We start from the raw sequence: 115343 nt of genomic DNA on the forward strand, positions 1-115343 counted from the left end.
GGTGATCGGCAGACGCAGGTTGCGCCGCTCGTAGGCGCGGCCCTGCACCGCGGCACTCGGTTCGACCTTTTCGACCATGCCCAGATAGCCGCACAACAGGCTCGCGGCGATCGCCAGATAAGGGTTGGCGTCGGCGCCCGGCAAGCGGTTTTCCACGCGCATGGCGTCGGGGCTTGAGGTCGGCACGCGCAGGCCGACGGTGCGGTTTTCTTCACCCCATTCGACGTTGACCGGCGCCGAGGTGTCGGGAAGGAAGCGGCGGAACGAATTGACGTTGGGCGCGAACATCGGCAGCACTTTGGGGATGTACTTTTGCAGACCGCCGATGTGGTGCAGGAACAGTTCGCTCATCTGCCCGTCGGCATCGGCGAAGATCGGCTGGCCGCTGGCGATGTCCACCACGCTTTGATGGAGATGCATGGCGCTGCCAGGCTCGTCGCCGATGGGTTTGGCCATGAAAGTCGCGGTGACGTTGTGCTTGAGTGCCGCTTCGCGCAGGGTGCGTTTGAACACGGTGATCTGGTCCGCCAGGTCCAGCGCATCGCCGTGGCGGAAGTTGATTTCCATCTGCGCCGGGCCGTCTTCGTGGATCAGCGTGTCGAGGTCCAGGCCCTGGAGTTCGCACCAGTCGTAGACGTCTTCAAACAGTGGGTCGAACTCGTTGGCGGCGTCGATGGAAAACGACTGGCGACCGCTTTCCGCACGGCCCGAACGCCCCAGTGGCGCCTTGAGCGGCAAGTCCGGGTCTTCACAGCGTTGGGTGAGGTAGAACTCCATTTCCGGGGCGACAATCGGCTTCCAGCCTTTGTCGGTGTAGAGCTTCAGGACTTTTTTCAGCACATTGCGTGGCGACAGTTCGATGGGATTGCCGAATTTGTCGAACGTGTCGTGGATCACGATGGCGGTCGGCTCGATGGCCCATGGAATGACGTAAACCGCGTCGGCAACAGGTTTGCAGACCATGTCGATGTCAGCAGGATCGAGCAGGTCGTAGTAGATGTCGTCGTCGACAAAGTCCCCGGTTACCGTTTGCAACAGCACACTTTCCGGCAGGCGCATGCCTCGCTCATGCAAGAACTTGTTGGTGGGTGCAATCTTGCCGCGAGCAATGCCGGTCAAGTCGCTGACCACACACTCGACCTCGGTAATCTTGTGATCTTTCAGCCACGTGAACAGCTGATCGAAAGGGGCATTCATAAAAACCTCATCGTTGGTTCGATTAACGCCGGGGAGGGCGGCTTCATCCACCGGACACTTCCCCTGTGGCGCGTTGACGACTATCTTGGGTGAGCCGTGGCGTTCCATCTATCCACTTTAAGCAGCACCAAAACGCACCAAACGAGTGCGTAAGGTCAGCCCATGACAGCGTGCAATCCGTTACAGGTTCAAGCCTTCAACACCGCCGACGTGGCCGAGCAGATCCGCGCCACACCGGGTTGGGTGCAGCACTATCAGCAGATGTCTGCGGGGCATTTCGCCGGGCGGGTGCGCTATCTGGACTTGCAAGGCGTGGAGATTTACGAGGAGCAGATGAACACCCGGGTCGAGCAGAATTTCAGTGCCCCCGAAGGCTCGCTGGCGTTCTGTTTCGATCGCAGCGACAACTCGCTGTACCTGTTGAATGGCGAGAGCCGCAACATCTGGATCACCCCGGAGAACTACCAGGAAATCGCCGTGGTGTTCGGTCCCGCATTCGTTCAGCGCCACGGCCTGGACGTGGCGCGGCTCGAAGGCTTGTTCATGGCGCCGCTCAACTCGGGGCAGAACGCGCTGTTCAGCCGCTGGTTGAGCGGCACGTTGACGCGGCTGGCGCAGACGCTGGATCCGCCGAGCAAAGAGGCGTTGACCCAACAGTTACTGGAGGACTGTTTGTACATCCTCGATAACGCCTGTGTGTGCCTGGATCGCGCAGGCTTGCAGCGCCGGGCCGAAGAGCGAACGATCATGAAGCGTGTCGCCGAATGGGCCGCCGATACCCCGGAAGAAACCCTCAATTTGCTGGAATTGTCCCAACTGGCCGGGGTTTCGCTGCGCCAATTGCAGCAGGCGTTCAAAGCGTATACCGGGATGTCGCCCACGCATTGGTTACGCTTGCGCCGGCTCAACAGTGCGCGCCGTGAGTTGCTCAGCCGTACGGCCAGCGATACGACGGTCGCGCAAGTGGCGATGCACTGGTCGTTCTGGCATTTGGGGCGGTTTTCCAGCAGTTATCGCGCGTTATTCCAGGAACTTCCAAGCCAGACGCTCGCTCGCAAATACAGCGGAGGTCATCATGAGTCGGTTACCGTCTTTTAGTTTGTGTGTTGTCATGTCGATGGCCTATACGCAGGTTCAGGCCGAAACGGTCGTGCCCTTGAAAGGGCAGAGCTCGCAACAAATCCAGCTGGACATCAACGATTGTCGCAATGTCGCGGCGAGTCAGAGCGCCTCAACTGCGCCACCCTCGGGCGGGCGACTGCGGGGTGCGGCGGTGGGTGCTGCTGCCGGGGCTGCGGGCGCTGAGGTGCGAGGACGTCAGCATGACGAGTTTTACGATCGGGTCGACGACGATGTGAAGCAGGAATATCGCCAGAACCGTGCCGGGCAAACCGCGGCGGCGGGCGCGGTGGTCGGTGGCGCGCGCCAGCGTCAGGAACGCCGGGCGCAGCAAAAAACCAGCGCGGCGACCAGTTCAACCGCCTATACCAGTTGCCTGCAAGGGCGGGGTTATCAGGTAACGCCCTGAGCACCAGGCGTACGCTGCCGCTGTTCGATCAGGTGAACCATCAGGTCGGCATACAGCGTGAGGGCGATAAACAGCGCCATGCGCACGGCGAAGGCGGTATAGACGTCCTTCCCCACGATACTGTCCTGAACCGACTGGCCCAACAGGATGATCAGCGTGACCAGGCTGTTGAGCCAGAACCCCGGGGTTTGTCGAGTCGGGCTCAGGGCATAGAGCTTGCGCGCCAACAGCAAGCCGAACAGCAGCATCCACAGAAAGAACATCCACAGGTGCACAAACAGGCTGAGCGCGCACCAGAACACAATGGCCAACAGCCCGCCCATCAAGGTCGAGCCGAGCAATTCACGACCGGCGTTGCGCGTCGTTACTGTCGAACTCTGCTGACCAAGACTGACCGCTTTCAAAATGATCGGCAGATAACTGGCCGGGTCAATCAGTGCCAACAGGAACGCCGGCATCACGATCAGGGTGGCACGCAGCGCTATCCTGGGCACTTCCTGCGCCGGTACCGCGCTGGCGGCGGGTGGGGAGGGCGCATTGGCCGGGTCGGGAAACAGCCAGTGACTGAATGCCACGACGATGACGGCGAGGATCAAGCCCTTGACCAAGGCACCGATGACCATTATCGCCAGATCGAACTCGGCGACGCCGGCCGAGGAAATCATGGTCAGGCCAATGATCAGAAAGGTCACGATCAAAGTGTTGCCGCCGCGTAGCCCAAAACCAAAGGCCAGGAACAGACTGACACCGATCAGCAGCACGCCGCTTAGGGGGTAATAGCGCAGGACCGGGATCAACAACAGGCCGATGCCGGTGGTCAGCATCGCGACCAGCGCAAGCACCAGTCCGGCCTTGAATGGCAGAGGCTTGTTAAGCGTGGCCAACAGCAGCACGGCGAGTACCGGCGCAATGAACGGGATCGGTAGCGCCAGGCCGAAGCTGACGGCCAGGCACAGCGCCGTGCCGATGGCGAGACGCGGCGCCCGTTGGAACCTGGGCGGGTGATCAGTAGGCATAAGACAACCAGCTCATCAGCCAAAAAAACAGGCGTCCCAAGGGATTCAGCGGATTATTTTGCGCAGGGAAGGCCATGACTTCGGCCTGGCCCCCGGCACGAATGGCGCGACTGTCACGTAGCACCTGCATGGCCTCGGCAGAAAACTCGATGATCACCGGGAAACGTTGCGCCGGACGCAACCAGTCGCGGCTGTTTTGCACACTGGGCAAGGTGCCCGGCGCCGGCGTCTGCCCCACGCTGACACCGTAGCCGACACTGCGCACCCGCCCTTCGAAGACCTCGCCCGGCAGCGCGTCCAGCACGATCGCCACCGGGGTCCCGGGTTTGACCCGCCCCAGGTTGTTCTCGGTCATGTCCGCGCTGATCCACACATCGTGAATGGCAATCAAGGTCATGACCGGAGTCCCGACCGCGGCGAATTGACCGACATCGGTACGCAGATCGGTAATCAGCCCCGCCGAGCGCGCGCGGACCTGGGTGTTGGCCATGTCGAGTTCGGCTTTTGACAACGCGGTGGCGGCGCTACGCAACAGCGCGTTGTCTTCCTCGCTGCCGCCTTCCTGCTCCCGTGCGCGTTGAACTTCGGCACGGGCCGCGGCGACCTGGCTGACGGCCTGTTCACGGCTGGCCCGTGAGCCTTCAAGCAGGCGCACGGAAATGGTTCCCCGGTCTTGGCGATACAAGCTTTCAAGGCGTTCGTTATCCTGCCGGGCCTTGAGTTCATTGGCTTGGGCCGCCCGTAACGAGGCTTGCGCGGAGGCAATGCCGGCGGTGCTGGCGCCGATTTGCCGGCGGGTAGACTCAAGATCAGCGCGTGCGCGGTCGGCGGCTATTTGATAGGGCTGCTGATCCACTTCAAACAACACATCGCCTGCCTTGACGTCCTGGTTGTTGCGCACGTTCACGCGGATCACCCGACCTGCCACTTCGGCCGCCACCGGAATGACAAAGGCCCCCACCCGAGCCTGTTGCGTATAGGGCGTGAAACGGTCAGCCGACAAGTACCAGGCCAGGCTCAGGACAATCAGCAGCATCACCCATTTGATGCCTTTTTTCGCAGGGTCGGCAGCCGGCTCGGGCGCCTTGGGGGAGGGCGCCTCGGCGGCGGGTGGCGAGGGTTCACTCATCGGCTTTGACCTTGTCTGACGAAGGATAGGATGCTCGCAAAGGGGCCGGTTCATTCAGCAGGTTGCCCCAGTCGGTGCGGTGTTCCATTTGCTGGCGAGTGCCTGGATCGACAGTCGGCCGGGCGCTGTACCAGCCGCCGCCAAGGGCTTTGTACAGGGCGATCAGGTTGCTCACCGCATTGCTGCGGCTGAGTAGATAATTGTCCTGCTGTTCGAGCAGTGCGCGTTGAGCATCGAGTACGCGCTGGAAGTCCGAGTAACCTTCCCGGTATTGGGTGCTGGCCAGGCTCAACGAGCGCTTGGCGGCTACCTGCGCCTCCCGCAGGATGCGCTCGCGTTCCAGTGATTTGGTCAGGCCGCTGGCGGCGTCATCGGCTTCCCGTGCGGCCTGGCGGACTTTGTCGCGATAAACTTCGATCAGTTGCTGCAACCGCGCATCCTGTACCCGCACGTTGTTGCTGATCTGACCGTGGTCAAACAGGTTCCAGCGCAAGCTGGGGCCGCCGACCAGGTCCAGGCTGTTGGAGGTGCCGTGCAGTGAGTCGGTTGTCCAGACGATGCTGCCGAGCAAGGTCAGCGACGGATAAAAGTCTGTTTCAGCGACACCGATCAGTGCTGATTGGGCGGCGACATTGAGTTCGGCGGCGCGTACGTCCGGTCGACGCAACAGCAGGCTGGCCGGCACGTCTTGCAGCACGGCCCGGTCAACCAGCGGAATCAGCCCCTGGTTCTCCAGCAGTTGGGGCAGGGCGCTGGGCGGCTGTCCGATCAGCACGGCCAACGCGTTGCGGGTGCGCAGTACTTGCCCCTCGAGCTCCGGAATGCTGCTCAAGGTCCCCAGGTACTGGGTCTTGGCTTGTTGCAAATCGAGTTCGGCGCTCTGGCCACTGTTGAACAGTTTCTCGGTGATCTCAAAGTTGCGCTTTTGCTGCTCGGCGTTCTCTCGGGCGACGCGTAAACGCGCTTCGCTGGTGCGCAGCGAGAAGTAAGTGTCGGCCACCTGAGCGCGCAGCAGTACCAGTGCGTCTTCATAGTTGGCTTGAGCCGCGAAGTAACTGGCATCGGACGACTCGATGGCCCGACTGAAACGCCCCCAGAAGTCCAGTTCCCAACCGATGTCAAAGCCCGCACTGTGCTGCCAGAAATGGCTGTCTTGCGGGTTACTCCCGCCGGATTGCTGGCGGTTGAAGTACAGGCTGTCGGCGCTGGCCTGTTGCAGTTGCGGATAGCGTCCGCTTTGGGCAATCCCCAACTGGGCACGGGCTTCCATGACGCGAAGGCCGGCAATTTTCAGGTTTGAATTGTGCGCATCCGATTCGGCAATCAACGCGTCGAGGACCGGGTCGGCGAACACTTGCCACCACTGGCGAACATCGGGATTGAGGCGTCTTTGGCTGGCCTGTTCGAGCGCAGGGCTACTCCAGCGTTTTGTCCACGCCTCGCCGGGCGCCTGGAAATCCGGCCCCAGACGTACGCAGCCGCCAAGGCCCAGGGCACCCAGCAGAAGCAGCCGAACCGAACGCGTCAGCATCGCTGCACTACAAGTAGGTCACGGGAAAACCTCATCCGAGCGTCCCCAAATATTGAATGCCCTCTGAGCTACACAAACCCTGTGGGAGCGTGGCTTGCCCGCGAAGAATGCGCCGCGGTTTTTCAGGTATTACGCGTCATCGTTCTTCGCGGGCAAGCCACGCTCCCACAGGTTGTGCGTCTTAACTTACCGGTATCAGGGCTTGAACCGATTCGCTTAGGTTAGTACAGCCCGGACAAACACAAGGTCATATTGGACGATCATGGAACCGACCAACTGCTACGCTTCTGAAAGCTATTTATTCGGGCCAAAAAGAGAAGGGTACGAAGACCATGAGCAGCCCCCAGGACAACATTGCCCCCAGCTCCACCGGTTGGCGCTTCAAAGCAGGCATTGCGATACTCAGTTTGACGCTGCTCTCCTGGCTGATGGTGCCACTCGCCGCCGCCGCGGATGTGCCCGGCCCAAAGATCGCGGCACTGACAGGCATCCTGTTTATCAGCAACAAGATTCTGTTGATCCTCGCCATTGCGGTCATGGGCAAGTCCGGTTTTCAGCAACTCAAACGCAGCGTGTTTGGTTACGTCTCCACGCTTGCACCGACCGCCGACCTGGAAGTAGGCCCGTTTCGCCATAGAATTGGCATGGTGATGTTTTGCCTGCCACTGATCTCATCGTTTCTCGAACCTTACGTAGACACGCTTTGGCCTGGGCTGAGACCGAATCTCTGGCAAGTCCAGGCGTTGGGCGATGCCATGTTGATCGGCAGCTTTTTCGTATTGGGCGGGAATTTTTGGGAGAAGGTCCGTGCCTTGTTTATCCGCACGGCGCGTGTCGTGAATACCAGTACAGTGTGAATCGTAAAACACCACCGGGAGCATCTGCGCAATGACAAAAGAGGGACTCGATACACACAGGCCTGATGCTCTGGCAGTCGTCGCCGCACTCAACCTGGAACCCCACATGGAAGGTGGTTTCTACCGCAGAACCTTTCAGGCGGATCACCGCGCCATGGTTGAAACCGAGGGCGGTCGGCGTTACTTGCTGACCTCCATCTATTACCTGTTGACCAGGGATTCGCCGATTGGCCACTTTCACCTGAATCAATCCGACATCGTGCATTACTACCATCTGGGCGACCCGATTCAGTACAGCCTGATTTCCCCGGACGGCACATTGAAAACCGTGGTGATGGGCAGTGATGTTATTGCGGGGCAGTGCTTGCAGCTGCATGTGCCGGGTGGCGTCTGGAAGGCTTCGCAACTGATGGATGGCTCGGCGGGCTACGGCTTGATCAGTGAAGCCGTATCACCGGGGTTTGATTACGCGGATATGGAGTTGGGGACCCGGCGCAAGCTCGGCGAATCGTTTCCCGAGCATTCGCAATTATTTGAAAAGCTGACCCAGGATCAGGGGGCAGAAATGATCCCGTGATCGATCGCGTATTTTACGAGGGCGGCGGGTTTGTCGATGTTGAGCTTGCGGCGGATGCTCAGGCGATGGGTTTCCACCGTCCGGACACTGATGTCCAGCTCGCGAGCCATTTCCTTGTTGTTCAACCCCTGAACCATCTTGTACAGCACCTGGCTCTCGCGCGGTGTCAGTTCGTTGTCGGTACTTTTGTCGGCGATGAGCCGTTGCGCAATTTCGGCACTGTAGAACGTCCCGCCACTGACAATGGCTTCGATTGCCGCAATGATTTCCCGCGAAGGCGCGTTCTTCAGCACATAGCCGCTGGCACCCGAGCGAACGGATTCACTGACGTATTCATAGTTGTCGTACATGCTCAGCACCAGCACTTTGAGCGACGGGTACTGGCTGCGTAACAGCCGGGTCAGCTCAAGCCCGTTGATGTCCTTCAGGCTGATGTCGACCAGCAACAGATCCGGCTGGCAGCGCCCGACCATTTCAATGGCATCGGCGCCATTCTCGGCTTCGCCCACCACTTCCAACGGCGCCATGACCGCCAGCAGCGATTTGATCCCGTCGCGGACCAGGGAGTGATCGTCGACCAGGGCGACGCGGATCGGGTAGGGCAGGTTCATCGCAGGCATTCACTCTAATTGTCATAGGGGTGAGTCAGCGTTCTGTAGCGGGCAGTTTCATTGGCAGCAGCACGTCCAGCTCACTTCTTCCCGGCATCGATGTCAGGTCGAATCGACCACCAAAATGCTCGACACGTTCACGGATATTACGCAGGCCAATGCCTGCCTGGCGACGTTCGACCTGGGCGACGTTGAAACCGATACCATCATCGATCACCGTCAGCCGTACGGATTTTTCCGAGCCGTGCAGGGTAATGATGACGTGTTTTGCCTGTGCGTGGCGTTCGATATTGGTCAGGCCTTCTTGCACAATGCGAAACAGCGAGACGGCAGCGCCATCGACCAGGTGACAGTCGAATTCATTATCGTTGAAGGTCACGACCAGACCGCTGCGCTGCTCGAATTCTGCGGCGAGTTGACCGATCGCCGCCGGCAAGCCCAGGGTGTCGAGCAGCGACGAGCGCAGGTCGTGGGAGAGGCTGCGAACCTCGCCAATCGCATCCCCAAGACGCTGCGTGGCGTCTCTTAAAATGCTCAAGCCCTTGTCTTGCCCGTTCTCCAGTACATGGCTGGCCAGTTCGAACTGAAACTTGATAGAGACCAGTAGCTGGCTGATGCCGTCGTGCAGTTCTCGGGACACCCGTGACCGCTCTTCCTCCTGCAAACTGACGATGCGCTGGGTCAGGCGCTGGAGTTTTTTGTCGGCCAGACGATGTTCGCTGACGTTCAGCGTCATGCCGCTGGCGAACACGAACAGCACCGCCACGAGGGCCACCGCGGCAATTGCCAGCATGGTTTTGCGGATACCTTGAGCCACTTCGGCACGCGCTTGCTGGGTGGCGCGCTCTACGTCTTCAAGGTAGATGCCGGTGCCGAGCATCCATCCCCAATGATCCAGCATCACCACGTAAGCCAGCTTGTCGGTCACTTGGCCGGACGAGGGTTTGTTCCAGGCGTAACGTTGAAAGCCTTCGCCTGATTCCGCGCTTTTGAGCAACGCCTGGATCACCGGCAGGCCGTGCGGGTCTTTCATGTCCCACAGGTCTTTGCCCACCAGCTCCGACTGGCGCGCGTGCATCAGGCTACGGCCTTCGCGGTCGTAGACGAAGAAGTAACCATTGATGCCAAAGCTGAGTTTGCGCAGTTCTTCCAGCACTTGTTGCTGTGCGCGCTCATCACCCCGACCGTCGTCGTACAGAGGCGCGATCAGGCTTTGCGCCATTTCGACGTAGTTTTTCAGTTCTGCGCGCTTGCTGGCCAGAATGCTGTCTTCGATCAGCTGCGCCTGTTGATCACCCAGTTGGCGGTTCAGGGAAATCACCAGCGCGCAGATGACCGCGATCGCCAACACCAGCGGCAAAATCCCGAGCGCGACGATTTTGTGTTTGAGCTGCATCTCTACTCCTGGCCAGACCGAGGGAGGGCGAAGGCCCGGCATCATATGCCAAAGATAAGCGCCTCCAGTAGCGGTGCGAGACAGAAAGACCCGCGGCGATGCAGAAATGCAAAACCCTGTGGGAGCGAGCCTGCTCGCGATAGCGGTGGCCCAGTCAACATCGACGGTGAATGTCAGACCGCTATCGCGAGCAGGCTCGCTCCCACAGGTTTTGCGGCATCTGCGTAGAACTACGTAGATGCCGCGTACGTATTAACGCGGATTTATTTGTCGACAGCATGCGTGGATATTGGGTCCGCTCCGCACAGCGGACACAATTATAATAATTACCGCCGCAGTCACTGGCTGTCGGCAGGAGACACGCTATGCCCCGTCTGGCTAAACACCTCGCCTGGTTTGCCGTGGCTGTCCTGGGAGCGTTTGCGCTAAGTGTCGTGGCCCTGCGCCGCGGCGAAGCCATCAACGCCCTCTGGATCGTAGTCGCAGCAGTCGCTATCTACCTTGTCGCATACCGCTATTACAGCCTGTTCATCGCCACCAAGGTGATGCAGCTCGATCCCAATCGAGCGACTCCCGCCGTACTCAACAACGATGGTCTGGACTACGTACCGACCAACAAACACGTCCTTTTCGGTCACCACTTCGCGGCTATCGCCGGCGCGGGGCCGCTGGTCGGTCCGGTATTGGCGGCGCAGATGGGCTACCTGCCCGGCACGCTGTGGCTGATTGCCGGCGTGGTGCTGGCCGGTGCGGTTCAGGACTTCATGGTGCTGTTCATGTCCACCCGCCGCAATGGCCGTTCCCTGGGCGACATGGTCCGTGAAGAAATGGGCCGCATCCCCGGAACCATCGCGCTGTTTGGCTGCTTCCTGATCATGATCATCATCCTCGCGGTGCTGGCGCTGATCGTGGTCAAAGCCCTGGCCGAAAGCCCGTGGGGTATTTTCACGGTGATGGCGACCATCCCGATCGCGATGTTCATGGGCATCTACATGCGCTACATCCGTCCGGGCCGCATCGGTGAAATTTCGGTGATCGGCGTGGCATTGCTGCTGGGTTCGATCTGGCTGGGCGGGCAGATTGCTGCTGACCCGGTGTGGGCCAAAGCATTCAGCTTCACCGGGATCCAGATCACCTGGATGCTGATCGGCTACGGTTTTGTGGCAGCAGTGTTGCCGGTGTGGCTGATTCTGGCACCGCGTGACTACCTGTCTACTTTCCTGAAAATCGGCACCATTGTCGCGCTGGCGATCGGCATTCTGATCACCATGCCCGAGCTGAAAATGCCGGCATTGACCCAGTTCATCGACGGCACCGGGCCGGTGTGGAAGGGTGGTCTGTTCCCGTTCCTGTTCATCACCATCGCCTGTGGCGCGGTGTCCGGTTTTCACGCACTGATTGCTTCCGGCACCACGCCGAAGCTGCTCGCCAGTGAAGGCCATGCCCGTTACATCGGTTACGGCGGCATGCTGATGGAATCCTTCGTGGCCATCATGGCAATGGTTGCCGCTTCGGTGATCGAGCCGGGTGTCTACTTCGCCATGAACAGCCCGGCGGCCCTTGTCGGCGCGGATGCTGTTTCGGTTGCTCAGACCGTTAGCAGCTGGGGTTTTGCGATTACCCCGGAAGCGCTGCAAGCGGTGGCCAAGGACATCGGTGAAACCACCATCCTGGCGCGTGCCGGTGGTGCGCCGACCCTGGCGGTCGGTATCGCGCAGATCCTGCACCACGTTCTGCCGGGTGAAAACACCATGGCGTTCTGGTACCACTTCGCGATTCTGTTCGAAGCGCTGTTCATCCTGACCGCAGTGGACGCCGGTACCCGTGCCGGACGTTTCATGCTGCAAGACTTGCTCGGTTCCTTCGTGCCGGCGCTCAAACGCACCGAATCCTGGACCGCCAACCTGATCGCCACCGCCGGTTGCGTGGCAATGTGGGGTTACCTGCTGTACCAAGGCGTGATCGATCCATTGGGCGGGATCAACACCTTGTGGCCGCTGTTCGGTATCTCCAACCAGATGCTGGCCGGTATCGCGCTGATGTTGGCGACCGTTGTGCTGATCAAAATGAAACGCCAACGCTATGTGTGGGTGACCATGCTGCCAGCCGTGTGGCTGCTGATCTGCACCACCACCGCCGGCTTCATCAAGCTGTTCGATGCCAACCCGGCAATCGGCTTCCTGGCGCTGGCCAAGAAGTACAGCGATGCGTTGGCCAACGGGCAGGTCCTGGCCCCGGCCAAGAGCATCGAGCAGATGCAGCATGTGATCTACAACGCCTATACCAACGCGACCCTGACCGTGCTGTTTTTGCTCGTGGTGTTCAGCATCCTGTTCTTTGCACTCAAGGTTGGCATTGCCGCCTGGGGTACCAAAGAGCGTACGGATAAAGAAGCACCATTCCAGGCTCTGCCGAATGCTTGATCGAGGAGTGCAGCATGTTCAATGACCTGAGTCGCCTGGGTAAATACCTCGGTCAGGCCGCGCGCCTGATGGTCGGCATGCCCGATTACGACAACTACGTCGAGCATATGCAAACCGAACACCCGGACAAGCCGGTGATGAGCTACGAGATGTTCTTTCGCGAACGTCAGGAGGCCCGTTACGGCGGCAAGGCGGGGCCGAAGTGCTGTTGACCCGCTGATGGCGGGTTATCAGATGTGATGTGGGAGCGGGCTTGCTCGCTCCCACATTGATTGGCGTTCAACTGACTGGCCAACGGGTTGTCGCTGGAAAGGGCAGCCACCAGCGGCTCTTCACCCAGGGACAGCACCCGGACCCCGGTTTGCCCGCTTTGAGGCAGCAGTCGGCTCATGCCGACACCAACTGCCCGGCCGATCCGGCGGCCAGCTTACTGGCGATGACTTCGGTCAGGTCGGCCTGTTCCAGTACGGCACGGGCGTAAGGCAGAAAGTGCCGGCCTTGCGCCGTGAGCGACACCGCGCGACTGGTGCGGTCAAACAGGCGAAAACCCAGCTCGGTTTCCAGGGCCGAAATCTGCCGGGTCAACGGCGGCTGGGCGAGGTGCAGACGCAGTGCCGCACGGCCAAAGTGCAGTTCTTCGGCGACCGTCAAAAAGTAACGTAACCGGCCCGGCCAGTTATCGAGGCGTCGAACTTGCACCTTGATTCTCAACACCGGTTTATCCGGCGGCTGTGCAAGTCCTGAAATGTCCTGGGTATTGAGGCGCTGCGTCAACTCGGCAGAGAGTGCACTGCGTATTTCGTCACAAAGGCCAAAAAGCCAGAAACGGAACGCTGAGAACGGCCAAAAAATTGCCTCTGCAGTACAAATGAACGGTGTTTTTTGTATTTTGTATCGATGAGAGACAATCATGCTAAGCTGATCGGCGAATTATTGGAGAGCACTCTGACGAAGCTTCGATCAGTAATAGGGTGTTAGTGGTGCGCTCTATATCCCATCATCTTCTGGCATGACGCCTTGATGAGTCTTGAGTCGGCCCACTTCGTCCAGATGCCTCCAGAGAAATTGCGCGGCTTCTTCACGCCGATCAGACTCGATGAGGTCGAGCAAATGGATGTGTTCCTGGCATTGCGCCATAAGACGAGTGCGATCGACGTTGGCTTTGTAGCCCATGAAACGCCGGAGTTGATTTTGCTGGCGGATGGCATCGATGAAAAAGACATTTCCGGAGCACTGCACGATCAGTTCGTGAAATTGTGCGCCCACTTGGAAGAGTTGGGCACGGGACAAGGTATGGATATCCCCGTCGAGCATGGCCTGCTGTTGCTGCCGGGCCTTGGCAAACGCGGCGTGATTGATCTGATAACCAGGCTCAAGCAAGGCGGCTGGCTCGATGGCCATACGGAAGCGGTAGCTTTGGATGTATGTCTGGGCGTTATGCACGAAGTCTTTGAGACCCCATCCTTGCCCCGGCTTGCGCTCCACCATGGCTTCGCTGGCCAGCCGGTTCAATACCTTGAGCAATTGTCCGCGAGGCACTTCGTAACGGCGCAACAGCTGCGCTTCGAAAAAGTGGTCAGGTATTTCTCCGCCAAGAATGTCGTCGACTACGCGAAGGTAAAAGTCTTCGAAAGGATCACTGACAAGAGGGAATGCTGTTTCCTGAATCTGCCCTGCGCCCTGTTTCAGAAAGTAGCCACGATTGGGCTCCTGAATAGCCAGGTCCCACTCGGCGAGCAAGGCAAACACTCGGCGAATAGGCGAGCGCGAAACACCAAGCGCTTGCGCGAAGGTCTGTTCGCGCAACGGCTCACCGGCTTTCATCGAACGGGCGCGAACCATTTCGATGACGCGCGGGGCCAATTGCAAGGCAAGGTCTTTCTTGATCACGAGCTCTATCTCAAATGGTTAGCTTCAGTCCGCTCCCTTCGGGTTAGATGTGGCCATCGGACTGGTGCTGGAAAATACCATACGAAGCGGATGAGGGTATCCGTACAAAGAGCGTTGGCGGACATGTCGAACAACGAACAACCTTGTCGAGGCACATGAGCATGAAGGCTCCACGTATTTTTCTGATCCACGCGACCGCATTGGCGATCGATCCCATCACGGCGGCCTTTGCCCGGCAATGGCCGCAGGCACAGATCGTCAATCTGCTCGAAGACTCGTTGTCCCGAGACCTGGTGAAGGAGGGCGGATTGACCACGAGTATGAAGGCGCGTTTTCTGACGCTTTCCCGCTATGCAGTACAAAGCGCAGCGGACGCCATTCTTTTTACCTGCTCGGCTTTCGGTGATGCCATCGACCTGTGCAAGCCTGATATTGCCATTCCAGTACTCAAGCCGAACGAAGCCATGATCAACCAGGCTCTAATGCAAGCGTCGCGTGTTGCCGTGCTGGCGACGTTCGAGCCTACCATCACCTCGATAATGGCCGAGTTCAAGCAAGCGGCTGAGCGTAGCGGTCGGGCAGTGGAGGTGGTGCCCTATTTTGTCCCTGGAGCCATGCAGGCGCTGAGTGAAGGGAACAAAGAAGGTCACGATGCCGCCATCGCGCAAATGGCCGCTCAGGTCGGAGCCTGCGATCTGATCTGTTTCGCCCAGTTTTCGATGACGAGCGCTGCAGCGCAAGCACAGGCTCGCTCTGGTCTGCCTGTATTGACCACTCCCGGCAGTGCAGTGCTGGAGCTGCGAAGGACGCTCCAGGCTGATGATTTCGTTTCTTCCCAGGATGGATGTTTACCCAATGCTCAAGTTCAATGCTCATCTCGGTTTCCAGTTCAATGAATTGCCTTTTCTGCAACGCATCGAAGCCGCCGCCGCCGCTGGTTTTCGGGCGGTGGAGTTCCCGTCCCCCTATGAGTTCGACGCGAGCCTCCTGGCCGACCATCTGGCTCAATACAGTCTGCCTTTGATTCAGTTCGCCGCACCGGCTGGCGTTACCAAGGGTATCGCTGCCTTGCAGGGCAAGGAAGAAGAGTTTCGCAACGGGTTACTCCAGGCCGCCAGCTATGCAAAGGCGCTGGCGTGTTCGGATGTCCACATCATGTCTGGCGTCACGACGCAGGACGAGGCAGCGCTTATCTTCGGGGGCAACCTGGAGTATGCAGTCAAGTACTTCGAAGATCAGGGTTTACGACCGCTTATCGAAGTAATCAGTTCGCAGGCGATGCCGGACTATTACATGTCTGACTTCAGCAAGGCGCAACAGGTGCTGGAGACCTTCCCGAGTGTTGGGCTGATTCTCGATCTTTACCATGCCCAGCTTTTGACCGGAGACGCAGCAGATGTTCTGGCTCGGTTTTATGACAGAACCGTCCATGTGCAAATTGCCGACTGCCCGGGTCGTCACGAACCGGGAACGGGGAGCATCGACTTTACTGCCTTGTTCGCGGCGCTGGAGCAGCGTGGCTACCCAGGATGGATCGGTTGTGAATACCGTCCTTCCGGTTCTACCGTTGCGAGCCTTGGCTGGATTAAGCAGCTAAGTGTTTAGCGCTTGCGACGCGCGAACGACACCACCATAAGGATTTATCCGGACGATGCTGGCTCCCGAGGGAATCGGGTGTACAGCATTCGGGATCAGATCGGCGCGTCGAATGAGGGGGCATGGAACAGTTACGTTGTTTGCTCATGCTAGACAATCATCTCAAAGCCATTGGTTTCAACGCTGTTCAGCACTTCGTTAAAAAGTCCAAGTGAAAGCTGAAGCTCACATCAAAACTGCGTGTAACCAGGCTAACCATGAAATATGTTGTTACGTGTAATGTATATTATGTTAAATAATATGTCAGAGCGGAACTTTTACAAAAGCTCCGCCTGCACTCTCTGGCAACGTGAAGCCGGTATGGACTGGCGGTTCATTAAAATGCCGACGTTATCGACCTCTTGGGCACCATTCACTCGCTCCCGGAACACAACGCGCTGTAGTGCTCCGACACTCACGCGCCGCTGCCTGACCCTGCTGTTGTTGCCGTACCACGAACCCCCCTCCAGGTTTTGCGATAGCTGAATAATGGATGACGTAAACGGCCAACCGGCCTGGTAAAGAGCCTGTATAGAATATCGGCTTTCGAAGCCGATGCACTTTTAAGGATTACCTGGCGCGACTCTCATTGTGGCGCTTGGGCATGCCCCAAATAGACGCCGAATAGATTTGAGCAAGTCAATCACGTCGCCCGTTAATCAGTCTTGAAAAAATGGAGATGACCATAGATTGCTCTATGAATTCAGGGGTGATTTGCGTTGCAATCTCAAGCAAATCTCAGTGTTCGCCACGGAGGCGAACTTGAGCAGGCGTTACTGGCCAGCGCAGTCATCCCGCTGGTGTTCCCCTGCGTACAGATCGCCGATCAGTTCCTGGTTGACGGCGGCGTGGCACAGACCGAGTCTTTGCTGCAGCGTGCCTATGAGCAGACCCTCCGGTGGCTGGAGCATGGGGGGGCTCGAGCGCACCAAGGTACCGGGGGCCCTGACCATCCATTCGCATGCCCATGAGCATTGAATGTACATCCGACAAAGCCATTCAGAACTTTCCCATACTTGAGCGCGATGCCGGATTTGTTGCGCGCCCTTCCCCACTATCGCGACGCGCAGGGGCAACAAAAGCGTCTCTGTCTGCCAGCAGGCAATATATGGAGCTGCTAGTGTTAATCCGCATGCCGTCAAAGTCCCTGCAGTCGGGTGGGTGTGAGCCGCCGTTTTGTTCGTGACCGAGTGCTACGCCCGCCGCTGCTGTTCGTTGGCAGTGGTGTAACCCAAGATCTTCCTAATCCATCGAATGGCGCTTAATCCAGGAGAAAATCATGGCGAAGGTACTGGTTCTCTATTACTCAATGTACGGCCACCTCGAAACTATGGCTGGCGCAGTGGCCGAAGGCGCACGATCCGTACCCGGCACAGACGTGACGCTCAAACGTGTCGCTGAAACCATCCCGGCCGAACAGGCAGCAGCCATCGGCGTCAAACTTGACCAGAAGGCACCGGTGGCGACACCTGACGAGCTGGGCAATTACGATGCCATCATCTTTGGTACACCGACGCGCTTCGGCAATATGGCGGGACAGATGCGCACGTTTCTCGACCAGACCGGAGGACTGTGGATGAGCGGCGCGCTGGTCGGGAAAATCGGCAGTGTCTTTGCGTCGACCGGCACCCAGCACGGTGGCCAGGAAACCACGATTACGTCGTTCCACAGCACACTCCTGCACCAGGGGATGGTCATCGTGGGGGTGCCTTACAGCTGCGCAGGGCTGACCAACATGAGCGAGATCACCGGCGGTACGCCCTATGGCGCGACCACCCTGGCGGGCGCTGACGGTAAACGGCAACCGTCACAAAATGAACTGGATATTGCGCGCTTCCAGGGTAAGCACGTCGCTGAGCTTGCAATAAAGATTGCGGGTTAACGCAAGCACCTAAATGGGCGCGTGTTGCAGGACAGGAGTCGGGCTTCGCTGGCCTGTGTAACGCCGGGACGGATTTCACCACCGCGCGCTGATGCTCGCTGGTTGCTTGGCAATTTTAGAGAAAGCCTTGCGCGTCGGGAGTCATTGAAGACGACGTAAGCGTTTTTGAATTCAGAGGAGCGACGTTCTAGCGAGGTCGCTCCTCATCCCGTCAGTCAAACTGACCTCCAAGGCTCCGCATTTGCAGGTGCGCGAGCGCTTTATCCACGCACAGAGACTAAGACAGTCCGCTACACGGCGACAGCGTAACTTGAGCAATGCTTTGTTCGGCCTGGAGTACGGGCTCTACCAAGGGACCGACGTCTTTGGTGATATTTTCTACCTAATCCACAACACCAGTACCGTCGGCGATGCGTTGCTTGAACTCCGGGCTATCATAATGCAATGACAACCAGTCTTACTGGTGGTTACGTGCAATCTGAGGAGCCCTCCTTACAGCGGCATGGCTCTAGGAACTCTTCGAGTTGATGGGGAAAAAGGATGGCCGAGTCACCTTTCATCGAGCCGACTACGAAACGTTTTTCCTTAGCATTGTCTGGTGGTGGGGTCAGAGCAATGGTGTTCCATCTTGGTGTTTTGGACTTCCTTGCAAAGAAACAGATGCTAGAAGACATTACGCACATTTCTACCGTATCAGGTGGTAGCTTGCTTGTTGGCTTAATTATGCAGGAGGCCGGCTGGAAATGGCCTTCTTCCGCTGTGTTTTTGAGCAGTGTTTATCCAAGTATTCGAGCGAAAATGTGCTCACGCAGTCTGCTTTTCAGTGCTCTACGGCAACTACGTAGCCCTCTAAATTTTCGTTTCCTTCTTTCTCGTGCAAACCTGCTTTCGTTAGGTTTACAGAATGAGTGGGGGGTCAACGCCAAACTTTCAGACATTCCTCCTTCACCCGAGTGGTCTATAAATGGTACGACTGCAGAGAATGGAAAGCGCTTTCGTTTTAAATACGACAGTATCGGGGATTTTTCGATTGGGTACGCAGATCCTGAGAATTTCCCGCTATCGGGTGCACTTGCTGTATCTGCAGCGTTTCCAGGGGGCATCGGCCCTTACTCATTAAAAACACGCAATTTTACTTGGCTGACGCGTCCTTGGAATGCTCCATTGTCGGCGAACAGGGTCACCACACCAGTGTTTCGAAAGTTGCGCTTGTACGATGGTGGTGTCTACGACAATTTAGGCCTTGAACCGCTTTTTGATGCTGGGAGAGGAATACCTAAGCATGGCCAACAAGCGATACTTGTATCTGACGCGGGCGCGCCTTTGAGCATGGGGTTTTCAGCAGGATTGCTTAGTCCTTGGAGGCTTATGCGGATCGCAGACATCATGTCTGAACAGTCCCGAGCGTTGCGAGTACGAACATTCGTAGACTATCTCAAAAATGGCCCTGGTCGAGGGGCCTACCTAGGCATTGCGAGTCCTTTGATCAACCCAGCTCTTAATGCTGCAGCGGAGTTCTCTTGTCGTTTCCCTACAACGCTGCGCCGCCTAAAAGCGTCAGAATTCGAACTTCTTGCTGGTCATGGATACGCACTTACAGAGAAGATTGAACAAACGTACGGATTACTTTAGCCACCGCGCGAGGCATGCATTTTCGAGCAGCACGGACCTACGCCCAGACTCAATAAGGTGAATTATAAAATGGCTATGGACAGAAACAGAGACGATGTAGGTGGAAACGCGTTCTTCTCCAATGGGGCAGCACCTGAAGCTCCAAGTAAAGGACGACTGTACGCCGCTATTGAGGTCCCTGAGGCAGATGAAGAATCACGCCCAGAAAAGAATTTAGAGCCTATTTATTTTGAGTGCGTTGATGCGTCATGGCTACAAAATCTCAATCCGGGTATGAGTTGGAAAGAGGTTTACCGAATCGCTCCATTGTCTGTACTCGAATTACACGACTATCCGCTTCCGGCCTTCCCAGAGCAGCTGCAACCCGGTGATATTGCGTGGTTTGAATTTGGGTATGCTCCCCCGAAAGCAGGCGACATCACCTCAACACTATATACGAGCCTTTTTTCCGAGGGGATTTCGGTAGCTATACAATACCGGGAAGCATTACAACCGGGCTGGCCAGATAGCGGCCCCATGAGCAGTAAGGGATGGCCTAAGGAGGTTCTGATTTCGCACGATTCGAAACTTGGACTTAAAGCCATTTCTGGTTTGCTTGAACAAGTCGAAACGTCAGGTGGAGTCGCTATCTATGACGTAGGACATGGTGCTTGCCAAGGCTTATTAGAAAATAACCATAGAATTCCCTCTTTGTATGTAGACTTCGGTGGTGGTGTGCTTGGAAATGCGAAAACATTTCCCAAAAACCATAATGGCTTTTGCTTCACTAAGCGTCCGGCGGTAATCCTTTCGCACTGGGACTGGGATCACTGGTCGTCAGCCTACAGATACCCCATTGCGCTCGATACCAGGTGGATTGCGCCTCCCGTACCGAAGAAACCAATCCAGCAAGCTTTTGCTGCAGATTTACTTGCTCGCAGTAATCTCCTGATTTGGGACGGGCACTTTCCCTCAGCTCTTCGCGTGGGAGGCGTGGGTATTGAACGTTGTACTGGAAAGACCACTAACGACTCTGGGCTAGCCGTTACCGTTTATCCAGGCCCTCGCGGGCGAAAAAACTATCTGCTCCCTGGTGATGCGGGCTACCGCCACATACCGTCGGTGGCCCGAGGTGATGCATTTAGTGCCATATGCATCACACACCACGGCGGTAAGCTGCATTCCGTCTCTATCCCAAAAGCAAAGCAGCGTGGGTACACGGTTTGCTCTTTAGGAGCTGGAAATACATACAAACATCCGTATCTCCACACGCTTGAAAAACACATGCTAGGAGGCTGGCCTCTACCGCTGGTGACTGGATTCACAGGAAAGAGACCAAGTCATATATTCATGTCATGGGACTCCGCACCTGAGATTTTCGAAGGCTCTTGCCATGCCAGTGGGTGTAGTGTTGCTTACACTCGTCATCTATCTCTTTGACAAACCACCGCCAAAATGACGATCGGTATCCGTCCGGCTAAGTCATCTACTCAGCCCCGTGAACGAGCCCCATGAAAGTCAGGACACCGTTTCCCCCTTACGATAAGGGATAGGCAAACGGTTATGTTTATGACTAACAGCAACGATAAGAGTGGGGAGCTTTTGGGCCAGGAGCGGCGGCGTCGCTGCAGCCCAAATGAGCGAAATTACCCCTTGTCTCGGCATAACCCCCAAGAGATCCAGCGGCTTGCCAAACGAAAAGTCAGGCACTAAGGTAGCGCCCTCTAACGACTGGCCCCGGACTTTGGGTGAGCGGTAGCGGCTACAGACAAAAAATCAAATGGCAGCGCACCCTCCTTTGGCGAGTACTTCACCGCACAAAGTTAGCGCTGTCTCACTATCAAGGTGCCTGAGACTCGATAGAGTTTTCCTTGAAAGTAACAATCACAAGAAGGAGGAAGCCCGTGATGACGAACGCTAGTGCTAGCGCGACTGTCACCAACAGTTTGGCAACACCCCACACCCAACGGATGAGCACCTACGTGTTCGCGCTGTTTTTCATCCTCGGCAGCATCACCAGCCTTAACGATGTCCTGGTGCCAAAACTCAAGCACCTCTTCAGCCTCAGCTATACCGAGGCCATGCTTGTGCAGTCGTCATTCTTTTTTGCCTATTTCATTTTCGCCATACCCGCAGGCCTGCTCATTTCGCGAATCGGCTACATGAGAGCGGCCGTCCTCGGGTTGCTGCTGATGGCTGGTGGATGCCTGCTCTTCATTCCTGCCACCCAGTCCGCATTGTTTCCAGCCTTCCTCGGCGCCCTCTTTGTGCTTGCGATTGGCGTGACAACCGTTCAGGTCGTTGCGAACCCGCTGCTTTCACTGCTCGGAACCGTCGCAACGGCCTCTAGCCGCCTCACCCTCGGCCATGCGTTCAATTCGCTGGGAACCACGGTCGCGCCCTACCTGGGTGCCATACTGATCCTGGGCTCCCTCAATGCGGTAGATACCTCCGCATTGTCGCCAGCAGAACTGACGTCCTTCCTGTCGCAGGAAGCCAGCGTGATCAGCAACACCTATGCAAGCATTACGCTCTTCATCTGCATCGTCGCCTTGATCGTCTGGCTGAAAAGAAATGAGCTGCAACCGTCAACAAGACCTGAACGTCTCAATCCACTCGCTGCGCTCGACCTTCTAAAGCAGCCGCGCTTTGCACTCGGCACCGTTTGCATATTTCTCTATGTCGGCGCCGAAGTCACGATTGGCAGCCTCATCACCGACTACCTCATGCTGCCGACAACCCTGGCCCTTCCCGCCGAAGCCGCAGGCAAGCATGTTGCCTTCTATTGGGGTGGCGCCCTGGTTGGCCGCTTTATCGGCTCGGCGCTGATGCGCACTTTCGCGCCCGGGAAACTGCTGGCCTTTGCCGCCACGGCAGTCATTGTGCTGTTGACGATCTCTGCCACCACACAAGGCGTTGTTGCCGGATGGTCGCTGCTGGCCGTCGGGCTGTTCAACTCCATCATGTTTCCGACGATCTTTACCCTTGCGACCGCAGGGCTCGGTCATCGCGCGGCGGAAGGTTCGGGCCTGTTCTGTTGCGCCATTGTTGGCGGGGCATTTATTCCGCCATTGACAGGGTATGCGGCCGACCTCTCGACGCTCGCGATGGCATTGAGCGTGCCAGCGACCTGTTATGCCGGCATCGCAATCTACGGTTGGTATGCCCGCGCTCCGAAGCACTAGCATTCCCTGGCGCGTGGCTAGCCCATTGGTCAGTCCCGGTAACGAGATAGGACGCTCAGACCGTGAGCAGGGCTCTCTTCATCCCAGGCCATTGGCTTCCAAGAAGGCGAAGTAGTCGTACAGACGACGTCCGTAGGCTTCCCATGTCAGCTCTCTTCGTGCCTCACCGGACTCCACGAGAATATGCCTGAGGAAGGATTGCACGGACTCAACAGGCCAGCCATCTGAGCCAACCAACATCGGAAAACCTTCGAAAGATCGACCTGCTAACGACAGGTCTTTTGTTGCGAATATAAGAAGAATCCCCCCCAAAGCATCAGTTGCATATCTGAAAGACGTCCTCCCGCGCTTGCCAGCCCAGCGCGCCAGTCAGATTATCGATCTGCTGCCACATAAGTGGGCTCGTTAAGCCTCGCCGCGTGTACGAGCTTGACTTTGCTTAGGGACGTGCCTCAAAAGCTGCATGAGCGCCAAAGAAGCAAGACTCGCGATAATGAGCGCAAGTGAGCTTATTCCAATGCTCAGCCCCAAAAAGTCGATCAAGTAACCTGTTAACACCGGGATCGCCCCAGCGGGCACATACCCCCCCATGTTGAACACTGCGTTGGCTTCGGCTCTGCGCTGCGCAGGCACGCGGTCAGCAATAAGGGTCAGTCCACCTAACTGGCCCAAGCCTTGACCGGCGCCTGCCGACAGAGCGGAAACGATCAGCCATGGAGCGGAACCGGTTTCCAGCGCGATCCACACGAAAATCATTGAGAAGACAGTACCGATCCCGCTAAGCGAAAACACGGTACGGCTGCTGTATCGCTTCGCCGCAAACTGCACGCCCGCGGCGACGAGGAACATTGAAAAGGCCATACAACCCGTGACAAGGGGACTATTCACGCCTAGAAAAGTCGATATCAGCTTGGGACCGAGCGACAGGATGAATGATGTCGAAGTTATTCCAGGGCCGAAGAACGCTATCCCCAATAGCACGATGCGGAGGTTTTCCTTAGCGACGGAGGGCAAGCGCAGTTTAAACGTACCGACCCCAAGCTTCTGGTTCTTTTGATTGAGTAGCGCTAGGAGCGCCGCGCACAAAATCGCGATTTCCACTCGGAAGACTGTGTGGATCGGGTTCGGGAGATATTGCGCAACGACCCCTGCCAATAGCGGCCCGGTGCCCGCTCCGGCCACCATCGCGACAGATGCCATTAGCGAAGCAAAATGCTTGCGATGAGGCTGAGCATGCTCGACGACATTCGCCATACCCCCAGATACAACGAGGCCCACCGAAACGCCGGTGAGGAAGCGTGCGAGCATCAGGACGCCGATGCTATGCGCTTGGTCGAACAGAATCGCTGCAATGATAGCCAGCCCCACACAGGGTAGAAGCAAGGCTTTGCGCCCGTAGTGGTCGGACAGCTGACCAGCGACGGTGAGAGTTAGAAGGAGGCCGATGATGTAGCAGGCAAAAATCACGGTCAGCACTCCGGACGCGAAGCCGAGGGATTGCTGCCAAGAGCTGTAGAGCGGTGTAGCCGCATTCGACAGTATAAAGATCGCGGTCACGATCCACGCTGTACGGTACACAGCCATTGAGCTTTGTTGGGGATGGGTAATGCTCATCGGTGAAGAGCCTCTATCTCTAGCCAGATATTCAAATTCTGCCTAGGGTAGAGATATGCTTGGTGACGGCCTATTCACTAAAACCACAAATGGGATGTGAAAAAATTCACAGCTCCCGCGCCTGCACTAAGCCCTCCATGAGGAAATCCAAGACTGCTCGGATTTTTAGAGAGCTGCGGAGATCTTCATGAAACGCGAGCCAGATGGGCAGTTCCAGCGGTGTGTGATCCATATCAACGTCTACTCTCGCCAGCCCATATTCCTTGCCTAAAAAATCTGGCAAGAAAACTATGCCAGCATTGCCTACGGCAGCTAATGCCTGAATGCGCAGGTCGTTGCTGGTGACGGAGAGCGGCCGCCCACCCAGCCGATCCATGAGCCATTGCTGCTGTATCGAATCGTCCATGCTACGGTCGTAGCCGATGAACTCGAACTGTTCAGGTTCACGTTGATCGATGTAGTCCTTGCTAGCATGAGGGTAAAAACGCAAGGAGCCGAGGCTTTTGGCGACGACACTCTGTTCTTCCGGCCTGCTGAAGGTAATGGCAATATCGGTTTCTTTTCTTGCCAACGATGCAGTGGACTTGGCTCCAACGAGCCTGAGCTGCAACCGGGGATAACGCTCCCGCAATACCCCGAGCCGCCGAGCTACCAAAGTCCCGAGGTACGCAGGAGGTGCGGACAAGATCACCTCACCCTCAATGCGACTTTCTTCCCCGTCAGCGAATCGCCTGAGTGCAAATGACGCAGACTCCATCTGCGCTGCGTACTCACCTACCCTCACACCATCCTCGGTCAGTTGGTAAACACGGCCCCTACGATCCACCAGCTTCATGTTCAAAGAGGCTTCGAGGGCAGCTATTCGGCGAGCCACAGTCGCGTGCTCCACCCCCAGCGAGCGAGCCGCAGCGGCTAAGGAACCCTCATGAACAAAGGCAAAGAAAAAACGGAGGCTGTCCCAGTCAAGCATATTGGTCATCAAGGTGTGGTTCGGAGTGGATTTACAGCGAGCTAAAAACGTAGCTTACCGATAAATCAGGTGGCACTGCCGCATAAAGCTTGGACTTAATTTCGTCCCCACGTTCTCCGCCCCGCAAGAACCGCTTGGCGATTACAGCGATCACGACGGGCATGGAATATTCAGTCCCCCTGGGGCCTGTAGAGCAACAGGCAAAGTCGCGGGTGATATCGGGGGCCTTCCATCGGCGCTCCGACTTCGGCTCCACTACGCGCACATCCATTTGCACCTAACGCATCGCTTCTAGTATCCCCGACGCGGCTGCGGTTAGGATTCTAGCCCGGTGCAAGTCAGTTTCGTTGCGCAAGGTGCATTGGACGGACGCTTACAGAGCATCGACAATCTAGACGATGAAAAATTTGAACACAAAACCTGCTCTCAACGCCCGCGAGGTCTACCAGGTGCTGAAGGACGTCGCGTTAGGCACACGCACCATGACAAAATCCAGCAGACAGTCATGGAGTGAGATCTATCATGGCCTTATGCCTGTTGAGATTGATGACTGGCTGCTCACGCTATTTAATGACTGCGGCACCCTAGGTTACTGCGAGGATTGCAGGTCATCTGACGGTCGAGTCGGGACTCTTGAAACCTGGCACCGCTATGGCACGGATCCAGTCGAGCTATTAAGTGGCTGGGAACGAGAACAGCTTGAGCGCCAGCTTAGCGCGCTCTGACTCTGCGCAACCATCCATAGCCAAGCGACAAGATCCCACCAAACTTTCCTACTGCTACGCTGTCCTTTTTCCATGGAGGAATCGCGATGCCAAACTCAGATCTGCTCTCTTCCCTGCTATTCAAGATCAACGAAAACCAGCAGCCCTTGAGGCTGCCATTATGGAACTGACACTCTGGGTCGAGCAGCACGGATCGAATGAGGTGGGAGGCAATGTGCGCGGTGCACTGGACACGATCAGAACAAATGAAGAATTCATCAACTTGACGCGGTGTTAATGGCATCAGAGTGATCCCCCCTACGAAGAAGCCGGGTGAATAGCTGGACGTTACGTCCCTCCGGACATCTTGAGATTGGAGAGAGAGGATCTACGCTGGTATCGGAACGCCAAACGCCGGATAAGTCTAAGATCGTAACCTTCACTCCCAAGGACTGTTCGACAAAGCTTGGGAAACACCTGTACTGAAACTGGCTCAAGATATCGGCATATCAGACGTTACGCTTTCCAAAGCATGTCGCAACTGTATCTCTCATCTGGAGAAGGCAATGCGGGGCTCCGGCTGGCGACGGCAATGCTAGGGATACGCTGCTAAACTCCCTAATATGGTCAAAAGCCATGTCGCCTTTCCTCGTCGCCTTATGCCGTGTTTCTGGCGCGACGCTCAAGCAAAACAGGGAGTTACGCATGATCAAGGAACGCTATCAGACACAAACGTCGGAAAGTAATACGCCACTTTTGTCGTCTACTATAGTTGTACGTCATCCCACCTAGCATGGAAGCAAGCAAAATGAAACGCCTCATTAGTTCGCTATTCATAGTTGTTGCTTTATTTGCAGGATCCCAAGCGCTAGCGATCGAACGACAACGAGCTATGAATTGGTGTTGGGCAGCATCAATCCAAAATGTAATGGCGCAAGTTGGCAGATACCAAACCCAGGAACAGATCTCTGCCAGGCTGGATGGCTGGCCACGTGATCGCCCTGCATACATAGGGGAACTTGTTGCACTACTCAATTCATATGGTTTCCGCGCTTGGCAGGCTGGTCGCCCTGGTTCCCCACAAGAGCTGCTCAACACGCTTTCTACTGGTTGGAAGCTAATTGCCTTCGTGCGTCCATCGAATGGACCCGTGGGTCATTACATAGTTATTCAAGGAGTTGATCCGAACACCGGGGGCGTGATCGTCTCTGATCCATGGACGGGAGCAACATATCTTAATTCACTTCCGCAGCTATACGCTGATTGGAGGTGGTCTGATTCTGTAGTTGTGGGTGCTCCAATGCAATAACAGGCTGCTATATGGAGCAAGTAGCGGAGGCGCGCCCAACAACACGCTGCACCTGACGTCCACGCTTCCGCGGTTTCGCCGCTCCGGCGTGGCCGCGGGTGAGCGTTAGCGTCCGCTATAGGTTGTGGATTCAACCGGTCACAACCTCACCAACTGACCATACGCCGATTGTGCTGGGGTATGTGGCGGTTTTGGCGCTAGAGGCCCGTACTTTCTGTCTGTAGCGCCCGCTCCTGCCTGCTTGCATAAATGCATAGTGGGCATTGAATGGCATGGTTTGGCGTACGGTTTGCCCCATTTTTGCCCCATTCCTCTATCGATGCAGCGACCATCCCGTGAGTTCACGGACGCGCTGATGGACTGGACCCACTAAACCCAAGAGCCTCTAAAATCAAAGCGTCCAGCAGACCTAGGGAAAACCTGAACAAGTCCGCCGCCGGCATCCAGTTCGAAGCCGACATTCTCGACAACAGCAAAGTCGATCTGAGTTTGACCCTGCCCCTGACCGAACGGGTGGTGGTAGGCAAGGACGACCAGGGCAATACCACCATCCGCCATTCCGGCGAGCCGCAACGGGCCGCCGCGTTCCTCGACCCGAACTGGATACCCGGCGCCCAAGGCACCAGTAGCGAATGGGTGCTGCCGAAATGACCAACCGCCTGGAAGCGCTGGAGGACTGGGCGGCCGGCTTGCTTGGGCAACTTCAGCCAGCATCGCGTAACAAGCTGGCTCGCAACCTCGGCCAGGCGTTGCGCCGCAGCCATCAACAACGAATCATTGCCCAGCGCAACCCGGACAGCAGCAAGTACGCGCCACGCAAACAGCACAACCTGCGCGGCAAACAGGGACGGGTGAAGAGAAAGGTGCAGATGTTCCAGAAGCTGCGCACAGCCAGCTTTCTTAAGGCACAGGGTGAAGCTAATGCCATCAGCGTTGGGTTTACAGGTCGGATTGCACGAATTGTCAGAGTGCACCAGTACGGGTTGAAAGATCGGGCTGAACGGGGGCACCAGATGTGAAATATGAACAGCGGATGGTATTGGGGTTTACCCAAGCAGATTTAGATTTAATCCGAAATGGGCTGTTGGCGCACCTTTGTTCATAGGTGCTACGAGGCCTTCCTCCGACATTCGTTCCTACCATAGTCTCTTACGCTCCGCGCCCCAAATATCCAAACATCACGCCTATCCTCGGCTCGTCGGCCCCCTTGCTCCGGTGAGCTTTCGAAATTAAAGTTATCGCTAATTCGTCTATTAAACTGCGATTTTTCACAAGCCGCGACCCATGCTCTGAGGCAGTATTGAACCGCGAATTTGTCGAAGTTTGGTGAATTCAACTCGAAACCCCAGGCAAGAACTGGATTTCGGTCTTGTAAAACAAGGAGAGTAAATAAATGGATGTTTATGCAGATAAAGACTGGCAGAGTTTTGGCACAGTCAAGGAAGACGGAAATCTATATGCAGATGGAACGTGGAACTTCAATACAAACGACCGAGGTCGAGTGTGTCAAGCAACCGGAACTAACAGCACTGTAGGTAACTACTACACCATAAAGGCAGATCCAAGCTGCCCTTTTCCCTCAGGAAATCTAGGACAGCTCGTCATGAAATCGGGCAATACAGTTACAGGTTATGGGATCTGCTTTGCCTTGAAGGCAGGACAGAGTTTGGAACTACGCATTAACGACGGGGATATCTCAGATAATGCGGGTTCTCTGCAGCTTAGGTTTGTGCCCAGCTCCGTGAGTCAAGCAATACATGATCGAGTAAACTATGACAGTGCAGGTGCCGCTGGCGAGTACTGGATTCAAGGGTAAAATTTAACCCATCATTCCTCGTAAACCCCTCTTAGCCCGCCACAACTGTGACGGGCTTTTTGCTTCAGATTATTTTCTTTAAGAAAACCCTCAAAAAGACTTCCTGATTTTGGCAAAATACCCCGACTCCACCCGCCGAGTTCTCCGATGAAGCAAATGACTTTCGCCGATGCCGAGTACGCCGGAAAACGCAAGCAGACCCGTAAAGAGTTGTTCCTGATCGAGATGGATCGGGTGGTGCCGTGGAAGGGTTTGATTACTCTGATCGAGCGGCACTACTCGAAGGGTGATGGTGGTCGTCCGGCCTATCCGCTGATGGCGATGCTACGTGTCCATCTGATGCAAAACTGGTTCGGCTACAGCGATCCAACGATGGAAGAGGCACTGTACGAGACTACTATTCTGCGCCAGTTTGCTGGGCTGAACCTGGAGCGCATTCCCGACGAAACCACCATCCTCAACTTCCGTCACCTACTGGAAAAGCACGAACTGGCGGCAGGGATTCTGGGCGTGATCAATGGCTACCTGGGCGATCACGGCCTGTCGCTGCGCCAGGGCACCATCGTCGATGCCACGCTGATTCATGCGCCGAGTTCGACCAAGAACCAGGGCGGCAAACGCGACCCGGAAATGCACCAGGCCAAGAAAGGCAATCAGTGGTACTTCGGCATGAAGGCTCATATCGGTGTGGATGACGAGTCGGGCCTGGTGCATAGCGTGGTGGGCACGGCGGCCAATGTGGCAGATGTCACGCAGGTCGATAAGCTGCTGCACGGCGACGAAAACGTGGTCTGTGCCGATGCCGGCTATACCGGAGTGGAGAAACGCCCCGAGCATGAAGGTCGCCAAGTCATCTGGCAGATTGCCGCCCGGCGCAGCACCTACCAGAAACTGGGCAAGCGCAGCGTCCTGTACAAAGCCAAGCGCAAAATCGAAAAAGCCAAGGCGCAGGTAAGGGCGAAGGTCGAGCACCCGTTCCGGGTGATCAAGCGCCAGTTCGGTTATGTGAAGACGCGCTTCCGTGGCCTGGCCAAGAACACGGCACAGCTGGTGACGCTGTTTGCGCTGTCGAATCTGTGGATGGCCCGCCGACATTTACTGGGCAATACAGGAGAGGTGCGCCTGTAATGTGGGGAATAGCCGCGGGGAGGTGCTCGCCGCGGCTAAAAAGACAGGAATGAGTGAGTGATCTGAGCGTTTTGGATCGATTCGCCACCTTCAAAATCGGCGGTGGCCGAAGTCAGCCAGAAATACGTGGCTACTTCAGACCATCCCTAGGTCTCGATAACAAACACGGGACGACATGCTGACAGAGGAAAAATGCACGCTGTATTACTTGGCCCTCTGGTACGCTTGCGACCGCAAGCCAAGAACTATGAAATTGCCATCGTTCTACACGCGCTTTACCAAGAGCCTAATTTCCAGTCATGGGCAATAAAAACCGAGGGTTTTGATGTCTCGACGAAACTAGGGTTGCTTCAGATATTCGGCAGCAAGCCTTCCAACGAAGCCTGCTACCAGTGTATAAACGGTGTTATAGGAAATTAGCTAACTTAATGTAGTGAACGGGATCACGGGTTTCGCTACAGCAAAGCTGGAATCATTCGCCATACTACTAAGATTATCCCATAAGATCTCAGCATTCTCGCCTAGCTTTTCTTTGCGACGATAAATATTAATTTCTAATGCTATATCAGACTCTGTGTTGCCTGCACGAACCAGATCCTTCCTATCTAAATCGTTCCGAACGATCTCCAGAGGAAGCCATGCAACGCCTAGCCCGGTTATCGCCATAGAACGAAGACCGTCGGCCAGAGAACAATCGTGAATTTTACGGAGTGCTGACAAACTTGGATTGCCCTTTAGCATTTTTTCAAGCGCCCAACTCAATGAGCAATCCTGGCGGTAATGAAGGTATGAAATCTCACCTTTAGGTAAACTAACGCTATTCAAAGGTTCCCCCAGCAAATTTGGCGCACTCACAGGAACTAGCCACTCGCGGCCTATCTTCAAACATTCAAGCTCGTCAAGTGATACTGTTCTCTTAAGGTGCTCACTGATGCCGTTATTGTTGTCCGCAAAAGCGACAACAAAATCCACCGAGCGGTTAGTTAGGTGTTTGAAGCACTCAGGGAGGTTTGCGAAGTCTATAGAGAAACGAGTTTCTTCTGACTGCCTACTTACCCTCGGCAACCAAGCTGGAAAAAACGCTCTCGACATGATGTGTGGCGCAACAATAGAAATTCTCCGCCTGTTTTTCTCTTGAGTACGGATAACCGAATTTCTTGTTTTCTCTAATAGCTCTACAATTTCGACAGCAGCAACATGGAACTCCGTACCCGCGTCGGTAAGTTCTAGCTGGTGACGAGTTCGGTCAAACACCGAAACACCCAACCACTCTTCCAAAGCGGTAATCCTTCGACTCAAGCCGGAGGTTGTAACATTGCAATGTATCGAAGCTTGGGAAAAACTTCGAACGCGAGCCAGCACAATAAAATCCTTTAAGGTTCGAAAATCCGTCATCTTGCTGATCTCGCAATTTTTTGATGGTCATATCATTACATGCGCAACCAAGGGTCTGAAAGTCAAAAAACCGCTCTAGCATGAAGGTTTGTCAAAAAACCATGCTAAATCCGCAACGTATGGGATTTTCAAACTGATAGAACGTCAAAGCCCAGCCAACACCGGATGCAGACAAAGGCACCAGCCAACGCACCGGCACGTTCGGTTAAAGGGTATCTAACTAGATAACAGGGAAGTAAATATGAGTAACCCACAGAAGACACTTATCTTGGGGTGCGCATCAACAGGCGCAAAATTCACGCCTCGCAACCACTATCTCACAGGGGATCAGCTTCTCGATTCCATTTGTACAGGCGCTACTATCAAGGGAGACCAGGACGCCATCGTTAAAGAAGCGATCGAACTTTATAACCTGGGGTGCCGGTACTATCATTATCATGCTCGCAACCCGATAACGCAGGAGCAAACAACCGACAATGACATCTATCAAGCCGTGAGTCGAAATATACAACGCTCCTGCAAAGACGTCCTTCTGAGTTTCGGGGCTAGTCGCAATGGTAAAGAAGTTCAAGAAAATATTAAGACATTTGGTGAATGGGAACGGGTTAGCCAATGCGCTTTACCTCTACACTTCGGCGGAGCTCATTTTGTCACCATTCAGGCCGCGATAGAACTGCAGATCATATGCGAACTGGAAAAGAAAATACAAAAACTCGACTTTGAATATATGCACAGCTCTGCTTTTTTCGAAGATATACAAAAATATGTGCCATCTGCACGTGTTGTACAGGCCACCATGGAAACAAACTCCACGAGTAAAGGTGCCGACTATGGTAGTACTTCACCTTCAATACAGTTTCAAGTCTACAGGAGTGCGATTTCAGCTCGCCGACAACTAGGGCTATTTCATGAAGTCGAATGGGTTCAACTTGCCCGAAGCTATGGCATGACACGGTTTGCCGTTGAACATCCATCTCTACAGCTGGGCAGCTCCGGCCAGCTAAACATAATCCTATTATTTGGATTTTCCAGTCGCCTTCCGTTTCCATCATCCTATGATGAGTTTTGCAACGTCATCGAAGTGGCCAAAAGTTTGGAGTTTGACATTTCCAATCCAGATTATAGAAAGCGTAAGATAACCATCACTGTCGGTGCCGCCATTATCCCCCAGCAAGCCCACCTGCATTACAAAGTTGTGGATGTTGGCCCACGGAAAGGAACCGAAATGTGTGCTTTAAGGCGGCTTGCTACATACGCCTGCCAACCTGGAAGTGGTGTTGATATTCTACGTGTAGGCATGGAAGATACACCCTATGGGGTAGACGAGAAAGGACAAGTGCATATGAGTGACAACCAACAACTCATGGAGTATGCACTTGAAGAAATCGGCTATAATGGTGTGACGCCTGAACTTAACCCAGAAACAATAATTAATCGTATGGGGCTCGATATTGTCAGGGACGAACATCTCACAACACTACGCCAAAGGCCGCTGGGCGTATCAGAAAATGATGGAGCTTTTCAATGACTGATGTAAGCAGTTTGCGCCAGAACTCGGGTTATCGCTGGGTTATTCTTTTGATCGCAACCGTGGCCCAAGCGAGTGCCTGTTTCTTCGTACAAGGTATCGGTGCTATTGCAATCTTCATCCAGCAGGATTGGAACCTGTCCACGATGCAAATAGGACTATTGGTTTCAGCTGCGCAATTAGTTCCTATCCTCGGCTTGCTAGTTGCTGGAGAATTATTAGACCGATTTGAAGAACGCATAGTTGTGGGTATGGGTACGCTCATCGTTGCGATTGCACTTTGCGCCTCAACACTTGCTAACAGTTACCTATCATTGCTTATGTTTTTGATCGTGGTCGGTGCTGGCTACAGCACTGCGCAACCTGGTGGCAGCAAATCTGTTTCTAGCTGGTTCCCAAAAAGCCAGTTAGGTTTTGCAATGGGTATCCGCCAGGCGGGCCTACCCTTGGGAGGTGCGCTCTCAGCGGCGGTACTCCCCTACATTGCCACCCGTTGGGGATGGCAGTACTCGTTTTTAGTGGGCGGACTGGTCGCATTGTTTGGCGCTATCACTTTCTTAAGTTTCTATCGCTCAGCCAATCCCAATAAGCTCCCTCCGGTAAAGTCTGATAAAAAGAAACTCAAAACTATTCTGGCCTCAAGAATTTCCATGCTAAACGACCCGGCGATGAAGAACATTATGTTCTCGGGTGTTAGCCTTATTTCAGTCCAATATGGGATTTTGATATTCACGGCACTTTATCTTTATGATCTACTCGATTTGAGCATCACAGCCGCTGCCACATTACTTTTGATTGCTCAAGGAGCGGGCGTAGCGGGTCGTATTATTTTAGCTGCTTGGAGTGATCGCTGTAAATCTGGTCGGTATTTCCCCGTATTGATCTGTATGCTCGGAGTTATTCTCGGCCTGATTGTCCTCGTTTGGTCTCCTTTGCGCTCTTTTTGGATGTTGAGCATATTAGTCAGCTGGCTCGGGTTCTTCGGGTTTGGGTGGTATGGCCCGTGGGTAGCCTACGTTGCTGATTCCGCTCCCTCGAATAAGACCGGTTTCGCACTAGGTTTAGCCATGGCGATTAATCAAGTTGCCATTGTCATAATGCCTCCCGCATTGGGTTTGTTGAAGGACGTGACCCACAGTTATTTGCCAGGATGGAGCATCTTAATAGCCATGACTCTGACTGCGCTGCTCTGCACGGCCTGGAGCACATTTGGCTCCTCAAAAACACCGTCGTTTATTAAGGAATAACCGATGACTTATTTTTGGTCACTACCATAAAAGGTTAATTTTGAATATCCATAAATATTTTAGTCATTCTGAGCTGTATGAGTTAGCGGAACGCTCCCACTCTGTAAGTAGTGTTTGCATTTGCACTAAAAAAACACTAACAGGATGGGAAAGCCCTCCGACTTCCTTGCCAGAAACGCTATTATTCGATATTGGCACGCTAATGTATGACGCCGAGGACGTGTTGACGCTTAGCGAATATCATCCCAAGGATACCCATTACTGGTCATTAGATGCTCCGATCGCACCACTCTACTTCCCCTACAATCTATGTAAAATTTCTGAATGTTCTATTTGCGGTCGCTGTTTTTTACGCTACACCGAGAGCGGGGCTTACCATATTGAGCATAGGATTCGGAGCCTAGACCCTTCCCTAATCATTAATGCGCCTTTACCTCAGATAGCTTGAAGCCTCCAGGTCAGCTGTGACATCACCTCACGGCTGCGCCTGAAAAGTTGTGGGGTGGATTCAGCTCTTCGGTCGGTATGGCTTTCGACGCAGCGGGTAATCTCTATGTTGCGGAATGGAGCGCCGAACGTGTATCCAAGATCAGTCTGAGCGGCAAGCATTCGATCTTTCCAGAAGGTCTTCTCGAACCCTCCGGCATGGCGTGATGCCCGTGTGTATACAAATAAACCGGTGAGAAATATGATCAATATTCGTGAAGCTACTAAAGCCGACCTAGATGTTCTACGTGAAATCGGCTGTGAGACCTACCAAGAGCATTTTTCGGACATCTGGTCTCTCTCCGGCATGCAGGGCTTCCTTAATCAAGACTTTTCCCCTAACTCGCTCGGCAAATCACTCGAATCCTCCGCTTGCCATTTGTGGCTTATAGCCTCAGACGAAAGCGGTAGGGTCGTAGGCTTTTCCAAAGTTAACTGGTCAACGCCTGCGCCTTTAACTGGCGAATTGGGCGCGGAGCTTCAAAAAATTTACTTTCTCAAATCCGAAGCAGGACGAGGATATGGAAAACAACTCCTGCACTTCATTTGCAGCCGAGCGATAGAGCGCGGAGAACGCTTGCTGTGGCTTGACGTACTCAAGACCAACTCAAATGCGCGGCGATTCTATGAGGGTTTCGGTTTCCAAGAAATCGGTGAAATCCCTTTCAAAACTGACCTGATTGAAATTGGAATGATAGCAATGGCATGTGAACTTTTCCGATAGGCATATTCGATGACCTCCCTGTCGGTTGGTTGTCATAAGCGACAACGCGGAAAAAGCCAGATGACTTTCCGGACACTTACGACGATCGGGGGCTCAGGCAACGATATGCGCCGCTGTTGGTAGTTGGTTTCATGGCTGGCAAAAGCTATTTTCCTGGTAACTGTCCGGCCGACTCAGAAGAAAACTCACCGCGCAGCGCTCTCAGCCTAGGGGCAGGTAGCCAGAGGCCAACCGACGCGCGCTGCACGCAGGAGGCTGGCCTTAACAACCAAGCGGTGAAATGGGGCAATAACGAAGATGTAGGCCCGACCTAGACGGTTGTGGCACTGGACCACGGTTGAAACAACGAGTTGGCGACTGCCTTCTGGCTCTGTCTCTCCAGAACACAGAATCGATATCCGGAAGTCGAGGTGCTTGTCGTCCTCTCCCAACACGATTTCAGTCTGGTTCGTGCTGTAGACCTTGAAGATTCCAATCCGATTAGCAAGTGATGCCAAGTGTTTGGCTGTCTTGAGACCGAAACAGGCAACGATAGTGTCTCGGACTTTCATGAGCCATCCGATCCAGGATGGCTGATGGGAAAAGATGAATCGAGCCAGCAAATCTGGATTGCCAGATGTGCCCGCAGGGAGCCGAATCGCAAAAGCATCCGCTAGGTTCATCGACTTGTAAAAGTGGGAGATGCCGGACCTCGAGGGGACTGGCACGGAGGTAATGAGCTCGAACTCTCTGGGCATCGGGGATCTCTCCTGAGATCTAACTACTAATTAGGCGGCATGCCATGTCACGTTTCTTGTTGCAATGGCTTGTCGTATAACACGCCTCGTCGCCCTGTCAGTGCTTTTCTAGTTTAAAAGTGACGGTTACCGACTTTCAAGCCGGACAGGGACAACCGCGCTCACTGCTCATTCCCAAGCACACGAGGTATCTGCATAGTGGAGGATGAGGTCCAGAGCCTCGCTGAGCGAGCATGGATTAACTGGATGTTGTTGAGGCGCCAACTTCTCCTTGTCGGATACTGAGCCCGATCAAGGCATCATAGAGCTCTTGCTGCCCAGCTGGCAGAACAGGGAGCAACGTCGCACGGCGCTTGTCGACATCGAACCAGGATTCAACCAACCATCCCACCAGATAGAGCGCCGAAAGGCATCCGCCAGCGGTTGCAACGTTCCCCTGGCATACAAGAGGCTGGTCCATGGGCTCAAGTCCCAGAGCTTGCAAGCCCGATCGTGCATCCGGGTGTGTAGTTGCCTGGCCGCTGAGCAGCCCAAGCCGTTCGAGAATGAAAGCTCCGGCGCATATGGAGCCGATTCGCTGGCGTCTGGAGTCAAGTTCAAACGACGGCAGGAAATCTGGGGCGGCAAGTGCAGCGGGTACCCCTTCCTTGCCGCTGACGAACAATACCGCGTCGGCACTATTGGCCTCGGAAAGCGGACCGTGCACCGAAACAGGCAGGCCGTGCGCCGATCGCACGATAGAGCTAGAACCCAATATTCGGACGTGCCAGTCCTCAGTGTTGCGGCCTAAAATGTCCCACATCAGGAATAGGTCGATATCAGTGAATTGGTCGAAAGCAACCAGAACGATTTTCTTCAAGGCGAGCTCCATGAAAAGTGCTGGCGTGCAAAACGCAACGGCCATCTTTGCTGGTGTTCGCAGCGTATCAACCGGTTGCGCACCATACACAGTCTGTATGGCGCTAAATATGGAGCGAAATAGCTGGTGAGAAAACTAACTCGTAACCATTGGATCGCGGCTGGTTTTGAGGCCCTCGACCAAATAGGGCATATTGGCGTTTCGGCCGAGAGTCTATCGCGCCGATTGAATGTGACCCGCGGATCGTTCTATCACCATTTCCGCAATCGCGAAGACTTTGTCCGCACCTTGCTGGCCGCTTGGGAAGAAGACTACACGGAGCGCATGCTCGCTTATGCGGCGCAGGGTCGTAGCGCGGGCGAAACCTTGAAACGCTACTTGAGTATTGCCGCTGAGAAACAACCTGGGCGGGAAGTTTCCATCCGAGCCTGGTCGCTGCACGATCCGTTGGTAGGCGAGTTCCAGCAGCGTGTTGACGCAAGACGACTGGACTTCGCGATACGGACGTGCCGCCGCTTGGTCCATATGCCAGGTGAAGCAGAAGTGATTGGTCAGGTGGCCCATCTGTGCCTGATTGGTGGTCAACAGGCAGGGCTGCGGCGTGATGCCGCTCGCTTCAACAGTTTCCTGCATCGAGCCTTTTCACTTTTCGAAGGGGCTCTTCCACCGTGGCGGGCCTAAGTCATGTGGAGCACGATCAATCATGGCCTTTTACACTTGTGGATCATGTGGAGCATTTCCTCCGGCTAGCACCGAAGATGAGACCTGAGATCGAGTTTTTTTAAAGCACGCCAAAAATCCAACCTCAACGGCAGCTAAAATCTCGACAGCACTCAACTCCGTCACCGAATGGCTGCTTGAACGCCATTCCCTTCAAGGCAAGCTGCCTAGCTAACGCGATCTACCAATCTCCAGCTCTAGTGCACGCCATTGGTCTCCCACAGCACCATCGCTCGCGACCGAAGCAGGCGTCAACAAACTGTTACTTTTTTGAAACACCTCTCCAGCCACTGATCAGTTAGTCCGGTTTTTTGACACATCCCCGATATGTGGTCATAACTTTTGCACTCCGCTGGGTCAAAACACGGTGGTTGTCGATGGAATATTGGCATCTTCCGAGGTTTTGGCCTGATACGGAGATAAGCTCATGATTTTCAACGCACAAAATTTTGGCGCCAAAGGAGATGGCATCACTGACGACACAGCGGCGATACAAAGAGCAATTGATGCGGCGGCTGCCGCAGGCGGGGGGCAGGTGTATATGCCGACCGGAACTTACATCGTTTCGGGAGGAGTGGAACCTTCCGACGGTTGCCTGATGCTCAAGAGCAACGTCTACCTGTACGGCGACGGCATGGGCGCAACCACCGTCAAGGTGGCTGACGGCTCCGACACCAAGATCACGGGAGTCATCCGCTCCGCCTATGGCGAGGAAACCCACGACTTCGGCGTCAGCAACCTCACCATCGACGGCAACCGTGACAGCACTACGGGCAAGATCGACGGTTGGTTCAACGGCTACATTCCCGGCGAAGCTGGCTACGACTCCAACGTTACCCTCGACAGCGTCGAGATCAAGGATTGCTCCGGGTACGGTTTCGACCCCCACGAGCAGACCGTCAACATGGTCATCAAGAACAGCGTGTCCCACGGCAACGGCTTGGACGGCTTCGTTGCTGACTTCCTCAGCAACAGCACCTTCGAAAACAACATCGCCTACGACAACGACCGCCACGGTTTCAACGTCGTCACCAGCACCCACGATTTCACCATGACCAATAACGTCGCCTACGACAACGGCGGCAATGGCATCGTGGTGCAACGCGGCAGTGAGGACATCCCCTCCCCCACAAACATCACCATCACCGGTGGCGAGGTGTACAGCAACGGCGCCGAGGGAGTGCTGATCAAACTGTCCAGCGAGGTGACCGTCAGCAGCGTCGACATTCACGACAACGCCAGCGACGGGGTCCGCATCTACGGCAGCAACCACGTCGAGATCATCGACAACACGCTCAACAACAACGCCCTGGGCAACCCCGTACCGGAGATCATCATCCAGTCCTACAACGACACCCTGGGCGTGTCCGGCAAGTACTTCAACGGCAGCGATAACACCATCCAGGGCAACATCATCACCGGCAGCAACCTGTCGACCTACGGCGTCGCCGAACGCAACGAAGACGGCACCGATCGCAACGCCATTATCGGCAACACCATCAGCCACACCAGCAACGGCGCCACGCTGGTCTATGGTGACGGCAGTTACGTCAGCGACACGGTGCCGATGATCACCGTGCAAGGTACCGCTGGCAACGACACCCTGCTGGGCAGCGCCGCCAGCGAGATTTTCTACGGCGGAGCCGGCAACGACACCATCGATGGCGGGGCCGGTGGCGACATTCTGGTGGGTGGTGCAGGCATCGACAAACTCACCGGCGGTACCGGCGCCGATACGTTCCGTTTCGCCATTCAGTCCGACAGTTACCGCAACGCAACCGCAAGCTTCGATGACACCATCACCGACTTCGACGTCACTCAGGACAAGATCGACTTCGCCGGTCTCGGTTTCACCGGCCTGGGCAATGGTCATGGCGGTACCCTGCAGGTCAGCTACAGCGCCAGCAGCAACCGCACCTACATCAAGGACTACGATGCCGACGCCAGCGGCAATCGCTTCGAGTTGATGCTCTCGGGCAACCTCGCCAGCGCCCTGACCGTCAGCCATTTCATCTTCAATCATGTGGTCACCGGCACCAGCGGCAGCGACTCGCTGTTGGGTAGCGATTCAGCCGACACCCTGCTCGGCCTGGCGGGTAACGACAGCCTCAGTGGCGGCGCCGGCGACGACAAGCTCGACGGCGGTGCCGGTATGGACACCCTCACCGGTGGCTCCGGAGTGGACACCTTTGTGTTCTCCAATCGCCTGGACAGTTACCGCAACTACAACACCGGCGGTGCCAACCTTGGCGACCTGATCACCGATTTCGATATCACCGCCGACAAGATCGACCTCTCGGCCATGGGTTTCACCGGCCTGGGGGATGGCAAGAACAATACCGTGTACGTGGTGCTTAATAGTGCCGGCACCAAGACCTACATCAAGTCCCTGACCGCCGACGCCGATGGCAACCGCTTCGAAGTGGCACTGGACGGCAACTACCTCGACAAGCTGACCGGCGCCAACTTCGTCTTCGCCTCGTCGTCACCGACCAACCATGCTCCGGTGCTGGCCACGCCGCTGCTGGACCAGAACGCAACCGAAAACGCTCCGTTCAGCTACGCGGTGCCGGCCACCAGCTTCACCGATCCGGATAATGACGGCCTCAACTACACCGCGACCCTGGCCGATGGCAGCGCCCTGCCCCCGTGGCTGAGCTTCAATGCCACCAACCTGACCTTCACCGGCACGCCGACCAACACCGCGTCCGGCAATTACAACGTGCTGGTCAAAGCCATGGACCCGGCCGGTGCATCGGTCAGCGACAGCTTTGCCCTGGTCGTGGCCGATGCGCCCGCCAACACCATCACCGGCACCAACAACGCCGAAACCCTCAACGGCACGGCAGGTGCAGACCTGATCCTCGGCCTCGGTGGCAACGACACGATCAAGGCCGGCACTGGCGCCGACACCATCGACGGCGGCGACGGACGCGACTCGCTGTACGGCGGCGACGGTGCCGACACCTTCCGCTACACCAACGTACTCGACAGCTACCGCGACTACGACACGGGTGGTATCACGGCCACCGACACGATTTATGACTTCACTGCGGGCGTCGACAAGATCGATGTTTCAAGTCTGGGCTTTCTCGGTCTCGGCGATGGCCGCAATGGCACGTTGTACATCACCCTCAACGCGGCCGGCGACAAGACCTACATCAAGTCCGCCGAAGCGGATGCCGATGGCAATCGTTTTGAAATCGCCCTCAACGGCAACTACCTCAACACCCTGACCGCCAGCGACTTCGTGTTCGGCGAGAGCACCCAGCAGGGCATCCTCTACCTGCCCACCCTCGGCCAATCCAATGCGCGCCTGCTGCGCATGACGGAGGACGACAATCAGTCCGGCACCTCGATGCTGGTCAACGACCTGGACCGCTACACCCCCTATGACGTGCGCAGCCAGTTCACCGATGCCAATGGCAACGGCATCGACATCGCGGTGGGCGGCAGCACGGTCACCGGCCTGTCAACGCTCAGCGCCGAGGAACTCAAGTTGTGCTGGTGGTTGACCGACACCGACCAACCCGGGGCTGCGCTGTTGCGAGCGGTGACGCTGCTGCGCGACCAGCGCACCGAACTGCAATCCATCGATAACGTCACCATGGGCATCATTTGGGGCCAGGGCGAGGAAGCCGCCCAGGAGATCGGCCGCGCCACGGACAAAGCAGCGGCAGCAGCGGCCTACAAGGCCGCGACCCTGAAAGTGTTTGATTACCTGCATGCCCAGTTCGGCAACTTCACTGTGTACATGATGGAAACCGGTCATTACGAGCAGGACGCGGCGCGTGCCCGTGGTTATTCGGAAGAAAAGATTGCCTCCATCGTCGAGGGGGTTGGCTATGTCCACGCCGCCCAGGAAGCCATCGCCGCCGAGCGCGCCGACGTCAATCTGGCAGTGGACTACACCGACCTTCCCTTGCGCCACGAAGTCGATCCAATGGCGTATCCCGACGACGTCTGGCACCTGCACGAGGAATCGGCGGAGATCGTCGGCCAGCGCCTGGCCGACTACATTGCCAATGACCTTGGCTTCCAGGGCAACCCCAACGACAACAACAGCGTGCAGGACATTTTCGACAACGCTCAGAACCTGATTTCCGGTACCGACCAGGCGGATACCCTGGTGGGCACCTCGGGCAATGACACACTGGATGGTCACCTGGGCGCCGACACCATGACCGGAGGCGATGGCAACGACGTCTATGTGGTCGAAAGCGCGTTCGACCGCGTGGTGGAAACCAACACCTCGACCTCGCAGATCGATACGGTGCAGGCCTCGGTCAGCTGGACCCTGGGCGCCAATCTCGAGAACCTGGTGCTCACCGGCGTGTCGGACATCAACGGCACCGGCAATGAGCGGCACAACTTCATCACTGGCAATGCCGCCAAGAACGTGCTCGATGGTGCCGCAGGGGACGACAGCATGAGCGGCGGCGATGGCAATGACATCTACTATGTCGACAACGCCGACGACGCCGTGATCGAGATCAACAGCAATGCGGTGTCTGGTGGGATCGACAGCGTGCACAGCAGCCTGGCGGCCTACACCCTCGGCAACAACGTCGAGCGTCTGTATATCGATAGCACTGGCGCCGCCAATGGTACGGGCAACACGCTGGACAACACGCTGTTCGCCGGAGCCGGCAACAACGTGCTGGACGGGCGCGATGGCAATGACACGGTGTCTTTTGAGCGCGCCCAGTCCGGCGTTACCGTCAGCCTCTCGACGTCAGTGCAACAAAACACCGTGGGTTCCGGGCTCGACACCGTGAAGCTCTTCGAAAACCTCATGGGAAGCGCCTACGCCGACAGCCTGTCAGGCAACAGCGCCGCGAACGTTCTGAACGGTGCGGCGGGCAACGATACGCTGGTGGGTGGTTCGGGCGATGACCGGTTGATCGGCGGTGCCGGCACCGACAACCTCACCGGTGGCACTGGCGCGGACACCTACGCGTTTGGTGCGCTGTCGGACATGGGCGTCGGCGCTTTGCGCGATGTGATCAACGGTTTCAAGAGCACCGAGGGCGATCATCTGGATTTCACCGGCCTGGACGCCAACCCGCAGACCGCCGCAGTCGACGCCTTCACCTTCATCGGTAGCAGCGCCTTCGACCCTGGCAACGCCACCGGCCAACTGCGCTTTGCCGATGGCATTCTCTACGGCAGTGTCGATGCCGACGCCACCCCCGAGTTCGAAATCCAATTGGTGGGCGTCCAGGAGCTGCACACCAGCGATTTCACAGCCTGAGTCAAGCTCGCCCACAGGGGATTTGCAGTTCCCGAAAGATCAAAGACCAACACAGACAAAGTCGGGGTATAGATGTGTCAGAGCGGAACTTGGACCAAAACCACCGCCGCCCTTCCCCTCATTTACCCCAAGGAATGAGCAAGAGCGTGATGAACTGCTGCACAACTTTCTGGGTGGGGCTATAGATCGTTTGCTGGAAACGGGGCGCAAACGTTATCCAGCCTTACCCTGTAAAGTAGTGGTAGACGTCTGACTGATTTTCTCCTCACACCATAGAGGTAACGCAGCATGAACCGACCGTCTGGCGCCGATACTGGACCAAGCGGTATGGCAAGTTCTGAGCACTGACTTACACTGCGATACACCAATGCGAACAGAATAACTGTTCAACGCATCGATAAATCCCACGGCAATCCGGGCATCACGTAATGATCTGGGTGAAGCCAACATGAAAACGGTCACGGCCCTTTTCACCTGTCTACTCGCTGCCAGCGTATGCGCGGCGGCGAGCACCTGTGTCAGGGCTGCGCCAACCTTCAAGACCAGCTTCGATTGTGCCGAGACAAAGGCGTCCGTCGAAAAGCTGATCTGTCGCGATCCGCAACTGGCGCAGATGGATATCGAACTGACGCGTCTTTATCGCCTCGCGCTCACGGATGAGCATTCAGTGCCGCGTCCAGACAAGGTCATGATCGACCAGCAGTTCTGGATTGATGCCCGCAATCAGTGTGCCTCCGAGCCTGCGCCCAAGGCGTGCACGATCCGCAGTTATGCCGAGCGCGCGCACCAGCTGCGCCAAGGCTCGGCCATTGTGAGAACCAAGGACCCAGACAGACTCACCGAAGGCCCATTGGCTTTTCGTTGTACAGGGCTTAACTCGCTGATTGCCGCTACCTTCTTTACCACGCAGCCTGGTGTCGTGTACCTGAAATGGGCAAATACCTCGATCGTCCTGAGCCAGGAACAGAGTGATTCGGGAACCCGATACACCGGCAAGGATTACCAGGGGAACTACAGCTTCTGGCAAGACGGCAACGTGGTCCTTTTCCAGAAGCCAGGCTCAGGGCAAGTGAGTTGTACGGCCGAGCCGGTCGGCTGAGTTCTCTGGCTGGGCGCTTCAGCACGCCGGCTTACTGCTTTGTCCGCCCCGGAATGGCGATACGACTGGTCGTTTTGACCTCACGCAACGCAAGACTTGATTGGATAGACGCTATACCGAGCTGTCGCCTCAATACGCTCTCGACAAAGTCACTGTAACTATCAAGATCCTGAGCCAGCACTTGCAGAAGGTAATCGGCATCCCCTGTGATCTTGTGACAAGACAAGACCTCCGGGAGCTGCATGATGACGGCTTCAAAGGCCTCGGGGGTGTGGTCGGTGTGCGTGGCAAAGCGGATATGCACGAACGCCATGATGTCCAGTCCCAGCTTCCTCCGATCCAGGTTTGCCTGATAATCCTTGATCACGCCCTCCTCTTCCAATCTCTTGCGCCGCCTCCAGCATGGAGTAAGGCTTAACGACAGACGCTCACTCAACTCGGCGTTGGAAATGCTGGCGTCTTCCTGCAACAAGGCAAGGATGGAAAGGTCGGTATCGTCAAGCACAGCGCGATGAGTATTTTTTTTCTGCATAGTGCCATCCAAGGGTAAATAATCCCGATTACGCTAGCAGGGCGAGAACAAAAAGCAAAGAAAGTGCATCCGTACCAGAACAAACTATTGGCACTGGACCACCATGACGGATGCTTATAAATGCTTACAGTTTTCAGCGATTCCCATCGCTTGCACCATGGGACCGAATTAAAGGACGGCGTTCTCAAACCTTCTTTCGAACAGCCAAGCCGAGCGGATACCGTTCGCGACCGGGTCCAGCACGTTGGGCTCGGCGATATCATCGTCCCGCGAACGTTTGACCGGGCGTGCTACGTCAATGCACACAGTGAGCGCTATGTTTCCTTTCTGGAAACCGCGTGGTCTGAATGGACGGCAACCGGTCGGGAGCACGACGCCCTTCCCCTGGTCTGGCCGGTGCGCGACTTGTCCAATGAACAAGTCCCGGAGTTCATTGATGGCAAGCTCGGTTTCTTTGCCATGGATGCCGGCTCGCCGATCACCGCGACCACCTGGGAAGCCGTCAAAACCAGCGCGGACGTTGCACTCACTGGACTGTCGTTGATCAACGAAGGCCAAAACAGCGCCTTTGCCCTGTGTCGTCCGCCCGGACACCATGCCGCTCGTGAATACATGGGAGGCTACTGCTATCTGAACAACGCGGCCATCGCCGCGCAACATGCACTGACTCAAGGTGCTAAACGTGTCGCGGTGCTGGACGTCGACTTCCATCATGGCAACGGGACGCAGAATATTTTCTACGATCGCAACGATGTGATGTTTGCATCCCTGCATGGCGACCCGTTGGTTTCTTATCCTTATTATTCAGGTTTCAGTTCCGAGTGCGGTACAGGTGCCGGCGAAGGTTATAACCTGAATTATCCTTTGCCGAAAAATACGACGTGGCAGAGCTACCAAAACGCCCTGATTCACGCCTGTAAAAAACTTCGGAGCTTCTCGCCCGAGTTGTTAGTCATTTCCTTGGGCGTCGACACATTCAAAGACGATCCGATCAGCCACTTTCTTCTGGAAAGTCAGGACTTCTTTGGCATGGGTGAAATCATCGCCTCTGTTGGCGCCCCCACGCTCTTCGTCATGGAGGGCGGATACATGGTAGATGAAATCGGAATCAATGCGGTCAACGTACTTCATGGATATGAGAGTAAACAATCCTGAGTTTTGGCGACCGATACAACTTCCTTCGGCTTACATCCAGAGAGAAATACACATGACTCTATTCATCGACGTTGATCATGCTGCCACGCTATTTCGCAAAATTGGTATCGGTCAGGCCATCACGCAAATGGCCAACTACATCAAGGCTGATTATTGCCGCTGGGCTGACTTCGATAAATCCCCACGTACCGCCAATCACTCCATTTGCGGGGTTATCGAACTGATGCCGACTGACGATGGCAAACAGTATTCATTCAAATACGTAAACGGCCACCCAGGAAATGCGGGCAACAACCTGCTGACAGTCATGGCCTTTGGTGTTTTGGCGGACGTCGATAGCGGATACCCTTCAGTCCTCAGCGAACTCACCCTGACCACCGCGGTTCGCACAGCGGCAACGTCCGCCCTGGTAGCCCAGTCCTTGGCACGCAAGGATTCGACACGCATGGCCATTATCGGAAATGGCGCCCAGAGCGAATTCCAGGCCATTGCCTTTTATGAATTGCTCGGGATCAACGAGGTGCGGATATTTGATATCGACAGCGCTGCTTCATTGAAGTTGAAACAAAATCTGGAACGCTACACCGGCATTCAAGTCATCGTAGCGTCCTCGGTGCATGAAGCCGTCAAAGGCGTCGACATCATCACCACAGTCACGGCGGACAAGGCCTACGCGACAATCTTGACGCCGGACATGATCGAGCCTGGCATGCATATCAACGCGGTTGGCGGCGACTGCCCCGGGAAAACCGAACTTCACGCCGATATCCTGCGCAACGCCCGGATCATTGTCGAGTTTGAACCGCAGACGCGCATTGAAGGCGACATTCAGCAACTGGACGCTGACTTTCCCGTCATCGAATATTTTCGCATCGTTCGGGATAACGAACCAGGCCGAGAAAACGACACGCAAGTCACGGTGTTCGACTCGGTGGGGTTTGCGCTTGAAGACTTTTCCTCACTTCGTTATTTGCATGACCAGGCTAGAAAATACGCGATCGGCAAGAAAATCCATCTTGTACCCACGCCTGCCAATATCAAGAACCTGTATCAATTGATTGAGGGAAACTCTGATTCTTCATCAGCGTCGTCCACGCAAAAACAGCAGCTGGCAGCAAGCCACGAACACGTTACTAATTAACCGATACTGCAAGCGCTTAACCACTTTCCTGATCGACAAGGCCTAACGGCGAATTTACAACAATAAAACGCACACACTATTTCTCTGCCAAAACTCAAAAACATAAAATCAAGAGGTTTTGTGATGAAATCAGATACGCATCAAATAACGGAACAACCCGCATTACAGCGCACACTCAGCAACCGCCACATTCAACTAATGGCCATGGGCGGTGCCATTGGTACGGGGTTGTTCATGGGCTCCGGCAAGATCATCGCCCTGTCCGGCACCTCGATCATACTTATCTATATGATCATCGGTCTTTTTGTTTACTTCGTCATGCGAGCCATGGGAGAGCTGCTTTTATCCAACTTGAATTTCAAAAGTTTTGCTGACTTTGCCGGGGCCTACCTCGGCCCGCGTGCGGCCTTCTTTCTCGGTTGGTCATACTGGTTGAGCTGGAGCGTGGCCGTTGTGGGAGATGCCGTGGTCGTCGGGGGCTTCTTTCAATACTGGTTCCCTGATGTACCGGCCTGGATACCCGCCATCGGCATGATGCTGACCCTGTTTGCCTTGAATGTGCTCACCGTCAAACTGTTCGGCGAGGTTGAATTCTGGTTCGCGATCATCAAGATAATCGCAGTCGTCGCGCTGATCTGCGTCAGTGTGCTGCTGATTGCCAGCTCCTTCGTTTCACCCACGGGAGTAGCGGCTTCCCTGACGCACCTGCTGGACAAGCAGGCGGCCTTTCCCAACGGCCTGTTCGGCTTCTTCGCCGGTTTTCAGATGGCGATCTTTTCGTTCGCGGGCACGGAATTGATCGGCACCGCGGCCGCCGAAACCAAGTCGCCCGAAAAGACGTTGCCCAAAGCCATCAATTCCATACCGCTCAGGATCATCCTTTTTTATGTTCTGTCCCTGGTCTGCATCATCGCGGTGACCTCATGGCAGCAGGTATCACCCAACAAAAGTCCTTTTGTCGAACTGTTCCTGATCGCGGGTTTTCCAGCGGCGGCCGGCATTGTGAACTTTGTGGTGCTGACCTCTGCGGCATCATCTGCCAACAGCGGCGTCTTCTCGTCCAGCCGCATGTTGTTCGGCCTGGCCGACCTGGGCAATGCCCCCGGTATCTTCAGACGGCTTTCGAAAAACAGTGTTCCGCTTATCAGCCTGGCCTTCACGACCTTTCTGATGCTGCTGGGGGTACTGCTGCTGTTCATCATCCCTGAAGTCATGACCGCCTTTACCATCGTGTCGACAGTGTCGGCCATCCTGGTGATCTTTACCTGGTCGACCATCCTGGCGTCCTACATCGCTTATCGCAAAACAAGACCCGATCTTCATGCACAATCTCGGTACAAAATGCCTGGTGGCGTGCCGATGGCATGGTTCTCCCTCGCATTCCTTGCATTTGTGCTGTGCCTGCTTGCCCTTCGGCCAGACACCCGCCTTGCACTGTGCGTGATGCCCGCATGGTTCATTTGGTTGGCAATCGCCTACCAATTCTCACATTTCAGGAGCAGGAACCAGGCCAGCCACGCGGCCGGGCAACACAGCTGAAGTCAATGCATGGCCATGGATTGGCCATAGCTCCATTGCCCACCAGAACCCGCACGCAAAAAAAAGCCCCGCGACCGAATGAGGCGCGGGGCAAAAAATTGGTTGGTTGCGGCCAACCAAAGGAGCATTTTTAAAAGCGGTTACAGGCATTCCTGCGCGGCACGTTCGAAACTCGAAGGCATGAAGTTCGACGCCAGCAAGTGGCGCTCATACAAAAACACCTTGCCGCCGTTCGGGGCTTTGTAGGCTTCCAGAACGTTGTCCGCGGCGACTTTGCTCGGCACCACGATCCGGTAGCCGCGTTGGGTTTGCGAGACGGTCGGGCTCAGTGCGCTGCCTTGCAACTTCGGCACCACGCAATCAGCGTACTCGGCAGGCGTTTTTTTCGTCTGCAAGGTCAGCGTCGGGTTGTTCGGCGCGGAGGTGCAACCAGAGAGCAGCAAGGTGGCGAAAGCCATGGCAGGAACAAATAAAGGGCGCATCGGTGAAGTCCTGAAATAAAAGTCTGTTTCGTTGAGCAACGGTTCGGCGTCACGGTCGTTGCGATTATGGTTTTGGTGTCTAGCCAGCGGTCACCAGGGCCTTGAGTGAGTGATCGAACTGCTTCAAGGCGCTTAGTTGCAGGTCGCGTTGCTGGTCAATCTGAGCGGCAATCTCGGCTGCAGCTCTGCTGTGTACCCAGACCGAAGGCATTTGTTTCTCGACGGCGCCTTCGGCCTTGCCGATGTATTGCAGGTTGGCGTCGTAGAACCGCGCGGCGAAACGGGCCTCGACCTGACTGTTGCGTTGGGTCAGCAGGCGGTTATGCGTATCGAGCATCACCACCACGTCCGGATGGGCCCGCACCAGTGCATCGAGGTTGTCGTAGACCGTGACGGACAGGAACTGCTGCTGCAACGAGTTCATCAGCCAGTCAATTGCCAGCTCCGGGTCGGAGCTGTTGATGAACGCGTCACGAATCCGCGCATCCAGCGCATCGCGCGCGCCGTTCACCGCCACATCGTGGTAACGCTCAAGGTATTGCAGGTTGTCCTGGGTGTTTTCGCTGTACAGCACACCCACGGTTTGCGAATGCTGCAACCCGGTGCTGGCGCCGGCGATGGGCAGAAAATGGCACGGTTGGGCGTCGTCTGCGCAGGCAGTTGCAGCAGTAACAACCCCGCCCATCAACAGGGCGACAATTGCCAGTCGGGTCAATGTCTTCATCGCGCAAATTCCTTGAGCAGCGTCTTCGATGGAGGCGATTTTCCGCCTTTACCTGACCAAGCAGAACTTGCGTTTCTTGATTGTCACTATTACTTGAACCGATAGTTGCGCCGCGTGCAGATTGCTCACACTCAATCACAACGACAAAACACGGCTTCAGTTCTTGCGTTCGTTCTTTCCTCCAGGTGCCTCCTCGATCACGCGACGCTCAGCTGATTTCTACCCTGCGACTTTGCCGAGTAAAGCGCGCGGTCTGCACGACCGATCAGTGACTTGTCATCAGGGTCGTTGCCGTCGGCGACATAAGTCGCCACCCCCAGGCTCACGGTCACGATCCCGAACGGACTCGCCAGGTGCGCCAATCCCTCGGCCGCGATACCCGACAGGATCGCCTCAGCCACCGTGCGAGCTCCAGGCCCGTCCGTATTGGGCATCACAATGGCGATTTCTTCTCCGCCGTAGCGAGCAGTCATGTCACCTGGACGACGGACACAGTGCTTGATCGCCTGACAAATCACGCGCAGACATTCGTCCCCCGCGAGATGCCCGTAGTGATCGTTGTAGCGTTTGAAAAAATCCACATCGATCAAGATCAGTGACAGAGGGCTTGCGAGTCGCTTGGAGCGTTTGAGTTCGATAGCCAGAAACTGATCGAAATGGCGGCGGTTGGCGAGACCGGTGAGCGTGTCCTCACTGGCGAGAATCTCCAGTGTCTGATTAAGCTCGATCAGCGTGGTCTGGGTGGCGAGTAATTTATTCTCTGCCCGGATACGCCGACTGATGTGGGAAATCAACCTGCGCCCCAACGCAACCAAGAGTCCCAGTAGCAGCAACACCACCGCGACAGATTGTTTTGTCTGGCTCAACCATGCTTGCATCGCCTCGGCCTGGCCCACCGCTACCGTCGTCACGACGGAGTATTGGTCGCTTCTCTTGAACGCATAGAGGCGATGGACACCATCGACTGTCGAAGCAAAGTCCGCGGTGCCTGATGAGGCGTTGCGCAAGTACTCGGAAAATATGGGCGCACGAGACAAATCACGACCGATGTCTTCCACCTGAAAGGGATACCTCACCAGCAGGCGCCCTTCGCCTGAGGTCAGGCTGATCGCGCCGAATTGCCCCACGTGAATGCTTCGATAAAGTTTGAGGAAGTGTTCGAGGCTGATGGTCGCGGCGATCACCCCGGCAAAACTGCCATCCGGGTGATCGATCCGTCGGCTGACCGAAATCACCCAGGCGCACGTGGCACGGCTGAGAATCGCCGGGCCGATAAAGATGCCGCGGTCCGCAGTGTCGCGGTGATGCTGGAAGAACGCACGATCGGCGTTGTTGCTATTGGGTGAAAACGGCCTGTTGGTCGAGAATACCCAGTCCCCTTGGGCGTCATACAGCACCACGCTGTTCAATTGCGGGAGTGCATCCATCTCTTGCTCAATCAACATGTTCAGCCGCTCGAGCTGTTCCGGGCCGCTGCCGTCTTTCTCGATCCGCTCTGTCAGGCCCAGCAGCAACACTTCACTTTGCTTGAAGGTGCCCTCGGTGTAAGTGTTGAGTGCATGGGTCAGGTTCAAGGTGTCGGTTTTGATGTCACTCAAAGTGTTCTGTCGGGCGGTCCATATCTGCCAGGCCGTCAGCAGGACCACGGAGGCACACACCAGAAAGATCAGAAAAGTGGCAAGTCGAAGATCGCGTTTCAAGGAAATACCGGGCAGTTGAATGCACATACGTCAAAGACTGCGCATTATAGAGGGCTTTCGCACAGCGCTGCTGATGCATGAAGGGTCAGACCTAACGAGTGTCGCCTTGCGCCGGGAATGCCTCCACCCTCAGCTTCTCCATCACCAGCTCGATAAAAGCCGATACCGCCAACGGCAGATGCTGCCGGCTTGGGTAAAGCACGTGCAGACCAAAGCCGGTGCGGATGCGCGGCGAGAAAATCGGCCGCCCATTCCATTGGGAAGAAGTCGAAGAAGGACAAGGAATTAGCCATGAAAAAAGTGAAACTGCTCATCGGTTTTTTATGCCTGTTCAGCGGCTATGTGGCGGCCGCCCCTTCATCGGGCGAGAAGGAAGTTGCCGCAGCGGTAGACCATCTGACTCAAGCCATGCTGAACAAGGACATTCCACAGCTGCAAGCGCTGACCGCCGAGAACCTTACCTACGGGCATTCCAGCGGGAAAATCCAGGACAGGAAAGACTTCATCGCCGACATCGAAACCGGCAAAAGCGCATTTAAAACGCTAGAGATGCAGAACCAGACAATCACCGTATCAGGTGATGTGGCGTTGGTCCGCCATCATTTTTCGGCGCAGGCCATCAAGGGCGCCGAGATCGTTCCCACGGAAATCGAGAACTTCCAGATCTGGCAGAAACAGGATGGCAAATGGTTACTGGTAGGGAGACAAGCGTTCCGTCTCTGATCTCTGTGTAGCAAGGTTAATGCTCGTCAGTTAAACATTGGCGATCTTGAGGCCCATTCGCGAGCAGGCTCGCTCCCACATTTGCCCGCGTTCTCAAGGTGGATACGGTTCAGTGTGGGAGCGAGCCCGCGATAGCGTCAGATGAAACACCGCTAAACAGCGGCCTTGAACCCCTCCTCCCGCTGCAACGCCCGAGCCTGAATCACATCCAGCACGGCACAGCCTTCACGCGTCAGCAGATGCACCGCCCGGGGGGGCAGGTCACAGTCGGAAATGCCTTTGAGGTTGAGGCTGGACAAGGTGTCCGTCAGGTCGCGGACCACGGTGAAGCGGTGCATGGCGCAGGCGGCCAGGTCGCTGAGTTCTTTGTGGGTGTTGATGAAGAGCACCGGGGTTTCGGCGTCGTAGGTGTCGATGGGGAGGTAACGGGGCATGACTTGGTCGGACATTGAGGTAGCTCCTGATTAATTGAGTTTTCCTGGGTTATCGACCGGCCAAGATCGTCGCGGATTTTGCCGCGAGCCGGAACTATAAGAGGCGTACTCGATCGTCGCAACGAGAGACTCTGTCAGAAATTTCCGGAAAATTTGTGCGCCACTCGATAGTCGTTCTGGCTGGACTCACGACTGCTGCGCAGCCGAACGCAGCCGAACGCAGCCGAACGCAGCCTTCGGCTGCTGCTACAGATCGCATTGCGGAGTTGGGCATCCGTCAATCATCCTCATGCAATTTGATCCCGCGTTTATGCAGCAGGTACGGCACCAGCAGCACCAACAACGTCAACACCAGAACCGACGCCGCAATCGGTTGTGTCACAAATATCATCCAGTCGCCCTGACTGATGGACAAGGCGTTACGCAGTTGTTTTTCCGCCATCGGGCCCAGCAGCATGCCGACGATCACTGGGGCGACGGGGAAGTCGAAACGCCGCATCAACACCCCGGCCCAACCGATGCCCAGCATCAGAAACAAGTCGAAGGATGAGTGGCGCATGCCATACACGCCGATGGTGGCGAACACCAGAATCCCGGCGTTCAGGTACGGTCGTGGAATCTGCAGGAGTTTGACCCACAGCCCCACCAACGGCAGGTTCAGCACCAGCAGGATGACGTTGCCGATGTACAAGGAGGCCACCAGCGTCCAGACCAGTTCGCCCGAGGTCTGGAACAGCAACGGCCCCGGTTGCAGGTTGTAGTTCTGGAACGCGGCCAGCAAAATCGCCGCGGTGGCGGAGGTCGGTATGCCCAGGGTCAGCAGCGGCACCAGCGAACCGGTGGCGCTCGCGTTGTTCGCCGCCTCGGGCCCGGCGACGCCTTCGATGGCGCCCACGCCTTTGCTGGCGGCAAATTCTTTCGGGTACTTGCTGAGTTTGCGTTCGGTCGAATAGGACAGGAACGTCGGAATTTCCGCGCCACCGGCCGGAATCGACCCGAAGGGAAAACCGATCAAGGTGCCCCGTAACCACGCGGGCACCGAGCGTTTCCAGTCGGCGCGGGTCATCCACAACGAGGTCAGGCGATGTCGGCCGGCCGTTTCTTCCTTTTGGTAGAGCACGCCGTACAAGGCCTCGCCGACGGCAAACAATCCCACCGCGACCAGCACCACTTCGATGCCATCGACCAGTTCCGGAACCCCCAGGGTGTAGCGGGCAATGCCTGAAGTCGAGTCGAGGCCGATCAAACCGATGGTCAGCCCGATGCCCAACGAGGCAAAACCGCGCAGCATCGACGCACCGAGTACCGCCGACACCGTGGTGAAGGCCAGCACCAGAATCGCGAAATACTCCGCTGGCCCGAATTTCAGCGCCAGCGTGGCCACGAGTGGCGCGAACAGGGTCAGCAAGATCGTTGCGATGGTGCCGGCCACGAATGAGCCGATGGCGGCCGTCGCCAGCGCCGGGCCTGCCCGTCCGTTGCGGGCCATGAGATTGCCTTCCAGGGCCGTGACCATGGAGGACGATTCCCCTGGGGTGTTAAGCAGAATCGAGGTGGTGGAGCCGCCAAACTGGGCGCCGTAATAGATGCCGGCGAACATGATCAGCGCCCCGGTCGGATCGACCTTGGCGGTAATCGGCAGCAGCAAGGCCACGGTCAGCGCCGGTCCGATCCCCGGCAACACACCGATCGCGGTGCCCAGCAGGCAGCCGATAAAACCCCACATCAGATTGATCGGCGCCAGCGCGCCAGCAAAGCCGGTTGCCAGACTCGAGAGAATGTCCACCTTGTCGACCTCCTTCGGCCCGGATCAGATCCAGGCGTTGATCAAGGGCGGAAGGGAAACCCCTAGCCCGGCGGTGAAAAGCCAGTAAATCGGCAGCGTCAGGGCGATGCCGATGGCCAGGTCCCGCACCGGGCTGCGACTGCCAAAGCCCCGTGCCGAACAGGCAAACAGCAGTGCGGCCGCTAACACGAAACCGATGTAGGCGATGAGTAACGCGACACCCACCAGCCCCGCCGTGACCCAAGTCGCCCCGAGCTTGCCGCCGGGCTGAGCCTGGGTGGTCTCGTGGTCATCGGGCAGGTTGCGAAAACCACCGGTGAGCGCCTCATAGCACATCAACAGACCGACGACGCCCAGAAACACCGCGACGGCGTAGGGGTAGACATAGGCGCCCATGATGACGAACCCCATCTCGGGGGGAAACCGCGAGGCGCCGACCGCCAATACCGCACTGATGACGACGACACTGATGCCAATGGCCAGTTGGGCAGGCTTTACGCTCCAGCGCCCGGCCATCTCAAAGCAGCCCGACCTTGACCAGCATTGCGCGCAGGCGTCCGTGCTCTTCATCGACGAATTTGCCGAAATCATCTCCGGTCAGAATGCTCGGCGACCACGCGTTGGTTTTCACATTTTCTTGCCAGACGGTGCTTTTGGTGGCGGTCAGGACAGCTTCCGTCAGTTCTTTACGCTGCTCAGGCGTCAGGCCCGCGGCGCCGTAAACACCCCGCCAGTTGCCGATCGTCACGTCGTAGCCAGCCTCTTTGAGGGTCGGTGCGTCGATGCCTTCAACGCGGTTGGGCGCGCCGATGGCGAGTAAACGGAACTGTTTGGACTGGACGTATTTGGCAAGCTCGGCGTAGCCGCCGGTGATCACCGTGATGTGGCCACCCAGCACCGCGGCGACGACTTCGCCGCCACCGGCGAAGGCGACGTAATTCACCTTGTTGACAGGGACGTCCATTTTGCTCGCCAGTTCGGCGATGCCAATGTGGTCGATCGACCCCTTGGAGCCACCGCCCCATTTGATGCTGGACGGGTTGGCTTTGAAGTCCTTGATCAAATCATCCAGGGTTTTGTACGGGGAGTCGTCGCGTACGGCGATCACGTTGTATTCGGTAAACAGCCGGGCGATCGGTGTCACGTCCTTCAAGCTGATTTGCGGTTTGTTCTGCTCGATGGACGCGACCATGATCGCACCGACCACGATCAGGGCATCGGGGTCGCCCTTGGTGCCGTTGGCAAATTGCGCCAACCCCAGGGTGCCGCCAGCACCGCCCTTGTTCTCGAAGGTGACGGCTTTGGCCGTTTTCGCCTCGACCATGGCTTTGCCCAAGACCCGTGCGGTTTGGTCGTAACCGCCACCGACCGAACCCGGGGCCATGAACTTGACGGTGTCCAGCGCAAAAACAGGGGATGCGAGCGCGGCGGCGGTAATGAACGCGGCGAGGTTGCTGCTGAATCGACGGGCCAGTGCAAACATGAGTGGTCTCCAGATAGCCGTTTTTGTTGTTTTCGATCAGGGAGAGCCCCTGTTCGTTGAACATGCGTCTGGAATAAGCGTAGGTCATAGTTGTGTTTGTTGGTGTGCTTTCAATGGTCTGTCTGCCCCTATTGCATGACAACTGCAGGCCTGTGGCGAGGGGGCAACCCCAATGCCGGTAAGTTAAGGTGCGCAAACTTGTGGGAGCGAGCCTGCTCGCGATGGCGGACTCACATTCAACATTTCTATCAGCTGATACACCGCTATCGCGAGCAGCTCGCTCCCACAGGGATTGCGCCTGTCCCTGTGTTCTACCAAATGGCGGAAGGCAGCCGGAGTCGAACCGGCCCGGGAACGGATGCCGTCCCCAACCGGGTTTGAAGCCCGGCCGCGCCACCGGGCGCGATTGCCTTCCTTGATCTCAGTCTGTTGCTTGTTGAGCCAGTGCATTGTCGAGCCGAATGTGGCGCCGGTCGCCAAAGCGTCGGGTCAGGCCGAGCCGGTCGAAGTACTCAAGAATCTGAATGCTGCGCTTGCGCCCCAGGCCCACGGCATCGCGAAACGCGGCGACCTGAATCACCGGCTCATCGCTGGCCAGTTGCACCAGCATAGCCGCCAATCGGCGCAGCAGCGTGTCGGTGTAAAACAGGTCGCGGACCACTTGGTGCACCCACCCCAGCCGCGCCATCTTGCGCAGCAACAGGCGCACGACCGCCTCTTGATGGCCTGTCGCTTTAGCCAGATCACGCACCCACGGCGGATCGAAACCCGCCTGTTCGAACAGTGGCTGTAGCTGCTGCCACAGGGTTTCGTCGTCCTCGCTCAAACGCACTTGATGATCGGGTAAATGCAGCCATGGGCCGCTGGCGGCAATCGCACCGCTGGCCAGCAATTCGTCGAGCAGGCTGACAAAGGTCGGCCGGTCCAGCGCGGTGCCGGCGAAACGACGCAGGCGATCCCTGTCCGGTCCCATTTGATCCGGCTCGAGTTGATGAAAGCGTGCGAGGCGCTCCAGCAGCGGTGCTTTCAGGGCTTCCCAGCGCACAGCACTGAACAGTAACGGCCCCTGCCGCGTCTCGATCAAACGCACGTCATCGGGCAACACCCAGGTTTCGCGTGGACGATTGAACTGGCGCTCCAGACGCTGCGGATCGAGGCCGGTGTCGCTGTTGGCCAGCAGCGCCGGCAGTGCCGCTTCCAGGCTGGTCGTGGTGGCCAGCGCTTGTAGCTGTGCCAATCGCTCGGGGCTGCGGCGGTGTCGGGCCGGGGCGAACGGGTCCAGTACCCGGCCACCGCCAAGGGTGCGTTGCGCACTTTGGTCGCGCAGGATCAAACGGTCGCCCTTCACCGCCAACATCGGCGCGTTCACCAGCAGTTGCGCGAACATCTGCTCCCCCGGTGCCAGGCTGGCGCCCTCCAGCAACGCCACGCGCCCGGTCACATCCTGAGTACCGAGGTGCACGTGCACCGGCTGAAAGTGCTCGAAGCTTCGCGCCTCGCTGGCCAACAAGGTCATCTCGATATCCAGACGCTGGGTCGGCGCATGCAGCCATTCAGCCAACAGCCAATGACCACGGTGAACCTGCTCCAGGGCTAAACGGTCGGCACTCAGGTTCAGCGCAACGCGCTGCCCGGCCGTGGCGCTGTCGGCTGCCTGATTTTGTGCATGCAGGCCCCGCACCCGTACGGGTTTGCCCAGCGGGCTCAACATCAGCGTATCGCCCACGGCCACCAGGCCGGACAACGCGGTGCCAGTCACCACGATACCGGCGCCGGCCACGCTGAAAGCCCGATCAATCGCCAGACGAAAGCCGCCACTGACGCTGCGTTGAAGCATCTCATGTTGCGCATCCAGCAAGGCCTGACGCAGTGTCTCGATACCCTCGCCGGTCACGCTCGACAGCGCGATTTGCGGCGCGTCGGCATAAGGGCCGGGGGCGAGCATTGCTTCGAGCTGTTCACGGACGGCGTGCACACGAGCAGGATCGACACGGTCGCATTTGCTGATTGCAATCAATGCCCGAGGAATGCCCAGCAACTCGACAATCGCCAAGTGTTCGCGGGTCTGGGGCATGACACCGTCATCGGCCGCCACCACCAACAACACCAGATCAATCCCCTGAGCCCCGGCCAGCATGTTGTGGGTGAAGCGCTCATGGCCGGGTACGTCGATAAAACCGGTCAGGGCGGCGCCCGGTTCCAGTGCCGCGTAGAGGTAGCCGAGGTCGATGGTCATGCCGCGTTCGCGCTCTTCGCGGCGACGATCACCGGCCTGCCCGGTCAGTGCCTGGAGCAAGGAGGTCTTGCCGTGATCGATGTGCCCCGCCGTGCCGACAATCACCCGTCCCGGCCCTCCTCCTGCAACTGATCGAGTTGCGCCAGCCACGCGGCTTCGTCGTCGAGTTGGCGCAGGTCCAGCCACAATCCGTCGTCATCGATGCGACCGAGCACGGGAATCGGCAGCTGACGAAACGCAGCCTCCAGCCCCAGCAATCGTCGCCCGCGCAGACGTTTGGAAACGTTGGGCCGCAGGCATAACGCAGCACTGGGCAGTCGCGCCACCGGTTGGCTGCCGCTGCCGATCATGCCCAGCGCCGGCACCGCGCTGACGCTCCAGCCATCGCCTAACACCTGCGCCAGTGACGGTTGCAGGCGTTCGGCCTGGGTGAGAATGTCGGCTTGAGGTCGGGTCAGCAGGCGCAGGCTCGGCAGGCGTTCGGCCAACCGATCGGGATCGCGGTACAGCGCCAATACGGCTTCGAGGGCGGCCAGGGTCAGTTTGTCGACCCGCAGTGCACGCTTGAGCGGATTCTTCTTGATCCTGGCGATCAGGTCTTTGCGGCCGACAATCAACCCGGCCTGAGGCCCGCCGAGCAGTTTGTCACCGCTGAAAGTGACGATGTCCGCACCATCGAGCAGCGCCTGGCGCACCGTCGGTTCGGCAGGCAAACCCCAGCGAGTCAAATCCAGCAGGCTGCCGCTGCCCAGGTCTTCGAGCAGCGGCATCCCGTGGCGGTGAGCCAGCTCGGCCAACTCAGCCGTCGGCACTCTCGCGGTGAAGCCTTCGATGCTGTAATTGCTCGCGTGTACCCGCATCACCAGACCACTGCGCGGGCCGATGGCGGCCTCGTAATCCCGGGCATGGGTGCGGTTGGTAGTGCCCACTTCGCGCAGCTTGACCCCGGCCCGGGCCATGATGTCGGGAATGCGGAAAGCGCCGCCGATTTCGATCAGTTCACCACGGGAAATAATGCCCTCCTTGCGCGCGCCCAGACTGTTGAGGGCGAGTAACACGGCGGCCGCGTTATTGTTGACCACGGTCACCGCTTCGGCACCGGTCAGTTCGCGGATCAGGCCTTCGATCAGGTCGTCCCGGTCACCGCGCTTACCGCTGTGTAGGTCGAATTCCAGATTGAGTGGATAGCGGGCGGCCAGTTGCACCGCTTCAATGGCTTCTTCCGGCAATAACGCGCGGCCGAGGTTGGTGTGCAACACGGTGCCGGTGAGGTTGAATACCCGACGGATCTGGCTGCGATGCTGGATCGCCAGACGCTCACCCGCCCTGCCCGCCAATACGTCGGGGGTGATTTCAACAGCATTGAGTTCACCTTTGAGCACCGGTTCGCGCAAGTCATCGAGCAGTTGCCGCAGGCCGGCCAGCAGCGCGTCCCGCCCATAACGCGCGGCCAGCGGTTGGCAGGCGGGATGGCGCAGCAAGCTGTCGATGGAGGGCAGCCGCAAGGCTTGGCTGGCGGAGGGTGCAGACATCAGAGGCTCCCGGAAGCGATTGACTGTCGCGTCTGAGTGTAGCCGCTGGGCTCATAGGGATAGGCTTAGGGGGATAAGCTCAAAGGGATAAGCTCAGTCACCTCCCGGTGCCAGCATCAGATTGGGCGATAGGCGCTGGTAGCCTTCCTGCTCCAGGCGCATGTCCAGCATCAGACTGGACAGGTCCGCCGAGAGTGCTTCGGCTTCGGCGTCGTTTTCCAGGTAGATCAGTTTCAGGTAGCTGTTGCAGCCGGGGCAGACTTCCGCTCGCAACGGTGCCTGATTGGCAGCATGACGGTCATCCTCGAAGCTGACGTATTGAAGCCCCTTGCTCTGTTCGCAATACACGCACTTGACCCGCACCGCATGCCATTCGCAGGCGCACAACGAGCACACCAGATAACGCAAACCGTTGTATTTGCCGCGATGACGAATCACTCCGGCCATCGCCGGCGAACCGCAGGCCGGGCACTGGCTGAGGCTGTCGCCGCGCTTGAGTTCGAGGTCGGGTGAGCTCAGCAGCCAATGACTCCAGGCGGCTTGCAGCGCTGCACCGAGGAACGGCACCAGCGCTGCCGGCAGCATTGAATACTGGCCGCTGACCAAGGCAATCGCCCACGCTTTGAGCAGGCCTGGGTTGGCGCTGCGCAACGTCGCCACGGCGTTTTCTACCGCTGATTGTGACGGTGGCTGATAGCGTTGCAACAAGGCTTCGAGAAAGGGTAGCCAAACATTTTCGCGCACCAGACTGTCGGCGGCGAACGGTGGCAAGCCATGTTCCACGCACACCCGAAGACGTTCGGGATCGGGCATGGCGGCCTCGGGCGGATCGTCCATCAGGGTCTGCTGAACGTGGCACAGCCCCGCAATCAATCGCAGATAGTCCGCCATGGGATGCCCGTCGGCCAGGCGTTCCAGGCGCAGCGCGCGCAAGGTGAACAAGTTATTCGGTGGCCGGTACAGAAACGGCGGTGAACTCGCCGCCGCTTCTATCTGCCCAGGCTCGAGGATCGTGGCCAAGGGGTCATCCTTTTTTGGTGATCGGTCGCTCAGGCGTTTCGTCTTGGGTCACTTCCCGGTACCAGAGCTCATGGTGTTTTTTCGCCCAGGCGCGGCTGACCCTGCCACGCACCATGGCGTGGACCGAGCCGCGAATCCAGATACCGGCATAAACGTGAACGATGATGCTTAGCACCAGGATGAACCCCGCCAGCGCATGCAGCAGCATCGCCCAGCGAATACCGGTGATGCCGAAGTACGCGCTGAACCAGGCACGCCAGATCACCAGCCCGCTGAACAGCAGCACCAGCATGCAAATCAGCAACACCCAAAACAGTAGCTTCTGTCCCGGATTGTATTTGCCGATCGGCGGCACGCCCTCCTCCTCGTTACGCATGACAGTCCCGACGCGCCTGAGCCACAACCGGTCGTTGGCGATGAAGTAATTCGCCCGCCAGAAACTGAACACCAGGCCGAGGAACAGCACAAACATCGCCACGCCCATGTACGGATGCAAGATGCGCGTCCACGAACCACCGCCAAACAGGTTGCTGAGCCAGAACAACCCTGGATGAAACAAGGCCAGCCCCGACAGCGCGGCCATGAAAAACACAATCGCCACCAGCCAGTGATTGGTGCGCTGGTTGGAGGTGTAGCGCAGGATCGGTTTGTCGTTCACGGCCTGTCCTCCCCGCCGGGTTTCGTCGGATCAAAGGTGTGCACCGATGGATCGAATTCATGCACCGCTGGGTCGACGATGACTGGATTTTCGTCTTCCTCGACCAGTTGCGGCCCGACGCGCACATAGTGGAAGAACCCGGCCAGCACCGCCGCGCCCATGGCCAGTAACGCCAGGGGTTTGCTCAGGCCTTTCCACAGGTCCACCAGTGGACTGATCGCCGGGTGATCCGGCAGCCCGGCATACAGCCTGGGCGTGTCGGCATGGTGCAGCACATACATGACGTGGGTGCCGCCAACCCCTTCGGGATCATACAAGCCGGCGTTGTCGAAGCCGCGGCTCTTGAGGTCGACGATGCGTTCGGCGGCGTGTTCCTTCATGTCTTCCTTGGTGCCGAAAACGATGGCGCCGGTCGGGCAGGTTTTCACGCAGGCCGGCTCCAGCCCCACCGCCACCCGGTCCGAACACAGCGTGCATTTATAGGCCTTGTGGTCCTTTTGCGAGATGCGCGGAATGTTGAACGGGCAACCGGTGATGCAATACCCGCAGCCGATGCAGTGGTCCTGATCGAAATCGACGATGCCGTTGGCGTGCTTGATGATCGCGCCGGGGCTCGGGCATGCCGCCAGGCAGCCGGGTTCGGCGCAGTGCATGCAACCGTCCTTGCGGATCAACCATTCCAGGTTGCCGGCGTCGGTTTCATGCTCAGTGAAGCGCATCAAGGTCCAGGTGTCTGCGCTCAGGTCATGAGGGTTGTCGTAGGTGCCAAGGTTGTGACCGACATCGTCACGCAGCTCGTTCCATTCCGAGCAGGCGACCTGGCAGGCCTTGCAGCCGATGCACTTGGTGGTGTCGATCAGCTTGGCCACTTCCTCTTGGGTGCGCACCGAGGGCGGCACGGTGGTGGTGGCCGAGCGGGCGATGATGTCTTGGCTGGCCATTTAGATTTTCTCCACGTTGACCAGGAATGACTTGGATTCCGGGGTCTGTGTGTTGCCATCGCCGAGGAACGGCACCAGGGTGTTGGTCAGGTAACCGTGGCGGGTGGCGCCGGTGAAGCCCCAATGCAACGGGATACCGATCTGGTGCACCACCTGATTGTTGACCTGCAGCGGACGAATCCGCTTGGTCACCACCGCCACCGCTTCGATATGCCCGCGCTTGGAACTAACCCGCACCCGGTCACCGGCAGCGATGCCCTTCTCCTTGGCCAGCACCTCGCCGATTTCGACAAACTGCTCAGGTTGGGTCACGGCATTGATCGGACAATGCTTGGTCCAGAAGTGGAAATGTTCGGTCAGCCGGTAGCTGGTCGCCGCATAGGGGAAGTCCTTGGCCTGCCCCAAAGTGTCCCAGACCGAATCGAAGATCCGCCCGGCCGGGTTGCTGGTCGCCTGCTTGTTGTTGGGGTGCATCGGGTTGATGCCGATGGGCGTCTCGAACGGCTCGTAATGTTCCGGGAACGGCCCTTCGTTCATTTTGTCGAGGGCGAAGAAACGTGCCACGCCTTCGGGGTTCATGATGAACGGGTTCATCCCGGCTTCCGGCGGCACATCGGCCTTGTAGTCGGGCACGTCGGTACCGGTCCAGACCTTGCCGTTCCACCACACCAGCCGTTTGTTCGCGTCCCACGGTTTGCCTTGAGGGTCGCTGGAGGCGCGGTTGTAGAGAATCCTCCGGTTCATCGGCCAGGCCCAGGCCCAGCCCAGGTTCTGCTTCATACCGAAAGGATCGCTGTTGTCACGTCGGGCCATGTTGTTGCCCTGCTCGGTCCAGCTGCCGCAGAAAATCCAGCAACCGGACGCCGTGCTGCCATCGTCCTTGAGTTGGCCGAAGCCGGACAGCTGCTGACCGGCCTTGACCACCGCGCCCGAGGCGTCAGTGACATCGGCGATGGCGTAGCCGTTGAATTCCCGAGCCAGCTCTTCCGGCGTCGGGTCATCCGCCATTTTGTAAGGCCAGTCGAGCTTGAGGATCGGCTCGGCCCAGGCACCGCCGTTGGCCTGATAACGCTGGCGCAGACGCAGGAACAGCTCGGCCATGATCTTTATGTCTGTGCGCGCCTGCCCCGGGCCATCGGCGCCCTTCCAGTGCCATTGCAGCCAGCGGCCGCTGTTGACCAGTGAGCCGTTTTCTTCGGCAAAACAGGTGGTGGGCAGACGAATGACTTCGGTCTGGATGTTGGCGGTTTCCACATCGTTATAAGGCCCGACGTTGCGCCAGAACTCCGAAGTTTCGGTGGCCAGTGGGTCCATCACCACCAGCCACTTGAGTTTGGCCAGCGCCTTCATCACCCGGTTCTTGTCCGGCAAGGCGGCGATCGGGTTGAAGCCCTGGCACATGTAGCCATTGACCTGGCCCTTGCCCATCATGTCGAACATTTTCAGGATGTCGTAGCCGGGAATGTCCAGTTTCGGCAGCCAGTCGTAACCCCAGTGATTCTCGGCGGTGGCATTGGCGCCGTACCAGGCCTTCATCAGGCTGACGTGAAATTTGCCGTAGTTCTGCCAGTAGGACATCTGCCCGGGACGCAGCGGTTTGAGTGCGCGCTTGGCGATGTATGCGTTGTAGTCCTGTTCGGCCTCGGCCGGCAGGGTCAGGTAACCCGGCAGCAGGTTGGACAGCAAGCCCAGGTCGGTCAGGCCCTGAATGTTGGAGTGCCCACGCAAGGCGTTGACGCCCCCGCCCGGCATGCCGACGTTGCCCAGCAGCAGTTGCACCATGGCCGCGCTGCGGATCATCTGCGAGCCGGTCGAATGCTGGGTCCAACCCAGGGCGTAGAGAATCGTCATCGTCTTGCCCGGTTGCGAGCAGGTGGCGATCTCTTCCCAGATTTTCTGCATCGCGTCCGTGGGCATGCCGCAGACCTGACTGGCCAGCTCCAGGGTGTAACGGCTGTAATGCTGCTTCATTAATTGGTAGACGCAGCGTGGGTCCTGCAAGGTCGGGTCGACTTTGGCAAAACCGTCCTCGCCGATTTCGTAGCCCCAGCCGGACTTGTCGGTGTAAGTACGCTTGCTCGCGTCGTAACCGCTGAACAACCCGTCCTCGAAACCGTAGTTGGCCTTGACGATGAACGACACGTCCGTATAGGCCCGCACGTATTCGTGCTGGATCTTGTCTTCGGTCAGCAAGTAGTTGATCAGCCCGCCCATGAAGGCGATGTCGGTGCCGGTACGGATCGGCGCGTAATAGTCCGCTACCGAGGCCGTACGGGTGAAACGCGGGTCGACCACAATCAGCCGCGCCTTGTTGTGGGCTTTGGCTTCCGTGACCCATTTGAAACCGCAAGGGTGCGCTTCTGCTGCGTTGCCACCCATCACCAGAACCAGATTCGCGTTGGCGATATCGGTCCAGTGGTTGGTCATGGCACCACGGCCATACGTCGGGGCAAGACTTGCCACCGTCGGGCCATGTCAGACACGTGCCTGGTTATCGAACCCCAGCATGCCGAGACTGCGAATCACCTTGTGGGTGATGTAACCCGCTTCGTTGGACGAGGCCGACGCCGCGAGAAAACCGGTGGTCAGCCAGCGGTTCACCGTTTGCCCCTGGGCGTTCTTTTCGATGAAGTTGGCGTCGCGGTCGGCCTTCATCAGGTCGGCGATGCGATCCAGCGCTTCATCCCAGGAGATTCGTACCCACTCCTTGGTGCCAGGCTTGCGCATCTGCGGGTACTGAAGACGGCTGGGGCTGTGAATGAAATCGAGCAGGCCCGCGCCTTTGGGGCAGAGGGTGCCGCGATTGACCGGGTGGTCGGCATCGCCTTCGATGTGGATGATGCTCTGGGCGACATTCTTCGCATTGTCGCCCTGGCTGTACATGATCAAGCCGCAACCGACCGAGCAGTACGGGCAGGTGTTGCGGGTTTCATGGGTATGGGCGAGCTTGAAATGACGCACTTGTTCGGCGAAGGCTGGCATCGGGGCCATGCCCAGCGCGCCGAGGCTTGAGCCCGCAAGGCCGATACCTGCGACCTTGAAGAACTGACGACGGTTGAGGTCCATCGTGCACTCCTGATCAGGTGGAAACCCGGTGCGTTGGCCGGATTTTTCTGGACGATCACGGTGACGGCAACGGAACTACCGCCACTTTAAACTGTAGACAATGCTGTTTTGTGCTGTGGAAAAACCGACCGTCGGGTAATACCGCAAGCCAGCCGGACACACAATTAATGTGGGAGCGAGCCTGCTCGCGATAGCGGTTGGCCAGGCAACATCAACGCTGGCTGTGATGGCCTCATCGCGAGCAGGCTCGCTCCCACAGAGGTTGGCGCTTATCATGGCCACCGGATTCACCCCCGCCTTTTATGAGACTGAGCATGACTTTCGATTTTGATCAGGTGTTCGACCGCCATGGCACCGGCAGTACCAAATGGAGCCGTTACCCGGCCGACGTGTTGCCGATGTGGGTCGCCGACATGGATTTTGCCGCGCCGCCAGCGATCATCCAGGCCCTGCAACAACGCCTGGAACACCCGATGCTCGGTTACAGCGTGGCCCAGGACAACTTGCGTGACGCCATCGTCGCCGACTTGTGGAACAAGTACGCCTGGCGCGTACAGCCCCAGGAGTTGATCTTCCTGCCGGGTGTCGAGTCGGGTTTCAACATGGCCCTGCATGCGCTGGTTCAGCCGCAGCAGAACGTGGTCGTGCAGACGCCGAATTACCCGCCGCTGCGCCATGCGCCGGGCCACTGGCAGTTGAACAAAGTCGAACTGGACTTCGACGTGTTGGCCGATGGTACGTATGCCACGCCACTCGATGCCTTGCGCCAGGCGCTGCAAGGTGGCGGCGCGTTGCTGCTGAGCAACCCGCATAACCCGCTGGGCAAGGTCTTCCCACGCGAAGAACTGCAAGCAGTCGCCGACATCTGCCTGGAACAGGACGCCTGGATCATCTCCGACGAGATTCACGCCGAACTGTGCTTCGACGGGCGTGTGCACATTCCGATCGCCTCGCTCAGCCCGCAAATCGCCAAACGCACCATCACCCTGATGTCGGCGAGCAAGGCTTACAACATCGCCGGCCTGAAGACTTCGTTCATGATCATTCAGGACGCGGCGCTGCGCCATCGGGTCAACAGCGCCCGCTGCGGCATGGTCGACAGCGTCAACCCGTTGGGCATGGAAGCCACCCGCGTCGCCTACAGCGAAGGCGGCCCGTGGCTGAACGGGCTCATGGCCTACCTGCAAAGCAATCGCGATTATCTGGTGGAGGCGGTTCGCACGCGGTTGCCGGGCGTGACCATGAACATACCCCAGGGCACTTATCTGGCGTGGCTCGACTGCACGGCGCTGGGGCTGGACAACCCGCAGCAGTTCTTCCTTGAACAAGCGAAGGTCGGGTTGAGCGCGGGGCTGGATTTCGGCGATAACGCCCGGCAATTCGTGCGCCTGAACTTCGGCTGCCCACGGGCGCTGCTGGAAGAAGGGATCGCGCGGATGGAGCGTAGTTTGCGTAACCGCTGACTCCTGCGGCAACAACGATCAAATGCAGGAGCTGGCGTAGCAGCTCCTGCGTCGTCGTCCACGCTTTCTGGCAAGTCACCGCGTTGCATCAACGGTCCACCAGCGCGGCAGCAATTGCTTGACCTTGCTCTCACCAAACCGGTCATCGATCAGCATCACTACCCCTTGATCCTGCCGGGTGCGGATCACTCGCCCCGCCGCTTGCACCACTTTCTGCACACCCGGAAACAGGTAGGTGTAGTCATAACCAGCCCCGAAAATCGCCGCCATGCGCTGTTTCATCTGTTCGTTGACCGGATTGAGTTGCGCCAGCCCCAGGGTGGCAATGAATGCACCAATCAACCGCGCGCCGGGTAAATCGATGCCTTCGCCGAATGCTCCACCCAGCACCGCAAACCCTATGCCCTGACTATGGACGGTGAATTGATCGAGAAACGCCTGACGCGGCCCTTCCCCCATTCCCCGGGACTGCGACCACAGCGTGATGTGCGGATGCCGCTCGGCCAGCAACTGCGCCACTTGCTGCAAGTAGTCGAAGCTGCTGAAAAACGCCAGATAGTTGCCGGGGCGCTGGGCGAATTGTTTGGCAATCAGCTCGACGATGGGCTCAAGGGACGCCTGACGGTGGACGAACCGCGTGGAGATCTGGCTGACGATGTGCACATGCAGTTGATCGGCGTGAAATGGCGATTCGACGTCGATCCAGACCGTGTTCGTCGGTGTTCCCAGCAAATCGGTGTAATAGCGCTGGGGGCTCAGGGTGGCGGAAAACAACACCGTGCTGCGCGCAGCGGTCAGGCGCGGGCGAATGAAACCGGCGGGCACTACGTTGCGCAGGCACAGTTGCGACAGGTTGCGTTTGCGCTCGAGGTCGCGCTTGCTGATGTCGAACAGGAAATGCTCATCGAACAGTTCAGCCACGCGGCCGAATTGCAGCATGTCGAAGTAAAAATTCTGCAATCCGCTGTCCAGGCCTTGGGGATGATCGTTCAGGTAGTCGCCGATGCTCGCGCAGCATAAGGACAGCGCCTGAAGCAGTTTTTCCGGGGCTTTGTCGTAGGCCTGATAGGGGCCGAGTTGCTGATCATGCAGGGCATTCCATTCACGATTGACCCGTTGCAAGGATCTCTTCAGTGGCTCAGGCGCGGTTTTTCGCACGCTGTTCAACGTTGCCTGGTCGAGGCTGGCGCTGTACATCTGCCGACCGCGCTCCACCAGATTGTGGGCTTCGTCCACCAGCACCGCGACGTTCCAGTTATTGGCCTGGGCCAGCCCGAACAGCAACGCGCTGAAGTCGAAATAGTAGTTGTAGTCGGCGACCACCACGTCCGCCCATCGGGCCATTTCCTGGCTCAGGTAATAAGGACAAACCTCGTGCTGCAGGGCAACTTCGCGCAAGGCACTCTGGTTCAGCAGGCTCAATTGGCGAGCGGCCTGACGCGCGGCCGGCAGACGATCATAAAAACCCTGGGCCAACGGGCAGGATTCGCCATGGCAGGCCTTGTCCGGGTGCTCGCACGCCTTGTCCCGGGCAATCATCTCGAGGACTCGCAAGGGCGGAGCGTCGGCGCTGTCGAGGATGACCTGAGCCGCATCCAGCGCCAATTTGCGCCCCGGAGTTTTCGCCGTGAGGAAAAACACCTTGTCCAATTGCTGCGGCGCCAGGGCCTTGAGCATCGGGAACAGCGTGCCGATGGTCTTGCCGATCCCGGTCGGCGCCTGGGCCATCAGGCAGCGACCGGTGCTGACAGCCTTGAACACCGATTCGGCCAGATGCCGTTGGCCGGGTCGAAAATCGGCATGGGGAAATGCCAACCGTTGCGCCGCCAGATTACGCCCCTCGCGATGGGCCATTTCCTGCTCGGCCCAGTGCAGGAATAACCCGCAGTGGCGCTCGAAGAACCGCTGCAAGTCGGCGGCGTTGAAGGCCTCGACCAGACGGGTTTCCTTCTCGCTGACGATGTCGAAGTACACCAGCGCCAAGTCGATCTGCGCCAGATCCAGTTTCTGGCACATCAACCAGCCATAGACTTTCGCCTGCGCCCAGTGCAGCTGTCGGTGGTTGGCCGGTTGTTTACTCAGATCGCCACGGTAGGTTTTGATTTCTTCGAGGCAGTTTTGCGCCGGATCGTAGCCATCCGCCCGGCCTTTCACGGTCAAGGTTCGATACTGGCCCTCGAGCGCGACCTCACTCTGGTAACCCTCGCAGCGTCGTGACGCGACGGTGCGATGCCCGACGATGCCTTCCAGCGCGGTCGGCGACGGGGTGAAACGCAGGTCGAGGTCGCCGACCTTGGCGGTGAATTCACACAACGCCCGCACCGCGATGCTGTAGCTCAAGCGCCCTGCTCCGCCCATTGCACGTAGCAAACGGCAATAGGCATCTGGTGCTCGTGACAAAACTCCAGCCAGCGCAATTGATTGTCTTGCAGGCGATCGCCGGGGCCTTTGACTTCGATCATTCGGTAGGTTTTGTGTTGCGGCCAGAACTGGATCAGGTCCGGCATGCCGGCGCGGTTGGCCTTGATGTCGAGCAGCAGTCGATTGAACCAGTGCTTGAGGTGTTCGGCGGGTAGACAGTCGAGCGCCTGCTCCAGCAGTTCCTCGCTCAGCACGCCCCAGAATACGAACGGTGACTGCACGCCCCACTTGGCGTTGTATCGCTCGCGGATGGTCTGGGCGTAACGCCCGTCATCAAGTTCATCGAGGCAGGCCTGGAACAGATCCGCGCGCCGCGCATGGAAATCTTCGTTGTGCAGGTCCACGGGCCCGCGCTGGAACGGGTGGAAAAACGCCCCCGGCAACGGGGCGAAGATCGCCGGCCAGCACAGCAGCCCGAACAGCGAGTTGATCAGGCTGTTCTCGACGTAATGCACCGGCGCCGACTCGTCCGCCAGGTGCGCTTGAACGTAATACTCCACCGACAAGGCCGGATCGTGCCGGGGCAATTGCAAGTCCAGACGCTGCATGGCCCGCGGGGCTGGCCGCTTGATCGGCGGCCCGCCCAGTTTGCGCCGCAGTCTGGGCAGCACACGCAATAAATGCTGATGCTCGGTGGCGCTTTCCGGGGCTTGCTCGGCGTGTGCGGCCAAATCCATGGCCAGTTGAAATTCACCACAGCGCTCCAGCACGCGAATCAGCCGCAGACGCGCGCCGGGGTAGGCGCAATCGCGGTAGAGGCCCAGGGCGGTGGAAAAATCCGCGAGGCGTTCGCAGTGCTGAGCGATCTGGAACAGCAGCTTGCCCCGACGTCTTTGCAGCCAGGGATTGGCGAGTTCCAGCCCGTTGATCTGCTCGACGATCGCCGCCACGTCTTCACCGGCCTCGAAACGCTGCTGGCAGCTGTGCAGGAACAGGCACGCGTCGACGTCCTCGCGACTGCGCAAGCCTCGGGATTCGGCGCAAAACTCGACTTTCTCGTAGGTGTAGATGCCAAGGTCGGCCAGAACGAACTCCGACCAGTCCTGGTAAAGGTTGCCGAAGAACATCAGGCGCAGGCGGTCGCACAGGCCCATGATGGTCAGGTTGAATAATCGGTCATCCAGTGCCGGGCACCACTGGGCAAAACGTTGCGCTTGGTGAAACTGCTCGCTCAGGGCCGGCAGCCAATCGCTCTTCTTGCCTTTCGGTTGATCGATGGCTGCGCCAAAACACTGGAGAATCTCGGCCTTGAGCAGCACTTCGAACACCTCCTCGATGGGCAATGGCAACTGATCATCGATCCAGCCCAATGCCAGCAGCGGCGCCGCGGCGCTGGCGATGTCGCCGATCTCGACGTAACTCAGTTTGCCGGCCCTGAAATGCACGCCCTTGCGCATCACCATTCTGACCAGCAAGGCCCGGGGCTCGCGGGGCAGCCGATTGAAGTCGCGGATGAAGTCCTGTTCTTCGATGCTGAGTACATCGGCATAACGATGCTCAAGCCAATCAAGCACTTGCATGAAGTTGTTCAAGTAATAGAACGGGTCGTCGAGAGGATTTACAATCACGGGCAAAAGGGCCATGGCTAGCGAATACTGGTTATGCATACAGATACCAGCTATGCCCCACCCGGTGCAAACGGAAAAGGATCAGTGGCGACGCTATTCGGCAATTTTCGGGTGACCATCGAACTTTCTGCCATTCCATCGCACCAACCGCGTTAGAAGCACAGTGACGATTGACCTCAAGCGAGGCGTTCGCGCTGTTTTTATTGAGTGATGTGAGGTGTGTATGAATTTCAAGACTCTGGGTTTGCCCCTGGCGGCAGCGGCCTTTTTGGCCTTGGCCGGTTGCTCGACGCCAACGGTTGTGACCCTGCAGAACGGCACCCAGTATTTGACCAAGGACATGCCGAACACCAAGGGCAAGGACGGTTTCTTCGAGTTTGAAGATATTTCCGGGGCGAAGGTGAAAGTCCGCGCCGATGACGTGGCCACGGTTCGCAAGGAGGACTGATCCTCTGAGCGGGCTACCCATCATGCCGGTAAGTTAAAACGCAGAACCTGTGGGAGCGGGGCTTGCCCGCGAAGAACGATGACGCGTAATACCTGAAAAACCGCGGTGCTTTTTTCGCGGGCAAGCCTGTTGTGGTCCAGTTTTTTTGGACCGTCCTGTAGGAGCCAGGCTTGCTCGCGAAGAGGCCCTTACCGGCGCCGCATCACCCTCAGGCGATCACAATCCCACTTCCGGACAAACTGCCCAGCCCAACCCCCACCAGGGTCACCGAATCACTGCCAAACGTCAGCAGCGTATCCTGCCCAACCGCCGTGGCATGGGCCCGGAAGTCATCGTTTGGCGCAACGCCTTGAACCCCGAGGAACACCAGTTTGTCGTTGGCTTGATAGCCCACCACCCGGTCCTGGCCAAACGCGCCACTGAACAGGAAGGTATCGACCCCGCCGCCTGACTCGATCAGGTCATTACCCGCGCCGCCGACAAACACGTCGTTGCCGGTGCTGCCAAGCAAATGGTCGTTGCCATCGAGGCCAAACAGCCAGTCGCCCGTTGCGTGGGCCTTGAGGGTGTCGGCTCCGGTGGTGCCCTTCACGCTTGAGGCGTACTGGGTCAGGTTGCTACCGACGGTGAGGCCATTGGCGGCGACGCTGTGGGTCACGTCATCCTTGAACACGCCCCAGAGAAACCCCGGCTCCTTGGTGACGATGCTGCCGATGTCACGGGTGATGCTGATGCCGCCATTGGCATCGCGCACGTACAGGTTGCCGGCACCGTCATTGGCAAAGACGAGGTTCTTCACCGACTGCTGCAGGTCCAGCACGTTGCTGCCCTTGCCGCCCAACAGGATGTTGTAGCCACCGCCATCCCTGAAGGTGTCGTTACCGTCGCGACCTTCCAGGTAGTCGTTGCCTTTGCCGCCCTGGATCAGATCACTGCCGTCGCTGCCGATGATGAACGTGCTGCCTTTGTGGGTTTCGGCGTTGCGGTTCAAGTCCTGGACCCAGGTGTTGCTGCGCGCCGGGTCCGAGAGGTTGGCGACGATGATCGTCGAATCCTTGCTGGTCAGGTCGTAGAACGTCGACTCCAGCACCCGGGTCATGCCGTCGCCGTAACCGGTGGGCAAGTGCGAGATCCAGGTGGGAATGTTGAGGATGGAATACGGCAGCACGTTCCACACCGTCGAGGCGTAGTGGTCGTTGAAGCTGACGATGTTATCGGTCGTCGAATCCTTGGCGGCATCGTGCACGCCTACCGAGGACAGGTTGAACGACGAGCCATCGAGGGCACGGAACACCGGGTCGTTTTCATAACCGACGTTCAGCACTTTGTCGGTGCTGCTTTGGGTCGGCGAGGCGTAGGCGATGTAGTTGGAATCCTGGTAGAACCCGGACCATTTGTTGCTGCTCAAGTCCGCCAGGCTATTGACCGCCAACCCGCCAAGGCTGTGGCCGCTGACCAGCACGTCCTTGCCCGACAGCCCATTGGCCTGGGCAAATGCCGCGACGTTGCCGAGCAAATTGCCGAAGGCCTCGCCCACGTAGTTTTTCGCATAATCCTTGGGACCCAATGCCGCCAGCAAATCGTTGATCACGTCGCCGATGGAGTCGCCGATCTGGATTTCTCGCGGGCCGCTGGTGCCGCGAAAGGCGATGCCGATTTCGGTGAGATGGCCCTGGGCGTCGTACTTGCCAAGGATCTCTACTTGAGCGCTGGTGTAACCGTCCTTCTCGCCGAAGAAGGTTCCGCGAGCATCGGTCTTACCGTCATAGCCCAATTGCGCGGCGGTGATTGGCGTCCAGCCAGCTTTTTGCACGGCGTCGAGTGCGGCCTTTTCCGAATCGGGGTTCCAGGGAATGCCGGGGATGACCCCCTGGGAATCGGTGCCGCCGATCAGCGCAGTGACCAAGGTTGCCGGCAAACCCAGGCCGAAACCGTTTTGCTGGTAACCGGTGGCGAAACCGTTGTCGAGGTTGTGATAGGAATACAGCGTGATCGCCATGGCGTCGCTGAACAACGCCTTGGAGTCTGCCGTACCGAAGTTTTTATAGTCATACACACCCATGGGTATTGCCTCTCTCTTTGTTGGAATTGTCAGAGATAGCTCACAACCGAGGCGCCTCACTGACGAGGCGCTCCGGAGCATTTAGTGCATGCAGCCTTTACGCAAACGTAATTCCCGAAGCCGAGAGATTATCCAGACCCACGCCCACCAGCGTTACGGCGTAATCGCCAATCTTGAGCACCGTGTCGTTGCCGGCCTGGGTTGCGTGCTGGGTGTAGTCATAGCCCTGCCCCGCGCCCTGGACGCCCATGAACACCAGTTTGTCGCTGCCCTGATAGCCATTGATCGCGTCGAAGCCGAAGGCGCCGCTGAACAGGAAAGTGTTGTTGCCGCCCGAGGCCTGCATCACGTCATTGCCCGCGCCACCGACGAAGGTCACATGGCTTTTGTCGCTGCGCAGCAGGTCGTCGCCGGCATTGCCGAACAACCAGTCACCGTCGACGCTGGCCACCAGCGTGTTGCCGTAGGCATTGCCGTTGAGCGAGTGGTTGTAGTGGGTCAGTTCCGTGCCATTGAGCAAGCCATTGGCGGTGACGTTGTAGGTCACTTCCTTGCTGCCCCACCACGAACCCGACTCCTTGCTCACCAGCGCGCCGATGTCACGGGTCATGCTGATGCCACCGTAGGCATCGCGCACATACAGGGTGCCGTCGCCGTCATGGGCAAAACTGAAGTTCTGCAACGGCTTCTGCAGCTCGAAGGTGTTGCTGCCCTTGCCACCCAGCAGCAGGTTGTAGCCACCGTCATCGCGGAACCGGTCGTTACCGTCACGGCCTTCGATGAAGTCATTACCCGCGCCGCCCTTGAGCAAGTCATTGCTGTCGGTGCCTATGATGAAGGTGCTGCCGGTGTGGGGCTCGCCGCTGCGGCCCAGGTCCTCGACCCAGGTGCTGCCTCGGGACGACTCCGACAGGTTGGACACGATCAGTGTCGAGTCCTTGTCGGTGAGGTCGTAGAAGCGCGAGTCGATCACCCGGTTCAGGCCGTCGGCATAGCCCAACGAGCCATGGGCCGACCAGTTCAGCGGGTTAAGGATGCTGAACGGCACCAGGTTCTGCGCGGTGGAGGCGTACTGGTCATTGAAGTTGACGATGTTGTTGGTCGCCGACTCCTGATGGCCGTCATGCTTGCCCAGCGAGCCACTGCTGAAGGTGGTGCCGTCGAGTACGCGAAACACCGGGTCGTTTTCGTAACCGATGTTCAGCACGTTGTGGCCGGTGGCGCTTTGGGTCGGCGAGGCGAAGGCAATGTAGTTGGCGTCCTTGAAGAAACCGCCCCAGTTATTGCCGCTCAACTCCGCCAGGCTGTTGACCCCCAACCCGCCGAGGCTGTGCCCGCTGACCAACACGTCCTTGGCGTTCAGGCCGTGGGCGATGGCAAACACGGCGACGTTTTTGAGCAAGGTATCGAAGGCGTTTTTCGCGTAGTTCGCCGCGTAATCCGCCGGGCCGACTGCGGCCAGCAGGTTGTTTTTCATGTCGCCGAAGGTGTCGCTATACCCCAGGCCGCCGGTGCCACGGAAGGCGATACCGAGGCCGATCAGCTTTCCTGCCCCGTCGTATTTACCGAGGATTTCGGCTTCAGCGCTGGTGAAGCCGTCCTTCTCGCCATAGAAGGTGCCTTGAGGCCCGACCTTGCCCTGATAGCCCAACGCTGCCGCGCCAATCGGTGCCCAAGCGGTTGCCGGCAATGGCTGGCCGGTGGGCGTGTACGCGTAGAGCGTCAGCGCGATTGCGTCGGAGTACAACGCCTTGCCGGCCTCACTGCCGGCATTTTTATAATCAAACAGTCCCATGTTGTTGCTTCCTTTGCGTCAAATCAGAACTGCCAGTCCAGGGTCAGGCTCACACCGAGGTCCTTTTCCCGGGAGCCGAGCATTAGTTGCGTTGCCAAAATCCCTGTGGCTCGAGGCCTGCCCAATCCTGTCAGTCAAGGTGCGGGACCTGTGGGCGCGGGCTTGCGGCTACTGAGTTTTCGGGCCTTGGCCGAACGCCTCATCCACTTTGGCAAGGTCCTGCTCGCTCAAGGTGCCGGCGTAGTAGTGCAATTTGGTCCAGGCCATCAAATAGTCGTAGCGCGCCTGGGCCAGGTCCCGGCGGGTGGTAAACAGTTGTTGTTCGGCGTTGAGCGCATCGAGGTTGACCCGTTCGCCGCCCAGAATGCTTTGCTTGGTCGAGACCACCAGCGCTTCGGCCGACGTCAGGGCCTTCTGATAAGCCCGCAACTTGTTGACCCCCGACAGGCAGGCGCTGAACTGGCGGCGCAACTGGATCAAGGTTTCCCGGGTCTTGCCGTCCAGTTCGTACTCGGCCTGTTCCATGGTGCGGCTGGCCTGCCGGGTCGAGGCCGAGACGCCGCCACCGGCGTACAGCGGCATGTTGACTTCGATGCCGATGGTGTTGGTGTCGTAGCGCTGGTTATAGGTGTTGCCGCTTTCCGATTCGTTCTGGCGCATCGAGGCGTAGGCATTGACTTTCGGCAGGTGCCCGGCGCGGTTGCGCTCGACCTCGTAGCGCGCCACTTCCACCGCCTGACGCTGGGAGGCCAGGTTCGGGTTGTTGGCCACCGCCATCTCGTGCCAGGTGTCGTAATTGGCCGGTTGCAGGGTGAAGGTCTGGAAGTTCTGGTCCAGTGGCGTCAGGTCGCCAATGTCGATGGCGGCTACGCCAATCAGGGCGCCCAGTTCCCGCAGAGCTGCATCCTGTTCGTCACGCGCCTCGATTTCCTCGGCGGTCGCCAGTTCGTAACGGGACTCGGCTTCGAGGATATCGGTGCGCGTGCCCTCCCCTTGGCGGAACATTTGCTCGTTCTGCTGAAACTGCTGCTCGAAGGCTTTTTTCTTCGCTCGCGCAATGTCGATCTGGTCCTGAGCGAACAACGCCTTGGTGTAGTTCTCCAGCACCCGAACCAGCAGCTCCTGGCTCTTGCCCCGGAAGTTTTCATCAGCAAACAGCGATTGCGCCACGCCTTTGCGATACGCCGCGTAAGCCTCGTAATCGAGCAATGGCTGTTGCAAGGTCAAGGTCGAGCCGTAGCTGCTGTAGTTGCGATCTTCACTCTGGCTGTTACCGCGGTCATTCAGTTGCGTGACCTTGGAGGAGTTACGGCCCTTGTTGTAGTTGTAACCCAGCCTAGGCAACAGCCCGGCGCGGCCAATGGCACGGTTTTCAAGGCCGGCATCGCGCTCCTTGATGGCGCCGAGGAACACCGGATCATTGCGTAAGGCTTGCTCGTAAATGTCGAACGGCCCCATGGCCATCGCGCTGTTGCACGTCAGCAACCCCAGGGTCGCTGCGAGCAGGGAAAGCTTTTTCATACAACCGAACATCCTTATTCCTCGGTCAACGCGGAGCCTGCCCGGTCGAGCAGCGGTTTGAACAAATAGTTGAGGAGTGAACGTTCACCGGTGCGCACGAACATCTCTGCCGGCATGCCGGGCTTGATCACCAGACCGTTGAGTTTTTCCATGGCCTGATCGCTGACGCTGCTGCGCAGCACGTAATACGGCACACCGGTTTTCTCATCGACCATCTGGTCGGCGGAGATCAGGCTGACTTCGCCGGGGACGCGCGGGGTACGGCTCTGGTTGAACGCGGTGAACAGGATGTCCACCGGCAAGTGCGTGCCGACTTTGTCGATCAGGTTGATCGGCAGGTGCCCTTCCACTTCCAGGCGGGTGCCTTGCGGGACGATCTCCAGCAGGGTGTCGCCCTGACGCACCACCGCGCCTTCGGTGTGAACCCCGAGGTTGACGGCGATGCCGTCGGCGGTGGCGATGATTTCGCTGTGTTGCAGGTCGAAGCCGGCGGAAGTCAGTTGCTCTTCCAGGGTCACGCTTTTGAGCTGCGCGTCGGCCAGTTGGCTGCGCACTTCCTTCTGGTATTCCTCGCTGTGCTGTTGCAGCTTCAGCCGGGATTCGAGGATGCCCTGCTCCACCCGACCGCTTTCGCCGGTGTTCTCGGCCAGCTGTTGCTGCACTTGCGACAGCTGACGCTGGTATTCCATCAAGCGGTTTCGCGGGATGTAGCCGTTGTCTGCCAAGGGCTGAAGATTGCTCAACTGTTGTTGCAGGGAACTGGCCTGGGCCGTCAGGTCGGTGCGCGCGCGGCGCATGCCGGCCAGTTGCGCGCCGGCACCTTCGATATTCGCGCGCAGGGCCGCTTGCTCACGGGAAAAGGCTTCGCGACGGCTGCTGAACAATTGCCGTTGGCCTTCGAGCACCAGGGCCAGGCGCGGATCAGGATCGTTGCTCAGTTCGGCGGGGAAATTCACCTGCTTGAGGTTGTCCCGTTCACTCTGCCAGCGCGCCAGGCTGGCCCACGCCATGCGGTATTGCGCTTGCAGCGATTGCACGTCGGCCGCGACCTGGGTCTGGTCGAGACGGAACAGCGGCTGGCCCTGCTTCACCACTTGCCCTTCGCGCACCAGAATCTGGCTGATCACGCCGTTGCTCATCGATTGCACGGCTTTGCGCTTACCCGAAACGACCACGGTGCCCTGCACCGGAATGCCTTGATCGAGCGGCGCCAGGCTCGCCCAGGTGAAAAAACTGCCGGCGCCGACAATCGCCAGAACCCAGCCCATGCGGGCGAAGAAACGGGCGTCGCGCTCAGGGCGTTCGGCAATGTAATCGTGTTCCATCGTCGCTTCGCTGTCGTTGTTCATGCGTGCGCTGCTCATACACCCGAGTTCCTGGTCGTGGGCTGATACTGCCGGCTCATGCTGAGCCCGCCCGGTGCCTGCGCGGCTTTTTCACGTGGTGGTTCCTGATTGGCAGGCTGATTGCCCGACAGGGCCTTCAGCACTTCCTGGCTTGGGCCGAAGGCCTGCAAGCGACCTTCGTTGAGCACCAGCAACTTGTCGGCCTGGGCCAGGGCCGAAGAACGATGGGTGACCAGAATCACGCTGGTGCCCCGGGCCTTCATGTGCGCGATGGCGCCAGCCAGTGCTGCTTCGCCGACGGTGTCGAGGTTGGAGTTCGGTTCATCCAGCACCACCAGGCTCGGGTTGCCGTACAGCGCGCGAGCCAGGGCCACACGTTGCTTCTGGCCACCGGACAAACCGCTGCCGTCCTCGCCAAGCACGGTGTCGTAGCCCTGGGGCATGCGCAGGATCAGTTCATGGACGCCGGCCTGTTGCGCGGCTTCGACGACTTTTTGCGGATCCGCCTCACGGAACCGGGCGATGTTTTCGGCAATGCTGCCGCTGAACAGCTCGATGTCCTGGGGCAGATAGCCGATGTAAGGACCGAGGTCGTCGCGGTTCCAGCGATGAATGTCCGCGCCATCGAGGCGCACCGTGCCGCCCAACGTCGGCCAGACGCCGACCAGCACCCGTGCCAGGGTCGATTTACCAGACCCGGAAGCCCCGAGCACGCCCAGCACCTCTCCGGCGCCCAGGTTGAAATTGACCATGTGCAAGGTCGCTGCCCGCTGCCCTGGCGGGCCGGCGCTGACTTGCTCGAACGTGATCTGGCCTTTCGGCGCCGGCAGCGCCATGGCCTCGTCACTCGGTGGAAAGGCTTGGAGCAAGGCGTCGAGCCGGCGGTAAGCGAGTTTGGCGCCGCTCCATTGTTTCCACACGGCGATCAACTGATCGATGGGGCTCAGCACCCGGCCCATCAGGATGGAACCGGCGATCATCATCCCGGCGGTCATGTCGCCCTTGATCACCAGCAAGGCGCCCAGCCCCAGCACCAGGGATTGCAGGCACAGGCGCAGGGTTTTGCTCAGGGAACTGATGACCGCGCCGGTGTCGCTGGCCTGATTCTGCAAGCCGAGAAAACGCGAGTGCACCTCAAACCAGCGCTTGCGCAACACGCCGAGCATGCCCATCGCCTGAATGGTTTCGGCGTTATGCAGGTGACTGGTGGCCAGTTGGCTGGACTTCTGGGAAAAACCCGCGGCTTCGCCCAAAGGCTTTTGGGTCATGGCCTCGTTGAGGCAGGCCAACCCGATCAGCAGAACCGCGCCTGCGGTGGCCAATACGCCGAGCCAGACATTGAACAGAAAGATCACGAACAGATAGACCGGAAACCACGGCGCATCGAAGAAGGCAAACAGCGCCGGGCCGGTGACGAATTGGCGAATGTGGGTCAGGTCGCCCAGCGATTGCCCAGCGTTGCCCTCGCCTTTGAACAGGTTGCGCTCGAAAGCGGCCTGATACACCCGCAGGTTGAAACGGCGCTCCAACTGGCTGCCGATACGGATGACGATAAAGCTGCGCACGATCTCCAGCAGCCCGATAAAGGCAAAGAACCCCACCACCATCAACGACAACATCGCCAGTGTGGTTTCGTTTTGCGAAGACAGCACCCGATCATAGACCTGGAGCATATAAATCGACGGGACCAACATCAGCACATTAATCAACGCGGTAAAACACCCGACGCTGATCAGGATGCTTTTATAGTCGCCCAGTGCCTTGAATAACGGTGCAGTGGCCGGGCTCTTCGCCATCTTCATTGGTTTTTCCTGAGGTGTTATTCCTCGCCTTGCTTGGCGAGTTTCCAGTTAACTGTCCGCACACGGGCCGAGACATTCTTTTGCCGGTTATCGCTGACACATCTATAACAACGCTTATATTTTTTAAAGAGTTCCAGTTATTGATCGGCTGCTTATAACTGCAACAATGGGCTTTATATTCAGCGCCTGATGTCGGTCCGGTTGTTTTCGCCTAATGCGCTTCGCGCTTGAGCGTAATAATCAGGCCCGACTTCAAGGTACTTTTATAAAGCCCCTCATGCTGTCGGCTGAAGAACACTATTCTTGAGCCTTCTTTGCCGGTCACGGCAATGCCATCCGGTTCCGGAAACCAGCCAGTCGCCGACTCGTTCAGCCAGGCGCCGAGGCAGTCGGCCCCCTCCCCCAGGGTCTGGTTCGATTTAAGCTCGACCGTGCATACATTCGACGGCTTGTCTTGTAGCGCCCGGGACTCCGCCGAGTCTTGTGCGGTGTTCAAGGTGGCTTGCCATTTCCCCGCGAGTTCCGATGGGTCGGCTAATTTCAGACTGCGTGCCATGGCTGCATCTCCAAGAAACATCATCAGCGTCGCCAACAGCCACGCGGTTGCTTTGTAGGTAAAAGCGTTATGGATCATAGGGCGTTTTACTCTGAGTTGTAGCCTTGGCACCTGCCGTTCAAGGAACAGAGCGCGGCGCGTCAAGCGCCGCCCTCTTTTTTGCCTTGAATCAGGCCACGATGTCCGAGTACGCCGCCTGGCCAACGGTGCTGACCAGGAAGTCAGCCACGCCGTGCCCGGAGAAGTCCACCGACAACAGGCTGTTGCCGCCCGAAGTGGTCAACACTGCATCGCCTGCCGCACCGGTGAACGAATTCACGAAGTGCAGGCCCGCACCGTTGGTGATGCCGGTCAGGTCAATCTTGTCCAGGCCACTGACGAAATCGAGGATCTGGTCGACGGCACCTGGCTTGGAATCGCTGCTGGCCGCGAACACGAAGGTGTCCGAACCCGAGCCGCCCCACAGCTTGTCGGCACCGCCCGCGCCGTAGAGGATGTCGTTGCCGGCACCGCCCTTCAGCTCGTTGGACACGCTGTTACCGATCAACAGGTCGCTGCCCGAACCGCCAACCGCGTTCTCGACGGTGACGCCCTTGGCGATGGACACGTTGCCCACCAGGCCGCCAACGTCGGAGAACGAGGCTTCATTGAGATTGATCTTCTGGTTCTGGGTGAAACCGGAGAAATCCAGGGTGTCCTTGCCGCCCGCATCCCACACCGAGAACACGACTTTATCCGACGACGAAGACGCGCTCAGGAAGTCGCGACCGGCATCGGAGTTGAAGCCGTAGGTGGTGTCACCCGTACGGGTGGTGGTGTTGGCACCGTAGAGTTTCTGGATGGCGGCGATATCGTCCATCAGCGGGCCGGAGGAATAGGCTTCCACGCCGCCCTTGCTGAAGTTCTGGTCGGTATTGCTTTCACTCCAGTAACTCATGACGCTGTAGCCGCGGGTGTCTTGCCCGTAAGTCGCGTCATTGTAGGTCGGCGTGCCTTCACCGGCGTTGTAGTCGCCGGGGTGAGCCAGGCCCAGGGTGTGACCGATTTCGTGGGTCAGGGTCTGACGGCCGTAGTTGTTCAGGTCCGGCGTCTTGTTCGGCGTGTAGCTGCTGTTGGTCAAGTACCAGGAAGTACCGTCATAACCTGCCCCTGTGCCAGGCAGATAGGCGAATGCCGCCGCGCCGTCCTGACCGCCGCTGTAGTTGCCGAATGTCATGTGACCGTCGCCGCCAGTGGTTTTTTCAGTGAAGGTGACTTTGGCCACGTCGGCCCAGGATTGCATGGCGAGCACGGCCTGGGCTTTCTGTTGTGCATTGAACTGGCTGAACCCGGTAATGCCATGCTTGTTCATGGTGCTCGACGAGGCCGAGGTCAGGAACGTATAGGTCAGTTCGATTTTGCCGCTGCCGTCCTTGTCCTGGTAGGCAGCCCCGTCGCGCAGCAGCTGGGTAGCGGCCTCGTCGACGGAGAAGGAGGGTTTGCCATTGACCGTGAGATTGCCGCCCCGATCATACTGATGGCTGAAACTATCGATCTGGTTGTAGGCAGAACTGGGTGCAGCCAGCGCTTGCAATGGCGCAAAGGCCTGTTCGGCAAGATCAATAGCGTTGTCTTTTACTTTCGACATAAACACACTTCCTTGTTTAGCAATGGAACAGTTTTTGTCCGATACGACAATCTCTGGCGAGATCGTCCTATCACTCGCCCAATGAAGGCGTATAAAAACTGACACAGTTCGAAATCAAACGTCTACATTTTTTTTGGCATCAAATTGAACCATTCCAGATAACTCCCGCAAACAGTGCGCGCGCTGTCGAAATATTGTTTGTAGTTCAGGACTTCAGCCTGATTGTCCGACAATCTTCTATTTAAATATTAAATAGAAACAAGTTGTTTTTTGTTGAGGCGTTCTCGCTTTTCGGACTAGTTAATATAAGTGCCAGTGCATTGCCATCAACTAATTAAACGTTCAGTTAGTTGTAGTGGTGACCAGGGACAGTGCTCCGTGACTACACGGGAAAATACCGGCACCGCGCGTCACATTTCCCGCAGCCGAAACGGGCCTCAGACCATCCTCGCCATCCCGAGCTGCTAGAATCATTACGCCTTGGCCGCTGATCAGCGTTGCCCGACCGTCCCCTTCCCTGGCTCCGTCGCAGCCTCCGAGCTGCCAAAGCCCCTGTCTCCTGATCTGGAGGTATCCCATGAGTGGCAACACCGAACTCACTACATTCACCGGCTGGGCCGCAACGGCCCTTTCACATCCTCCTCCTGCCGAACCGCTCGATCGTGATAGCCCTTCTGCCACAAACGCCCGCTTCGCCCTAGCGCCTGATTAACGGCCAGACTACTTCGGGACTTGATTCGACACATCAGCTCGGGCAGCGTTTTATCCCGAAGTTCTACCAAACAGTGCATAGGGTCTGGCATCACCACCCAAGTCGAAAAGTCGTCCGGGCGTCAATGACCAACGGGATGCCCGGCGATGCTGATCTTTGGCCGAAATGCCGGTATCTCATGACCTGCGTCAAAAAAATTGAACCAATCGCTAAACGGACTGAAAAATTCCACATGATTTTCACATCCGGGTGCTACTTTTAAAGGCAGTCACCGGTTGAGCCATTGAAGGCTCTTCCCTCCTAACATGAGCTAAAGGAAGCGCTCGATGAAGAAGGTGGGCAACACATGAATCAAGGCTCATTCAGTAAGGTCACTTTTCCAAATGCCTGCCAGCTGATGCGCTGGCATTTTCATCCCATGGGTTTCGAGGCGACCATGGATGCGCCGGGCAGCATGGTTGCCCGCCTGTTCGATCGCGCCAGTGGCGAAACCATGATCGCCATTGCCGGTATTCCTTGTGCAACGGTCATGAATGCTGCCGATGTAGAACGGATAATCGAAGCTGTGGAAGATGAACTGGAGACGTTCATTCCACCGGCGGCGCTCGGGAATTACGCTTGACAGTCGCTGTTCCACAAAACCTGTGGGAGCGGGCTCGCTCGCGAAGAGGGAGTATCACTCGACATTGATGTTGCCTGGCACACCGCCTTCGCGAGCAAGCCTGCTCCCACATGGATTGCGCTTAACCCATCAGCAACAGGGCCTGAGCCAGATCGGCGCGCAGGTCTTCGACATCCTCGACCCCCACTGACAAACGCACAAGCGTATCGCTGATACCGAGCTTCGCGCGGGTTTCTGCCGGGATGGTGGCGTGGGTCATGATCGCCGGGTGCTCGATCAGGCTTTCCACCCCGCCCAGGCTCTCGGCCAAGGCGAAGATCCGCACACTCTCCAGGAAACGTCTGGCACCAGCCAGGTCGCTGTTCAGCTCGAGGGAAATCATCCCGCCGAATCCGCGCATCTGCCTCCGCGCCAGTTCGTGCTGCGGGTGCGATGCCAGGCCCGGATAAAAAACGCGCGCCACCTGCGGTTGCCTCTCCAACCATTGCGCCAGCTCCAGCGCGTTGCTGCAATGGCGCTCCATGCGCAATGCCAACGTCTTCACGCCGCGCAGGGTGAGAAAAGCGTCGAACGGCCCGGCAATCGCCCCCACCGCGTTCTGCAGAAACCCCAGGCGCTCGCTCAGTTCGGCATTCTGCCCGACCACCGCGATGCCGCCGATCACGTCGGAGTGGCCGTTCAGGTACTTGGTGGTCGAGTGCAACACGATGTCGAAGCCCAGTTCCAGCGGACGCTGGATCCACGGGCTGGCAAAGGTGTTGTCGGCCACACAGATGATGCCTCGCTCGCGACAGATCCGCGCGACGGCGGTGAGATCGGTGAGGCTTAGCAAAGGATTGCTCGGCGTCTCGACCCAGACCATTCGCGTGTCGTCCTGCAGCGCCGCTTCGAAGGCCGCCAGGTCCGTCAGTTCGACGAAACTGAAGCGATGCCCGGCGCTGCGTCGGCGCACCCGTTCAAACAGTCGGAAAGTTCCGCCGTACAGATCATTGCCAGAAACGATGTGCGCGCCAGCGTCGAGCAGTTCGAGCACCGTGGCGATTGCCGCCAGCCCGGAGGCGAAGGCAAACGCCTGGGTGCCACCCTCAAGGTCCGCCACACAACGCTCCAGGGCAAAGCGCGTCGGGTTGTGCGAGCGCCCGTAGTCGAAGCCCTTGTGCACACCGGGGCTCTGCTGCGCATAGGTGGAGTTGGCGTAAATCGGCGGCATCAGCGCCCCGGTGGTAGGGTCCGGCGTCTGCCCGGCATGGATCACACGGGTGGCGAAGCCGCGTGGCGCGGCGGTTTCATCGTGCTGGCTCATGCGAGGGATCTCCGCAAGTGATTGAGCATGTCGACACGAGTAATCAAGCCGTGAAAGCCCGAGGTGTCGGCGATGATCGCCACCAGCCCACGGTCGAGCACCACCTCCAGTTCAGCAAGACTGGCGCCGGGAGGCAGGGTTTCGAGCTTGTCGGTCATCGCGCTGGTCACGGTCATTCGGAAGTGCGTAGCGTCTTCGTGCACGCCAAGCAGAATGTCAGACTCGTCGATCACCCCGACCAGCCGCTGCCCATCCACCAGCACCGGCAGTTGCGATACATCCGCCAGGCGCATGCGCTGGAATGCTGTGAGCAAGGTGTCGTCCGGCCCCACGCTGACCACCCGGCCATCCTCGAAGCGCCGGGCGATCAGGTCACGCAAATCGCCGTAGCGCTTGCGCGCAAGCAAGCCCTGATCGTTCATCCACTGGTCGTTGTAGATCTTCGACAGGTAGCGGGTGCCGGTGTCACAGACGAAACTGACCACCCGCTTCGGCTCGGTTTGCTCGCGGCAGTAACGCAATGCCGCCGCCAGCAAGGTACCGGTCGAAGAGCCGCCAAGAATGCCTTCGGCGCGCAGCAGTTGGCGGGCAAGATCGAAACTTTCCTCGTCGCTGATCGAATAGGCGTGGCGCACGCTGGACAGGTCGGCAATCGACGGAATGAAATCCTCGCCGATGCCTTCCACCGCCCACGATCCGGGCGTGCCGAGGGTGCCGCTGCGGCTGTATTCGGCCATCACCGAGCCGACCGGATCGGCCAGTACCATTTCCAGGTTCGGCTGTACGCGGCGGAAGAAACGGGTGAGCCCGGTCAGCGTGCCGGCCGAACCGACGCCGACGACGATGGCATCCACATCATGCTGGGTTTGCGCCCAGATCTCCGGCGCGGTGCTGCATTCGTGGGCCAGCGGGTTGGCCGGGTTGTTGAACTGATCGGCGAAGAAGGCGTCGGGAATGTCTTTGGCCAGCCGCGCAGCGACGTCCTGGTAATAATCGGGATGGCCCTTGCCGACGTCGGAGCGGGTGATGTGCACCTCGGCGCCCATCGCCTTGAGGTGCAGGACCTTCTCGGTGGACATCTTGTCCGGCACCACCAGCACCACCCGGTAACCCTTGGCGCGGCCGACCAGTGCCAGACCCAGACCGGTGTTGCCAGCAGTGGCCTCGACGATGGTGCCGCCAGGGCGCAGTCGACCATCGCGCTCGGCGGCGTCAATCATCGCCAGGCCGATGCGGTCCTTGATCGAACCGCCGGGGTTCTGCGATTCGAGTTTGAGAAACAGTGTGCACGGACCGGTATCGAAGCGGCTGACACGCACCAGTGGCGTATTGCCAATCAGTTCGAGCACGGCAGGACGGGAGTCGTTAGGCATGTCGTCACCTCGCTGCGGATATCCGCACTGGATGGACAGCGACCTGCGGCCAGCCAAGCGCGCCAGTCGCAAGCAAAGTCTCGCTTGGACCATAGGCCGGGATTGCGCCCCTCGCAACTTTTCGCAGCCAGTCGGTAGCGTCTCTGTGGCGAGCGGCCTTGCTCGCGCTGGGTCGCGTAGCGGCCCCAAAAATCCGAGAACCATTGCCGATTTTTGTGAGTGCTGCGCACTCAAGCGGAAGCAAGCTCCCTCGCCACGGGTTCTTCTGACTCAAGCCCCTCTTAAGGGTCAGGCCAGGACTTTTCCTTGACGGTGATCGGCAAAAAACACTTTGCCCTTGCCGATCCGATCGGAGGCCTTGGGCATATTCACCGCCTGGGTATCCTGGCCATCGACATACCAGTAACAATGGCTCACCGCGCGGGTGATGCCCACGTAGGCCAGCCGCAAGATCTCGTCTTTCTGCGCGCTGTCGTAGGGCTCGCTGTCGCCGGCCTTGCCGAGTCCGGCCATGCGATAGACCTGGTTCTTGTAAGGCGAGCTGGTCAGATGCTGGCAATCGCCCAGCAGGAATACCGCATCAGCTTGCAGGCCCTTGGCGCTGTGATAGGTCAGTTGCTTGAGCCTTCGCGCGTCGTACGGCAAGCTAGAATCCACATTAACTACCGACTGAATATGCTCTTCTATCAATGACTTATCGCTACTTTTTCGATAAAGCATCAAGATTGAATCGCCTTTTCTGTAGTGCTCGATCAACCGCTGGGCCATGCCCTGGTCATCCCGATCGAGAACGTTCACCGGCAGCAGCGCCTTGGGCTCGCCGCTGGCCTTGGCCTTCTTGCCGGCGATTGCCGGCGCCGCGCGGACGATATGCTCCGCCGCGTCGATGATGTGCTGATGGCTACGGTAGTTGTCGCTGAGCATCACCTTGGTCGTACTCGGCGACGGGAACGCCTTGTTGAACTCCATGAAGTAGGTCGGCGAGCTACCGCGCCAGCCGTAAATCGACTGCCAGTCGTCCCCTACACAAAGCAATGACGAACGTTGCGCGCCGCGCCCCACATGCATGGCCGGGCCACGACTGCGGATCTCGGCCAGGCTGGCGCGGATCCAGGAAACGATCTGCGGCGACACGTCCTGAAACTCGTCAATCATCAAGTGCGACATCGGCCTGAGCAGCTCATCGCTGAGCAGCTTGAGATTCTCCGGTGAGTGCTCGCTGAACAGGGCAAACATCCGGTTGTAGGTCATCACGGGTGGCGATTGATCCAGCAGATGATCTTCCAGCGCTCGCCAGAACAGGCTCAAGGCCTCGAAGAAAAACCGGTCCGGATCATCCTTGGCGAAACTCATCTGGCCCACGGCACTGGGCACATCCAGGCCGAGGTTTTCGATGAACCCGGCAGCCGCGACAAAACAGTCCAGCAACGGCGCGGAACCGAGCTCGCCCTTGACCTTGTAATCGAAGCCCGGCCCGGCGCTGGCGTCGCCGGCAAGGGAGGCCAAAACACGTTTTGAAGACTCGTAACTATCAAGCCATATCAATGGCTTACGACAGAAAGCTTGAAATAGGGTGCGCTTTACCGCCCATTCCGCGCGCACGGTAAGTTTGGCATTCGGACGGCTGACCTGCGGGTTTTCCCGAGGGTCGAAACCCAACACCACCCAGGCATCCAGCGCCGGAATGTAACCGTGGCAATGAAAGGTCGAGCCGTTGATGTCGAAGGTCTGGCGATTCGGCTCGATGCCCTTGATTGGCCAGGCACCCGCGCGAAACCACAAGTCTTCGAGGGTGTCGCACAGCTCTTCATCGCGCTTGGCGGCGAGCTCCGTCACTGCCATGCGCTTCTGCACGTCCGGGTGATCACGCTCCAGCTCCTTGAGCTGCAAGGCGTGGCGAGACAAAGGCTTGATCAACTCGCGAAAGCGCTCATCGCGGGTGTGCAGGCTGTGATAGCAGGCATTGAGTTGCTGACGCTGGGCGTCATTGATGCGCAGGTCGAAGGGATTGCTGTCGACCTCCTCATCGCCGCCCTGCACACGAAAGCTGAGGTTTTCGAAGGCTTGCAGCCGCTCGAAACCCGGCAGGCTGCGAACCATCGGCAGGATGCGCGAATGGAAGGTGCGCACCAGGTCCCGCGCCTCTTTAAGGCTGAGCGTCCGGCCCCACAAGGCAAACAGCTCGATCAGCTTGTTGATGAAGTCCTTGCGCGATTCGCGGGTGAAGGTCACCACGGTCATCGAACTCAGCTCAAACCCCAGGTAATGGCTGAGCAGCAGGATTCGCAGCACCAGCGTGGTTGACTTGCCCGCGCCCGCCCCGGCGATCACCGAGGTCGACGGTGTGTCGCTGAAGATCATCTTCCATTGGGCAGCGCTCGGCTGGGCATGCGCGGGCAGCAGCCTAGCAACGTCGGCCTTCATGCGTTTTTTCAGCTCAGCGCTCAATGGCAGGCGCCAATCGTCGAACAGGTTGTCATCGACACTGGGCGGTCGATGCTCGGTTGAGCGCGAGTCGCGGATCAGCAGAACCTGCCGACCTTCCTCCAACCCCTCGAGCTTGCCTTCCTTATAGCCGTACTCCACCCCGGCGCTGTGGCCGCTGCGAAAACCGTCGGCTTGCCCATGCAGCCAGGACGCACGATGTTGCGCGCGCAGGCGGGTCAGGCCGTGGCCAAAGAACCGGGCGGCCAGGCGCTTGAGCAACGGCATCTCGGCCAATGGACGAAGTTCGGGAGGAAGATCGGGGGTGTGTTGCGGCACGCTGACGGACTCCAGGGTGTGAGGCTGTTGAGGGCTATGGTGTCTGCATTTGCCGTTGAGTTCTAGTGAAATGCTTACAGGTCATTGGCTTATGCGATGAAGTGAACGTTGGATGAGAACGTTTCGAGATCATTAAATATCGATTTGCCCGATTGGATTCAGGCAATTTTTACGCTTTTTATCGATTATTACCTGATAGATGATGCTTGCCATCAACCACCGGTTCTCGTTTTGTGGCTCAGGCGTTCTGCCCCATGACGAACCTTTTCAGGAGACGATCATGCTTGAACTCAGACCTTTCAACTCGCTGGGCGGCGCGCACCATGGCTGGTTGGATGCCCATCACCACTTTTCGTTCGCCGAGTACCACGACCCCAAACGCATGAACTGGGGCAACCTGCGGGTGTGGAACGACGACGTGATTGCCGCCGGTACCGGGTTCCCGCAACACCCGCACCGGGACATGGAAATCATCACCTACGTGCGTGAAGGCGCGATTACCCACCAGGACAACCTCGGCAACAAGGGCCGCACCGAAGCGGGCGACGTTCAGGTCATGAGCGCCGGCACCGGGATCGCTCACAGTGAGTACAACCTGGAAACGACCGAGACCCGGATCTTTCAGATCTGGATCATCCCCAACGAAGCCGGTTCGGCACCGTCGTGGGGCGCCAAGCCATTCCCCAAAGGCGAGCGCGAAGGTTTCGTGACCCTGGCCAGCGGCAAGGCCGGGGACGATCAAAGCCTGCACATTCGCGCCGATGCGCGCCTGGTGGCGGCCAACCTGAAAGCCGGGGAAACGGCGGAATACCGCCTGGACAATGGACGTCGCGCTTACCTGGTGCCGGCAACAGGTGTCATTGAAGTCAATGGCTTGCGTGCACAAGCTCGAGACGGTGTCGCGGTTGCCGATGAGCAGGTGTTGCGCGTGACGGCGATTGAGGACAGTGAAATCGTGTTGGTGGATGTGGCTTGATGCGGTAAATGCAGGACAAAAAAAGGGGCGACCGTGGATGGTCGCCCTTTTTTATTCATTTTTCATTGTGGCGAGGGAGCTTGCTCCCGTCCGGCTGCGAAGCAGTCGCAAACTCGGCGATGCAGTATGCCTGACGGATCGCGTCGCCTGATTTGAGGGCCGCTTCGCGCCCCAGCGGGAGCAAGCTCCCTCGCCACAGAGCCCTCAATCACTTCGCAGAAATTGCGCCATCCACCAGTGTCTGAGCCTCGGCCACCAGTTGCTTGAGGTGATCGTCACTGACAAAGCTTTCTGCGTAGATCTTGTAGATGTCCTCAGTGCCCGACGGCCGTGCCGCGAACCAACCGTTCTCGGTCATGACTTTCAGACCGCCGATGGCCTGGTCGTTGCCCGGTGCGTGGCTGAGGATGCTCTGGATCGCTTCGCCCGCCAGTTGAGTCGAGGTGACCTGGTCCGGCGACAATTTGCTCAGCAGCGCTTTCTGCTCAGGATTTGCCTTGGCATCGACCCGTACCGAGAAAGGTTCGCCCAGTTCATCGGTCAATGCACGATAAGCCTGGCTTGGATCCCGGCCCGTACGAGCAGTCATTTCGGCGGCCAGCAGCGCTGGAATCAACCCGTCCTTGTCGGTGCACCAGACCCCGCCGTCCTTGCGCAGGAACGACGCGCCGGCGCTTTCTTCGCCGCCAAAACCGAGGGAACCGTCGAACAGACCGTCGGCAAACCATTTGAAGCCGACCGGCACTTCGTACAGACGGCGGCCCAGACGTTTGGCAACGCGATCGATCAAGCCACTGCTGACCACTGTTTTGCCCACGGCCGCATCGGCGCGCCACCGTGGACGATTCTGGAACAGGTAGTCGATCGACACCGCGAGGTAATTGTTCGGTGCCAGCAAACCACCGGACGGGGTCACGATGCCATGGCGGTCGTGGTCAGGGTCGCAGGCAAAGGCCACGTCGAAGCGCTCTTTCAGACCGATCAGGCCTTGCATGGCGTGGCTGGACGATGGGTCCATGCGGATCTGCCCGTCCCAGTCGACGGTCATGAAACGGAACGTCGCATCAACCTGTTTATTCACCACTTCCAGGTCCAGGCGGTAGTGCTCGGCAATCGCCGACCAGTAGCGCACCCCTGCTCCACCCAGAGGATCGACACCCAGACGCAGCTTCGCATCGCGGATGGCGTCGAAGTCGATCACGTTGATCAGGTCGGCGACATAGGTGTTGAGGTAATCATGACGATGGGTGGTGCTGGCCTTCAGGGCCTGTTCGTAGCTGATGCGTTTGACGCCGGCGAGCCTGGCCGCCAGCAGCTCGTTGGCCTTCGCTTCGATCCACTTGGTGATGTGGGTATCGGCCGGGCCGCCGTTGGTTGGGTTGTACTTGTAGCCACCGCTTTGCGGCGGGTTGTGGGACGGCGTGATGACGATGCCGTCCGCCAGGCCCGAGGTGCGCCCACGGTTGTAGCAAAGAATCGCATGGGAAATGGCTGGCGTCGGGGTGTACTCGTCGCCTTCGGCGATCATCACCGTCACGCCGTTCGCCGCCAGCACTTCCAGGGCGCTGGCACCGGCCGGCGTGGACAACGCGTGGGTATCGATCCCGACGAACAGCGGACCGTCGATGCCCTGGGCTTCGCGGTACAGACAGATCGCCTGGCTGATGGCCAGAACGTGCCATTCATTGAAACTCAGGTCGAACGAGCTACCTCGGTGTCCGGACGTGCCGAAGGCGACACGCTGGGTAGAAATGGCTGCATCGGGCTGGCCGGTGTAATAGGCCGTTACCAGTCGCGGGATGTCGACCAACAGTTCTGCCGGTGCCGGTTTGCCCGCAAAAGGACTGAGTGTCATGCAAAACCTCTGAAAGAGAGTGGTTCGGGAATAGGGATGCAGTTTACTGACAGTTTGACCGTAGCGCGATGTTATCGAATGTCAGGTATCGAGGATGTTTGGCGTCCCGGTTCAATCGATCGATTCCAGGCGCAAGGCATCCCCCAGCAGCCCCAGTGCAGCGATGAGGTCGTGATCGTCGCCGAACGTATGACTCAGGCGCAAGTGCTGCCCGTGCAGGCCATGCAGGCTGAACAACTCCCCCGGCGCGATGACCACTTGCTGCTTGAGCAGTCGCTGGAACACTCGATGTACATTTACCTGGCGCAACGAGCGGATCCAGATCGTCGCCCCGCCCCGGGGTTCGACGAAGTGCAGCGCATCAGGCAGACGCTCTTCAAGCAACTGGGTCATCTGCACCATGCGTTCCTTGAGCAGTCGACGCAACACCTGCAGGTGTTGATCGATACGTCCGTTGCTGTACAGCCGTGCGATGGCTTTCTGACGAATCAGCGACAAACGGAAGGCACGCAGCAAGAAGTGCCGTTGCAGGTCGGCGCGCAGCCGTCGCGAAAGCACATAGCCATAGGGCGCCTCCGACCCGATGATTTTCTCGAACGTGGAAAACACGATCAGCCGGTCAGGGTCCAGCAGATCGCGAAACCGCAGGCCGTTCGGCTCGAATTCGAGTTCGCCGTAACAATCGTTTTCCAACACCCAACTGCCATGTCGCTCCAGCAGCCGTGCGGTGGATTGCCTGTTGCTGTCAGGCGCCACACTGCCCCTGGGCATGTTCAGTCCCGATGAAAGCATCACCAGTCGCACCCGCTCGGTCTCAAGCAAATGGTTCAATTGCTCAAGATCCAGACCGCCATTGGCTTGCAACGGCAATTCGATCACCTTCACATCCGCGCCCTGGAGCAGGCGCAGAATCACCCAGTCGCACGGCGACTCGACCACCACTACCGTGTCTTTGAGGCCAAGGGCGGCGATCAATATTTCCAGGACGCCACGCAGGTCTGCGCCGATATAGACATCATCGGCATGCCAGCAGCGTGTCGGCGAAGTGGTGTAGCGCGCCGCGAGGGCTGTGCGCAGTTCCAGCTCGCCGCAGGGTTGTGAAGGCGGTTGTGGCTGGCGCGGATACTGGCGCAGCAATTCTCGCTCCAGCAACAACAACGGGCTATCCAGGGGCTGTAACAACGCCGGCTCATCGGCGCTCAGCACCAGCATGCCAGGACGTCTGGCGTTGACATAGACCGTTTCGAGCAGGTCCTTGCCGCTGCCGGGCATGCCGACGGAGGACACCGGTAGTGCGTAATAGCCCGACTTGGCGACTGAATAGACGCGCCCTTCCTTCTCCAACAGCGAATAGGCGTACTGGATGGTCGAGATCGACACATTCAGACGGTCCGCCAACTGTCGCAACGAAGGCAGCCGCACGCGTGCATCACTGCCCGGCTCATTGATCAGGTTATTCAGGTAACGGTACACCGCCTGGTACGCAAAATCGGTCTCTCGTGATCCTTTCATGGGTAATGGCCGAACACGCTACAAACGCCGAGATGCATCCTTGATGAATCCGTCAAACCAGGCACGTTCACCGGCCCGTCGACCATTCGCCCGTCACGGCCGTTTCATTTTCAGGGTCGATCACTTCCGCGTGCACACCCACGTCGCCGCCTCCCGTGTCAGGCGCCCCGCCCTCATTGCGAACCACCGACCCCATGCGGTAAAGCTTTCCGATCAGACTGACCGGCAACCCGCTGACATCAACCATCCACTGCAGAACCTGCTCGGGCGCCGAATTGCCCAGCATCGCCCGGTGCAAATCCGGCAACGCCACGAGCATGCCGGGGTGGCGCTGACGGAGAAAATGCTCAAGCGCCGCGCCGTTATCGACAAACGGGGCGAAGAGCAGACACACCAGTTGGGCTTCGCTCAAACCGAGGTTCTTCTGGGCCTCCGCCGCCGCCAATTCGCGCTGGTCGGCCATTGTCAGCGGATTGCCAAAGGCCTCCATTGCCTGCTCGCAAAAGCGCTCGGGCAGCCGTTTACGACGCATCATCACCAGCGCCCGCTGCACGTACTCGCCGACACCCGACTCGTAGGTGCGACCGTGCACAAAGCACGCTTGCAAGCCCCGAAGGTGCGCGCAGATCGACGGGCTGACGTAGTCGTTATCACTGAGTTGAGCGGTCAGTTCGTCAGGTTGAAACCCGAGGAAGTCGGTGAGCAGCGGCCAGCGCTCCTCCAGATTGCTGACCAGCATGTCGTGAATGTCGATGAAGGTCGTGCGACGGCAGGCTTCAAAACAGTCGGCGGGACGCCATGCAACCTGAGCAGAATCAGGATAAAACTCGCGATAGCAGTCGCTACCCAGCTCATCGAGCCGTGCGAACAACCCTTCGTAGCCCGTTTCATTACGATTCGATGCCTTGAGCCCCGCCTTGGCCGCAGCACGGTTCAAGCCGTCGAGAAACTGCGCCTGCCGACGGGGTGTATCGCTACTGACCCATACATCGACGCCCCTGTCCCAGCGGGCGATTTGCCCATAAAACTCGCCGGTTGCCAGGTACCCGTCATCCCACAGATCGAGTGGTCCGTCCCAGCTGCGACGGTGCCCGACCATCAGCAGATTGAGCCGATTCGACTCGCGACCGGCTTCGGAGATCGGCGCCAGGTGGTTGAACGGCAGCACCTCGCGATTGTCGACCATCAACACTTCGACCCGAGGATCGTCGTAGAGGAACAATGCACTGCAGCTGCGATGGATGTTTTCCAGGGCGGTAGAGGACGTGCCGTTCAAGCGCAACGTCGCCACACGCAACTGGAACGTTGCCGGTGCCCGGCCGGCGATACTCAGCTGCGCGGCGCGCAGCAGCGCCAGTGTGTAGCAGCTGTCGCGGGATCCGGACTGGACCGCCAGTACCTTGTAATCACCGATACGCTCCATACCTCCGGCGGACACCACCAGGCGCTGAATCATCAGTTGCAATGCCGTGCGCTCGGCGCGAGAAAAAAAACTCAGCAAGCGCTGCAGTACTTGTTGATAAACATAGTTCATTGCCTGTTCATGGGTATGGGTCATCATTGTTTACCTGTTACTCATAAGTTCGATGCCACGCAAATAATGGTATGTACCGCGCGACGGGTTGTCTGTCATGAATGGAGTGCCGGGATTAGTGTCGAATGCTAGCACTTAAGCTTTGCGTAATTATTTGAAATGATTGCACGTCACGGATACCCCAGACAGGGCAAGGTCGTCGCAATGCCCCGTAGAATGGGCGTGTTGCGCTCGCACGGGATTTCCTAGGAAATTTCCGACAACATCCCACAGACAGGTAACACAAGAAATAAAGAAAGAAGTTGCCAACAAATGCATGACAACCGAGGGAGGTGAAATTATTTGTTGAACATGTATTGCCAACATGCATTGAGAAGTTTCAAGCTGATACCCAGCCATGACTCTTTCCTTGAGATGAAATAATCACTCAATTATCAGGGCTTATATGATGATTAGAAGATACAGATCGAGAGCAAAAACCAGTTCAGTTGCTGAACCGGCCCACTGACTGATCAATGGGATGTCTCATTTGGGAGGTGTTGCGAGCAGCAGAGTCCGTGCTGGCACGGACTCTTGGAGGCACTTATACAAAAAGGCTCATGCAAAGGGCTTAGGCAGGTTCGACCTGAAGGGCGACCCGTTCGCGACATGGGCATTCGTCCATATAGCGGTGCGCTTCGACAAACTCGGAAAACGGAAAGACCCGAGTCTTGAGCGGCAGCAGCACGCGATCGGCAGTCAACTGGTTGATGTCGCGCAGAGCACGTTGCAGTGCAGCCTGATCCTGGATAATGCCCAGTTCCGGTTTGCCGGTGAAGTTGCCGATGCAGTGCACGAAGAATTGAATGTTTTTCTGGAACGCTGCGCAGGCCGGGAATGGCGTCTGATTACCCCCTTGCAGGCCATAGAGCACCAGGCTGCCGCGAGGTGCGAGCACATCGCCGAGCATCGACATCTGCGGCCCGCCAAGGCCATCGAACACTACGTCGACGCCGCGGTTATCGGTGATCTTGTTGATCTGCATCAGCAGATCCTGTTCTTCGGTGACGATGACTTTCTCGGCACCCAGGGACAGCAGGTATTCACGTTCTTCCGCGGATTTGGTCGCGGCAATCACGCGCACGCCGAGAGCTTTGCCCAATTGCACGAACGACGGTCCGGCGCAATGACTGGCGTCGGTCACCAGAGCGAATTGCCCGGGCTTGACGCGCGCCAGATCGGCATAAGCAAAATAGGCAATCAACAACGGCGTGTAGTGCACGCTGGCTTCGATCGGGCTGAGCACGTCCGGATAAGAGGTCAGTGCCGAGCGCGGCAGAACGATCTGTTCGCCGTAGACCGGATAGTCGTTGGGGCTTTCGGCCGGGAAACTGGCGACCTTGTCACCGACAGCCAGGTCATCGACACCCTCGCCAAGCGCCGTGACCACGCCGGCCATTTCATGACCCAGGCCTGAAGGCAGGCGAGCATGGGACGAAGCCAGGTTCTGGCGCCAGAGAATGTCGTACCAGCTGATGCCAATCGCCTCGACACGCACCTGCACTTCGCCCGGCGCAGGCAGAGCGGCCGCATGCTCTTCGCATTTGAGCACCTCGGCTGGACCAAACTTGTGAAAACGGATCGTGCGGGACATCGCAAACCTCGTCAAAATAACCTCTAATGCCCTGAACTCTATCTGGGCTTTCTACCCAAGACCATCAGTGGCCATTAATAGTCGACATGCCTGTCATTGATTCCGCAGCGACGGCGACATCATCCAATGCCGTAAAAACCGAAGCAGCCTTCCAAGGAAAACTGAATTACCCTGTGCAGAGTACCAGTCTTTCCCCGTAAGATTCACGCCGGCCATTGTTCTCATATGGTCGCTCACGTCAAGTTTGCTGAATCTGCCAGGACTCCAGATGAATCGTAATGACCTGCGTCGTGTCGACCTGAACCTGTTGATCGTTTTCGAAACACTGATGCACGAACGCAGCGTGACCCGCGCTGCGGAGAAATTGTTCCTCGGCCAACCGGCCATCAGTGCGGCGCTCTCGCGCCTGCGCGGGCTGTTCGATGACCCGCTGTTCGTGCGCACCGGCCGCAGCATGGAACCTTCCGCCCGAGCGGTGGAAATCTTCGCCCTGCTCTCGCCGGCCCTGGACTCGATCTCCACCGCGGTCAGTCGTGCGGCGGAATTCGATCCGGCGACCAGTAACGCGGTATTCCGCATCGGCCTGTCGGACGATGCCGAGTTCGCGTTGCTGCCAATGCTGCTCAAACGGCTGCGTGCCGAGGCACCGGGCATCGTGTTGGTGGTGCGTCGCGCCAATTACATCCTGATGCCGAACCTGTTGGCCTCGGGCGAAATTTCCATTGGTGTCAGCTACACCGCCGACCTTCCGGCCAACGCCAAGCGCAAAGTACTGCGCCGCAGCATGCCGAAACTGTTGCGGGCCGACACCGTGCCGGGGCCGTTGAGCCTGGATGATTTCTGCGCCCGCCCTCACGCACTGGTTTCGTTCGCGGGTGACCTGAGCGGCTTTATAGATGAAGAGCTGGAGAAACTGGGGCGCAAACGGCACGTGGTGCTGGCGGTACCGCAATTCAATGGGTTGAGCACACTGATCAGCGGCACCGATATCGTGGCCACCGTCCCGGATTACACCGCCGAAGCGCTGACCGCGGCCGGTGGCGTTCGGGCGGAAGACCCGCCGCTGCCGGTGCGCAGTTTTGAATTGCACATGGCCTGGCGCGGGTCGCAGGATAATGATCCGGGTGAGCGGTGGTTGCGGTCGCGGATTCAGATGTTTTTTGGCGACCCTGAGAGTCTTTAGGGGTCGTCGGGCAGGCTGTTTATCTGATCACTTTTGCCTCTCAACAAACCATGGAGCTCCATTCACTTCCAATGGATTGCCACATTGGGGGCACATCTGAGGGCATGCTTTGGATGGTTTGAAAAGGATGCCCCCAGCCTGAAGGCCCACGTAAGCAAGCGTCCAACTCACCTTTTGTAAGTCAGGTGTCCACTGATGCGGCAGCAGTTGCCCGGTTTCGCTGGTCTTCTGGATAGGCAACTGCGTTAGCACATCCTTACTTCAAGACAAACCAAAAACCATGATCTACCGCAGCCATGGTCAGTCTACTGAGCGCATCTGTGCCACACAGCACTGCCCCTCGGGAATATTGCATGTACAAATATGTACTTTCCATAATACCTGTGGATTGGAGAATATTTGTCTATCAAAAACCACGTGGCCCTGGACACACGCTGTGTGAATGGAATAAGCGGACGACAGCAGCGCTGCCACCGCTTGTATTTCTGGCGACACTGCCGTCCAGCCGCCAACTCAATGCTCTGCTAAGATTTGCCGCTCAGATTGATTTCAAGGAGAAAAGTCATCAGCCGTATTAAGGACACCGAGGCTTTCATCGCCAAATCAAAGGCGAAATTTGGCCAGCAGTTCAGTTACTCCGAGACCCTCTGGCACTCGGCGCGCGCACCTGTAGTTCTTCATTGCCTGAGGCACAATCCCCCCGAAAAAGTTGAGATAAATCCCGATCAGCATCTGAGCAAGAAGGGCGGCTGCAGGCAATGCAAGGCTGACAGCGTAAGGGCTCGACATGGCAAGACTCGGGAGGTCTTCGTCGCCGAGGCCAAAGCCAGGCACGGGGACGCCTTTGATTACGGCAAATTGGTATATCTCAATGCCAAGACAAAATTACTCATATACTGCCTTGAGCACTGCATCGAGTTCTGGCAACTTCCCGAGGTCCATTTGAAGGGCAGTGGCTGCCCTGCCTGCAAGAGTGCAAAGTTAAAAAAGAGCAATGCGGAGTTGTACAACCAGCGGAGCGTCAAATATGAGGAGTTCCTGACTAGGGCAAATTTGACGCATAACGGTTACTACCAGTATCAGCCCGAAAGCTATGTAGGCTTTAGCAAGAATATTCGCATCATTTGCCCCAAGCACGGCGTGTTCTCTCAACGCGCCGAGCGACATGCGAGCGGTAGTCAGTGCAAGAAGTGCGTGGCTGATAACCTCAAGATCACCGAGCCAGTACTTCGGGCGCGTATCGAGCAGAAATTTGGCTCGATTCTTTCGGTCCGATTCGGTGTCTGGTCAGGCTTCAAAACGATTGTCCAGGCATTCTGCAGTCGACATAGACATAGCTGGAGCTTGACTGCGAGTGCCCTGCTCTCGGGCGGTGGTTGTCGTCACTGTGTAAACGAACTTAAAAATCGGCCTGCTTTAGCAGCGCTGGTGAGCAGCTTGCCCCCCGAACTACGTTATTTGGAAACCAGTCGAAACCCTGATTTTCTGAGATTTAGCATCGACGCCACGCGCAAACACCGAGCTCAGTACCGCTACGAGGAAAACCTCTTTATCTCGTTTTCCCGGCCGTGCCAAGTGATCTGCCACACCCACGGAGCCTTCAAATTAAAGCCTGAAGAGCATCTGGGCGGCACGGGTTGCCATATTTGCGCCTACCAAGACCAGTTCATCAGGTCGGCACGCCAACGCTTCGCTGACCGTTTCGATTATGGCCAAACGAATTTCAGCCAAGCCAGTGGCCAAGAAAAAATCAGCATCCTCTGCGTTGAGCATGATGTTCGCGGCAGTATCAGCGCCGAACTACATCTGCGTGGCACGCCGTTTTGCGGGGTTTGCAAGAGCCAATCGCGGGCGTTGACCACCGAACAAAACCGCCGTGCTAAACACCATGCCTTGCTCCAAGCCTTTAGAGAGGCGGCTTTCGCGGCCCACTCTGGAAAGTACGAATATCCTAACTTAGAGGAGGAGCTAGTCACACGTGTCAGCAAAATCACTGCCTACTGCAAGCAGCATGATTTTACGTTTACACCGTCTGCAGCGGCGCACGTACAAACAGGCAACCGAGCACCCTCAGGATGCCAGCGTTGCAAGGGAGACGTTTCTCGACTGCGCTACCGCAAACCTTACATCGAAGTCCAAGCAAAATTGGCCAAACATGGTTTTAGCCTCCTCACCCCAGAGCATGATTACAAGAACCAAGGTGAACCCATGTTGGTTCGCTGCAATGAAGGCCATGAGGTAAACGTAGTCCCGCAGAAGATTTTTAGTGGTCGAAGCTGCCCAAATTGCTCTCCTTTCGTTGGCGAGGCGATTACCCGCAGTATTCTTGAAGAGGGCTTCGGATTTTCGCTACAGAAACGGCGATTTAAGCAGAAAGATCATCCTCACTTGATTCAGCCCCACGCCAGCCTCGAACTGGATGGATACAATGCGCAGTACAAAGTTGCGTTTGAATACCAAGGCGCATGGCACTCCCAAAGGGCTCGACACCGTACGGAGGCGAGCTACCAGCGCCAAATTCAGCGAGATGAGCAGAAGGCTGTGATGTGCGAAGAGCTGGAAATCAAACTAATTGTAATAAACGAGTTCATGTACCCGTTTGAGGCTACAGATGTAAGAAAGAAGATCCTGGACGGCCTTGATAAGGTTTGTCTGAAACAGCAGTGTGTTGTTCAAGAGCCTTTGCTGCTGCTATCTCACATTCCATTGTTCAACCTGAATGGCCAAAAAAAGCTGCTTGCACTGGCTGATGAACATAACCTCAGTGTGAAAGAAACGGCATGGTACGGAAAATGGCATAGCTACTCATGGCAGTGCAACATATGCGACAACGAGTTTAAATCGCCTTATATCGTGCGTGAAACTGCAAAGTGGAAGTGCTGTCCCCGCTGCGCACGAAATCATCCAGAAGTCAAAGAGCGACGCCGGAACACAATGAAATTAAAGGGTGGTGAATACCTGGAGGCGCTTCGAGAGAGAGGCCGAGCCATTGGTCTGGAGCTAGTGGATGCCGATTGGAAAACTGCGGCTCAACACGTCACTTATAGGTTCAAATGCATCCACACGAAAGCTGAAGTGAAACCCAGAAACTACAACAGCGTATTCTTGGGGTACAACGGTTGCGATTGCGATGAACACCGCCGACCACGAGTTTGACCCAGCGAACAATTTTGATTTGTATCGATCTCTTGTCCAGATTGAGGTGATTAAGTCACCTCATTTTCCGTTCTTCACGGCGAGATGATGTCGAAGAGCGGCGGACTGCCATCAACATCGCCATAAAGCTGATCTCGTCCCAGAGGTCGCTTCTCTCCGCCCATGACTTTATGTCGTTCTGAGCGTTTACAGTTCGTTACTCAAAAGCTTGATCGGGCACCGGTATACCCTCGTTTACCTGGTCTAGAGATCGACATCGTCAAAGATGTTTCGGCCGCCCTCCTGTGCAGATGGCCGCATCAGATCGCTTCGGCCAACTGCAGGCTCTTCTCCCCGCTCCTGTGATACTTCGCTCACCCACTCGTCGACTCGGCGCCTTTGAGTTTCGACCACATCCTCCACCCTGGGCCATTCAGGGAAAGCCGCACGTATTCCCTCTAGCTGATCAATAAAATCAGAAAGGTGGTAATCAGGATCGTCCTCATAGCTATACATTTCCTGCTGAGACTGGCGAATCCTGTCTAGGTCAGGCAAGACATGCTTCTGTACATCGCTGTAGAAGTCTTCCCGCTCCTGGTCACTAAAGAACTCATGCATGTCCTGATCGTAGATGTACCCTAGGTCATCCTCATCGAACACAAAGCCGTGAATCTTGGTCGAGATCGCATCCCTTGCTGATTCCTCAAAAAGGCCTTGTCGAAGCAAGCGCAGTGCAAGGTCAGACGACATCGTGAATAGGTTTCTCGCAAAATCACGAACCAGGCTGGAGGCCAGTTCACCATCAGTTTTCGAGTACATGGCCAGAAATACGGCGTCAGTCCTGCGCAGCAGGAAAGAGTACAATCTGCCCCGCCTCATGCGCACCACTTCGGCCCCACAAGTGACGTACTGATAGCATCGTGTTGCGATCACTGCGAACATGCTCGACGGCAAAATCGTAGCATTCTGGATGCCCGCATCGCCGCACGTCACAAGTTCCATCAAGCGCTCAATGGGTGTGCCATCTACAAAAATCTGCAGGTGATCAGGACTCTGGGCGAGAATTAAAGCAAACGCATCGCCAATCGTTGGGTGCTTGTACCGCCAATAGCGTCCTTCAGCAGTATCTGCTACTTGTACAAAGCTTCCCCGGAGACTCTCAAGCGCACGGATGCAACCGGCTTGGTTACCACCCAACCTTTCAATTGTCTTCACCTCATCCCCTGAGAGGTTGACCGGGCTTTCGATCGCTCCGTGCTTCATGTAAAGCAAAGCCAATGCGGCCTGGCTTTCGTCATCCATGCCATGCATTGTCTCAACGAGCCATCGCTCCTGCTTGGCGACAAACTCATCGATACTTCTCTGGTCGATCTTGAGGGCCCTGGTGAATTCAATACTGCCCAACCGCCGAGCTGTCTCAGGAGCGAACCGACTGTGAGCTGCCACCGCAGGAAGAAACTCCTTTAAAGCCGTCCGAACCCGCTGCGGTTGGTTGCCAAGCTTCACATGGTTGTAGAGGATTTCTGACTTTTCTCGTGGGGTCAGCTCTTTCACGTCAATGACCACCTGGCTTTCCTCGATCAAAGGAAATGCCGTTCTCTTGAGGTCACGCCGTGCGCTGTTGTAGATGTAATCACGGCTAGTCAGGACTACACGATGGCCCGCTCGGATCATCGTCGAAAGCGCCGGGAGTATCCGATTCCATTCCATCACCAGGTCGGCTTCGTACTGCATCGCTCCAAAGGCGTCATCAATCCAGATGAACTGCGATGCTTCGTCCGTATTCCAGTGATCTCGAATTTGCTCGGGCTTTTCCAGCTTCAATACCCTACTTCCCCACTTATCCATCGCACACATGGCCATAAGTGAGGCAATCGTCGTCTTTCCTGCGGCGGGCTCTCCAACCAGGAGAACAAAACCATGCTGTTGGAGGGCCTGGAGTGCTTTGCGATAGGTGCCAGTCACCACAAGCTTTGAAAGCTCAGGAAGCTCTGTCAGCAGCGCCTTCGTCTGCTTGTACCGTCTCTCATCCAAGATCTGACTGAGGTCACCCAGACCATAGAGCCGAGGTACATTCATGCGCAGGTTACTATTTAGCTGGATCTTCTCGCAGATCCATGTGGAACCCAGCAGCAGAACGTGCTTGACCCCAGCATCTTCAAACGCCTGCTTGATCTTGAGATGGCTCTGCCCAGTCCAGTCTCCGTTCGTCATCAGAACATAGACATCACACTGTCCCTTGGCGACGAGTCTGCGCACTTTTTCACGCTCACCAGCTACATCTGACAGCGTCAGATTATGATCACGGCGCGATGTGAACTTACACTGGAAGACGAACGCGCCTTCATACAACTCATTTGGCTGAGGAGACCACGTCCCCTTGAACCCACTGTCGCGACCTCCATCATTTCCCTCTAGGAACGTCTCGACCGTCTGACCCAATACCGTAGAGGCTACAGCCATACATAACTGCTGAAAGCTATGCCAACCCAAGAGGTGAAGATCGTATTTGGGGACGCTCATCTGACGTTGATCCTTGCAGCCAAGCCCTAACTCGGGACAAGTACTATCATAGCGTAACCGCCGAAATACCGTTCGCTGGAGATAGCGGCAGCATTACTTTTTAGCCTAGGTCTGGGCCTAATCCTTCGATATAATCTCCAAAACTAAGTACGATGGACAGATCGGAGAAAACCTAGCAACTCCCCCTAGATAACTGCATCAGGCCATTTCTGCCTGAATCACTTTATCAAACCCAATTACTAGATCCTTCATAAACACAACGGCGTCTAAAGCTTGTTGTTTTGATATGTCACGCATTTTAACCTCCCGACCTCGCGACTGGATAATAAGATCTGCTTCATGCACGATTTGGTTTCGTCGGCGAGCTATGCCATTCAATTTATCAGTGATATCTTTTTGGCTTCCGTTATTCATAGCTACGGTAACCTTGCGCCAAAAATCCTTTATACCAAGAATGGTAGCGGCCTTCTGAATATTGGAAGCCGTTTGAAATGTGAAGTCACGATGCAAAATTTTTCTAACCTCCTCTTTGATAATATTCCCAGGCCGAGCGGCTGCATCAGATCTAAGCTTGTCGGTAGCTCTCTTCACAGTATTTACAGGAAGAGAGATAGAGCGAAACTCTTTCGACTGAGACTCCAAGGGCAAATTGAGGATTTTCAGGAAGTACTTTGCAACAATCTCGTGCATGTAGCGATCTAACGCAGAGACTGTTGCCGAAATAGCTCCGCGCAATAATTCAGATGCATAGTCATGTGTAAAGCTTTCCCGCGAAAGCCCGGCTGACTCTCTGAGAATAAGTAAGCTTTTTTATCCTTACCATCAATGCGGACTATTTTTTCATTTTTTGGCCAGCGCATCAAAGAGATAAAATTTGCTTTCCAATCGCTTCGTATACTTCGCTGCCGGGAATTGTGAACCAAGTCGTAAAGATCGAGAAAATGATCTGCCCTTCGCATTGCGTGATCGAATAGATCCTTCGGTTCGAGAGCCATCTAATACCTTCCTTTAAGATTATTGATCATCAAACTTTGAACATAAAATACCACGCAAAAAACCGACATCGCTCCGCGTCCGGTCAAGGACCGAATCGCTGAACGCCCCGAATTGCCGGATTATTCATTCCCCGCTTACCATCAGAAGAATGTCCTATTTTGCTCAGAAACTCTGAAACTGTCGCGGGGCCACAAGCTGACTTTAAAATCTCATCCCAACATAAGAAAACAATAAAACTTGACACCCAAAAACCCAGCTAAGCGACGAACTTCAGACAGCCCCCAAAAGTCAAGCATGAGCAGCTAATCTGGCCTTGAAATGCTATCAAAAGCTTCAAACCCTAAACCGAACAATTCATCAGACTTGGACTCAATTTCCTCCACATAAATTTTTTCCTGCAATAAATTAAGTTTCTTTTCAGCGACCGATCTAGCGCCTTCAAAAAGCTCAATCCACAAATTACTATCACCCTCTCTAAACCACACCAAGTCAGGTTGAAACATTTCGACCTTTATGCCATACCCGAAAGGCTTACCTCGTTCGATATTTTTTTGTCTGACAAAATAAGCCCGACCGCTTTCAATGCCGCGAGATCCACTATGCGATACGTAGTCATGCCTATAAGTCATTGCAGTGTCATGCGTCTCTCGTAATGCCTCAGGAAGCATGATGCGCTCAAGCTTTACTGGTCTACCGTCACCAACAGTAAAACACTTCCCATAAAAAGAAATTGCAGCCACAAATAAAGCCTTCACTATCTCTCTATCAACCATGGCTGAACTGTCAACATGGAGTGCATCATTCGCACTAGGCAATTTTATGTCACTTATTTTCTTTAGCCACACTATCGCAACGGCGAGATCTCTCTCTATCGCCGCATAAGCAAGCATTTGCTTGCAAAGGTGAGAATCCAAAACAAACTTAACGCATTTTCTTCCCATATATGTATAGGTAGACTCTCTCTGACCCGTCGCCGCATTCAAGTGCACGTAACTTTTCCATTCCTTTCCCACGCTCACCTCCACTGAAACGCGTTATAAATTTTATTTTACGCGCTGGTAATGACCCGGACATCCGAACCAGACACACTCTTGATGTAGGAATAACTTGTACCGAGGACAGTAAGCTGATCAGCGGAGATTTTCGCTGCTGAAATGGCGGGCTGCACGATCACAAATCTGAAAATCATCTCATGATCGTGGCACTTGTTGCGAAGCAGCTCCAAATCTATTGGATCACCCTTAAGGATTCTGTCGAACCCTTTCGGCAGCGATTGCTGGTACCGACCCATCAATCGATTGAAGAATTTTTCCTCGGTGTGCAGCCACTTCACCGAGCGTGAGGCCTGGCCGCAGACCTCGTAGACATCGTTCACACGAGCTCCAGGTCGAGCCTCGCCATCTTTTTGGGGGCAATACTTGCAGTGGTAAAGGTCGACAAAGATTGCGTCTTTGCTCTCTTTGATTGCCACCAAATCCGCAATCTCACCTGCACCATCATCGTTGAAAATGAATGCATAGTCGTCCTCGATTCGGCTGTAGGTGAACCCTTGGACGGTGTCCTTGTTACGAGTTGCTCTCATGGACTCGCTGTGAATCTGAGTGGTCCCCCAGTCCCAAGCCTCAATCAGCGCTATCGGAAGCTTCAAGTCCAAACTATTGGGTGTGTAAAACCGATAATTGCCCTCGGCCATCGAACCGTCCACGGCTAACAGTACCAAGGGGTTCGCATCCAGGTACTGCTCAAACGAGCTCTCTTCAGCGAAAATGATCTTCACCCCAGGGCAGGAGACTTTGTAGCTGTCGTTCAGTAACCGTATCGTGATGTCAGGAAGCTGACACTCCGTGCCATCTGCTGCTATGGCGATGACGGGCACTTCTAGTGTCAGATCGTCGGTCCGCTGAGGCTTGCCAAGCTCGACATCAAGCAGGTTGAAGATCTCACCATTGAGCGCCAGCGAAATTTTCTGCTCGTTTTCGATCGCAATGGACTCAGGCCAATCAGCATAGAAGAGTCCAGTTGGCCAGGCTCCCTCAATCTTCTCCGAGCGAATCACATCCTTGAGCACTTCAGAAGGATTGATCGTGGCATTGTTGAGTTTCTGTGAGGCGCGCTTGCACCACTCAATCCAGTAAATGATGCTGGAAGAGTTCATCTCCCAGATCTTCCCTTTGTGAGAGCAGCCAACGGTGGTGCGCTGTCCATCTTCATAGCCCGTTGCGAAGATGTTGGACTTTTTCGCCGTGCCGTTCTCGATTTCACTGATGACGGTATTGATGTCCCGCCCGACGTGCATCGTGAATCTCAGATCCTTGCGTGTCCTGGACAGTCCCACGTTCTGCAGCTTCATAAGCTTGATGTCGTGCAGGGTTCGGAAGGTAGGCTCGCCGTTGATTCGCCTGGCATCCTTTGCAATCAAATTCAAGAAACGCGTCGCTTGCGATTCATCACCGGAGGAGTGAATGAATAGCGTCTTGTCGGGTGCGTGGTAGTAAGCCAGGTACAGAATCCAGTTCGTGTCCACAATCGCCGAGGTCTGAGCCCATCCGACAGGTGTTTCTCGTCGCGTCACCATGATGATGGTGTCTGAATCGTCGTTGATGGAAAGGAACTGCAGCGGTTCTTTCTTCTGCGAGAAGTGATTCGCTTTCTCTGGCCGCCACTGGTCGCGCTCCACATGGTAGGCGATCGCACTGATCTTGGGATTGGGGTTCAACCCGAAGATATCCTCGGAGTCGGCATCATCCGGGAACTGTTCAGTGAACGTCTCTTTTTCGATTTCGCGAGCGATCTTGTCTTGACTCACGTCTCGAATCACGGTGCTCCAGTCGGCACTTTCCTTGTAAAGCACTGCCATCTGGTAATCGACTTTCTGGTTGGCAATGTTTGAGACGAATTTGGCGTCGCCTAGCGTGTCATCAACCCGGGTTAGCCGACCGATGAACTGTAGCGTGACTGCCGGACTGCGATGCTGGTCGTGAATAGCCGCGATTTTCAGCTCTGGCAGGTCGAAGCCTTCGCCCAGCATGTCCACACAGACGATGATCTTGTATTTCTTCTCGACAATTTCACCCAGCAGCTTGACCCGATTCGGCACCTTGCTGTGGATGAGAATGGGTGAGAGGTCTTCATGCTTTTTGTAGAGCTCAAACAGGGCTTCAGCACGTTTTTGCGATCGTGCGCGTACCATCAATAGGTGGTTAAAGCCTTGCTCTCGATCGCCTCGCAACAACTCTACCGCCTTATCAGCAACCACTTGGTCAGCCAACTCGAGGTTGTATTCGCGCACGGGGTGAAATTCGATCGACTTGAAGTAGCCATCGATCTGCGCATCCTTCAACGGGTAGTTGTAGATAATCTTGCCTTCAAGGGGCTGATTGTCCTCCCTGAAAGGCGTAGCAGTGAACTGCAGGCATGGCTTCTCTTTAAACGCGGTTTTCACCCGCCCCCATGTCATGGCGGCCACATGATGGGTTTCATCGATGATCAGGTGGCTGCAGAGCTCAGCCAAGGCTTGGAGGGACTCTGTGTCGAATCGCTGCAATGCTTGCGGGGTAGCGACAATTACATTCGCCTCGGCAAGCTGTTGTACATCTTCAGCCGACATTCCTGAGCCGATCGCCCTCACCACAGGGTTAAGTGCTGTGGCAGAAACAGCACCGATCTCCCGAAGTTTTTTCAGCCCGAGGCATTTTTCGACAAGTTGGGAACGCAAGGCATCTGAGGGGACGAGCACCAATGTCCTTGCCAACCGCCCTGCGATAAGCAGGCCAAGCATGGTATCGGTCTTGCCGGTACCCGTTGGCATCACGATCGTTGCGGTCGTGGCCGGAGCCATTACTAGGTGGCCCAGTGAAGCGTATAGGGCGGCAAGCTGAGGCTTACGCAAGCCTGACGTATTGGTTTCCCGGACTGCCAGGTTGAAGTTGAAGAGGTGTTGCTGCCAGCTTTGATAAACGTCTAAGTACTTCCCTGTAGCATCGGACATTGCATTCACCAAATTGAATGTGAAAATCAGCGCTGATCGTTCAGTGGCCACATGCTATCAGTGAACGTCATCCCAGGTGTACCCTGAAAAGTAGAGTTCCGCAGCGGGCCAGATAACGTGTGCCAAACCCAATTCGATACGGACAGTCGCGAGGCAACATGACAGATTCAACATCTACAATGCCCCCCGGTGAGGGCGAACGTAATGCACAGCGTGGTTTCGTTCAACAGTACCGATCTGGCGCGGCTGCGATCTACGATGCACTAGATAAGGACCAATTGATTTGGATCGGTGTAGCTGATCGCAGCGCGGGCATTGCGGATGACCTAGTACTCGGTCTACCAGGAATGGTCGTGGGCCACCAGTTCAAAACCTCCACCTTCGCCAAGGCCTTCCAGATAGAGGCATTGCTACTTGGCGCAGAGGGAATGTTGCTCAAACTAGTGACGGCTTGGGCGAACCTACATGATTCACACGCAGAAGACCGTACGGAAATTCGTTTCGTAACCAACGATATACCGTCACAAGCTAACAACGATCACCTGCTCGCCGACAAAGATGACCACAGTGCCGCCTTTTTACAGGAGTTTGAGCTATATCATCACCGCACCCTAGCGGAATGGAGAGATACGCGCTGGCAACCTTTTATTGACAGGCTATCTACAGCTTCTGGCCTCTCCGATGCAAACTTCGAAGCCTTTATGCACTCAATGCGCTTCCTCACTGGATCGGCCTCTGATTTCATCTTGACCCATCGCCTGCGACCTGAAGTACATCCGCTAGTCGAGCAAATTGCCGAAAAGCTCCCTTCCCTGGTGGCTGATAAGCGCAACAAAGATCGGTGGAGCCGCGCTGAACTGCTCGCAGAGCTCGGCTGGTCAGACCGGTTCAAGGTACACCGTGCACACCAATTCCCAATCGGGGAACATGTACAACGTAATCGTGTGACCGAACAACAAATCCTCACTAGCATTCATCAGCACTCCCATGGCTACCTGGCGCTAATCGGTCCGCCGGGCACAGGGAAGTCAACACTACTCCAATCCACCTTGAGTGCCGGTCCAACCTTGCAGCTGGTGAGATATCTCGCCTATATGCCAGGAGAAGGCCAAGGTATCGGTCGAGCGGAGGCAGAGGACTTCCTCGACGATCTCAGCACCCAACTGAGACAAATTGGCTTGCAAGGTCGCCGAGTGCGCAACAGCAATCTCCAGGAGAAGCAGCAAGAATTCGAGTACTTGCTTCATCAAGCTGGCACTCGCTTCAGTGATCATGGCATTCGTACGTTGATCATCGTTGACGGGCTTGATCATATCCCTAGAGAAGAGCAGCCGTCCCGCTCCCTGCTGGCAGAGCTACCGCTGCCTGAAGCCTTGCCACAAGGAGTGCTCATCCTCCTCGGCACTCAGCGACTTGAACTAAAGGGGCTCAAACCTCAGGTTCGACTGCAAGCTGGACAAGTTGATCGCTCCACTGCGATCGCTCCTTTATCAGAAGATTCAATCACCCAGCTCGCACTAGAACTTGGTCTGGATGAATCAATTCCCCGCTCAAGCGTCTATGCGCTCTGCCAAGGGCATCCGCTGGTTGCGCGGTACTTAATAGAGGCCCTACGCCAAGCGGAACCAGCCACACAGGAAGCGTTGTTGAATGGAGCGTTCACGTTTGAAGGTAATATCGAGCGGGTCTACCAGTCTGCATGGAGGGAGATCGTAGACGATCCCGATGCCCGAAAGGTCATCGATTTCATAGCGCACGCAGAGGGTCCTATCCCGCCAGAACTATTGGCCATGGCCACATCTGAACATGCGGTAGAGACCGCACTGAGGGCCACTAGCCACTTGTTAAGCCAGACGACGCATGGCTGGAGCGTATTCCATAACAGCTTCCGCCTATTCGTTCTGGAACAACCATCGCTCCGTTTTGGAAAGCCCAACCTAGACTATAGGCCTGCTATCTATCGCCGATTGGCTGAGCTCACTCACGCAGCCGAACCGAACAATCCCCAACGCTGGCTTGAACTAAGATACTTGGCACGTGCGGAGCGACATCGACAAGTGCTCGCACTGGCACAGCCATCTCGCTTTAGAGATCAACTCGCCGACGCACGCCCGGCAACTGACATCCATGCCGACATCCGCTTGGCCTTGATCTGTGCCAAGCACGAACCCGATGTATCCGCTGTGTTTCGTCTGCTCCTTACCCGAGACGAGATAGGGCGACGCGCCTCGGCGATAGAAGATGCTCCCGCGATCATGGATGCACTGCTCGCACTGGGCGACATTGACGGGGTTCGAACGATGGCTGAGGGTAGTATCGGCGACCATTACAAGGCAGTTGATGCACTTCTGGCCAATGATGACTTCGATGGGGCGAGAGCAATCTTCGACGGTGTTGACCCATTCTCCCAGGACTCACAGCCGACTCCTCACCACTCAGAACTACCCAATTGGTCACAGCGTGTCTTCCACTTTCGAGATCCTGAGCAGATAGACACTTGCTTGGCACGTCTAGTTGCTAAGGACAACGGAGATGGATTGGATGCTGACGAGGTCTCTTCACTTCGCTGCAGCATTGCTCGTGCGGCCATACTGGCCAACCCCGATAGTGACCCTCTGCAAGTCGCGAAGGAACTGGGTATTGATGAGGAGGACCTACCATATTTACTCATCGAAGCCGCTGAACGCGCATATGCTCGAGAACAACTCGACAATGGCCGTGCGCTAATACAGAGTGCTCATGAGCACCCTGCCTTCGCAAGCATTGCTAACGGTACACGCAGGCAACTCACGTCACTATGCCTTCAGGTTGGCAACAGAGAACTCGCCAGCAATATATTCCAAGACTTGAAGCCACCATCTGTCGCCATGATGGACGATGCCAGGGGCCTCGAGAACGCCCAACACATCATCCACGCAGCGATTCAACACGCCACCTTGGCCGCAGCACTAAAGCAGCCAATTCCTGCAACCGTAGCGTCGAAGAACCGCTTACTCCGCCCCCTCCAGCACCATGCCAATACAATTGGCACCTTGCTGGGGCGCTTGCAGTCTGGCCTAGAGACCGCGCCGGGGGAGGTCAGTCAGGCTGTCAAAGGAATGCTCAGTTTTCTGGATAACGCCAGCCCGAGGAAAGGAAGCGAGTTCTACTCAGCACACCAACTACGCGACCTTGATCCTGTGCTTAGCAGGATGATGATCCGAATTGCATCAATGAGTGGCGAACAAGAATTCACTGCCGTAGTTGGCCTATTTGATGCGTCGTTCACTGATCGAATGGCTAACAACAAGCTAAACATTCCCTCCCGCATAGCCGTCATTGAAGAGGCGTATCGCAGCGACGGGAATGCAACAGCGGCCTTTGGCAGGCTTGAGGAACTACTCGGCAGGGTGCATGGCAACACCCCGCAGGAACACATCGATCTGATTGCAAGCATAGCGAAGATATTCGCCGAAATTGGCAACCCCAAGCGCGCTCGCGAGCTGCTGGTACAGCTGCACTCCAACACACTTGGATATGCGCTGCCAGCAAAGAAGGATCCGCAGTACTCGCTGTGGGGCGATCTGCTTGAGAGCTCAAACAGCCAAGACCCTACCGGCAGTGGCGAACGTATTCTATTGGTGCTGAAGCAACTCTCGGGCATGGCCCTCACAGAGGGCAACGGTGCAGCTCACCGCTTGGCGCCGAGAGTGGTAGTCGAAGCCGCAATTCACAGTTCGGCTCTCGGATACAAAGCTGTGAGACTACTCAGTTCCAAAGGATTACTGAGTTGGGACTGTGCCATCAATGCGCTAATGATCGGCGTGGTACGTCGACGCCCAGAACTGGCTTCAGTCTGCTCTGTCACGTGGCGCTTCCTGGCACTTCCATTCTATTCAGAGCCTTTTTATAGCGAAGGGCAAACAGGCCAGTTCATCCTCAAATCCGTGACTGCCGTTTCGCTTGAAGAGCTCAACACAGTAATTGATGTACTGCGTGATGGCATTGAGATCCACAGTACAACCAGTGCCCGCACGAGGCTACTTGAATGTCTGGCTAAAGGACTATCGCAAAGGGGGCTCAGCAATGAACGTGTCGACGATGCATTGCGCAGGTGGCGTTCGGAGACACCCACCCCCGAGGACAGAGGCACGCCTGGCAAGTACGATGAGATTGCTTCACTAAGTTTGCTCGAAGACGAACTCAACAGCACTGCAGAACCGAGCTATGACGCGGCGTCTGCATTCTCTCGCCTGCTGGACACTGCAACGCTGGCGGAAGCGGCAGCTTTCTTCGATCGCTGGCCAACCATCCAACGCGACTACCGTGCTCGCTATACCTTGATTGATCGAGCGATTGCAGAAGCTGATAGAACGCTTGCAAGAGATCTGATCAATAGCAGGCAGGTCGATGAGGACGAGCGATCTGGCTGGAGCTATTGGCAAGGCGCAGCCAAGCTGAAGTACTTCAAGGCTCTCGTAACTCTGGACGGCCCCGAGGTACATCAGGCCGCGTACCTGGACTTGGTCGATGAGCTTGTGACATCTCCAAGCAACTCTTCTCCGATTTTGTTTGATACCAAGGATGTCTTCAAAACGATCTGCGCAGAACCTGACTGGGTTGCTATGTGGGAGATCTTGGCTGAACAACTTGCGGCGACCAGAGAACACGCAGTCGCTGAATTCGAATTGCCCGAGGACACGCCTGAGGATGACTCGGATCTGATTGCCAGACTTTTTCTCTGGGCATTTGAGCTTTCTGCAATTGAATTAACACAACTCGCACGTGCCGGCGCCCTGAAACTGACGACGGTACATCTGGGCCGAGAATCGTTCACCCACCTGGTGCATAGCCTTCTCAATGGTGATTCGGATGAACCAGCAGAAGCTCTTCAACTGCTTTTCCGCGACGAAGAAGCCAGCGCCGTCGATTGGGTCGAACGGGTTCTACCACTAGTAAACGCTAGAGACTATGTCGTAGCTTCTTTTACTGGCTCTCTGCTTGATCGCTGGGGGTGCGACTGGACGATCTCGGTGCAGGAGTTGCCGTTCCACTACCGCTTGCAGATGGCTACAATCGGAAAGGTGAGCTCCGCATCTCGTCTCACCAATCCATCATCTGGTGCGATGCTCGTGAACGATCCATTGGGCTGGACCGAGTTTTTCCCAACCCAGGTCAGGGGCCTAGCACGCACAGGAATTCCGGAGACAACCATTCGATATCGCTGCGCATCCCTTATTGATTCTTGGGGTGGACTGGAGAGCTTTGGTCAAAGCGAGACTAAGCGAAGGCTATCCGAGCTTGAACGGCTAGACCTGCGAATTATGTATTCTAAACCACATATTGCAGCGGCCCTCAGGGCGCTTCGTCATGTCGCCGGGGAATTTCGTCTTTCAGGGTTGCTAGAAGCGCGAGCCATTCCGCAGTTGTTGTATGGAATGAACTATCAAGTCGACCTTCCTCCGCTCAAGGGCCCGATGATGCGGCCAGCTTTCATTCCCCGACCAACCGCACACCGTGATGCTGGCTTGCAGTCGGGAGAGGCCAAATGGCTGGATGAGATTGAGCAGGATCTCTCGCCACTGATCGTTGACGGGGGCTCTGTTATCGCAGAAATAACTCATTTTTATTGGCGTCTTATCAGACAGAATCTTGAGATGACACGTGCTCGCGCTCCGTTTTATGTCGAGGAAGCCTATTGGGCAAGCACGGGGCGCGCCCTTCCCCCGGCACTGTGGATTGATGGCGTATGCGCTCTAGATGAACCATCAGAGAGCATTGTCCGCCGCCTCTCCCTCAGCGGTATCCCAACTTACCCTGATGATGTGCTGGTATTGTGCCCTGAATGGCTGCACCACCTGGGATGGCAGCACGATCCGGGCAATTGGATGCACTACCTCGACAGGAACGGTATCTGCGTCGCACGACTTATCTGGTGGCGTGATGGTGCCCCTCAGGATGTACATCAAGATCAGTTCTGGGGCGAGGGTGTCGCTCTCATAGCAACGCGAGAGGGACGAAGCACGTTGGAGCGGATTGCCGGGCCTCTAAATATTGGTGTTCACTCACGTAGATCTGCAGACGGTGCGAGCCCTTCTGAGCGTCGCATGAGCCGAGTTGAGCAATAATGCTCAAACATCAGCTAGCGTAACCACCCTCAAGGCGCCCTAATCAGGCGCCTTTCACGAGGAGCTCTATCAACAATGATTGGCTCATGGAGCCGGCAGCGCGAGCATCAATCATTGCCACCATTGACCCAATGTACTGAAGGTTAGTAACTGCTTACATCGGTCTGCCTGCAGCGGATAGTACGTTATGGCATCAGACCTTATTCCATAGCTGACGCCTTCGATACGGTGGATACGTCCCGCCCTCCCTACCTCCCCCAATCAAGATTAGGACGTACGCTGAAAGCCATTCCCATTACCTTGGTATTCTGTCAGAAATCGCCATTCGTGATCGCTGGCACACGGGCGGCGACTAGGGGCATTTCGGCTACTAAAAAAGGGGGCCCCGCATCAGGAGCAAAAAGAGTGAAACCGTCGTGGCACGGAAGCTTACCGACGCCCCATGTAAGAGTCCCGTCAGAGCCAGGAGTACTTTGATGGCTAGTTGTCATGTCACTATCTGGAAGTACATAGCGCAAATTCGATATCGCACCTGAAGCAAACGCTCGTCGAGGTCAATCAACCTGACCATTTAAGCCTCTTTGGTGGCAAAATGACACAGGCTCACCGTTTTTTTGCAGCCTAGTGCTGCCCACCCCAACTCATCCCCAAGTTTGTTTTGCGCCCCACTAGATCAAGGAGAAAATGCGATGATCAGATTAAAGCGGGGTCGCGTCCCGGATATCCTAAATTCCGAACGAGCTCATAAACTTCGAAAGGAAGCTGCCGCTTTTTTTGCCCAACCAAAGGAGCAACGGGCGCAAAAGCGCTTCGAGTTTCAGAAGTACGCGGCACAATTAAACGGTGACATACGCAATGCTTTGGCAGAATGTTTCCCTAGCAAGTGCGCATACTGTGAGACCCCGGTTGAGAAGCCTGAAATAGAGTTGTTTCGCCCCCGGCAGAACGCCAGCAATCTGGATGGTTCTGTAGACGATGACAGCTATTGGTGGCTCGCGCTTGAATGGTCAAACTACCTACCCGCGTGCTCTCGCTGCAACGCCTTAAAAGGGTCGCGCTTCCCAATCGAAGGAATGCGTGCTGGACCAGATTCGACAAGCGTCAGCTTGGCTGAGGAGCAAAGGTTACTACTTGATCCTTGTGAAGATGATCCGTCATCGTTACTACTTTTCCTAGAAGATGGTCGCGTCACAAGTGAAGACTTTCAGGGAAAGGTGACCATCGATGTACTCGGGCTCAATCGAGAGTCATTGGTCGACGCACGCCGTCGTGAAATAGAAAGCCTGAAGCGAATTTTATCGGTACAACA

General features: G+C 57.0%; 80 protein-coding genes, 1 tRNA gene and 9 pseudogenes (2 of these 90 only partly in view). 38 read left to right on the forward strand and 52 right to left on the reverse strand.

Annotated features, from left to right (window positions below; all coding sequences use genetic code 11):
• On the reverse strand, window positions 1-1197 hold the 5' portion of the coding sequence (locus tag QMK51_RS14140) for a glutamine synthetase family protein (RefSeq protein WP_320390595.1). Its footprint begins 162 nt before the window's first position; the window shows 1197 of its 1359 coding nt (coding positions 1-1197); the start codon lies at window positions 1195-1197; its stop codon lies off the left edge, out of view.
• 162 nt (window positions 1198-1359) lie between these two features.
• Here QMK51_RS14140 and QMK51_RS14145 point away from each other — a divergent pair, with 162 nt between their 5' ends.
• Both QMK51_RS14145 and QMK51_RS14150 read left to right on the forward strand, forming a co-directional pair.
• Window positions 1360-2295, forward strand: a complete 936-nt coding sequence (locus QMK51_RS14145; protein WP_320390596.1) for a helix-turn-helix domain-containing protein — start codon at window positions 1360-1362, stop codon at window positions 2293-2295.
• A gap of 13 nt (window positions 2296-2308) precedes the next feature.
• Window positions 2309-2725 carry a YMGG-like glycine zipper-containing protein gene (locus tag QMK51_RS14150; protein ID WP_258700569.1) on the forward strand — a complete coding sequence of 139 codons (417 nt, stop codon included), beginning with the start codon at window positions 2309-2311 and terminating at the stop codon, window positions 2723-2725.
• On the opposite strand, the gene QMK51_RS14155 is transcribed toward QMK51_RS14150, so the two are convergent.
• The 3 genes from QMK51_RS14155 to QMK51_RS14165 are packed head-to-tail and all read right to left on the reverse strand — an operon-like array spanning window position 2710 to window position 6401.
• Window positions 2710-3741: a DUF2955 domain-containing protein gene (locus QMK51_RS14155; protein ID WP_320390597.1), complete on the reverse strand. Its 1032-nt coding sequence runs from the start codon at window positions 3739-3741 to the stop codon at window positions 2710-2712. The two genes, QMK51_RS14150 and QMK51_RS14155, sit on opposite strands and share 16 nt — an antisense overlap.
• The gene (locus QMK51_RS14160; RefSeq protein ID WP_320390598.1) at window positions 3731-4870 is read right to left on the reverse strand and encodes an HlyD family secretion protein; all 1140 of its coding nucleotides are present in this window, start codon (window positions 4868-4870) and stop codon (window positions 3731-3733) included. Before QMK51_RS14160 ends, QMK51_RS14155 begins: the two co-directional genes overlap by 11 nt.
• Window positions 4863-6401: a TolC family protein gene (locus QMK51_RS14165; RefSeq protein WP_320390599.1), complete on the reverse strand. Its 1539-nt coding sequence runs from the start codon at window positions 6399-6401 to the stop codon at window positions 4863-4865. The genes QMK51_RS14160 and QMK51_RS14165 overlap by 8 nt, the downstream gene beginning before the upstream one ends.
• A gap of 332 nt (window positions 6402-6733) precedes the next feature.
• Between QMK51_RS14165 and QMK51_RS14170 the strand changes: the two genes are divergently transcribed.
• Complete coding sequence (locus tag QMK51_RS14170) at window positions 6734-7258, forward strand: transporter suffix domain-containing protein (RefSeq protein WP_320390600.1); 525 nt, start codon at window positions 6734-6736, stop codon at window positions 7256-7258.
• A gap of 31 nt (window positions 7259-7289) precedes the next feature.
• A complete protein-coding gene (locus tag QMK51_RS14175; RefSeq protein ID WP_258700574.1) occupies window positions 7290-7835 on the forward strand; it encodes a cupin domain-containing protein in 546 nt (181 codons plus the stop codon).
• Here QMK51_RS14175 and QMK51_RS14180 read toward each other — a convergent pair.
• Both QMK51_RS14180 and QMK51_RS14185 read right to left on the reverse strand, forming a co-directional pair.
• Window positions 7811-8446 (reverse strand): response regulator transcription factor, encoded by a 636-nt coding sequence (locus QMK51_RS14180; protein WP_320390601.1) that lies wholly within the window; start codon window positions 8444-8446, stop codon window positions 7811-7813. The two genes, QMK51_RS14175 and QMK51_RS14180, sit on opposite strands and share 25 nt — an antisense overlap.
• Before the next feature lie 34 nt (window positions 8447-8480).
• Window positions 8481-9842, reverse strand: a complete 1362-nt coding sequence (locus QMK51_RS14185; protein ID WP_320390602.1) for a cache domain-containing protein — start codon at window positions 9840-9842, stop codon at window positions 8481-8483.
• 365 nt (window positions 9843-10207) lie between these two features.
• Here QMK51_RS14185 and QMK51_RS14190 point away from each other — a divergent pair, with 365 nt between their 5' ends.
• Both QMK51_RS14190 and QMK51_RS14195 read left to right on the forward strand, forming a co-directional pair.
• On the forward strand, window positions 10208-12265 hold the full coding sequence (locus tag QMK51_RS14190; protein WP_320390603.1) for a carbon starvation CstA family protein: 2058 nt from the start codon (window positions 10208-10210) through the stop codon (window positions 12263-12265).
• Window positions 12266-12279: 14 nt separating this feature from the next.
• On the forward strand, window positions 12280-12477 hold the full coding sequence (locus tag QMK51_RS14195) for a YbdD/YjiX family protein (protein ID WP_007938220.1): 198 nt from the start codon (window positions 12280-12282) through the stop codon (window positions 12475-12477).
• A 71-nt stretch (window positions 12478-12548) separates the two neighbouring features.
• On the opposite strand, the pseudogene QMK51_RS14200 reads toward QMK51_RS14195, so the two are convergent.
• From QMK51_RS14200 to QMK51_RS14205, 3 genes and pseudogenes are all read right to left on the reverse strand, one after another.
• Window positions 12549-12964: pseudogene (locus tag QMK51_RS14200) on the reverse strand (LysR family transcriptional regulator); the annotation flags it as partial.
• Between the two features lie 24 nt (window positions 12965-12988).
• Window positions 12989-13177: pseudogene (locus QMK51_RS28995) on the reverse strand (hypothetical protein); the annotation flags it as partial.
• Window positions 13178-13252: 75 nt separating this feature from the next.
• A complete protein-coding gene (locus tag QMK51_RS14205; RefSeq protein WP_320390604.1) occupies window positions 13253-14155 on the reverse strand; it encodes a GntR family transcriptional regulator in 903 nt (300 codons plus the stop codon).
• A 161-nt stretch (window positions 14156-14316) separates the two neighbouring features.
• Here QMK51_RS14205 and QMK51_RS14210 point away from each other — a divergent pair, with 161 nt between their 5' ends.
• The 7 genes and pseudogenes from QMK51_RS14210 to QMK51_RS14245 all read left to right on the forward strand — a co-directional run bounded on the left by QMK51_RS14210 (window position 14317) and on the right by QMK51_RS14245 (window position 22468).
• Window positions 14317-15051 carry an aspartate/glutamate racemase family protein gene (locus tag QMK51_RS14210; RefSeq protein WP_320390605.1) on the forward strand — a complete coding sequence of 245 codons (735 nt, stop codon included), beginning with the start codon at window positions 14317-14319 and terminating at the stop codon, window positions 15049-15051.
• A complete protein-coding gene (locus QMK51_RS14215; RefSeq protein ID WP_320390606.1) occupies window positions 15011-15760 on the forward strand; it encodes a hydroxypyruvate isomerase family protein in 750 nt (249 codons plus the stop codon). Before QMK51_RS14210 ends, QMK51_RS14215 begins: the two co-directional genes overlap by 41 nt.
• A 770-nt stretch (window positions 15761-16530) precedes the next feature.
• Window positions 16531-16768: pseudogene (locus QMK51_RS14220) on the forward strand (patatin-like phospholipase family protein); the annotation flags it as partial.
• 301 nt (window positions 16769-17069) lie between these two features.
• Complete coding sequence (gene wrbA / locus QMK51_RS14225; protein WP_223616323.1) at window positions 17070-17672, forward strand: NAD(P)H:quinone oxidoreductase; 603 nt, start codon at window positions 17070-17072, stop codon at window positions 17670-17672.
• A 540-nt stretch (window positions 17673-18212) separates the two neighbouring features.
• Window positions 18213-19304: a patatin-like phospholipase family protein gene (locus QMK51_RS14235; RefSeq protein ID WP_320390607.1), complete on the forward strand. Its 1092-nt coding sequence runs from the start codon at window positions 18213-18215 to the stop codon at window positions 19302-19304.
• 69 nt (window positions 19305-19373) lie between these two features.
• A complete protein-coding gene (locus QMK51_RS14240) occupies window positions 19374-20723 on the forward strand; it encodes a hypothetical protein (RefSeq protein WP_320390608.1) in 1350 nt (449 codons plus the stop codon).
• Between the two features lie 467 nt (window positions 20724-21190).
• Window positions 21191-22468, forward strand: a complete 1278-nt coding sequence (locus QMK51_RS14245; RefSeq protein WP_320394518.1) for a sugar MFS transporter — start codon at window positions 21191-21193, stop codon at window positions 22466-22468.
• Between the two features lie 32 nt (window positions 22469-22500).
• Here the strand turns inward: QMK51_RS14245 and QMK51_RS14250 are convergent.
• The 3 genes and pseudogenes from QMK51_RS14250 to QMK51_RS14260 form a co-directional block, all read right to left on the reverse strand.
• A pseudogene (locus QMK51_RS14250) lies at window positions 22501-22771 on the reverse strand (site-specific integrase); the annotation flags it as partial.
• A 102-nt stretch (window positions 22772-22873) separates the two neighbouring features.
• Window positions 22874-24082, reverse strand: a complete 1209-nt coding sequence (locus tag QMK51_RS14255) for an MFS transporter (RefSeq protein ID WP_320390609.1) — start codon at window positions 24080-24082, stop codon at window positions 22874-22876.
• 106 nt (window positions 24083-24188) lie between these two features.
• Entirely contained in the window at window positions 24189-25061 is an 873-nt protein-coding gene (locus QMK51_RS14260) for a LysR family transcriptional regulator (RefSeq protein ID WP_320390610.1), read from the reverse strand.
• Between the two features lie 398 nt (window positions 25062-25459).
• Between QMK51_RS14260 and QMK51_RS14265 the strand changes: the two genes are divergently transcribed.
• From QMK51_RS14265 to QMK51_RS14290, 7 genes and pseudogenes are all read left to right on the forward strand, one after another.
• Entirely contained in the window at window positions 25460-25777 is a 318-nt protein-coding gene (locus QMK51_RS14265; RefSeq protein ID WP_320394519.1) for a hypothetical protein, read from the forward strand.
• A gap of 86 nt (window positions 25778-25863) precedes the next feature.
• Window positions 25864-26054 (forward strand): annotated as a pseudogene (locus tag QMK51_RS14270) (hypothetical protein).
• Window positions 26055-26564: 510 nt separating this feature from the next.
• Window positions 26565-27065 carry a papain-like cysteine protease family protein gene (locus QMK51_RS29000; protein WP_413817480.1) on the forward strand — a complete coding sequence of 167 codons (501 nt, stop codon included), beginning with the start codon at window positions 26565-26567 and terminating at the stop codon, window positions 27063-27065.
• Window positions 27066-27479: 414 nt separating this feature from the next.
• A pseudogene (locus tag QMK51_RS14275) lies at window positions 27480-27716 on the forward strand (phage tail protein); the annotation flags it as partial.
• Window positions 27713-28170 (forward strand): annotated as a pseudogene (locus QMK51_RS14280) (phage virion morphogenesis protein). The pseudogenes QMK51_RS14275 and QMK51_RS14280, both read left to right, overlap by 4 nt.
• A gap of 288 nt (window positions 28171-28458) precedes the next feature.
• On the forward strand, window positions 28459-28881 hold the full coding sequence (locus tag QMK51_RS14285) for a hypothetical protein (protein WP_320390611.1): 423 nt from the start codon (window positions 28459-28461) through the stop codon (window positions 28879-28881).
• A gap of 147 nt (window positions 28882-29028) precedes the next feature.
• Window positions 29029-30009 (forward strand): IS5 family transposase, encoded by a 981-nt coding sequence (locus tag QMK51_RS14290; protein ID WP_320390612.1) that lies wholly within the window; start codon window positions 29029-29031, stop codon window positions 30007-30009.
• Between the two features lie 420 nt (window positions 30010-30429).
• Here QMK51_RS14290 and QMK51_RS14295 read toward each other — a convergent pair whose 3' ends face one another.
• Window positions 30430-31404 carry a LysR family transcriptional regulator gene (locus QMK51_RS14295; protein WP_320390613.1) on the reverse strand — a complete coding sequence of 325 codons (975 nt, stop codon included), beginning with the start codon at window positions 31402-31404 and terminating at the stop codon, window positions 30430-30432.
• Between the two features lie 241 nt (window positions 31405-31645).
• Between QMK51_RS14295 and QMK51_RS14300 the strand changes: the two genes are divergently transcribed.
• The 3 genes from QMK51_RS14300 to QMK51_RS14310 all read left to right on the forward strand — a co-directional run bounded on the left by QMK51_RS14300 (window position 31646) and on the right by QMK51_RS14310 (window position 35389).
• A complete protein-coding gene (locus QMK51_RS14300; protein ID WP_320390614.1) occupies window positions 31646-32932 on the forward strand; it encodes a 3-keto-5-aminohexanoate cleavage protein in 1287 nt (428 codons plus the stop codon).
• Window positions 32929-34179: an MFS transporter gene (locus QMK51_RS14305; RefSeq protein WP_320390615.1), complete on the forward strand. Its 1251-nt coding sequence runs from the start codon at window positions 32929-32931 to the stop codon at window positions 34177-34179. Before QMK51_RS14300 ends, QMK51_RS14305 begins: the two co-directional genes overlap by 4 nt.
• 688 nt (window positions 34180-34867) lie before the next feature.
• On the forward strand, window positions 34868-35389 hold the full coding sequence (locus tag QMK51_RS14310; protein WP_320390616.1) for an N-acetyltransferase: 522 nt from the start codon (window positions 34868-34870) through the stop codon (window positions 35387-35389).
• Window positions 35390-35595: 206 nt separating this feature from the next.
• Here QMK51_RS14310 and QMK51_RS14315 read toward each other — a convergent pair whose 3' ends face one another.
• Window positions 35596-36126 carry a DUF2867 domain-containing protein gene (locus QMK51_RS14315; RefSeq protein WP_320390617.1) on the reverse strand — a complete coding sequence of 177 codons (531 nt, stop codon included), beginning with the start codon at window positions 36124-36126 and terminating at the stop codon, window positions 35596-35598.
• 238 nt (window positions 36127-36364) lie between these two features.
• Entirely contained in the window at window positions 36365-36985 is a 621-nt protein-coding gene (locus QMK51_RS14320; RefSeq protein ID WP_258700598.1) for a DJ-1/PfpI family protein, read from the reverse strand.
• A gap of 126 nt (window positions 36986-37111) precedes the next feature.
• Here QMK51_RS14320 and QMK51_RS14325 point away from each other — a divergent pair, with 126 nt between their 5' ends.
• From QMK51_RS14325 to QMK51_RS14335, 3 genes are all read left to right on the forward strand, one after another.
• Window positions 37112-37666, forward strand: coding sequence for a TetR/AcrR family transcriptional regulator (locus QMK51_RS14325; protein WP_320390618.1), 555 nt, complete (start codon window positions 37112-37114; stop codon window positions 37664-37666).
• Window positions 37667-38132: 466 nt separating this feature from the next.
• Window positions 38133-42959 (forward strand): M10 family metallopeptidase C-terminal domain-containing protein, encoded by a 4827-nt coding sequence (locus QMK51_RS14330; protein ID WP_320390619.1) that lies wholly within the window; start codon window positions 38133-38135, stop codon window positions 42957-42959.
• Window positions 42960-43407: 448 nt separating this feature from the next.
• The gene (locus tag QMK51_RS14335; RefSeq protein ID WP_320390620.1) at window positions 43408-44058 is read left to right on the forward strand and encodes an MliC family protein; all 651 of its coding nucleotides are present in this window, start codon (window positions 43408-43410) and stop codon (window positions 44056-44058) included.
• Between the two features lie 31 nt (window positions 44059-44089).
• Here the strand turns inward: QMK51_RS14335 and QMK51_RS14340 are convergent, their stop codons facing one another.
• Window positions 44090-44590, reverse strand: a complete 501-nt coding sequence (locus QMK51_RS14340) for an Lrp/AsnC family transcriptional regulator (RefSeq protein ID WP_320390621.1) — start codon at window positions 44588-44590, stop codon at window positions 44090-44092.
• 120 nt (window positions 44591-44710) lie between these two features.
• Here QMK51_RS14340 and QMK51_RS14345 point away from each other — a divergent pair, with 120 nt between their 5' ends.
• The 3 genes from QMK51_RS14345 (at window position 44711) to QMK51_RS14355 (ending at window position 48425) form a co-directional block, all read left to right on the forward strand.
• Window positions 44711-45745 (forward strand): histone deacetylase family protein, encoded by a 1035-nt coding sequence (locus QMK51_RS14345; RefSeq protein ID WP_320390622.1) that lies wholly within the window; start codon window positions 44711-44713, stop codon window positions 45743-45745.
• A gap of 52 nt (window positions 45746-45797) precedes the next feature.
• On the forward strand, window positions 45798-46886 hold the full coding sequence (locus tag QMK51_RS14350) for an ornithine cyclodeaminase (RefSeq protein WP_320390623.1): 1089 nt from the start codon (window positions 45798-45800) through the stop codon (window positions 46884-46886).
• Between the two features lie 123 nt (window positions 46887-47009).
• On the forward strand, window positions 47010-48425 hold the full coding sequence (locus QMK51_RS14355; RefSeq protein WP_320390624.1) for an amino acid permease: 1416 nt from the start codon (window positions 47010-47012) through the stop codon (window positions 48423-48425).
• A gap of 140 nt (window positions 48426-48565) precedes the next feature.
• Here the strand turns inward: QMK51_RS14355 and QMK51_RS14360 are convergent, their stop codons facing one another.
• The 4 genes and pseudogenes from QMK51_RS14360 to QMK51_RS14375 all read right to left on the reverse strand — a co-directional run.
• Window positions 48566-48907 (reverse strand): hypothetical protein, encoded by a 342-nt coding sequence (locus QMK51_RS14360; RefSeq protein WP_320390625.1) that lies wholly within the window; start codon window positions 48905-48907, stop codon window positions 48566-48568.
• A gap of 79 nt (window positions 48908-48986) precedes the next feature.
• On the reverse strand, window positions 48987-49631 hold the full coding sequence (locus QMK51_RS14365; RefSeq protein ID WP_320390626.1) for an ATPase: 645 nt from the start codon (window positions 49629-49631) through the stop codon (window positions 48987-48989).
• 197 nt (window positions 49632-49828) lie between these two features.
• Window positions 49829-51331 (reverse strand): sensor domain-containing diguanylate cyclase, encoded by a 1503-nt coding sequence (locus QMK51_RS14370; RefSeq protein ID WP_320390627.1) that lies wholly within the window; start codon window positions 51329-51331, stop codon window positions 49829-49831.
• A gap of 91 nt (window positions 51332-51422) precedes the next feature.
• Window positions 51423-51554, reverse strand: a pseudogene (locus QMK51_RS14375) (LysR family transcriptional regulator); the annotation flags it as partial.
• 68 nt (window positions 51555-51622) lie between these two features.
• Here QMK51_RS14375 and QMK51_RS14380 point away from each other — a divergent pair.
• Window positions 51623-52054, forward strand: a complete 432-nt coding sequence (locus tag QMK51_RS14380) for a nuclear transport factor 2 family protein (protein ID WP_320394520.1) — start codon at window positions 51623-51625, stop codon at window positions 52052-52054.
• 152 nt (window positions 52055-52206) lie between these two features.
• On the opposite strand, the gene QMK51_RS14385 is transcribed toward QMK51_RS14380, so the two are convergent.
• The 11 genes from QMK51_RS14385 to fdnG all read right to left on the reverse strand — a co-directional run bounded on the left by QMK51_RS14385 (window position 52207) and on the right by fdnG (window position 65210).
• Window positions 52207-52503 (reverse strand): hypothetical protein, encoded by a 297-nt coding sequence (locus QMK51_RS14385; protein ID WP_320390628.1) that lies wholly within the window; start codon window positions 52501-52503, stop codon window positions 52207-52209.
• 262 nt (window positions 52504-52765) lie between these two features.
• Window positions 52766-54274: a tripartite tricarboxylate transporter permease gene (locus QMK51_RS14390; RefSeq protein WP_320390629.1), complete on the reverse strand. Its 1509-nt coding sequence runs from the start codon at window positions 54272-54274 to the stop codon at window positions 52766-52768.
• A 24-nt stretch (window positions 54275-54298) separates the two neighbouring features.
• A complete protein-coding gene (locus QMK51_RS14395; RefSeq protein WP_320390630.1) occupies window positions 54299-54790 on the reverse strand; it encodes a tripartite tricarboxylate transporter TctB family protein in 492 nt (163 codons plus the stop codon).
• A gap of 1 nt (window position 54791) precedes the next feature.
• Complete coding sequence (locus QMK51_RS14400; RefSeq protein ID WP_320390631.1) at window positions 54792-55757, reverse strand: tripartite tricarboxylate transporter substrate binding protein; 966 nt, start codon at window positions 55755-55757, stop codon at window positions 54792-54794.
• Window positions 55758-56076: 319 nt separating this feature from the next.
• Window positions 56077-56172, reverse strand: a tRNA-Sec gene (locus QMK51_RS14405).
• Between the two features lie 6 nt (window positions 56173-56178).
• The gene (gene selB / locus QMK51_RS14410) at window positions 56179-58098 is read right to left on the reverse strand and encodes a selenocysteine-specific translation elongation factor (protein ID WP_320390632.1); all 1920 of its coding nucleotides are present in this window, start codon (window positions 58096-58098) and stop codon (window positions 56179-56181) included.
• Window positions 58095-59525, reverse strand: coding sequence for an L-seryl-tRNA(Sec) selenium transferase (gene selA, locus QMK51_RS14415; RefSeq protein WP_320390633.1), 1431 nt, complete (start codon window positions 59523-59525; stop codon window positions 58095-58097). The genes selB and selA overlap by 4 nt, the downstream gene beginning before the upstream one ends.
• A 93-nt stretch (window positions 59526-59618) precedes the next feature.
• Window positions 59619-60545: a formate dehydrogenase accessory protein FdhE gene (fdhE, locus tag QMK51_RS14420; RefSeq protein ID WP_320390634.1), complete on the reverse strand. Its 927-nt coding sequence runs from the start codon at window positions 60543-60545 to the stop codon at window positions 59619-59621.
• 4 nt (window positions 60546-60549) lie between these two features.
• A complete protein-coding gene (locus tag QMK51_RS14425; RefSeq protein ID WP_320390635.1) occupies window positions 60550-61203 on the reverse strand; it encodes a formate dehydrogenase subunit gamma in 654 nt (217 codons plus the stop codon).
• Window positions 61200-62144 carry a formate dehydrogenase subunit beta gene (fdxH, locus tag QMK51_RS14430; RefSeq protein WP_320390636.1) on the reverse strand — a complete coding sequence of 315 codons (945 nt, stop codon included), beginning with the start codon at window positions 62142-62144 and terminating at the stop codon, window positions 61200-61202. The genes QMK51_RS14425 and fdxH overlap by 4 nt, the downstream gene beginning before the upstream one ends.
• Window positions 62145-65210 (reverse strand): formate dehydrogenase-N subunit alpha, encoded by a 3066-nt coding sequence (gene fdnG / locus QMK51_RS14435; protein ID WP_320390637.1) that lies wholly within the window; start codon window positions 65208-65210, stop codon window positions 62145-62147.
• 314 nt (window positions 65211-65524) lie between these two features.
• Here fdnG and QMK51_RS14440 point away from each other — a divergent pair, with 314 nt between their 5' ends.
• Window positions 65525-66673 carry a PatB family C-S lyase gene (locus QMK51_RS14440; RefSeq protein WP_320390638.1) on the forward strand — a complete coding sequence of 383 codons (1149 nt, stop codon included), beginning with the start codon at window positions 65525-65527 and terminating at the stop codon, window positions 66671-66673.
• Between the two features lie 75 nt (window positions 66674-66748).
• Here the strand turns inward: QMK51_RS14440 and QMK51_RS14445 are convergent, their stop codons facing one another.
• Entirely contained in the window at window positions 66749-69013 is a 2265-nt protein-coding gene (locus QMK51_RS14445) for an ATP-dependent DNA helicase (RefSeq protein ID WP_320390639.1), read from the reverse strand.
• Entirely contained in the window at window positions 69010-70677 is a 1668-nt protein-coding gene (locus tag QMK51_RS14450; RefSeq protein WP_320390640.1) for a VRR-NUC domain-containing protein, read from the reverse strand. Before QMK51_RS14450 ends, QMK51_RS14445 begins: the two co-directional genes overlap by 4 nt.
• 208 nt (window positions 70678-70885) lie before the next feature.
• On the opposite strand from QMK51_RS14450, the gene QMK51_RS14455 reads away from it, so the two are divergent.
• The gene (locus QMK51_RS14455) at window positions 70886-71110 is read left to right on the forward strand and encodes a YgdI/YgdR family lipoprotein (RefSeq protein ID WP_258700617.1); all 225 of its coding nucleotides are present in this window, start codon (window positions 70886-70888) and stop codon (window positions 71108-71110) included.
• Between the two features lie 208 nt (window positions 71111-71318).
• On the opposite strand, the gene QMK51_RS14460 is transcribed toward QMK51_RS14455, so the two are convergent.
• The 8 genes and pseudogenes from QMK51_RS14460 to QMK51_RS14495 all read right to left on the reverse strand — a co-directional run.
• On the reverse strand, window positions 71319-73172 hold the full coding sequence (locus tag QMK51_RS14460; protein WP_320390641.1) for a polyurethanase: 1854 nt from the start codon (window positions 73170-73172) through the stop codon (window positions 71319-71321).
• 97 nt (window positions 73173-73269) lie between these two features.
• Window positions 73270-74967 carry a polyurethanase gene (locus QMK51_RS14465; protein WP_320390642.1) on the reverse strand — a complete coding sequence of 566 codons (1698 nt, stop codon included), beginning with the start codon at window positions 74965-74967 and terminating at the stop codon, window positions 73270-73272.
• A gap of 168 nt (window positions 74968-75135) precedes the next feature.
• Complete coding sequence (locus tag QMK51_RS14470) at window positions 75136-76500, reverse strand: TolC family outer membrane protein (protein ID WP_258700620.1); 1365 nt, start codon at window positions 76498-76500, stop codon at window positions 75136-75138.
• A gap of 2 nt (window positions 76501-76502) precedes the next feature.
• Window positions 76503-77852, reverse strand: coding sequence for an HlyD family type I secretion periplasmic adaptor subunit (locus QMK51_RS14475; protein ID WP_320390643.1), 1350 nt, complete (start codon window positions 77850-77852; stop codon window positions 76503-76505).
• Window positions 77849-79636 (reverse strand): type I secretion system permease/ATPase, encoded by a 1788-nt coding sequence (locus QMK51_RS14480; protein WP_320390644.1) that lies wholly within the window; start codon window positions 79634-79636, stop codon window positions 77849-77851. The genes QMK51_RS14475 and QMK51_RS14480 overlap by 4 nt, the downstream gene beginning before the upstream one ends.
• Window positions 79637-79847: 211 nt before the next feature.
• A complete protein-coding gene (locus QMK51_RS14485) occupies window positions 79848-80270 on the reverse strand; it encodes an AprI/Inh family metalloprotease inhibitor (RefSeq protein WP_320394521.1) in 423 nt (140 codons plus the stop codon).
• Window positions 80271-80361: 91 nt separating this feature from the next.
• Window positions 80362-81819 (reverse strand): serralysin family metalloprotease, encoded by a 1458-nt coding sequence (locus QMK51_RS14490; protein WP_320390645.1) that lies wholly within the window; start codon window positions 81817-81819, stop codon window positions 80362-80364.
• A gap of 629 nt (window positions 81820-82448) precedes the next feature.
• Window positions 82449-82631 (reverse strand): annotated as a pseudogene (locus tag QMK51_RS14495) (transposase); the annotation flags it as partial.
• Window positions 82632-82877: 246 nt separating this feature from the next.
• Between QMK51_RS14495 and QMK51_RS14500 the strand changes: the two are divergent.
• The gene (locus QMK51_RS14500) at window positions 82878-83153 is read left to right on the forward strand and encodes a DUF1652 domain-containing protein (RefSeq protein WP_258700625.1); all 276 of its coding nucleotides are present in this window, start codon (window positions 82878-82880) and stop codon (window positions 83151-83153) included.
• 121 nt (window positions 83154-83274) lie between these two features.
• Here the strand turns inward: QMK51_RS14500 and QMK51_RS14505 are convergent, their stop codons facing one another.
• From QMK51_RS14505 to QMK51_RS14515, 3 genes are all read right to left on the reverse strand, one after another.
• Window positions 83275-84456, reverse strand: a complete 1182-nt coding sequence (locus QMK51_RS14505) for a cystathionine gamma-synthase (RefSeq protein WP_320390646.1) — start codon at window positions 84454-84456, stop codon at window positions 83275-83277.
• On the reverse strand, window positions 84453-85829 hold the full coding sequence (locus QMK51_RS14510) for a pyridoxal-phosphate dependent enzyme (RefSeq protein WP_320390647.1): 1377 nt from the start codon (window positions 85827-85829) through the stop codon (window positions 84453-84455). Before QMK51_RS14510 ends, QMK51_RS14505 begins: the two co-directional genes overlap by 4 nt.
• 288 nt (window positions 85830-86117) lie before the next feature.
• Window positions 86118-88592: a UvrD-helicase domain-containing protein gene (locus QMK51_RS14515; protein ID WP_320390648.1), complete on the reverse strand. Its 2475-nt coding sequence runs from the start codon at window positions 88590-88592 to the stop codon at window positions 86118-86120.
• A 280-nt stretch (window positions 88593-88872) separates the two neighbouring features.
• Here QMK51_RS14515 and QMK51_RS14520 point away from each other — a divergent pair, with 280 nt between their 5' ends.
• Window positions 88873-89568, forward strand: coding sequence for a pirin family protein (locus QMK51_RS14520; protein ID WP_320390649.1), 696 nt, complete (start codon window positions 88873-88875; stop codon window positions 89566-89568).
• A gap of 208 nt (window positions 89569-89776) precedes the next feature.
• Here the strand turns inward: QMK51_RS14520 and pgm are convergent, their stop codons facing one another.
• The 4 genes from pgm to QMK51_RS14540 all read right to left on the reverse strand — a co-directional run bounded on the left by pgm (window position 89777) and on the right by QMK51_RS14540 (window position 96102).
• Entirely contained in the window at window positions 89777-91423 is a 1647-nt protein-coding gene (gene pgm / locus QMK51_RS14525) for a phosphoglucomutase (alpha-D-glucose-1,6-bisphosphate-dependent) (protein ID WP_320390650.1), read from the reverse strand.
• Between the two features lie 111 nt (window positions 91424-91534).
• Window positions 91535-92935 carry a PLP-dependent aminotransferase family protein gene (locus tag QMK51_RS14530; protein ID WP_320390651.1) on the reverse strand — a complete coding sequence of 467 codons (1401 nt, stop codon included), beginning with the start codon at window positions 92933-92935 and terminating at the stop codon, window positions 91535-91537.
• A 67-nt stretch (window positions 92936-93002) separates the two neighbouring features.
• Window positions 93003-94493, reverse strand: coding sequence for a hypothetical protein (locus QMK51_RS14535; RefSeq protein WP_258695890.1), 1491 nt, complete (start codon window positions 94491-94493; stop codon window positions 93003-93005).
• A gap of 586 nt (window positions 94494-95079) precedes the next feature.
• Window positions 95080-96102, reverse strand: coding sequence for a zinc-dependent alcohol dehydrogenase family protein (locus tag QMK51_RS14540; protein WP_258695891.1), 1023 nt, complete (start codon window positions 96100-96102; stop codon window positions 95080-95082).
• A 268-nt stretch (window positions 96103-96370) separates the two neighbouring features.
• On the opposite strand from QMK51_RS14540, the gene QMK51_RS14545 reads away from it, so the two are divergent.
• Complete coding sequence (locus QMK51_RS14545) at window positions 96371-97285, forward strand: LysR family transcriptional regulator (protein ID WP_258695892.1); 915 nt, start codon at window positions 96371-96373, stop codon at window positions 97283-97285.
• Window positions 97286-97816: 531 nt separating this feature from the next.
• Window positions 97817-100441: a hypothetical protein gene (locus QMK51_RS14550; protein ID WP_320390652.1), complete on the forward strand. Its 2625-nt coding sequence runs from the start codon at window positions 97817-97819 to the stop codon at window positions 100439-100441.
• A 243-nt stretch (window positions 100442-100684) separates the two neighbouring features.
• On the opposite strand, the gene QMK51_RS14555 is transcribed toward QMK51_RS14550, so the two are convergent.
• The 4 genes from QMK51_RS14555 to QMK51_RS14570 form a co-directional block, all read right to left on the reverse strand.
• Window positions 100685-102943, reverse strand: coding sequence for a hypothetical protein (locus QMK51_RS14555; protein ID WP_320390653.1), 2259 nt, complete (start codon window positions 102941-102943; stop codon window positions 100685-100687).
• 198 nt (window positions 102944-103141) lie between these two features.
• Window positions 103142-103741: a HEPN domain-containing protein gene (locus QMK51_RS14560; RefSeq protein ID WP_320394522.1), complete on the reverse strand. Its 600-nt coding sequence runs from the start codon at window positions 103739-103741 to the stop codon at window positions 103142-103144.
• A gap of 500 nt (window positions 103742-104241) precedes the next feature.
• Window positions 104242-104952 carry a hypothetical protein gene (locus QMK51_RS14565; RefSeq protein WP_320390654.1) on the reverse strand — a complete coding sequence of 237 codons (711 nt, stop codon included), beginning with the start codon at window positions 104950-104952 and terminating at the stop codon, window positions 104242-104244.
• A 35-nt stretch (window positions 104953-104987) separates the two neighbouring features.
• A complete protein-coding gene (locus QMK51_RS14570; protein ID WP_320390655.1) occupies window positions 104988-107927 on the reverse strand; it encodes a DEAD/DEAH box helicase in 2940 nt (979 codons plus the stop codon).
• Between the two features lie 158 nt (window positions 107928-108085).
• On the opposite strand from QMK51_RS14570, the gene QMK51_RS14575 reads away from it, so the two are divergent.
• Window positions 108086-114034 carry an ATP-binding protein gene (locus QMK51_RS14575; RefSeq protein WP_320390656.1) on the forward strand — a complete coding sequence of 1983 codons (5949 nt, stop codon included), beginning with the start codon at window positions 108086-108088 and terminating at the stop codon, window positions 114032-114034.
• Window positions 114035-114723: 689 nt separating this feature from the next.
• Window positions 114724-115343, forward strand: partial view of an AAA family ATPase gene (locus QMK51_RS14580; protein WP_320390657.1) — the beginning only. It continues 1606 nt past the right edge of the window; the window shows 620 of its 2226 coding nt (coding positions 1-620); its start codon is at window positions 114724-114726; the stop codon falls past the right edge of the window.

The sequence above is a fragment of the Pseudomonas sp. P9_31 genome, assembly GCF_034008235.1.
Lineage (GTDB): Bacteria > Pseudomonadota > Gammaproteobacteria > Pseudomonadales > Pseudomonadaceae > Aquipseudomonas.

Excerpts from the sequence above, each read along its gene's own strand:
- QMK51_RS14290 (WP_320390612.1), top strand. The coding sequence starts at position 29,029 with ATGAAGCAAATGACTTTCGCCGATGCCGAGTACGCCGGAAAACGCAAG.
- QMK51_RS14345 (WP_320390622.1), top strand. The coding sequence starts at position 44,711 with ATGCTTACAGTTTTCAGCGATTCCCATCGCTTGCACCATGGGACCGAA.
- QMK51_RS14185 (WP_320390602.1), bottom strand. The coding sequence starts at position 9,842 with ATGCAGCTCAAACACAAAATCGTCGCGCTCGGGATTTTGCCGCTGGTG.
- QMK51_RS14520 (WP_320390649.1), top strand. The coding sequence starts at position 88,873 with ATGCTTGAACTCAGACCTTTCAACTCGCTGGGCGGCGCGCACCATGGC.
- QMK51_RS14175 (WP_258700574.1), top strand. The coding sequence starts at position 7,290 with ATGACAAAAGAGGGACTCGATACACACAGGCCTGATGCTCTGGCAGTC.
- QMK51_RS14485 (WP_320394521.1), bottom strand. The coding sequence starts at position 80,270 with ATGATCCATAACGCTTTTACCTACAAAGCAACCGCGTGGCTGTTGGCG.
- QMK51_RS14465 (WP_320390642.1), bottom strand. The coding sequence starts at position 74,967 with ATGGGACTGTTTGATTATAAAAATGCCGGCAGTGAGGCCGGCAAGGCG.
- QMK51_RS14365 (WP_320390626.1), bottom strand. The coding sequence starts at position 49,631 with ATGAAGACATTGACCCGACTGGCAATTGTCGCCCTGTTGATGGGCGGG.
- QMK51_RS14260 (WP_320390610.1), bottom strand. The coding sequence starts at position 25,061 with ATGACCAATATGCTTGACTGGGACAGCCTCCGTTTTTTCTTTGCCTTT.
- QMK51_RS14190 (WP_320390603.1), top strand. The coding sequence starts at position 10,208 with ATGCCCCGTCTGGCTAAACACCTCGCCTGGTTTGCCGTGGCTGTCCTG.
- QMK51_RS14255 (WP_320390609.1), bottom strand. The coding sequence starts at position 24,082 with ATGAGCATTACCCATCCCCAACAAAGCTCAATGGCTGTGTACCGTACA.
- QMK51_RS14235 (WP_320390607.1), top strand. The coding sequence starts at position 18,213 with ATGGCCGAGTCACCTTTCATCGAGCCGACTACGAAACGTTTTTCCTTA.
- QMK51_RS14150 (WP_258700569.1), top strand. The coding sequence starts at position 2,309 with ATGTCGATGGCCTATACGCAGGTTCAGGCCGAAACGGTCGTGCCCTTG.
- QMK51_RS14540 (WP_258695891.1), bottom strand. The coding sequence starts at position 96,102 with ATGTCCCGCACGATCCGTTTTCACAAGTTTGGTCCAGCCGAGGTGCTC.
- QMK51_RS14460 (WP_320390641.1), bottom strand. The coding sequence starts at position 73,172 with ATGGGTGTGTATGACTATAAAAACTTCGGTACGGCAGACTCCAAGGCG.
- QMK51_RS14330 (WP_320390619.1), top strand. The coding sequence starts at position 38,133 with ATGATTTTCAACGCACAAAATTTTGGCGCCAAAGGAGATGGCATCACT.
- QMK51_RS14350 (WP_320390623.1), top strand. The coding sequence starts at position 45,798 with ATGACTCTATTCATCGACGTTGATCATGCTGCCACGCTATTTCGCAAA.
- QMK51_RS14400 (WP_320390631.1), bottom strand. The coding sequence starts at position 55,757 with ATGTTTGCACTGGCCCGTCGATTCAGCAGCAACCTCGCCGCGTTCATT.
- QMK51_RS14555 (WP_320390653.1), bottom strand. The coding sequence starts at position 102,943 with ATGAGCGTCCCCAAATACGATCTTCACCTCTTGGGTTGGCATAGCTTT.
- QMK51_RS14535 (WP_258695890.1), bottom strand. The coding sequence starts at position 94,493 with ATGACCCATACCCATGAACAGGCAATGAACTATGTTTATCAACAAGTA.
- QMK51_RS14305 (WP_320390615.1), top strand. The coding sequence starts at position 32,929 with ATGACTGATGTAAGCAGTTTGCGCCAGAACTCGGGTTATCGCTGGGTT.
- QMK51_RS14335 (WP_320390620.1), top strand. The coding sequence starts at position 43,408 with ATGAAAACGGTCACGGCCCTTTTCACCTGTCTACTCGCTGCCAGCGTA.
- QMK51_RS14360 (WP_320390625.1), bottom strand. The coding sequence starts at position 48,907 with ATGCGCCCTTTATTTGTTCCTGCCATGGCTTTCGCCACCTTGCTGCTC.
- QMK51_RS14315 (WP_320390617.1), bottom strand. The coding sequence starts at position 36,126 with ATGCCCAGAGAGTTCGAGCTCATTACCTCCGTGCCAGTCCCCTCGAGG.
- QMK51_RS14160 (WP_320390598.1), bottom strand. The coding sequence starts at position 4,870 with ATGAGTGAACCCTCGCCACCCGCCGCCGAGGCGCCCTCCCCCAAGGCG.
- QMK51_RS14395 (WP_320390630.1), bottom strand. The coding sequence starts at position 54,790 with ATGGCCGGGCGCTGGAGCGTAAAGCCTGCCCAACTGGCCATTGGCATC.
- QMK51_RS14295 (WP_320390613.1), bottom strand. The coding sequence starts at position 31,404 with ATGACGGATTTTCGAACCTTAAAGGATTTTATTGTGCTGGCTCGCGTT.
- QMK51_RS14450 (WP_320390640.1), bottom strand. The coding sequence starts at position 70,677 with ATGGCCCTTTTGCCCGTGATTGTAAATCCTCTCGACGACCCGTTCTAT.
- QMK51_RS14380 (WP_320394520.1), top strand. The coding sequence starts at position 51,623 with ATGAAAAAAGTGAAACTGCTCATCGGTTTTTTATGCCTGTTCAGCGGC.
- QMK51_RS14245 (WP_320394518.1), top strand. The coding sequence starts at position 21,191 with ATGACGAACGCTAGTGCTAGCGCGACTGTCACCAACAGTTTGGCAACA.
- QMK51_RS14300 (WP_320390614.1), top strand. The coding sequence starts at position 31,646 with ATGAGTAACCCACAGAAGACACTTATCTTGGGGTGCGCATCAACAGGC.
- QMK51_RS14155 (WP_320390597.1), bottom strand. The coding sequence starts at position 3,741 with ATGCCTACTGATCACCCGCCCAGGTTCCAACGGGCGCCGCGTCTCGCC.
- QMK51_RS14145 (WP_320390596.1), top strand. The coding sequence starts at position 1,360 with ATGACAGCGTGCAATCCGTTACAGGTTCAAGCCTTCAACACCGCCGAC.
- QMK51_RS14340 (WP_320390621.1), bottom strand. The coding sequence starts at position 44,590 with ATGCAGAAAAAAAATACTCATCGCGCTGTGCTTGACGATACCGACCTT.
- fdxH (WP_320390636.1), bottom strand. The coding sequence starts at position 62,144 with ATGGCCAGCCAAGACATCATCGCCCGCTCGGCCACCACCACCGTGCCG.
- QMK51_RS14310 (WP_320390616.1), top strand. The coding sequence starts at position 34,868 with ATGATCAATATTCGTGAAGCTACTAAAGCCGACCTAGATGTTCTACGT.
- QMK51_RS14570 (WP_320390655.1), bottom strand. The coding sequence starts at position 107,927 with ATGTCCGATGCTACAGGGAAGTACTTAGACGTTTATCAAAGCTGGCAG.
- QMK51_RS14195 (WP_007938220.1), top strand. The coding sequence starts at position 12,280 with ATGTTCAATGACCTGAGTCGCCTGGGTAAATACCTCGGTCAGGCCGCG.
- QMK51_RS14500 (WP_258700625.1), top strand. The coding sequence starts at position 82,878 with ATGAATCAAGGCTCATTCAGTAAGGTCACTTTTCCAAATGCCTGCCAG.
- QMK51_RS14530 (WP_320390651.1), bottom strand. The coding sequence starts at position 92,935 with ATGAAAGGATCACGAGAGACCGATTTTGCGTACCAGGCGGTGTACCGT.
- QMK51_RS14355 (WP_320390624.1), top strand. The coding sequence starts at position 47,010 with ATGAAATCAGATACGCATCAAATAACGGAACAACCCGCATTACAGCGC.
- QMK51_RS14180 (WP_320390601.1), bottom strand. The coding sequence starts at position 8,446 with ATGAACCTGCCCTACCCGATCCGCGTCGCCCTGGTCGACGATCACTCC.
- QMK51_RS14510 (WP_320390647.1), bottom strand. The coding sequence starts at position 85,829 with ATGCCTAACGACTCCCGTCCTGCCGTGCTCGAACTGATTGGCAATACG.
- pgm (WP_320390650.1), bottom strand. The coding sequence starts at position 91,423 with ATGACACTCAGTCCTTTTGCGGGCAAACCGGCACCGGCAGAACTGTTG.
- QMK51_RS14545 (WP_258695892.1), top strand. The coding sequence starts at position 96,371 with ATGAATCGTAATGACCTGCGTCGTGTCGACCTGAACCTGTTGATCGTT.
- QMK51_RS14490 (WP_320390645.1), bottom strand. The coding sequence starts at position 81,819 with ATGTCGAAAGTAAAAGACAACGCTATTGATCTTGCCGAACAGGCCTTT.
- QMK51_RS14480 (WP_320390644.1), bottom strand. The coding sequence starts at position 79,636 with ATGAAGATGGCGAAGAGCCCGGCCACTGCACCGTTATTCAAGGCACTG.
- QMK51_RS14475 (WP_320390643.1), bottom strand. The coding sequence starts at position 77,852 with ATGAGCAGCGCACGCATGAACAACGACAGCGAAGCGACGATGGAACAC.
- QMK51_RS14575 (WP_320390656.1), top strand. The coding sequence starts at position 108,086 with ATGACAGATTCAACATCTACAATGCCCCCCGGTGAGGGCGAACGTAAT.
- QMK51_RS14170 (WP_320390600.1), top strand. The coding sequence starts at position 6,734 with ATGAGCAGCCCCCAGGACAACATTGCCCCCAGCTCCACCGGTTGGCGC.
- QMK51_RS29000 (WP_413817480.1), top strand. The coding sequence starts at position 26,565 with ATGAAACGCCTCATTAGTTCGCTATTCATAGTTGTTGCTTTATTTGCA.
- QMK51_RS14455 (WP_258700617.1), top strand. The coding sequence starts at position 70,886 with ATGAATTTCAAGACTCTGGGTTTGCCCCTGGCGGCAGCGGCCTTTTTG.
- wrbA (WP_223616323.1), top strand. The coding sequence starts at position 17,070 with ATGGCGAAGGTACTGGTTCTCTATTACTCAATGTACGGCCACCTCGAA.
- QMK51_RS14505 (WP_320390646.1), bottom strand. The coding sequence starts at position 84,456 with ATGAGCCAGCACGATGAAACCGCCGCGCCACGCGGCTTCGCCACCCGT.
- QMK51_RS14165 (WP_320390599.1), bottom strand. The coding sequence starts at position 6,401 with ATGCTGACGCGTTCGGTTCGGCTGCTTCTGCTGGGTGCCCTGGGCCTT.
- selA (WP_320390633.1), bottom strand. The coding sequence starts at position 59,525 with ATGTCTGCACCCTCCGCCAGCCAAGCCTTGCGGCTGCCCTCCATCGAC.
- QMK51_RS14215 (WP_320390606.1), top strand. The coding sequence starts at position 15,011 with ATGCTCAAGTTCAATGCTCATCTCGGTTTCCAGTTCAATGAATTGCCT.
- QMK51_RS14210 (WP_320390605.1), top strand. The coding sequence starts at position 14,317 with ATGAAGGCTCCACGTATTTTTCTGATCCACGCGACCGCATTGGCGATC.
- QMK51_RS14440 (WP_320390638.1), top strand. The coding sequence starts at position 65,525 with ATGACTTTCGATTTTGATCAGGTGTTCGACCGCCATGGCACCGGCAGT.
- QMK51_RS14470 (WP_258700620.1), bottom strand. The coding sequence starts at position 76,500 with ATGTTCGGTTGTATGAAAAAGCTTTCCCTGCTCGCAGCGACCCTGGGG.
- QMK51_RS14385 (WP_320390628.1), bottom strand. The coding sequence starts at position 52,503 with ATGTCCGACCAAGTCATGCCCCGTTACCTCCCCATCGACACCTACGAC.
- QMK51_RS14285 (WP_320390611.1), top strand. The coding sequence starts at position 28,459 with ATGGATGTTTATGCAGATAAAGACTGGCAGAGTTTTGGCACAGTCAAG.
- QMK51_RS14240 (WP_320390608.1), top strand. The coding sequence starts at position 19,374 with ATGGCTATGGACAGAAACAGAGACGATGTAGGTGGAAACGCGTTCTTC.